Here is a 115,343-nt window from a genome sequence, read left to right on the forward strand (position 1 = left end):
CTGGGCTCTCCGGGATGGCCGGGACGGAACTGGGGGCTGCGCGGTGAACGTCGGTACGAGTTCTGGTGCGTGTGACGGGGGTACGGGACGATGACAGGCAGACTGCGCATAGGCATAGCCGCGGCCGTCGCGCTGCTGCTCACGTCCACGGGGCTGCTGCGGCTGCTGGCGCCCGGCTCGTGGGTCTGGCCGATCGTGCTGGCGGTCATCGTGTCGACCGCCGCCGGCGAGCTGTTCCGCCGGCTGATCCGGCCGCGGCCGCTGGTGGTGCTGGCCCAGACCGTCGTCGTGTTCTGGTACGACATGGTGCTGCTGGCCCACGACCAGGCGTTCGGCGGCGTCCTGCCGACCTGGGCGGTGTTCCGCCGGCTCGGCGACCTGTACTCCACCGGCGCCCACGACATCCGCGACACCGTCATCGGCGGCCAGGCCACGCCCGGCATCGCCGCGATCCTGGTGCTGTCGCTGAGCGCGCTGGCCGTGCTGGTGGACGCGCTGGCCGCGACCTACGCGGCCGCGCCGCTGGCCGGCCTGCCGCTGCTGGCGCTCTACCTGGTCCCGGCCACCCGCAGCGGCGGCGGCTACGACTGGCTGGCGTTCGCGCTGGCCGCGGGCGGCTACACCGCGCTGCTGTCCGCCGAGGGCCGCGACCGCCTGGGCCGCTGGGGCCGTCCGCTGGTGCACGCCGGCCGGCAGCGGGCCGGCGTGGACGGCAAGCCGGTCGCGGCGCCCAAGGCCCGCGTGGACACCGGTCCGATCGCCGCCACCGGGCACCAGATCACGATGTACGCGCTGATCGTCGCGGTGCTCGCGCCGGTGCTGCTGCCGACGATCTCCGGCGGTCTGTTCGGGATCGGGCCGGACGACGGCAACGGGAACGGCACCGGCCACAAGAAGGGCAACGGCTCGTTCAGCCAGGTGCTGGACCTCAAGGGCAATCTGGGCGCGACCTCCGACGACCCGGTCCTCGACTACACGGCGAGCAAGCCGGAGTACCTGCGGCTGCAGACGCTCGACCTGTTCGACGCCAAGGCCCCCGTGGCCTGGAAGCCCGACCCGAACAAACAGCTGACGCCGATCGGCGCGGACATGGTCGTCTCGTCGGTGGTCCCCGGGCTCGCGAGCGACATCACGCCGCCGAAGACGGTGCAGGTGGACGTCAAGTACGTCTCCGACCAGACGACCAAGATCGACAAGACCGACATCAGCTCGCTGCCGGTGCCCTACCCGGCCCAGACGGTGAACGCCCCGCAGGGGTTCTCGGTCGACCGCGACTCCCTGGCGATCCTGGGCACGGCCTCGGTCTACAAGGGCATGCCGTACAGCGCGACGGTGTACGACACGACCTCCTTCCCCCCCGCCGACCTGGCCAGGGTCACCGGGGTCACCCCGGGCGACGCGGCGGCCTACAACCTGGCGATGGACCTGAACAAGACCGGCATCCCGGCGGACGTGGCGGCCCAGGCCGCGACCATCACCAAGGGCATCACGAACCCGGTCGCGCAGGCGCAGGCGATCCAGGACTTCTTCCAGAAGGGCACCCGCTTCGCCTACTCGCTCGCCGTCCCGGCCGAGGACGGCGTCGGGGCGATGGAGTACCTGCTGCAGCACAACAAGGGCTACTGCCAGTTCTACGCCGAGACCATGGCCGCGATGGCGCGCTCCCTGGGCATCCCGGCACGAGTCGCGGTGGGCTTCACCCCGGGGCAGCTCATGCCCAACGGGAGCTACGAAGTCAAGATGCACGACTACCACGCGTGGCCGGAGCTGTTCTTCCACGGCATCGGCTGGCTCCGCTTCGAGCCGACGGTCGGCATCACGACCACCGCGGCGGGGAGCGGCGGCCACGGCGTGGTCCCGAACTACAGCACCAACATCTCCGGCAGCACCACCACGGGGCCGTCGCAGAGCCCGAGCACCTCAGCGCCGTCGGGCGCCGGCGCCTCCTCGGCCAGCAACTGCCCGGTGAACATCCGCAAGTTCAACGGCTGCAACGACAACACCGACACCGGCACCGCGGCCGCCGGCCCGAAGCCGAAGTTCAGCTGGCTGGGCTGGTTCGGCGCCGTCCCGCGCTTCCTGGAGTACTGGCTGTTCGGCGGCTCCGGCTACGCCATCGCAGTGCGCTTCATCCTGCTGGCCCTGCTGCTGCTCGCCTCGGTACCGATGCTCCTGCGCATCGCCCGCCGCCGGGCCCGCGGCAAGCTGGCCGCCGGCCTCGGCCGCCGAGCCGGCCGCCGCAGCAAATCCGGCGCCGAGGACGAGGACGGCCTCGAATGGGAGTCCGCGGACACCCCCTCGAACCGCCGCCCCGAGGAGGACACGGAACGCCGCCGCATCCTCGCGGCCTGGGACGAGGTCCGCGACAGCGCCACCGACCTGGGCTACAGCTGGCCCACCTCGGAGACCCCCCGCCGCAGCGCCGAACGCATCATCAAACAGGCGCACCTCTCCCGCCCGGCCCAGGACGCGATGGGCCGCGTCACCGGCCTGGCCGAACGCGCCAACTACGCCCGCACCCTCCGCCGCCCGACGAACACCGGCGCCGCCCCGATGCCGGACCTGATGGACGACGTGAAGGAGATCCGCGCCGGCCTGGCCGAACCGGTCTCCCGCCGCACCCGCCTCCGCGCAACGGTGATGCCCCCCTCGGCACTCGCCGCACTCCGCGAACGCCGCGAGGATCTCACCGGCCGCGTGTACGAGCGCGTGCAGGGCGCCGGCACGCGCCTGCGGGCGCGAGGGCGGCGGCCTTCGGGGGCGGCGAAGGAGAAGGAGAAGGCTCGGCAGTAGCGGGGATGACGAGGCCGGCGCGGTTGATCTCAGGATCGGCCGCGCCGGTTTTTGCGCCGGGGGCTGGTCGACGGGGCATGGGCAGCGCGGCCGGCGAACATGCTGGCGGCTCGCTCTGCAGGCATGCGGTGAGCAGCGCAATCGGGTGAGGCACTGCCGCTGGTTCTGGCCGGCTTGATCGGCGCGAGGCGTGCGGCGGATTCAGCGGCATGCTGGCGGCCAGGTGTGCGGCGGTTCGGCAGGCACGCTCGGCGGGCGCGTGGTGAGCAGCGCAATTAGCTGAGGCACCAGCGTTGCAGCTGGCAGCAAAGCAGGCGGCGTGCATGCTGGCTGCACGCACGGCAGGCATGTTGCGAGCAGCGCAATTGGCTGAGGCGTCGGCGCTGCGGCAGGCAGGCTCGGCCGGCGGCGAGGCGTGCGGCGCGGTCGGCGAGCATGCTGGTTGACCTGGTCGGCGGCGGCGCGGCGAGCGTCCGGCCGGCGGGTGTTCCGGCCATAACAAAGCCGGGCCCCACCAGGACCCGGCCGTCACGTTCTCAAAGCTCTCAAGTTGCTCTCTCAGAGGTTGCCCTCATCCCGCCGCCGCTGCCAGCGCTCCTCGAAGCGGCGCATGGTCGGTTGGCGGGGCTGGCCGGGTGAGCGGCCGGGCTTGCGGGCGGCGGCGCGGACCTTGCGGCGGGCGACCGGGACGATCTCGCCGGGGGCGGGGATCCGGCGCCAGCTCGCGTAGGCGAGCCAGGCGCAGCCCAGCATCACCACGAAGCCGGCCACGCTGAGCGGGATCTGGGAGATCACGACGCCGGCCACCAGTGCGCCGATGCCGAGCACGAACCCGATCACGGCCAGCAGGGCGCGGCGCCGGAACAGCGCGCGCAGATCTGCTCCCTGCAGCGCGGAGGCGAACTTGGGGTCCTCCGCGTGCAGCGCGCGCTCCATCTGCTCCAGCAGGCGCTGCTCATGATCAGACAGCGGCACTTGGCCTATCCTCCCAGCATCCACAGCCACCCATCGGCGGTGACTGTCTTAAGAATAAGCAGACCCTGGGGTCTACGAAAGCTCCCATCAGAGACAGATCCCGTGACCCCTTCACCGGAACGATGCCCTGGTATGCGCTGCGCTACGCATGGGGTGATCTCGGTGTCGGGGGCGGTGTCGGATCCACCCCCTACAAGAACGTTCCCGGGCCGGAAAAGGTTCGCTGCGGGGAGCCGGGAGATGAGTTGTAAGCACGTATTAAGAAGTGATCTTATGTGTCGGCTGGGGAAGCTGGGAAGGCTGGCGAGACCGAACCCTGCCGGCTAGGTCGCGCTCTTGCGCGCCAGCACGTGCAGCCGCCCCGCCACCGCGCGGAACTCCGGACGGTCGGCGACCGCCGCCTCCAGCGCCGCGAGGTCGGACGCGGCCTGCGGGTCGGCGTCCACCAGCGCCCCGGGCACCAGGTCCGTGAACACCCGCACGCCGTGCACCGACTGCACCGCCAGCCCCGCGTCGTCCAGCAGCCGGGTCAGCTGGGCCTCGTCGAAGCGGGCGGCCAGCGGGTCCTGGGGGCCGAAGCGGCCGGTCGGGTCGGCCAGCGCGCGCCGGGCCTCGGCGAAGTGGCCGCCGAGCGCGCGGGCCACCACCGCGGCGGCGCGGTTGGCAGCCAGCACGCTCACCACGCCGCCGGGACGCAGCACGTCGGCGACCGTCGCCAGGCCCGCCGCCGGGTCGTCGGCCATCTCCAGGACGCCGTGGCACAGGACCAGGTCCACGCTCGCCGGCTCGACGTGCTCCAGCAGCCCGGCCAGGTCGCCCTGGACGGCGCGCAGCGCGTCCTTGGGCACACCGGACTCGGCGGCGCGGCGCTCCAGCGCGGCCAGCGCGTCGGGGCTGGGGTCGACGACGGTGACCCGGTGCCCGAGCTCGGCGATCGGCACGGCGAAGCCGCCGGTGCCGCCGCCGACGTCGAGCACGTCACGGGGCGCGGAGTCGTCGAGGACGATGCGCACGGCCTGCCACAGCACGGCGGTGCGGGCCTGGGCGCGGCGGGCCGCGGCCGGGCCGGCGGATCCGCCCGGTCCCGCGGCGGCGCCTTCGGGTCCCTGGGCGGCGGGCGTGGCGGTCGCGCTGGCGGCGCTGTCGGCCATGAGGGGTGCACTCCTGCGGGTCGGCTCGGGCTCGGCGGGGCCTCGGACGGTTGCTGTGTCGGTGACGCCTGGTCCGGTGTCCGGGTGAAACCGGTCGGGTGTCACGGTCGAGCTTTCTGGTGTCGCGGCGAATGTCGCGGCGAAGCCTGCTGAGGCCTCAGTGCCAGCGTAGTGGACCGAGTGGGTACCGGTCCGGGGCGTCTCGCGGGGCGTCGTGGCCGGTCGGGGGCTCCGGGTCACCCGAGCGGACCCGCGGCGGCCCGCCCCGCGCCGCAGCCCGGCCGGACCCGTGCCCCGTCCCACCTGTCACTTCTGTCCACCCTGTCACTGCCAGCAGATGTCAGTGGCCCGGTGCACGATGGAGGCGTGCGCCGGCTGCCCTCGATCTTCCACGTCGACCTGGACGCGTTCTACGCGTCGGTCGAGCAGCTGCACAAGCCGAGCCTGCGCGGCAAGCCGGTGGTGGTCGGCGGGATCGGGAACCGGGGCGTGGTGTCGACCGCGTCATACGAGGCGCGGGCCTTCGGCGTGCACTCGGCGCTGGCCACCGGCATCGCCCGCCGCCGCGCGCCGAACGCCGCGTACCTGATCCCCCGGTTCGGCGCCTATCAGGCGTACAGCGAGCGGGTCATGGCCCTGATGCACGAGCTGTCGCCGCTGGTGGAGCCGCTGAGCCTGGACGAGGCGTTCATCGACATATCACACTTATTCGAACCACTTGACAGCGAAAGCACGCATTCTGCGACACTGAGAGCACGGCAGATAGCAGCAGAACTGCGGGACCGCATCAAGACCGAGACCGGCCTGACGGCCTCGGTCGGTGCCGGGACCAGCAAACTCATCGCCAAGATCGCCTCGGACGCCGAGAAGCCGGACGGTCTGGTCGTCATCGAACCCGGGACCGAGCAGACCTGGCTCGACCCGCTGCCGGTCCGCGCCCTGTGGGGCGTCGGCCCGGCCACCGCGGACCGGCTCCGGAAGATCGGCGCCACCACGGTCGCCGAGCTGCGCACCCTGAGCCGCAACGAACTGACCGCCGTCGTGGGCGCCTCCTACGGCAGCACCCTCTACGCGATCGCCCGAGGTCAGGACGACCGCGACATCAGCACCGACCGCGAGATGAAATCGGTGAGCGTCGAGGACACCTACGCCGAGGACCTGCTCGACCCCGCGACCATCACCGCGCACATGGACGACCTGGTGACCCGCCTGGGCAGCCGGATCCGCAAGGCCGGCCGCTCGGGGCGGACCATCACGATCAAGGTGCGGGGCCACGACTTCACGACCGTGTCCCGCAGCGAGACCACGCCCAACCCGACTGACGACCCGGCCACCATCCGCGCCGCCACGCACCGCATGCTCCCCGGCGCGGTGGCCGCCGCCACCCAGACCGTCCCGGGCGTCCGGCTGCTCGGCGTGGGCCTGTCCGGCCTGGCCGAGTGGGCCCAGCTCGACCTGTTCGCCGCCGACGACGAGTTGGAGACCGCGCTGGACTTCTGGGACCAGGCGGCGGAGCCGGGGCCGGCGGCCGACGACGGCGACTTCGACATGCCGCGGGGCACGATCATCGAACCCGCACCCGAAACCAAGTCCGAAACCCAGCCCGAAGCCGAAACCAAGCCCGAACCAGATCCCGAACCCGAACCCGAACCCGGACCCGACCCGGCCGACGTCATGACCCCGGTCGACACCGTCGAGGGCGAACGCTCGCCGCGCCAGTTCGGCCCGCTGCCGCCCGGGACGCGCGGCGCCGTCGAGACCGCCGTCAGCGAGCGCCGCTTCCTGCCCGGCCAGGACGTCGCGCACGACGAGTTCGGCAGCGGCTGGGTCCAGGGCAGCGGTCTGGGCCGGGTGACCGTCCGCTTCGAGAGCCCGTGGTCCGAGCCGGGCCGTATCAAGACCGTGTGGGCCGACGATCCGGCGCTGCACCTCGTCGACGCGGCCGCCGTCGCCCGCGAGGCCTTGGCGGTGCTCACCGACGGCGACGCCGATCCCGACACAGACCCCGACCCCGATCCCGATGCCGCCCCGGCCTGATCCGCTCGCGAGGCACACCCCCACCCCCGGCGTTAGCATCGGCAGCATGACTGAAGAGCCCACACTGGTTGGCGAGGCGGTACAGCCCGAGGTAGTCGACAACGAACTCGAAGACCGCTTCGAGATCTGGTACGGCGACGAACTAGCGGGCTTCGCCGCCTACCGGCGCCGCGCCGGCGGAACGGTCTTCGTGCACACCGAGATCGAGCCGAAGTTCGAGGGCAAGGGCCTGGGGTCGGTGCTGGCGCGGCAGGCGCTGGACGCGACCGTGGCGCGCGGGGAGAAGATCATCCCGGTGTGCCCCTTCATCGCCGCCTACCTGCGCAAGCACCCCGGGTACGAAGAGCACGTGGAGTGGCCCGCGCCGTGAGCGACCTGGAAGCGAACCCCGCCGAGCAGGACTGCCCGGCCAAGGACGACCCGGGCCCGGTCGTCGAGTTCCACGAAGCCCGCGACGTCCCGCTCGGCGGCGTCCGGGGCGTGCACGTGATGCGTGCCCTGCCGCAGCGCGTGCTGCCCACCGTCGGCGCCTGGTGCTTCCTGGACCACTTCGGGCCGCAGGCCTCGGCGATGAACGTCAACCCGCACCCGCACATCGGCCTGCAGACCGTCACCTGGCCGTTCCAGGGCGACGTGCGGCACCGCGACAGCGTCGGCTCCGACGTCGTGGTGCGGCCGCGCCAGCTGAACATCATGACCGCCGGCCGCGGCATCGCGCACTCGGAGATTTCAGTAGAAGCAGAGCTCGGCATCGAAGCGGGGCAGGTCGGACACGGCCTGCAACTCTGGACCGCACTGCCGCGAGCGCACCGCGACACCGCCCCGCACTTCGAGCAGCACCGGGACCTCCCGGTCTACGAACTCCCCGGCCTGCGCGCGCTGGTCTTCCTCGGGACGCTGGACGACGTCACCTCCCCGGCGACCACCTACTCCCCGATCGTCGGCGCCGACATCACCGTCAACCCCGGCGCGTCGGCGACGATCCCGCTGACCCACTACCACGAGCACGCGGTGATGGTCATCGACGGGGACCTCACGGTGGCCGAGACCGACGTCCCTCCCGGGCCCCTCCTCTACCTCGGCACCGGACGCAGCGAGCTGACGCTCACCAGCCGCGCCGGCGCACACCTGATCCTGCTGGGCGGCGAGCCGTTCCGCGAGGACATCGTCATGTGGTGGAACTTCGTGGGGCGCACTCATGAAGACATCGAGGAAGCCCGCAATGACTGGGAGAAGCGCAACCTGGAGCGCTTCCCGGACATCGCAGGGCACGCAGTCGAGGAGCGCATCCCCGCGCCGCCTCTGCCGGGCATCCGCCTCAAGCCGCGCAGTCGCCCATCCCGCTGAAACTCTAAGGGGCGCCCACAGCTGTGGGCGCCCCTTAGTCCGACATCAGACCGCTGCCCAACCCGGCATCGGGTACTGCGCCATCAGCTCCCGCACCTGCCCGGCGATCCGCGGGTACGCGTCGGTGTCGCCCTTGGCCGCGGCCTGCACGGTCTCGTCCATCCACTGCGCGACCTGCCCCATCTGCTCCGGCTTCAGCCCGCGCGTGGTGATCGCGGCGGCGCCGAGCCGGATGCCCGAGGGGTCGAACGGCTTGCGCGGGTCGAACGGCACCGAGTTGTAGTTCAGCTCGATCCCGGCCGCGTCCAGCGCCTTGGCGGCCACCTTGCCGGTGACGCCCTTGGGCGTCAGGTCGGCCAGGATCAGGTGGTTGTCCGTGCCGCCGGACACCAGGTCCCAGCCGCGCTCGGTGAGCCCGGCGGCCAGCGCCTTGGCGTTGGCCACGACGGTCGCCGCGTAGGTCTTGAACTCCGGCTGCGCGGCCTCCTTGAGGGCCACCGCGATGCCGGCCGTGGTGTGGTTGTGCGGGCCGCCCTGCAGGCCGGGGAACACGGCCTTGTCGATCGGCGTCGCGTACTCCTCGGTGGTCAGGATCATCGCGCCGCGCGGACCGCGCAGGGTCTTGTGCGTGGTCGTGGTGATGACGTCCGCGTAGCCCACCGGCGAGGGGTGCGCGCCGCCGGCGACCAGGCCGGCGATGTGCGCGATGTCGGAGACCAGGATCGCGCCGATCTCCTTGGCGATCTCGGCGAAGGCCGGGAAGTCGATGGTGCGCGGGATCGCCGTGCCGCCGCAGAAGATCAGCTTCGGGCGCTCCTTCAGAGCCAGGTCGCGGACCTCGTTCATGTCCACGATGCCGGTCTCGCGGGAGACCCCGTAGGCCACCGGGTTGAACCACTTGCCAGTCACCGACACCGGCGAGCCGTGCGTGAGGTGGCCGCCGGCGGCCAGGCCGGCCCCCATGAAGGTGTCGCCGGGCTTGAGGAACGCCAGGTACACCGCGAGGTTCGCCGGCGAGCCGGAGTACGGCTGCACGTTGGCGTGGGCCGCGCCGAACAGCTCCTTGGCCCGGTCGATCGCGATGGTCTCGATCGGGTCGATGAACTGCTGGCCCTCGTAATAGCGGCGGCCGGCGTAGCCCTCGGAGTACTTGTTGGTCAGGACAGTGCCGGAAGCCTCCAGGACCGCGGCGGAGACGTAGTTCTCCGACGCGATCATGCGGATCTTCTCGTACTGGCGGCGGGCTTCGTCCTCGATCAGACCGGCGATCTGCGGGTCTTCCTGGGCAAGCTCGGGAATGGCGGGCGAGTGCATGTGATGCCTCCTCGGGCGTCATCGTCCGGAAGGACACCCAGGCGCGCGGTGCCCGCTACATCGATCGCTTCCCGGTGGTCGCTTCCACCTCCACACACTCCGCCCCGGAGACATCCCCGGAGAAAAGCGTGCGTTCTGCGCCAGTCGCGATGGGTAGATGCTATCGCTGCGCGGGTTCCAAGAGCGCCACGCATTCCACATGCCGGGTCATGGGAAACAGGTCGAACGCCCGCAAACCGGTCAGCTCGTAGCCGGCGTCCGCAAAGTAAGCAACATCGCGAGCCAGGGCAGCCGGGTCACAGGCCACGTAGGCCACGGCGCGCGGCGCCAGAGCCACGATGCGGGCGCAGACCTCGCGTCCGGCGCCGGCCCGCGGCGGGTCCAGGACCACGAGGTCGGCCGCGTCCGGCGCATAGCTGTCGTCGGCGAGGACCTCGTCCACAGAGCCTTCCACGAGGTCCACCCACGGGAACTCCGTGCTCTCCTCTTGGTCCTCCACGAACCCGAGATTGTGCGCGGCGTCCTTGACCGCCTGCCGGTCCAGCTCCACGGCCAGCACGCTGCCGTCCTCGCCGACCGCCTCCGCCAACGGCACCGCGAACAATCCGACACCGCAGTAGAGGTCCAACGCGGACTCGCCCGCGCGCGGCTTGAGGAAGTCCAGAACCGCTTCGGTCAGGACGTCCGGAGCGGCCGGGTGCACCTGCCAGAAGCCGCTTCCGCTGACCCGCCAGGTGCGGCCTTCGGCGACCTCGCGCACATAAGGACGTCCATGGATGCGCTGCACACCGGAGATGTGCGTGTTCCTGGAGACGCCCCGCAGAACCGACACCTTTACGTCAGCATCCACATAAGGCATCTGCTCGCCGCGCTTCGGCGTGACCACCAGAGCCCGGTCGGCGGAGCCGGTCGCGGCGATCACCTCGACCGTCTCCAGGCCCGGCCAATTCCTCTGCAGAGCGCCGACCTCGTCCACGCCGGAGGACGCAATAGCGCACTCCTCTACAGGGACCACCTCATGGGAACGGTGCTTGCGGAATCCCAGGTTCCCCTCGGGATCGACCGCGAACTGCACCCGGGTCCGCCAGCCGAACGGCGAGGCGACCTCCTCGACGACGACCTCGCGCTCCAGCTTCGCCAGCCGCCGCAACTGTTCGGCGACGATCTCGCCCTTGATCCGCAGCTGCGCCTCGTAGCTCGCGTGCTGCCAGTCGCAGCCGCCGCACATCCCCGGCCCCGCGTATTCGCACGGCGCCTCCACGCGGTCCTCGGAGGCCTCCAGGACCTCCACCGCATCGGCGCGCCAGAACGAGTCCTTGGAGTCCCCCTCGGTCACCTCCGCGACCACCCGCTCCCCGGGCAACGCGTGCCGCACGAACACCGCGCGCCCCTCGTGCCGCGCCACGCAGAAGCCGCCGTGTCCGGGCGGGCCGACCTCGACCTCGATCCGGCTGCCGACCGCGTCGCCGGGGCCGCGCTCCGCGGTGGCGCGGCGGGCGCCGCCGGAGCCTCCGGAACGGCGTTCGGGGGCGGCGGGAGCGGCGGAGCGGCGGTCAGTAGGTCGTTTCACATCGCCAGCCTAGGGGTAGTCGCCTCCGCTCACCGCCGGGCCCGGAAACAGGGGCTCACGCCCCGTAGTACCGTCGAGTTACGAACATCGAAAGTCCGTCGTCCGAAGTCTCCCGAGAGGGTCGAACGTGCACGTCGTCATCATGGGGTGTGGCCGGGTGGGCTCCACCCTGGCGCACAGCCTGGAGGATCTCGGCCACACGGTCGCGGTCATCGATCAGGACCCCGGGGCCTTCCGCAGGCTCAGCCCGCACTTCGCCGGCCGCCGGGTGACCGGGGCCGGATTCGACCGCGACACCCTCGCCGAGGCGGGGATAGGGGACGCCGGCGCTTTCGCGGCGGTGTCCAGCGGCGACAACTCGAACATCATCGCCGCGCGGGTGGCCCGCGAGAACTTCGGTGTGGAGAACGTCTGCGCGCGCATCTACGACCCGCGCCGCGCGGAGATATACCAGCGTCTGGGCATCCCCACGGTGGCCACCGTGCGCTGGACCGCCGACCAGATGCTGCGCCGGCTGCTGCCCACCGGCTCCACTGAGATCTGGCGCGACCCCAGCGGCCAGGTGGCGCTGGTCGAGGTGCACACCTCGCCGGCGTGGATGGGCCACCGGGTGGCCAAGCTGGAGGACTCCACCGGCCAGCGGGTGGCGTTCCTGACCCGGCTCGGCGAGGCCGTGCTGCCCGCCTCCGACACCGTCCTGCAGGACGGCGACCTGGTGCAGGTCATGGTGCACCCGGCGGACGTCGCCCGGGTCGAGGAAGCTTTCGCGAAGGGACCGGGCGCCTGATGCGTGTCGCAATCGCCGGAGCCGGCAACGTCGGCAACTCCATCGCCAAGGAGCTGCTGGAGAACGGCCACGAGGTCCTGCTGATCGACCGCGACCCGTCGCGGATCGCGGTGGAGGGCCTGCCGACGGCCGAGTGGCTGCTGGCCGACGCCTGCGAGATCTCCTCGCTGGACGAGGCGGCCCTGCAGCGCTGCAACGTGGTGGTCGCGGCCACCGGCGACGACAAGGCCAACCTGGTCGTGTCGCTGCTGGCCAAGACCGAGTACGGGGTGCCGCGCGTGGTGGCCCGCATCAACCACCCCAAGAACGAGTGGATGTTCGACGAGAAGTGGGGCGTGGACGTCGCCGTCTCCACCCCGCGCCTGCTCTCGGCGCTGGTCGAGGAGGCGGTCTCGGTCGGCGACCTGGTGCGCCTGCTCCGCTTCAGCCAGGGCGACGCGAACCTGGTCGAGCTGACCCTGCCGAAGGACACCGCGCTGGTCGGCGTCACGGTCGGCGAGGTCGACTGGCCCGAGGACACCGCGCTGGTGACCATCATCCGCGGCGGCCGGGTGCTGATCCCGACGGCCGAGGAGCCGCTGGCGGCGCTGGACGAGCTGCTGTTCGTGGCGCACGTGGACCGCGAGGAAGAGCTCGAAGAGCTGCTCTCCCCCGCTACGGGGTCCGCGTCCTGAGCGGAAACGCTATAGCGATGTACACGTAAAGGTCCGCAGGAGTTCGCTCCTGCGGACCTTTGCATCTGTACGGTGGCAAATGAGATGGAACCACAGCATTTGGGAGCTCCCCAGCGCCGGATCCTCCTGGCCGCGGCCCGCGTCCTGGCCGACGATCCGACGGCGAGCATGCAGCAGGTCGCCGACGAGGCCCAGGTGGCCCGTCCGACCGTCTACGGCTGCTACCCGACCAAGGTGGCACTGATCGAGGCGATCGGCCACGAGGCGGCCAAGGAGTTCGCCGCGGCCCTCGGCCACGCGCAGGCCGCCGGCGACGGCGCGGCCGCGACCCTGGCGCGGCTGATTCGGGAACTGGCCAGGATCGGCGCCGACTACCCGATCGTGTTGCGGACTCCGCACACCGAGGACGTCGACGATCTGGTCGCCCGCATCGACGAGCTGATCGAGGACGGGCAGGCGGCCGGCGAACTCCGCGCCGACGTGGCCTCCGACGTCCTGCGCCACGCCCTGTTCGGTGCGCTGTCGGCCGGGCTGCGGCTGGCCCGCGACCCGGAGCGGCCGCAGGTCGACTCCGACGCCGTCGGGACCCAGATCGCCGCGCTCGTCGTGGAGGGCATGCGCGCAAAGGGAGCCCCTGCGTAGGGGCTCCCTTGTGAGTTCCGCTTAAGCGTTGGCGAGCTATTGCTCGGCCGCGGCCGCTCCCGCGGTCTCCGCAGCCGCCGCGCCGTCGGACTCGTCCTCGTCCGTCACCGGCATCACCGGCGGCGGCGCGTTCTTGATCCACTGCCACGCGACATACAGGCACGCGAGGTACGGCGGGTAGCCCAGCGCGAGCCGGGCCACGCCGAGCGCCGTCGTGTGGTGCGTCAGGTACAGCGGCACCTGCACCGCGAGCTTCACCGCGAACAGCCCGGCCAGCAGCCACGTGGCCTTGGTGAACGCCTTCAGGCGCCCGGGCACCTGGCGCCAGGTGGTCATCTCGCCGGTGATCGGGCCGATCATCAGGCCCGCGATCGGCCAGCGCACCAGCGCGGTGATCGAGAAGAGCAGGAACGAGCCGAGGTTGATCAGGATGCCCGGCAGGTAGTAGTTCTGCGCGTGGCCGGAGAACTTCGCGAACGCCGCGCACACGATGACGCCGAACAGGCCGGACAGCGCGTGCTGCAGGGTCTCCTTGCGCAGCAGCCGGATGACGAACATCACCAGCGCCACGGCCACCGAGCCGATGACGGCCGGGTTGAGGTTGTTGGTCGCGGTGTAGACGATCAGGAAGCAGATCGCCGGGAGTCCGGCGTCGGCCATCCCCATCTTGCCGCCGAACGCCTTCTTGACGGCGTCCTCATAGGCCTTGGTCTCGGCCTGCTTGGCCTGCGCGTCGCGCTCGGCCTGGCCGGGGATCCCGTCGCCGGTCAGCGCCTCGGCGGCGCCGTCCAGGATCGAGGATCCGACCTCGTCGAAGGCAGCCCGGTCGCCGCCGGCCTCGGTGCCCGGCGCCGCGTGCCGGGGCCGGCTCATCGGTTCGGCACGCTGGCCGCTCTCCAAGGACATACTGCGAACTGTAGCGGGCCGAGCTGTACCAAACAGGACTGCTCGGCCCACCAATCACCCCGGGGAGCGGATTACCGCCGCCCGGTGAGCTCTGCCTACCGCCGCTCGGTAATCTCCGGCCCGCGCATGAACGGGTTCAGGTCGCCCTGCTCGTACTGGTTGCCCTCGGCGTCCTCCGGCGCGGCCTGCTGCTGCATGGCCTGCTGCGCCTCGGCGGGCATCCGCAGCGGGATCGGGTCGCGCGGGGCCATCGGGGAGTTGCCGCGGCTGACCACGGTGTCGCGGAACACGTGCTCTATGTCCAGCGCCTCCTTGGGCTGCACCGCGCCCTGCCCGGACACCACGCCGCGCAGGAACCACCGCGGGCCGTCCACGCCGATGAAGCGGACCAGCTGGATGCCGCGGCTGCCGTCCGGCGCCTGCACCGGCACCTGGGCCCGCAGCTCGATGCCGAAGGGTCCCTCGCGCTCGTCGACGGTGCCGCCCTGCTTGGAGATCTCCAGAGCGATCTCCGCGCGGACCTCGGCCCAGATGCCCTCGCTGCGCGGCGCGGCGAACGCCTGCAGCTGCACCGCCGACTGCCGGGCCACGACCGTGGCCGCGATCACCTGCTCGGCGTCGGCCATCTCCAGCCGCAGTTCCATGCCCTCCACGGCCGGCACCAGGAGCGCGCCGAGGTCGACACGGCCGGCCTTGGGGTCCTCGACCTCGTTGAAGTCCCAGGGGCCCGCAGCCCGCGAGACATCGGCGAGGCTGATCTTGCGCTCCTCGTCCTTGATCTCGCTCAGGTCGCCGTAGGCGTCCGCCTCGCTCACTTTGTCGCGGCGGTCCGCGTCGCCCTTCTGTCCGCGTCGGAAAACCACGGCTTCCCACTCTCTCTATCTCTGCGTCCTTACGGACGCAACGCTCTACTCCACGGGGCGCCACCCGCCCCGGCCGCCAGGGCCGGCAAGGCCACGCCGACGGACACGGTTCTAGCCCGGCTCAGCCAAGAGCCGGTTGGTACACGGTCGTCACGCGAGACCTCGGTGAGAGTACCGTCACTCGGCCTCTCTCCGGGAAACGTGCGGGGCCTAGGCAGGTGTTCCCGCAGCCGTGCCCGTCGAACCGAAACCGCCGTCACCGCGGTGCGAGCCCGGGAGTTCGGCGACCTCGTGGAAGACCGCCCTCTCGACCCTTTGTACTACAAGCTGCGCCACCCGGTCGCCCCGCTTGAGCGTCACCGGGTGCACCGGGTCCAGGTTCACCAGGATGATCTTGATCTCGCCGCGGTATCCGGCGTCCACCGTGCCCGGGGCGTTGACCAGCGCGACCCCGCAGCGCGCCGCCAGGCCCGAGCGCGGGTGCACGAAGGCGGCGTAGCCGTCGGGCAGCGCGATGGCCACGCCGGTGGGCAGCACGGCCCGCTCGCCGGGGGCCAGGGTGGCATCCACGGTGGTCAGCAGATCGGCCCCGGCATCCCCCGGATGGGCGTACGAGGGCAGCGGCAGGGCGTCGTCGAGCCGCCGGATGAGGACGTCGACCCCGGGCACTACGGGTTGACCTCGAAGGCGCGCGCCGCCCGCAGCTGCTCGGGGTCGTGCATGGCCTCCTGCACGTCCTCCAGGCGGCCGTTGTTCAGGAAGTGGTCGACCTCGACCTGGATGAAGATCGCGGTCGCCCGGACCGCGACCTCGCCCTCGGGCCCGTCCAGGCGGCCGACGGCCGAGGTGTAGATCTTGCGACCGGAGATGCCGTCGCACTGCGCGGTGATGTGCAGCGTGGTGCCGACCGGCACCGGCAGCAGGTAGTCGGTCTCCAGGCGGCCGGTGACGGCGATCGCGCCGATCAGCCAGTTCACGGCGCCCAGCGCCTCGTCGAAGGCGAGGGCGAGCAGGCCGCCGTGGGCCAGGCCGGGCGCGCCCTGGTGGTTGTCGGTGACGGTGAACTCGGTGGTGACGCTCAGTCCCTCACCGACCGTCGAGGACACCCGCAGGCCGCCCAGCGCGTCGTCACCGCAGCCGAAGCAGCGCGAGTAGTGCGAGCCGAGCTTGGTGCCCGGTGCGGGGGCGTTCGGGTGCTTTTCCGGCATCACGGCGTCGGCCGGCGGAGTCGTGGAGGCAGGTCTCACGATGAGGAATCTACCGGCACGACCCCGGCCCGTCCGATCGGCGTGGCCACGCTCACATCCAGACGGAAATCGATCGACACCCCCCACGGACACCCTCCGTATCCGTCTCGTATCACCGTGGCTGATATCCAGGTCGCGGCCGCGTCCTACCTTCCTGGGTATGAAGTCCATGAAGAGCCCTGAAACGGACGACCTCCCGGAGATCGGCGCCCTCGTCCGCGACGCTACCGGCCGGATCGGCCGACTGATGGCCTACACCCGCGCCCGGGCCTGGCTCCGCCCGCCCGGCGGCGGCCGGGAGTGGGACGTCGAGCCCGGCACCATCACCGAGATCCCCGGATGGGACGCGGCCGGTGCCGGAAGGGAGGGGGCGGTCCAGGACCGGTGACGGTCTCCTCAGAAGGATGTGGGAGATTGTCGGCATGGCAGACAAGGCCAAGGCCAGCACTTACGAGGAACGCCTCACCGCGCCCGCCGGCTGGTGGGCGGTCACCGCGATGGCCGGCATCATGGGCGGGCTCGTCTTTCTCCGTGTGAACCCGGCTGCGGCCCTCGTCGCGGCGATCGTCACGGCGGCCCTGTGCGGTGCACTGGTCGTCGCCTACGGACGCGTCGGAGTGCGCGTCCACGACGGGTTCCTGGAAGCCGGCCCGGCACGTCTGCCTCTCACGGCGCTCGGGGCAGCCACCGCCCTGGACGCCGAGGCGGCCCGACGGCTGCGCACCACGGAGGCCGACGCGCGCGCGTTCATGTTGTTGCGCGGCTATGTGAGCACCGCCGTAAAGGTGGACGTCACAGACCCCGAGGACCCGACGCCGTACCTGTACCTGTCGACGCGGCGGCCGGACAAGCTCGTGAAAGTGCTCTCCGCACGCTGAGGTCCGCGCACCAGCCTGCGCACCAGCCCGCGCACACCACCCCCGCGTTACTCGCCCGTTCGCAGCAACTTCCGGCGGCATTCCTTGACCCGCGCCGGGTCGGGCACAGATCCTGGGCGAGGCCCTCTCCCCCGATGGAGCCTCCAGACCGTCCGCTACGGGCTCCGCAGAGCCCGTAGAGCCCTCTCAGAGCCCATATAGGCGCCACAAAGGTAAAGGCCCCGCGAACGCGGGGCCCAGGGGCGCAGAGACTACCTCGCGACGACGCGGTCAGGCGCAGTCCTTGCAGATCATCTCGTTGCCCTTTTCGCGCGCCAGCTGGCTGCGGTGGTGCACCAGGAAACAACTGGTGCACGTGAACTCGTCCGCCTGCCGTGGCAGCACACGCACCGACAGTTCCTCGTTGGACAGGTCGGCGCCGGGGAGTTCGAGCGACTCGTTGTCGCCCTCGTCCAGGTCGGCCAGGCCCGCAGCCTTGTCGGTGCGGCGGGCCTTCAACTCCTCCAGGCTGTCCTCGTTGAGGTCGTCGTCGGTCTTGCGCGGTGTGTCGTAGTCGGTAGCCATTCTTGATCCCTCTCCCCTGACGGCTGTTTCGTCGTCGTGTTTGTGCTGTGTTCAGTGCGGCGACGGCGGTGGCGCCCCGACGCGGCCGGCACAAGCGGTGCGCTACCGTCTGCGCTCGGGCGCCGTCGGCGTTTCGCCGTCAGCGCAGTAACGCGGAAAGGAGCGCAATTGTGCCCGCTGAAGCGCAGATTGTGCCGTACTTCAAGACCCGTTACGCAATCGACACCCCGGAACAGACCCGAACAGGTGATCCGGAGGGTTGATCCGCCACCCCATACGTCCCATCTCGTCCCGTTTCGTTCCGGACATCACAGCAGCCACACCCAGGAAGGATGACGAACCATGGCCGTCTACGCAATCGGCGACGCAGTGCCGGAAATCCACCCCGAGGCCTACATCCACCCGGACGCGACCGTCATCGGCCAGGTCAGCGTCGGTGCCGGCAGCACAGTATGGCCTGGTGCGGTACTGCGGGGCGACTACGGACGGATCACCGTGGGCGACCGTACGTCGATTCAGGACGGCACAGTCGTGCACGCCACTGAGACCTTGCCCACAGTGATCGGATCGGACTGTGTCGTTGGTCACATCGCACATTTGGAGGGGTGCGTGGTGGAGGACGGCTGTCTGATCGGATCGGGTTCCGTGGTGCTGCACCAAGCCGTGGTGCGTACGGGAGCTCTGGTGGGGGCGAACGCTGTCGTGAGCAACAACGTGGAAGTCCCCTCCGGCGCGATGGCCCTCGGCGTCCCGGCGAAGATCCGCGAGAACGCGGTGCCGCCGGGCAGCTTCGACGACGCGGTCGCCCGCTACGTGGCCAACGGCAAGCGGTACCGGGAAGAACTGCGGCGCATCGACTGACGGGGCGGACGGTCATCCCGCGCTCATAGAGCGAACCCGCTGCGCGCCTTCTCCCTGGACGCGCCCCTGAGGCCGCTTCAAGAGATGTGCATCCGCCCCGCCATGCGCCGCAGCCGCTCCCGCTGGCTGCGCCGCTCGTGGCTCAGCAGCGAGCGCACGGCGGCTTTGGCGACCGGGTTGTTCCGCACCAGCAGCGGGGCGATGCGCTCGGCCCGCTCGATCTCGTCCAGCGCCTGGTCGTAGCCGCCGTAGTAGATCCAGCCGCGGGCGGCGTCCAGGTGGAAGCGGCCGCGGCGGGAGGCCGGGAAGTTCGCCGGCATCCTGGTCTGGGACGCCAGCGCGACGGCGCGCGCCCCGTCCCGGATCTCCACGGCCACGGCGAGCTTGTGCAGTTCGACGTTGGCCGGGCAGAAGGCGAGCTTGTACGGGTCGTACCCCTCGCCGAGGCGGTGCGCGGTCTCGTCGGCCAGGCGGATCCGCTGCCACGCCTCGTCCTCCTTGGACGACAGCGCCGCGGTGATCGCCGCGCGGAGTTGGAGCGAGCCCCACACCGACGCCTGCTCCTTCCGGCGCGGTTCGCCGACGAAGCCGATCGCGCCGTCGATCAGGTCCAGCGCGTCGGGCCACAGGTCGGCGGCCCACAGGTCGCGCACCCGGAGGTAGTCGAAGACCGCTGTCAGGCACGGGTCCCCGGCGCGGTCCGCGGCGGCGCGGAAACGCTCTGTGGTGAGCGTGGAGAGGTCGTCGTAGCCCAGTTCGTGGGCGACGGTGTCGGCTTCCTTGTAGGCGCGCGCGAGGAGGCCGTGTAATCGCTCCGACTCCTCGCCCGCCGGGGCCACGTAAGCCGCGGCGTGGATCTCCCGGATGAGGTTCGGCGCGGCCTCTCCGAGATCGGCGTAGCGCGCCGCCATGCGCAGCACCGCCAGGTGCTCCACCGCGGCCTCCAACTCCCGGCGCGACCGCGGCTCCACCGGCCAGTCCGGCGGGAGGTCGTGCCGGGAGACCACGCGCCGGATGGCGGGGATCGCGCGGTGCCCGCGGTCCTCGGCGGGGGTGCCGGGGTCGTAGGGGCGTCCGGTGATTTCGTTGGGATAGACCTTCAGGACACTCGCGGCGCGTACGATCAGGGTCACCGAATCGAGCTCCAGGTCGCCGTTCTCGATCCCCGACACCCAGCCCTGGGAGCGACCCATGAGCTGTCCGAACTCGGACTGCGTCAGGCTGGCACGCTTGCGCAGCCGGCGGATCCGCCCGCCGTCGGGTTCCTGCTCGTAGGTCACCATGCCAGGCCTCACAATGCGGTCAATGAGGAACATCCCGAATGCGGGTCCATCGTCCGCCCCGGCGCCGTGGCGTTCGCGTACGGACGACAGAATGTCCCCGACGAGCCGGGAGGTTCCCTGTGCCAGTGCTCTACCTCGTCGCCTGCGGCGCGCCGCCCGCGGCCGAGCTGTTGTCCCACCCCGAGGCGGTACCGGGCCTGCAGGCCGACGGCTGGACCGTGTGCGTGCTGTGCACGCCGGCCGGAGAACGCTTCCTGGATCCCGCGGCGGTCTCGATCGCGACCGGCTATCCGGTCCGGGTGGAGCAGCGCCAGCCGGGGGAACCGGACGTGCTGCCGTCCCCGGACGCGATCATGGTCGCGCCGGCGACGTTCAACACCCTGAACAAGTGGGCCCTGGGGATCTCCGACACCCTGGTCCTCGGAATCCTCAACGAGAACCTGGGCGCGGGCGTGCCGATCGCGGCAACCGTGTGGGCCAAGGACGAGCTGCAGAAGCACCCGGCCTTCGACGGCCACGCGCAGCTGCTCTTCGAGAGCGGCGTCCGCTTCATCCAGCCGGACGAGGGCGTTGCGCAGTTCCCTTGGGGGCAACTGCGCAACGCTATGGCGGAACTCCTCACGGAGTGAGGAAACCGCTAAGAGATCAACCGAGAGATCAACCGAGAACCGTCACTCCGACGACCATCCCCATGGCCGCGTGCGGCAGCCCGGTCTGGTCGTCCGGCACCAGACAGAAGGCGATGTAGCGCCCCGGGTCGGCCTGGACCTTGAACCAGCCGCCGTGGCCCGGCGCGACGGCTCCGTGCCCGCCCTCGAAGGTGAACGGCGGCGGACCCGGGTTCACCGGCGGTGTGGCGGAGGAGGCGACGAACCACGCCTTGGCGTCGTCGACCGTCTTGCCCGGCAGCAGCTTGCCCAGGTTGACCTCGTGGTCGTCGGCGGCGTCGGTGTCCTCGAACCGGACCACGGTGCCGCGCACCAGGTACGGCGGCATCGTGTAGGTGAGGTCGTGGCCCCGGATCACGAAGGACGACTGCGCGGCCTCCCGGTCGTCGGCCGCGGCCCACTCCGGCACCGTGCCCTGGACGTCGAAGGACTTGTACATGCCCAGGAAGATGTGCGGCACGCCGCCGGGGCCGGGCACGAAGCAGGTCACGACGTAGGTGCCGCCCCGCAGGACGTCCCACACGTCCTGCCGGCCGTGCGGCGGGACGACGGGATTCGCGCCTCCGGTCGGCACCCCGTCCGCGAACAGCGCCGCGTTCGCGTTGGGGCCGTGGATGTCCGCCTGCCACTGCGCGAACGTGACACCGTCGTTGAGCCGGAACAGCTGCGCCTGGTGCAGATCGGCGCCGCGGTTCTCGAACCGGAGGTGGACGACGCCGGCGGCCAGGACGCCGTGCGTGTCGACGTCGTACGTCAGCGGCTCCACGGCCGTGATGTCGACCTGGTGGGAAAGCCGCACGTGCGCGTCGGCGGGACCCGCGATGCCGACGAACGCCAGGGCCGCGGCCACCACGGCGACGACGGCCCGCCGGACCCGGCGCGGGATGGGGTGAAGGTGATTCAGCACACTGCCGATCTTCCCGCCGAAGCCGACATATCGGGAAAATGCCACAGCGCTTACTCACCCGTTCGCGAGGCGGGACCGGGGCCGCCACGCTCAAAAACCACTGGATCGGAGTATTCCGCCGGATCCGGGACCGAGCGCCGGCGCGTCACCGGCGCATCTCCGGCGCACAAGCGACACAACCCCAGCGCGTCTCCGGCTCGCCGCCAGCACGTCGCATCGCCGGCACATACCTGGCGCACTTCCGGGCACCGGCACATCCCCGGCGCACCGCCGGGACTCCGGCGCATCACCGGCGTGCCTCGGCGCATCCCCGGCGAATCAGCCCTCGGCCAGCTTCGCCTCGACCGCGGCCACCTTCGCCGTCAGCCCGTCGGTGACCCCGGCGCGGATGTCCGCCTTCAACACCACACTCACCCGAGGCGCCTTCGCGGCCACCGCGTCCACGGCGGCCTTCACCACCGCCATCACTTCGTCCCACTCCCCCTCGATGCTCGTGAACATCGCATCGGTGGAGTTGGGCAGGCCGCTCTCGCGCACCACCCGCACCGCGTCGGCGACATACTCGCTGACACCTTCGCCGACACCGATCGGGGTCACTGAGAACGCGATAATCATGCTTCGATCTTAGGGCGGGCGGTCACACCCGCACCGGCAGCCACACCCGCACGATGAGCCCGCCGCCCGGACGCGGCTCGGCGGCGACCCGGCCGCCGTGCGCCCGCACCACGGAGCGCACTATCGACAGTCCCAGTCCGACGCCCTTGTCCTTCGGGTCGCGCGCCGCGGACGCGCCCGACGGCTGCGAGCCGCGCTTGAACGGCTCGAACAGCGTCTCCACCGCGTACGGCGGCACCTCCGGGCCGGTGTTCGCGACCACCAGCAGGCCGTGGCCCGGGACGTCGTTCGAGCGGTCGTAGGTGAGCACGTCCACCCAGCCGCCGGCGCCGATGTTGTGGCGCAGCGCGTTCTGGATCAGGTTCATCGCGATCCGCTCGATCAGGATCCCGTCGCCGGAGACCGCCGCCGGCTGCAGCGACGTGCGGATCGCGACGTGCCGCTCGGCCGCCTCCATCTCGCACTGCGTCACCGACCGGTACGCCACCTCCGCGAGGTCGATGTCCTCCCGGTTGGTCGGCTCGTTGTCCGCCCTCGCCAGCAGCAGCAGGCCCTCGATCATGCGCTCGCTGCGCTCGTTGGTGGCCAGCAGCGTGTGGCACAGCTGCCGGGTCTGCTCGGAGGCGTCCGGGTCCATCAGCGTGACCTCGAGCAGCGTGCGGTTGATCGCCAGCGGCGTGCGCAGCTCGTGCGAGGCGTTGCCGACGAACCGCCGCTGGCCCTCGAAGGCGTGGTCCAGCCGGTCCAGCATGCCGTCGAACGTCTGCGCCAGGGTGACGAGCTCGTCGTCCTGCGGGCCCTCCATGTCGATGCGGGCGTGCAGCGCGCGGTCCGGACGGCTGGCGACCCGGCGCGCGGTGCGCGTGATCTGGTTGATCGGACGCAGGAACCGGCCGGCCAGGAAGTAGCCGATCAGAACCGCCACCACCGCGGAGATCAGCAGCACGATGATCAACGGCTTGTCGATCTGGCTGAGGATCTGCTTGTTCTTCACCGAATCGCAATAGGCCGCCTGTCCCGGGTATTCCTTGGGCTTGAGCACCGGACAGCCGGGCGGAGGGGCAAGGTCCTTGTTGGGGTGGGTCAACCGCCACCGGAACAGAAAGTAGGCCGTGATGATCAGCACCGCTCCGGTGAGGAAGACCGCCGCGCCGTACGCGATGGTCATCCGCAGCCGTATCGTCAGGCCGCGCCGCCCGGGGCGCGGGGGCACCGGCGCCGGCCCGGCCTCGCCGCCGTAGGTGCTGTCGACCGCTCCCGAGTCGCCCGCCATCAGGCCTTGAATACCTTGAACGTCCTGCATCACGGAATCCGGTATCCGGCGCCCGGGACCGTCAACACCACCGGCGGCTCACCGAGCTTGCGCCGCAGGGTCATCACCGTGACGCGCACCACGTTCGTGAACGGATCGGCGTTCTCGTCCCACGCCTTCTCCAGCAACTGCTCAGAACTCACAGCCGCACCATCGGCACGCATGAGCACCTCCAGTACCGCGAACTCCTTAGGAGACAGCGGCACCAACCGCCCGTCGCGCAACACCTCTCGCCGGCTCGGGTCCACGCGGATCCCCGCGCGCTCCAACACCGGCGGCAGCGCCGGGACCGCGCGGCGGCCCAGAGCGCGGATGCGCGCGATCAGCTCCGGAAACGCAAAGGGTTTGGAGAGGTAGTCGTCGGCGCCGAGGGTCAGCCCCTCGACCCGGTCCGCGACGTCGCCGGCCGCCGTCAGCATCAAGACCCTGGTCGACAAACCGCTGTGCACGATGTGCCGGCAGACGTCGTCGCCGTGCACCAGCGGCAGATCGCGGTCCAGCACGACCACGTCGTAGTCGTTGACGGCTATGCGTTCCAGCGCCGCGTCGCCGTCGTAGACGACGTCCACGGCCATGGAATCCCGGCGCAGCCCGGTGGCCACGGCGTCGGCCAGCACCTGCTCGTCCTCAACGACCAGCACCCGCACAGCGCGCTCTCCCTAAGTACGGCAAGCAATCTTCGGTCCTGAGGTCATCATGCCTGGTCATCGCGTAAACACCGAGTAAGTGAGAAACGTCTCATGATCACAGGGTTTTCTCAGGTGATCCAAAGTTTCCGTGGCAAAGATGCCGGGCAGAAGGCACGAAGCCCCCTAGCGTCACCCCCGCAGGAGAGAGACCATGCTCGAATTCGTCACCGGCCTGACCCAGCGTATCCGCGAGACGAAGTCCCGCCTGCAAGGTGCGATGATCGCCGAGGACGCGTACGCGGTCCAGGTGGAACAGGCCGAGTTGGACAACCTGCTCCGGATCGCCGCGAACCACCACGTGGAGGTCCGCGACGACCTCCCCCGCGCCGCCTGACCGGATACCCCGGCAGGAAGGCGGGGACTCACTCCCTCAACCCCTCAGGAGTCCCGCACGGTATCCCCTCCATCGTCAATACGATGGCCCTCGAGAAACGCGCACAAAGCCTCAAACAGCCCGTCAGCGGCCGCCACCGTCATCTCGTCGGAGGCGGCCGCTCCGTGTAGTCCCCCGACCTTCGCGCCGGCCTCCTGCGCGATCAGCGAGCCGGCCGACAGGTCCCACGGCTTCGCGCCGCGCTCGAAGTAGCCGTCCACGCGCCCGCACGCCACCGAGCACAGGTCGAGCGCCGCGGAACCGCCGCGCCGGATGTCCCGCACCTTCGGCAGAAGGTCGGCGACGATCGCGCCCTGCACCGCACGCCGCTGGGCCGCGTACCCGAAGCCCGTCGCGATCAGCGCGCGGTCCATCGGGACCGGCTTCCCCTCCGACTGTGCACTGAACGCACGGATCGCCTGACCGTTGCGGTAGGCGCCATGCCCGCGCAAGGCGGTGAAGGTCTCGCGCAGCATCGGGATCTCGACCACACCGGCGACCGTCTCGCCGTCGACTTCCACGCCGATGGAGATGCCCCACAGAGGGATCTCATAGAGGTAGTTCACAGTGCCGTCGATGGGATCGATCACCCAGCGCACCCCGGAGGTGCCCTCGCGGTCCGAGCCCTCCTCGCCGAGGATGCCGTCGTCGGGGCGCTCGGCGAGGATGCCCTCCACGATCAGCTTCTCCGAACGCTGATCCATGACGGTGACGATGTCGGTGGGGCTGGACTTGGTGTCGGCCACACCGAGGTCGCGCGGACGCTCCTGGACCAGGAGGCGTCCCGCCTCGGCGGCCAGCCGCACCGCCAGTTCCAGCAGGTCCTTGGGATTGGGGGAATCGGCGTTCTCGGACATGAGTGGGCAGGGCCTTCCTGGGTTCGGTGCGTGGTGCGCAGCGAGGGAGTACTCAGTCCTCCCCCGCCACCGCCGGGAGCGGCGCGCGCGGATTCGGGCAGCAGTTGAGGGGACACACGTCCGGGAACGCCCGCAGCCGGCCGACCACGTTCGACAGCGAGTCGCCCTCGCTGTCCCCGCGCGCCACCGCCGCCCGCTCCAGCACCAGGCGCCGCAGCGCGGCCACGAAGCGCGGATCGGTGCCGACCGTGGCGGCGCGCGCCATCGGCAGCCCGATCTCCTGCGCGGTCTCGGCGGCCTGCGTGTCGAGGTCGTAGATGACCTCCATGTGGTCGGACACGAAGCCGATCGGGGCGAGCACCGCGCCGGTGGCACCCTGCGCGTTGATGTCGCGCAGGTGGTCGTTGACGTCCGGCTCCAGCCACGGCGTCTGCGGCGGGCCGCTGCGCGAGCAGAAGACGAGTTCGTGCGGCAGCACCAGGCCGGTGCGGCGAGAGACGCCCTCGGCCACGAGGCGCGCCACTTCCAGGTGCTGGGAGACGTACGCGCCGCCGATGGGACCGGAGGTCTCGGCGTACGTGCGCGGCAGGGAGTGCGTGACGAACACCAGACGCGGCGCCAGGCGCGCGCTCTCCGGGAGTCCGGCGACCGCCGCCCCGACGGCGTCCGCCATCGGCTCCACGAACCCGGGGTCGTTGAAGTACGGCCGGATCTTGTCGAACTGGATCGAGGTGCCGGACTGCTCCAGCGCGCGCGCCAGATCCTCGCGGTACTGCCGGCACCCGGAGTAGGAGGAGTACGCGCTGGTGAACACCACGAGCGCGCGCCGCACGCCGTCGGCCTCCATCTCGGCCAGGGTGTCGGCGAGGAACGGCGTCCAGTTCCGGTTGCCCCAGTAGATCGGCAGCTTCAGTCCGGTCTCGGCGAAGTCCTGGCGCAGCGCGGCGATCAGGTCGCGGCACTGCTGGTTGATCGGGCTCACGCCGCCGAACTCGAAGTAGTGGGCCCCGACCTCCTTCAGCCGCTCCGGCGGGATGCCGCGGCCGCGGGTCACGTTCTCCAGGAAGGGCACCACGTCCTCCGGTCCTTCGGGACCGCCGAAGGACAGCAGGAGCAGAGCGTCGTACGGAGCGGTGTTCGACATGTCAGCGGGACTCCGTCACCGGTTCGCTCGGTCAATGGGCATGATGTCGGGGGGTGCGATGTCGTAGACCAGCGCCGCGGGGCCGGTCATCTCCAGGTGGCCGTCGGCGCGCTCGACGAAGCGCAGCCGGCCGCCGGGGACGTCCACGGTGTACTCGGTCCCGGCCTGCGCGCCGTCGCGGCGCGCGGCGGCGATCATCACCGCGCAGGCTCCGGTGCCGCAGGAGCGGGTCTCGCCGACGCCGCGTTCGTAGACGCGCATAGCGAGGTGGTGCGGAGAGACGTCTGCGGCGAACTCCACATTGACGCCCTCTGTGTAGATCCCCGTAGGGAGCACTGTGGGCATCTCGTATAGAGGGCCGGCATCCGCGGTAGAACCCACGAAGACCACAGCGTGCGGATTCCCCATGTCCACGTCCACGGCCGCCTTAGGCGTTCCCTTTACGTCGACCGTCACAGCTCCGCGCTCTGTGGGGAACACAGGGACACCCATATCGACGGTGACGTCTGCGGTGTTCTCACCGGTTGCCTTGAGCGTCACCCGCTTGATCCCGCCGCGCGTCGCTACGGCGAACTCCACCGGCTCCCCTAAAACGCCGCCCTTTACGTAGCCGTACGCAGTGAGGTACAGCGCGAAGACGCGGACTCCGTTGCCGCACATCTCGGCCACGCTGCCGTCGGAGTTGCGGTAGTCCATGAAGAACTCCGCCTCCGCCGCCTGGTCTTCATAGCCCGGCGTATTGGCAGTGCGGACCACGTGCAGCACGCCGTCCGCGCCGATCCCGGCCCGCCGGTCGCACAGCGCCGCGACCCGCGCGGACGTGAGCTGTTCCGACAGAGCGCCGTCCGGGTCCGGGACGATGACGAAGTCGTTCTCGGTGCCGTGCCCCTTGGTCAGCGGGGTGGAGGCCGGCAGGCCGTCGAGGATCATGCTCCGATCCTATCGAGCGCAGCCTCCACCAGGTCGGAACGGTCGTATCGCAGCCAGTGCACGCGCGGGTCCCGGCGGAACCAGGAGTCCTGCCGCCGCGCGAACCGCTTGGTGGCGCGCACGGTCTCCTCCTTGGCCTGTTCCTCTGTGCACTCTCCCGAGAGGAAACGCAGGACCTGGGCATAGCCGAGGGCTCGGCTCGCGGTGAGGCCGTCGCGCAGCCCCCGCGGCTCCAGGTCCCGCACCTCCTGCACGAACCCGGCGTCCCACATGCGGTCCACGCGCAGCGCGATGCGCTCGTCCAGCGCGGGCCGGTCGACGTCCAGGCCGAGGTGCACGGTGCCGGGGTAGTGGTCGGTGTGCTCGGGCAGCGTCGCGGTGAACCGGCCGCCGGTCAGCTCGATCACCTCCAGCGCGCGCACGACGCGCCGGCCGTTCGACGGCAGGATCGTCTCGGCGGCCTGCGGGTCCCGCTCCTTCAGCCGCTGGTGCAGCACGAACGAGCCGACCTCGGCGAGTTCGGCCTCCAGGCGCTCGCGGATCAGGCCGTCGGTGCCGGGGAACTCGAACTCGTCCAGGGCGCCGCGCAGGTACAGCCCGGAGCCGCCGACGAAGACCGGCGGCCGGTCCCGGGCGATCAGCCGGTCCGCCTCGACGCGCGCCAGGGTCTGGTACTCGGCGACGTTCGCGGTGCGGGTCACCGGCCAGACGTCGAGCAGATGGTGCGGCACGCCGTGGCGCTCGGCGTCCGTCAGCTTCGCGGTGCCCACGTCCATGCCCTGGTACAGCTGCATCGAGTCGGCGTTGACCACCTCGCCGTGCAGCGCCTCGGCCAGCGCGACGCCGAGGTCGGACTTGCCGGAGGCGGTCGGGCCGACCACCGCGATCACCGGGACTGTGGCCGTGTTCATGCCGGCAACCAAGCTGCGCTCACCCGACCGATTCTCCCATCCCGCCCCGGACCCGCGGACCAGGCGACCGAGCACTGTCACAGACCGTGACGGACTCGGCTCGACAGGTGACTGCCGCCGTGATCCACTTGGGGGAAGGTTCCCCCTCCACGGAAGGAAACGCAGGCGACATGGGCATCTTCGATGTTTTCAAGAGCAAGGTGAGCGAAGCCGCGGACAAGGCCGGCGACGTGGCGGGGCAGGCCTGGGACAAGGCCGGGGACGTGGCCGGTCAGGCCAAGGACAAGGTCTCCGACATGATGGACAAGAAGAAGGGTGACGAGGCCGACGGGCCCGCCGCCCAGGCCCCGGCCGACATGGCGCAGCCGGCCGAGACGGCTCAGCCTGCTCAGGCAGCTCAGGCAGCTCAGGCCCCGATGAACGCCCCTGGCGGCGTCGAGGGCGAGGCGGCCGACATGGTGTCCGAAGGCGCGCCGGTGGCAGCCGCCGGCGAGGCCGCGCCCGGCGTCGGCGACGACGGGGCCCCGGCCCAGGGCTCCTCCGGCGGCGGGATGACCCAGAGCATCAAGGACAACGTCGCCCAGGGCGCCGACAAGGCCGGCGAGATGACCAAGGGCGCCACCGGGAACCGTTTCGACGAGAAGATCGACTCCGGAGTCCAGCAGGCGAAGGACCGGCTGGGCTGACATGCCTGCGGCGCCGGTTCAGCGGCGGGCGCCGTCGGAGGGGGATGGAACACGGCCGCGGCCGCCAGCGATGGTGGCCGCGGCCGTTGCCGTGTGGCAAGGAAAGGCGGAGTCAGCGCGCGAGCCAGGTGGCGACGAAGTAGCCGACGCCATAAGGGGCCTGGTCGTAGAGCAGGTCGGCGTCGTATTCGACTCCTGATGCGGTCGCCGCGGCGGCCAGGACCCACCACGCCGGGAGCCCCGCGACGTGCAGTTCCCGCGACAGCCCCGGTTCGAGCCCAGCCAGCGCCGCGGCGTCGCCGGTGGCCAGGGCCCGCGCGACCGCCGCGTCATAGGATTCGGCGCGCTCGTCGAAGTGGCCGGGGGCCTGCAGGGTTCGGGAGGCGCTTCCGTCGCCGAGGACCAACATCGCCTGACGTGTCGCGCTGTTCGCGAGGGCCGTCGCCGTCACCGTCCCACTGCGCTCGTCCACCATCACCGGCCGCCGAACCGGCTCGGCCGGCCGGTCGCGCAGAAGCCAGGCGGCGATCAGGAACGGCAGCGTCATCGGCGCGGCGCTCCGCGTGACCGGATCCCACCGGCCGTCGACCTCCAGATCGACGCCGTAGGCCCTGAAGCTCCCCCGCGAGACGACCTCGGTACCCTGCTGGGGTCCGGCGCCTACAATCAGCACTTCCTCGGCTCCGGCCGCGTACAGGCGGCCGACCGCGGTGCCGCAGGCGGCGCGCAGCGAGTCGAGGTCGGGGGAAAAACCCTGCGCGACCTCGGGCACGAGGACCGGGGGGTGCGGCACGACAGCGGCGGCGATCAACACCCGTCCAGGGTAGGACACAGGTGGGGCACGTGGTCGCGGCTACCGGCCGGTGCTGCCACACTGGTCTGCGTAAAGTCGGATTACGGAGGGGCCAGCGGTGGCTGGGGATCAAGAGAACGCAGAAGACAGCCACGGCGCGGAGGGGATCCTGGTCGCCGGGCGGTACCGGCTTCTCGAACGGCTCGGCGCGGGCGGCATGGGGCGGGTCTGGAAGGCCTACGACGAGTCGCTGGACTGCGAGGTGGCCGTCAAGGAGGTCTGGCTGCCGCCGATGCTCTCGGACGCCGAGCGCGCCGACCGGCTGGCCCGCGCCCAGCGCGAGGCCCGCAACGCCGCGCGCATGCGCAACCACCCGCACATCGTCTCCGTCCACGACATGGTGTCCGACCAGGGCATGCCGTGGATCGTCATGGACCTGATCCCCTCGCAGAACCTGATGCAGGCCGTCGAGCAGTACGGCCCGCTGCCCCAGGAGCAGGTCGCCAAGATCGGCCTGGGCGTGCTGGACGCGCTGACCGCCAGCCACGCGGCCGGGATCCTGCACCGCGATGTGAAGCCGGCGAACGTCCTGCTCACCACGGACGGCCGGGTGCTGCTCACCGACTTCGGCATCGCGGTCCAGGAGTCCGACCATACGATGACGGCCTCCGGCGTCCTGGTCGGCTCGCCGGAGTTCGTGGCGCCCGAGCGCGCCCGGGGCGAGTCCAGCAACGGCGCGTCCGACCTGTTCTCGCTGGGCGCGACCCTGTACTTCGCCGCCGAGGGCCGCTCGCCGTTCACCCGGGACACGGCGGTCGGCGTGCTGACCGCGATCCTGTTCGAGGAGACGGCGCCGGTGACGCGGGTACCCGCGCTGGCACCGCTGATCAGCGGGCTGCTCACGAAGGACCCCGCAGCGCGCTGGAACGCGGCGCGGGCGCGGCCGGAGTTGGAACGGCTGAGCGGGGCGACGCCGGGGTCGGGGACGCTGCTGGAGGGGATACCCGGGGCGACGAATCCGACGAATCCGTTCGTGGTGCCGGCGACGATGGTCGCGGGGACGAACGGGGACAGCGGCACGCCGGGGTCGGGGACGCCTGGGTTCGGTACCCCTGGGTTCGGTACCCCTGGGTTCGGTGCTCCGGGAACCGGTACTCCCGGCGCGGGGACGCCGATACCCGGGATGGTCTCCACGGCGCCGCCGACGATGGCCGCCGACGCGGTCGGTCCTCTGGGCCCGAACAGCGGAGGCATACCGGGCGCGCCGGGGTTCGGGATGCCCGGCGGGGTCGGGCCGAATTCGGGGCCGGGTGTCGGTTCGGGGTTCACCGGGGGTTCGCAGACTCCTTATCCGCCGCAGAACATGCCTTTCGGGCCGGGTGGCCCCACCGGCCCGATGGGCCCGGGCTCCGGCTACCAGACCGCGCCGATGCCCGCGCCGAAGAACAACACCGGGCGCAACGTCGGCCTCGGCGTCGGCGCGCTGGTGCTCGTCGGCGGCGTCGTCGCGGCGATCGCCCTGTCCGGCGGGGGCGGCGGAAACAACAATCAGAACGCGAACACGCCGGTCGGACAGGTCACGAACCAGTCGGCGGCGCCCAACTCGCCGTCCGGCTCGTCCTCGGGTTCGGTACCGACGAACGGACCGAACTCGACGCAGGGCTCGAGCACGCCCGGCTCGTCGAGCCCGAGCGCGTCGAGCACGTCGAGTTCCACGGACCCGACGACCTGGGACACGGCGTCCACGGACCAGACGGCCTTCATCCCGGACGCGCTGCTGCCGGTGTCGTTCACGGACGACAAGGGCGTGGTGTACACCGCGACGAACCGCTGGACCGACAAGTGCGTCAACTCTTATGAGAGTGCCCAGTTGAAGGCGCTGCTGACGCAGTACCAGTGCCAGAACCAAGCGATCGGCACGTACACCGACAGCACCGGCCGGATCCTGGTGGACATGGCGGTCCTGCCGCTGCCGGACGCGCAGACCGCGAAGACCGCGTTCCAGACCATGCAGAACAAGAACGCGTTCACCGTCGAGGACTGGGGTATCTGGTGCCCCAAGTCCGGCCCCGGCGCGGACGTGTGCGGATCCGGCAAGAACACCGGCAGCGCGCAGCAGTACGGCTACATCCAGCCCGACCACCGGTATCTGGTCCACGCGGTGTCGCTCTACATCAACCTCACCACGGACGCGTCGGCGCAGTCGTGGCTGAAGCCGGCCGCCACCAGCGCGGCGAAGCAGGGCGGCCCGCAGGTCGCGGTGCAGTAAGCCGCGGTGCCAGCCGCGGGCGTAACAAGCGGTGCAACAACTCGAGACAGCAGGGACCTGATGACGAGGGAGGGCGGGGCCTTGTCCGTGCAGCGTGGGGATCTGGTCGCCGGACGGTACCGGACCGGCGAGCCGCTGGGACCGGCGTGGCGAGCGCACGACGAGACCGGCGACGGCAGCGAAGTACTGCTGGTACCGATCACACCCCCGGGGGAGGACGCAGGCGCCGACGACGCCCCCGGCCCCCTGGACACCGACCGCTGGCGCAACCGCCCCGGCACCCCGCCGGTCACCGCCACCGCGACCGGCGACGCCGGCGCCTGGCTGGTGACGAAGCCGGTAGCGGCCCGCACCCTGACCGAAGCGGTGGCGCAGTGGGGCGCCCTCCCCGCCGAGCAGGTACTCCTCATCGCGGCCGGAGCGACAACCGCGCTGGCCGCGAACGGCCCCCGCATCTCGGCCACCCCGGACCACATCCTCCTGACCGACGAAGGCCAGGTCCTCCTCCTCCCGATCGAGACGACGGAGAACGACCTCCCCACCCTCGGCGCCGCCCTGTTCCTGGCCGCCGAAGGCCGCCCGGCCTCCGAAGGCACCACCGGCACCCCCCGCCAACCGCAGCTCACAACCCTGATCACCGGCCTGACGCAGCCCGAAGGCGACCGCGCGAGCACACTGGACAGGACGTTCGCGGAGCTGTCCCGCCTTGGCGCGCCGCTGACGAGCGCGCACGGCGCCGACACGCTGCACGAGGCGCAGGCGGCGAGCGCCGCGGCTGCTGATGCCGAAGCGAGCGAGGTGCCGACGCAGACCATGTCGGCGGCCGAGCTGCTTGCCGAGACCGGCGAGAGCGAAGTCGCGGTCGAAGCTGATGACGACGAGGTACCGACACAAACGATGTCGGCAGCCGAGCTGCTTGCCGAGACCAGCGAGAGCGAAGTCGCGGTCGAAGCTGATGATGACGATGCTGACGCGACGCACGTGTCAGAGATCGAATCGCCCGGCGAGGTCCCGGCGCCCGAGGCCGAGACCACCAGCCTGGACCCCCTCGCCGCCGATGCCGAAGCTCCTGGCGCCGCCGACGAGGTCCCAGCAGCTGAGGCCGAAACCGCCAGCCTCGAATCGCCCTCGGACGAGATTCCGGCGACCGAGACCGACACGGCCAGCCTGGAATCCGCCGCCGACACCGACGAAACGGCGACCCGGCAGGTTCCCCTGGTCGGTGCCGATGCGATCCCGACAGCCGAGGCCGAGACCAGCAACCTGGAATCCCCTGCCGACGAAACGGCGACCCGCCAGGTTCCCCTGATCGCCGCCGCCGCAGCAGCCGAAGCCCTGGCGTCCGACACCGACTCCACCGCGACCCGCCAGGTCCCCACCCTCGACCTCGAGTCCGCCGCCGACGCGATCCCCACCGACTCGACCGAGGAGATCCCCTCCCCGGACGACTCCGCGACCAAGGCGCTGCCGATCCCGGCCGCCGAGTCGTCGCCGAATCCGTTCGTCGCCCCGACCCAGGTTGCCGACGCCGTCCCGCTGCCGGGACCGCCCCAGCAGCCCATCCCGCCCGGCGCGCCCATGGCCCCGGCCGTGCCCCCGACCCAGGCCGCCGACGCGGTCCCGCCGCCCGGCGCGCCGAACCCGTGGTTGCAGGCCCCGCAGCCCCAGCCCCAGCCGATGCCGCAAGGCGGCCCGGCCCCGCAGTTCCAGCCCCAGCAAGGCCCCTGGCAGCAAGGCGCCCCCGGCCCGCAGCCGGTGCCGCCGGGCCCGTGGGGTCCCGGCCCCGGCCAGCCGCCGTACCCGCCGGGGCAGCAGCCCTACTTCCCGCAGCAGGGGGCGCCGGCGGGCAAGGGCAACGGCGGGAAGACCGCCGCGATCATCGTCGCGGCCGTCGTCGCGGTGGCGGCGGTGGTGTCGCTGGTCGTGGTGGTCACGCGGGGCAACAACGGGTCGTCCGACACCATCAACAACGCCGCGAACTCCTCGACGTCCGGGGCGACCAGCGGGCCGACGTCGGTGCCTGGGACCAACTTCCCCACCGGGTCGACGTCCGGTTCCGACGACTCCGCGCCGACCGACACCGCCAGTGACACCTCCAGCGACGCCACCGACACCGACACGGCCAGCACCAGCGACTCGCCGCCGGAGCTGACCTCGACGCCGTTCGACCCTACGGTGCTCAACGCGTTCCAGACGGACAAGACGCCGCTGGACGTGAACTCGCTCGTGCCGCAGGACTTCACCGACGACAAGGGCGTGCACTACTCGCTCAAGGCCGGCAGCGTGCAGCCCTGCGTGCAGACCGACATGTCCAACAACATGCAGGACATCCTGACCTCCAACAGCTGCAGCAAGGAGATCGCGGCCGCCTACGTCGACGACAGCGGCCAGTACCTGATCTCGGTCAAGGTCCTGCCGCTGCCCGACCAGCACACCGCGACCACCGTCTACAACGACCTCGCGCAGCAGTCCGCCGCCGACTTCGGCATCTGGTGCCCGGAGAGCGGCCCCGGTTCCAGCGCCTGCCAGGGCGACTACCAGTCGGCGACCATCAAGCAGTACCGCGAGCAGCAGCACCGCTACATCATCCTGTCGGTGGCGCTGGCCGTGAACCACTCGCAGTCCACGGAGATCACGCCGTGGCTGGACGCCGCCGCGAAGAAGGCCGTGGACAGCGCCGGTCCGTTGAACTGGTCCGGGAACCAGTAGCACCGAACGCCATGAGGCCCCTGCGAATCACCTTCGCAGGGGCCTCAATCAGTTGGCCTCAATCAGTCAACCGCAATCAGTCGGCCGCAATCAGTCAACCGCAACAACACTCGCCGATCAGCAGACGCCGCAAGCGTCCTCCGCCCCGGCCGACGCCGCCGCCGACGCCGAAACCGCCGGCTTCCCGATCGAAGGCATCCCCAGCGCCACAGCCGCCGTCCGCCGCTCCGCCTCCGGCTGCTCCTGCCGAGCCTGCCACGCGTCACCGGACCGCGTCCGTCGCAGAACCTTGATGGCGCTGCCGCCCTCGGGCCCGTCGGCGTTCAGATGGTGCGGCGCGGCATACGTGATCTCCACCGACACCATGTCGCCGGGACGCGGCAAGTCAACGGCAGCCGTGTCGCCCACAGCAAAGTGCACCAACCGGTTGTCCGGAGCCCGCCCCGACATCCGCCGCGTCTCCCCGTTCTTACGCCCCTCGCCCTCGGCGACCAGCAGCTCGACGGTCCGCCCGACCTGCTTCTTGTTCTCCTCCCAGGAGATCTCCTCCTGCAGCGCGACCAACCGCTCGTACCGCGCCTGCACGACCTCCTTGGGCACCTGCCCCTCCATCGTGGCCGCGGGCGTCCCGGGCCGCTTGGAGTACTGGAACGTGAACGCGGCCGAGAACCGCGCCTCGCGCACCACGTGCATCGTCTCCTCGAAGTCCTCCTCGGTCTCCCCGGGGAAGCCGACGATGATGTCGGTGGTGATCGCCGCGTCCGGCATCGCCGCCCGCACCCGCTCGATGATGCCCAGGTAGCGGTCCTGCCGGTAGGAGCGCCGCATCGCGCGCAGCACCGTGTCCGAGCCGGACTGCAGCGGCATGTGCAGCTGCGGCATGACGTTCGGCGTCTCGGCCATCGCCGCGATCACGTCGTCGGTGAAGTCCCGCGGATGCGGCGAGGTGAAGCGCACCCGCTCCAGGCCCTCGATCTGCCCGCACGCGCGCAGCAGCTGCGCGAACGCCTCCCGGTCCCCGCTGTGTCCATTGGCGGCTCCGCCGAATTCCGACCCGTACGCGTTGACGTTCTGCCCCAGCAGCGTCACCTCGCACACGCCCTCGGCGACCAGCGCCTCGATCTCGGACAGGATCTCCCCGGGCCGCCGGTCCTTCTCCTTGCCGCGCAACGCGGGCACGATGCAGAAGGTGCAGGTGTTGTTGCACCCGACGGACACGCTGACCCACGCCGCGTACGCCGACTCCCGCCGCGTCGGCAGCGTGGAGGGGAACACGTCCAGCGACTCCAGGATCTCCACCTGGGCCTCGTCCTGTACCCGGGCGCGCTCCAGCAACACCGGCAACGACCCGATGTTGTGCGTCCCGAACACCACGTCCACCCACGGCGCGCGCCGCGTGATCTCCCCGCGGTCCTTCTGCGCCAGGCACCCCCCGACCGCGATCCGCATCCCCGGCCGGGCCGCCTTCACCGAGGCCAGGTGCCCCAGGTTCCCGTAGAGCCGGTTGTCGGCGTTCTCCCGCACCGCGCAGGTGTTGAGCACCACCACGTCCGCCTCGGCGGCGCCGTCCTCGGCGCGCACATAGCCGGCGCCTTCGAGCAGGCCGGACAGGCGCTCGGAGTCGTGGACGTTCATCTGGCAGCCGTAGGTGCGGACGATGTATGTCTTGTCGGTCGCGGTGTCGGGCATGCCTACCAGGATAGGCGCTGCGGCCGCGTGGGCAGGCCGTCCCCGGCCACCCGCGGCTACTTGGCCGCGAAGCCGCCGTAGAAGACGGCCAGTCCCCCGGCGGCGAACAGGCCGGCGATGATCCAGAACCGGATGGTCACGTTGACCTCGTTCCAGCCCAGCATCTCGAAGTGGTGGTGGATCGGCGCGATCTTGAAGACCCGTTTGCCGTGCCGCAGCTTGTACGACCCGACCTGGATCACCACCGACATCAGCTCGGTCACGAACAGGCCGCCGATGACCACGGCGAGCAGTTCGGTGCGGGAGCAGATGGCCAGGCCGGCGAAGGCGCCGCCGAGCGCCAGGGAGCCGGTGTCGCCCATGAAGATCTTGGCCGGGGTGGCGTTCCACCACAGGAAGCCGAAGCACGCGCCGACCAGCGCGGCGCCCACGACCGCCAGGTCCAGGGGGTCGCGGACCTGGTAGCAGCCGCCGTGCGGGGCCAGGCCGCAGGGCTGGCCATACTGCCAGATGCCGATCACCGTGTAGGCGCCGAACGCCAGCACCGAGGCGCCGGCGGCGAGGCCGTCCTGGCCGTCGGTGATGTTGACGGCGTTGGCCCAGCCGGCGGTCATGACGTAGCACCATCCGACGAACAGGATCGGGCCCAGGCCCAGCCAGCTGACGTCGTGCAGGACGGACACGTGGTCGCTGGCCGGGGTGATCCCCAGGGAGTTGCGGAACCGCAGCGCCAGCACGGCGAAGGCGATGGTCACCGAGCACTGGCCGACCAGCTTCGCCTTGGCCCGCAGCCCCAGCGACCGGCTCCGGTTGATCTTGATGAAGTCGTCGAGGAACCCGACGGCCCCCATCCCGGTCATCAGCAGCAGCACCAGCAGCGCCGAGGGCGTCGGCGCCTTGCCGATGATCGCCTTGGTGAGGAAGTACCCGATCAGCACGGAGAGCACGATCACCGTGCCGCCCATGGTCGGCGTGCCCCGCTTGACCAGATGCGTCTTCGGGCCGTCCTCGCGGACTTCCTGGCCGTAGCCGCGCTTTTTGAAGAACCTGATCGCGACCGGGGTGCCCAAAAGCGAACATATCAGCGCGATGGACATGGCGTAGAGCACCGATCGCATCACGGGGTGGGTCCTCCAACGGGGTGCGCGTTCGGGGGGAACGACGGAGTCATAGTACGCAGAGGGAAAGCCTTACCGTGGCACGGGTCTGACTAGCCGATGAGCCTTCGCGACGCCATCGCGAAGCTGACGCCGTCACGACGCTGAGGAAGTCGCCTGGTCTCGCTCGAAGTAGATCCAGTACTGCTGGAGATGCGGCGGAATCTCCGTCCCCACGTACGGTGTCCGCTCCACGAACCCGCGCGAGCGGTACAGGCGCTGGGCGTCCGCCATGAAGCGGACCGTGTCGAGGCGCACAACGCGCGCCCGCATCTGCCGCGCCTCCTCGAGCAGGCGGTCGAGCAGCCGCGAGCCGACATGCATCCCGCGGCACTCGGGCACCACGTACATCCGCTTCACCTCGACGACGCCGGGCTCCAGCGTGCGCAGCCCGGCCACGCCGACCAGCCCGCCGGCCGCGTCCTGCGCCACGAACAGGGCTTTCGACGGGTCGCGGTACTCCTCCAGCGAGTCGCGCAGGCCGGAGACGTCGGTCGGCGAGTCCTCGACGCCGAAGGTCTCCTGGAGCTCCCGCAGCGCCGTGGTCATGTAGTCCACCAGCAGCTTGGTGATCTCCTCGGCCTCGGTGGAGAGGTCGGCGCGGCGGACGACGATCGTCATGGGATGGACAATAGCCGGTATGGCACCGGCACCCCACCTGAACCCGGACGCACTCCACACCCTCCACCAGACGATCGCGGCCCGCGTCGGACGCGCCGAGCTGCCCGGCGTGGTGACGCTCGTCGCCCGGGTCGGCGACGACGGCTCCGAACAGGTCGACGTCGGCGTCTTCGGCGAGACCGGCCTCGGCTCCGGCGACCCGATGCGCCGCGACACCCCGTTCCGCATCACCTCGATGACCAAGCCGATCGTCGCCGCCACGGTCCTGGCCCTGGCCGAGGCCGGCGCGCTGGACCTCGACGCCCCGGTCGACGGCCTGCTCCCCGAGCTCGCCGACCGCAGGGTCCTGACGCACCTGGACGGCCCGCTGGACCGGACCGTCCCGGCCGAGCGCCCGATCACCGCCCGCGACCTGCTGACCTTCCGCCTCGGGTTCGGCATGAACGGCGGGCCGCCGGACATCAACCCGCCGTACCCGATCAACCTGGCCGCCGAGGCGCGCGACCTGGTCCTGGCACAGCCGGAGCCGCGGACGCCGCACACGCCGGACGAGTGGATCCGGCTGTTGGGCGAACTCCCGCTGATGGACCAGCCCGGCACGCGCTGGCGCTACAACGTCGGCTCGCTCGTCCAGGGCGTCCTGATCGCCCGCGCCGCCAAGGCACCTCTCGACGACGTCGTCAGGGAACTGATCTTCGACCCGCTGGGCATGGCCCGCACCGGTTTCAGCGTCCCCGAGGACCAGGCGCGCAGGCTCCCCGGCTGGTACTTCACCGACTCCGCCGCCGGAAAGCCGACGCGGCAGCCGGCCGAACCCTGGCAGACCTGGGCCGCTCCCGCCGTCTTCCCCTCCGGCGCGGCTGGCCTGATCAGCACGGCCGACGATTACTACGCCTTCGCGCGCATGCTGTTGCGCCACGGTTCGCACGAGGGCCGCCAGGTCCTGTCTCAGGAATCGGTCACGCTGATGACCACCAACCAGCTGACCCCGGAGCAGGTCGCCGAAGCCCCCTTCCCCCTCGACGGCGAAGGCTGGGGCATGGGGCTGTCCGTCACCGCCGGAGGCCGCTACGGCTGGGACGGCGGCTGGGGCACGTTCTGGGCCAACCACCCGCGCCTCGGCCTCTGCGCGATCTTCATGTCGCAGACCACTGACGCGATCTTCAACGGCACCACAGCCGAGTTCGACGCCCTCGCCACGCAAGCGGCCGCCTGAGGATTCCAAGGAGCCCGATGAGCACTCCCGTCATCACCGAGACCGACGTCAAAGCCGCCGCCGACCGCATCAGCTCCCGAGTGCGGCGCGTCGCCGTCACGCGCGCCGACGCCGACGTCGTCCCCGGCGCCGGCACCAACACCGCCGAGGTGTGGCTGGCCTGCGAGTTCATGCAGCACGGCGGCTCGTTCAAAGCGCGCGGCGCCCTGAACCTCGCCCTGCACCACCTCGAGAACGGCACCATGCCGCCCGAGGGCATCGCCATCGCCTCCGGCGGCAACGCCGCGATCGCCGCCGCGTGGGCCGGCCGCGCCGCCGGCATCAAGGTCACCGTCTTCGTCCCGGAGACCGCGCCGGCCGTGAAGGTCGCCAAGCTCCGCGCACTCGGCGCCGACGTACGCCTCGAAGGCACCGCCTACGCGCACGCGCTGGAGGCCTCCATCAAGCACGCCGAAGCCACCGGCGCCCTGCTCTCCCACGCCTACGACAACCCCCTGATCGCCGCCGGCGCCGGAACCTGCGCCGCCGAGATCCGCGACCAGGCCCCCGACATCGACACCGTCATGGTCGCGGTCGGAGGCGGCGGCCTGTTCGCCGGCACCGCCGCCGCGATGTTCCCGCACGGCGTCCGCGTGGTTGCCGTCGAACCCGAGAACTGCCGCGCCCTCAACGCCGCACTGGAAGCCGGCGGCCCGACGGACGTCGACGTGCAGTCCGTAGCCGCCGACTCCCTCGGCGCACGCCGCGTCTCCGAGACCGCACACCGCCTGGCGACCAACCCCCTGGCCACCTCGGTCCTGGTCACCGACGAGCAGATCATCGCAGCCCGCGCCGCCCTGTGGGAGGACCGCCGCGTGCTGGTGGAGCACGGCGCCGCGGCCGCGCTGGCCGCCTTGGCGTCCGGGCGGTACTCCCCGCGCGAGGGCGAACGGATCGCTGTCGTGCTGTGCGGCGCGAACACCGATCCGTCCGACCTGTCTCACTGAACCCCTACTGAGCCATCACTGCACGACCGACCACACGAACGTGGCCGTGCCGGACACCCCCGCGGGATCGGTGGCCGTCACGGTCACGGTGTACGTCCCCAGCGTGGTGCCGCTACCGGAGATCGTGCCGTTGCCGCTGATGCTGGTCCCCGGCGGCAGCCCGCTGGCCGTGAAGGTCAGCGTCTGCCCCTGCTTGGAGTCCACGGCCTGCATCGGGAAGGACACCGCCGCGCCCTTCGGGCTGCTGTAGCCGAAGGGGTTGACCACGCCGACCGTCTCCGCGCCCGGGACACCCGAGTTCGGCGTCACGTTCGCGCTGACCGCCGTGTTCGCCGACGACACCCCCGCGTAGGAGGCACCGGCGGCGACCTGACCGGTCAACGTGTTGGCCAGCGAAGTCGAACCGGTCAGCGGCAGGTTGTTGGAGGCATCGCCGACCCGGATGGCGTACGTCCCGGCCTGCGCCTCCCACTGGTTGTCGGTACTGGACCACGAGGCCAGGTTGTGAACCGTCAACGGGAAACTGACCTGCGCGCTCTGCCCCGGGTTGAGCATCACCCGCTGGAACCCGGCCAGCTGGTTCGGCGGGTCCTGACTGGCCGCCGGGTCGCCGACATACAGCTGCGCCACCTCGGCCCCGGCCACCGAGCCGGTGTTGGTGACCGTCGCGGACACCGTGGCCTGGCCGTTGGCGTTGAACCCGCCCACCGCCAGATTGGAGAAGGCGAACTTGGTGTACGACAGCCCGAAACCGAACGGGAACGCCGGCGTGATGTTCTGCGACTGATACCACCGGTAGCCGATGTTCACACCCTCGCTGTAGATCGGCCCCGTCGGCGTCCCCGGCCACTGCGCCGTCGTCTGCGCCGGAACCTGCGACAACGACGACGGGAACGTCACCGGCAACTTGCCCGACGGGTTCACCGTCCCGAAGATCAGCGAAGCCACCGCCGCACCGGTCTCCTGGCCGCCGTACCAGTTCTCGAACACACCGGCCACCGAGTTCAGCCACGGCATGACCACCGGCGAGCCGCTGTTGATCACCACGATCGTGTTCGGGTTCACCGCCGCCACGTCCGAGATCATCGTCTCGTCGGCGGCTGACACGTCGAGCGTCTTCAGGTCGCTCTCCTCGCCCTCCGGCGCACTGACGAAGACGATCGCATAGGTCGCAGCCTGCGCCGCAGCCACCGCCTGCGGGATGTTCGTCGTCCCGTTGTCGTCGCCGGCCGTGTAGGTGACCTTCACGTTCGGCCCGACCGCGTTCTGGATCCCGGTGACCGGCCAGACCGTGTTCGAGCTGTCGACCCCGCCACTACCACCGCCGGCGAGCTCCACCGCGGCGCCGCCGTCCGTCCCGAGAACCGCGATGCTCTTCGCAGTACTCGGATTCGGGTTCAGCGGCAGGATGCCGTTGTTCTTCAGCAGGACCGTGCCCTCCTGGCCCAGCTGCAGCGCGGTCTGCTGGTGCGCCGTAGTGGTCACCGTGTTCGCCAGCGCCCCGGACGCCGGGTTGTCGAACATCCCGAAGGCGAACATCTGGGTCAGGATCCTGGCCACGATGGCGTTCAGCGTCCCCTGGTCGAACTGGCCGGCGGCCAGCGCGTTGCCCAGGTTGGTCGCGTAGGAGTTGAACGGCATCGCGATGTCCAGGCCGCCGTTGGCGTCGGCGACCGCCGGACCCGCGGCGCCCCAGTCGGAGACGATGAAGCCGCCGTAGTTGGCCTGGGTGTCCAGGCCGTTGCGGAGCATCGAGGCGCTGGCGCAGGACGAGGCACCGTTGACCACGGCGTAGGAGCACATGAACGACGCCGGCGCGGACTGCGCGATCGAGTCCTGGAACGGAGCCAGGTACAGCTCCTGCATCGCCTGGTTGCCGACGATCTCGTTGTTGCCGCCGTTCGGGTACTGCTCCTGGTCGTAGGCGGCCACGTGCTTCACATCGGCCATCACGCCCTGGCTCTGCAGGCCCTTCACCTCGGCCGAGGTGACCTGGCCGGCCAGGAACGGGTCCTCGCCATAGGTTTCGTACGTCCGGCCCCAGCGCGGGTCGCGCACCACGTTGGATGTCGGGCCGAGCGAGACGTTGACGCCCTTGCCCGCGAACTCCGCGCCCTTGGCCGTCCCCTCCTGCCCGATCAGCGTCGTGTCCCAGGTCGCCGCGGCGGACTCCCCGTCGGGGAAGGCCGTCACGCCGCCGTTGCCGTCGCCGACCCCGGACGGTCCGTCCTCCATGTTGGTCTGCGCGATGCACAGGTTGGGGATGCCCGCGACGTGGCCGATGTAGTTCGTGGTGCCGTCGCCGGCGACCAGGGTCAGTTCCTCGGACTGGTTCATGGTGTTGAGGACCTGCTGGACCCGCTGCGCCACCGGAGCCGTCGAGCCGACCCAGGGGCAGACGCCGTTGCCGCCGTTGCCGTTGCCGCCGGTGACCGGCGGGATGTTGGTCAGGCCGTAGACGTCGAACTCGAGGATCGAGTATCCCCACTGCGTGGCCCGCGCCGTGCCGTACATGCGGACGTAGCGGTCGGTCGTGGAGACCGGGATCGTCTGGTGGCCGCCGGTCCCGGTGGTCGTGGAGTAGACGTTCGTCCAGGTCGTGTTGTCGTTGGAGACCTGGATCTGGAACGCCGAGGCGTACGCGTTCTCCCACAGGATGCCCACGTTGCAGATCTGCTGCTGGCTCCCGAGGTCGACCTCCAGCCACTGCGGGTCGCTGTACGCGCTCTCCCAGCGGGTGCCGGGGTCGCCGTCGGTGGCCGAGGGAGCCAGGTTGCCGGTGGCGGAGTACGTCGAGGACGCCGTGGTCGGCTGGTCCATCGCCAGGTCCTGCGTGCCGCAGTACTGGCCCGGGCCGGGCCCGCCGCCGCCCGATCCCTGCGTGAAGGTCAGGAAGTGCAGGTTGAAGCCGTTCGCGTCCTGCTTCACGGTCAGCGTCTGGGCCCCGGCCGGCAGGGTCAGCGTCGCCGTGACGTTGGTCCAGGTCGCGTAGCTCCCGGTGTTCGGGACGGCGACCGCCCCGGTGAGGTTGGCACCGGAAGCGTTTTCGACGTGCAGCGCGTCGGAGACCCCGTACGGCGACGACACCCGGAAGCTGACGGTGTACGTGCCGCTGGTGGCCACCTGGACCGTGTAGTTGAACCACTGCCCGGCGTTGGTCCAGCCCATGTCGTAGGCACCGCCGGTGGCACTGGTGTCCTGGGTGTCGCTGGTGTTCTCCAGGTCCACCGAGTCGGTGCGGTAGCCGGTGGCCGTGCCGTTCCCGGCGACCGTGTTGTAGGCGACGCCTTGGCCGCCGGTGTCGTAGTTGGCGACCTGGACGGTGCCGGGCACCGGTGCGGGCGTCCCGCCGAACGGCTTGTCGCCACCGCCGCCACCGCTGGCGGTGAGGGTGAAGGCCATGTTGTGGAAGTTGAAGCCGTTCGAGTCCTGCTTCACTGTCAGCGTCTGGGTGCCGGCGGGCAGAACCAGGCTGGCGGTGACGGTGGTCCAGGTCTCGTAGCCGCCGGTGTTGGGGACGGCGACCGAGCCGGTGAGGTTGGCGCCGGAGGAGTCGGCGATGTGCAGTGCGTCGGTCAGGCCGTATGGCGAGGACAGCCTGAAGGCAACGCTGTAGGTGCCGGCGGTAGCGACGTTGACGGTGTAGTTGAACCACTGCCCCGGCGTCGTCCAACCGATGTCATAGGCGCCACCGGCCGGGCTCGTGCCCAGCGTGTCGGCGGTGGTCTCCAGGTCGATCCCGTCGGCGCGGTAGCTGTTCGCCGAGCCGTTGCCGGGAGCCGTGTTGTAGGCGACGCCTTGGCCGCCGGTGTCGTAGTTCGCAGCCTCGACCAGGCCGGGTAGGGCCGCGGGCGTCCCGCCGAACGGGGTGCCGGCGGCGGCGTGCGCCTGGCTGGGCAAACCCGCCAGCGACGCGGCGAACAACGCCCCGGCCGCCAGCAGGGTCCGGAAAACCGGCCGTGGGCTGGACGTTCCTGGTCTGGACGTCCGTGGTCTGGCCGACCGCGGTCGGCCGCGCGCGGCTGTGAGGAGCCTCATTGCAGTCCCTTCAATCCTGGAGACCTCACCGATGGCAGCCGCGTACGGCCGGCGTGTCATCGGTGCGACGTGATCAGGGAGGGCGCCCTCGTTCGGCTTGAATATTGCGCGCGGGTTAACCACTGTCAATGAAGAACCGGTTCCGGAACCGTTCCCGTAACCGCATCCGTTACCGGTTCCGGGGCCTCGGAGCCAGGCCCCGGCAGCTCAACAGCGCTCTGCGATGAGATCACACCTCGGCGACGGTCCGCGCACCAACCTCAGAAGACTGAGACAAATCCCGGCGCTTCGCCTGGGGCCGCAACAGGATCAGGGCGGCGATCGCGGCCAGGGCCAGCATCCCGGCGCCGCTGCGGAACGCGAGGTGCAGCGCCTCGACGAAGGAGCTGTCCACGGTGTCGCGCAGGACCGGCGGCAGCGCGCGGCTCGCCGTGATCCCGCCGGCGCCGCCGTTCGTGACCGCGGCCACGACCTGGTGCGTGTGCGCGGCGTCGACGCCGTGCGCGTGCAGCCTGTCGTGGAGCAGGCCGGTCATCCGGCTGGTCAGGATCGCGCCGAGGGCGGCGATGCCGACCACGCCGCCGACCTCGCGCATGGTGTTCGTGACCGCCGAGGCCATGCCGGCCTTCGGGCCCGGGACGCGTTCGAGCACCGCGACCGAGACCGGCGCGAAGGACAGGCCCATGCCCAGGCCCATGACCGGCAGCGTCCACACGTACTGGTCGTAGTGCGCGCCGAGGCCGTAGAGCGACAGCCCTCCGAGCGCGATGGCGCACAGTGTCAGGCCGCTGACGAGCGCCGGACGCGGACCGAGGCGACCGGTGACGATACCGGCGACCGGGGCCGCCACCATGATCGAGGCGGTCGCGGGCAGCGAGCCGACCCCGGCCATGGTGGGCGACCAGCCGTAGACGTCCTGCATCAGCAACGGCAGGAAGAACAGCGCGCCGAACATCCCGAAGCTGACCATGAACCCGCTCATCAGGGCGCCGGTGATGACGCGGTCGCGGAAGAACGACAGGTCGAGCATCGGCGCCGCGCGCGTCGCCTCGATGACGAGGAACGCGGCCAGCGCGAGCACCGCGAGGGCCGCGGCGGTCAGCACCCGGGCGCTCTCCCAGCCCGAACTCGGCCCCTCGATGAGCGCGAACACCAGCGCGCCGAAGCCGAGGGCGCCGGTGACCTGGCCGGGGATGTCGAAGCGGTCGCGGCCGTCGTGGAACTCCGGCAGCACCCGCCGACCCACCAGCAGCGCCACGGCGCCGATCGGCACGTTGATCCAGAACACGCTGGACCAGCCGAAGGCGTCGACCAGCGGGCCGCCGACGGCCGGGCCGAGCGCGAGTCCGAGCCCTGAGATGCCGGACCACAGGCCGATGGCGCGGGCCCGCTCGCGAGGGTCCGGGAAGGTGTTGCGGATGATCGACAGGCTGCCCGGGGTCAGCAGCGCCGCCCCGACGCCCTGGAGCATGCGGGCCGCGACCAGCTCGCCGATCGAGCCGGACAGCGCGCAGAGCATCGAGCCGAGCGTGAAGCCGACTACGCCGGTCAGGAAGACGCGCTTGCGGCCGAGGCGATCGCCGAGCGTGCCGCCGGTCAGCAGGAGCGCGGCGTAGACCAGGGAGTAGCCCTCGACGACCCACTGCAGGCCGGTGACGCCGGCGTGGAGCTGGGAGCCGATCTTGGGCAGGGCGGTGTTGACCACGACGTTGTCGAGCATGGCCATGAACAGCGTGATGCACAGGGTGCCGAGGATCAGGGCCTTGCGACGGGAGGGTACCTCGCCGGTCGATGCCGCCGATGCGGCTGATGTTGCCGGTGCTGCCTGTGCTGCCTCTGCCGACGCTTCCGGCGGAGTCCCGTCGTCCGTCCCGCTGCGGGTTCGTTCCGGGATGGCTGGGTTGACCATGAAGCCCCCTGTTTCGAGGCGCGGGGCAGCCCGAAGCCGGGCGGAGCCACCGCGCGACGGCTGCCTAACGCCGTTAGGTTCCCACTAACAGCGTTAGACTGCAAGTGTGGGTGCCGACAGCCCTGGTCACGGGGCATGGCGGCGGAAGTATGAAGAAGGAGGCCCCGGGTGGTTTCGGCGGACAGCAACACGGGGGCCAACACGGCGGCCAAGCCCCCTGCCATCACCCGCGAAGCCCTCGCCGCGGCGGGTATGGCCGTGCTGCGCCGCGAAGGTCTGGACGCGCTGTCGATGCGCAAGGTGGCCGCCGAGCTGGGCGTTCGCGCAGCCTCGCTGTACTACCACGTCCAGGACAAGGAGCAGCTGCTCGACCTGCTCGCCGACAGCGTGGTCTGGGACGCCCGCAAACTGGCCACCACCGGCAACTGGGAGAACTGCCTGCGCGAAGCGGCGCACGCCTACTACCGCCACCTGCACGCCAACCGCGACGCCGCGCGGCTGATGGCCGGCCGTCGCACGCCGGGCCCGAACCTGCTGTACGTGCTGGACGTCATGATGGGCCGACTGCACGCCGGCGGCTTCTCCGACGCCGACGCCGCCTGGGCCACGCTCACGATGTCGACCTACGTCCAGGGCTTCGTGCTGCAGGAGCAGTCGCCGAAGCCGCCGTTGAAGGAGAAGCGCGCCGGCATCAGCCAGTACCCGAACGTCGCGACACTCATCGACGTGCTCATGGGCGACGACTCGCAGGAGTTGTTCGCCTTCGGGATCGAGCGGATCATCGACGGCCTGCGGACCCGGCTGGCCGCCGAACCCGGAAACCCACCCGAACGGCCCACCCGCCCCGACATCACCCCGCCGTCGGCGTGACGCTAACAGGCATGACGGACAACAAAGCCGACACCAAGGCCGAGAACAAGCACTGGACCGTGACCGATTTCGACGAACACACGATTCATCTGAAGGCGCCGTTCCGCATGCTTTTCAACGACAACATCTCGCTGGCGCGCGCCTCCATCACCACGGTCGAGGCGCGTCAGGGCCACGATGTCATCGTCGTGTCGACCATGGATGGCCGCAGCTACGAGGTGCTGCGCGGGGTGGCTCGGGCGCAGCGGGCGAAGACGAAGGAAGCTTTCGGGTTGTGACGCGGTGAATCGCGATTCGGCGAATCCCGGATTCCGCGTGTGATTCCCCGCGCCCGATGGCGGATCGGGCGCGGGGAATCGCCGCGTGCTCTTGTTCGTCAGCCGTGGTGCACGGTCAGTGCGTAGAAGGCGACCCGCGCGCCCTTCGTCGTGCTGTTCGACGAGGACTGGTTGTAGCTACCGGCCTTGAAGTACATGTTGTACTGGTCGAAGGACGACGGGATCGTGTACTTCGTCGTCTTGCCGTTGACCGTCAGGTTGACGGTGTTCCCGCCGGTGACGGAGATCGTGTAGCTCCACTGCGTGCCGACCGGCACGTTCGCGATCTGGTGCGTGGTCTGGCCGCCGGACGGCGAGTTCTCGGTGCCGAGCACGATGTTGCCGTTGTTGTAGTAGTACAGCTCGACCAGGGGCTTCGTCGACGAGCCGCCGGTGCCGAGGTGGATCTGGCCGACGCAGACGTGGTTGGTCACCGACACCACGCGCAGGGTGGCCTGCAGCTGGTGGGTGCCGGCCAGGTGCCAGTCCGCGACGCTGCCGTCGGCGTTCATCTCGCGCAGCTCCGAGCGCGCGTAGTTGGAGTTCGGCGTGGTGACGCCCTTCTCCGGGGCCCAGAACGTCATCGCACCGTCGTGGGTGTCGGTGTAGAAGTACGAGTCCTGGTAGCCCTTCGCCCCCTGGAGCTGCGAGGACGTGATGGTACGCGGCGAGCCGGGGCTGCCCACGGGCTCCTGGAGCTCCCAGACGGACAGGTTGAAGTTGCCACCCGGCGCGACCGTCGTGCTGAGCTTGCCCTGGACCGCGTGCACGCCGGCGGACGCGGCGCGCGCGGGGGCCGCCTGCGCGGCCGTCGACGACGCGGCGACCACGACGCCGGTGCAGATCACGGTCGCGGCGGCGGTCGCGGCCAGGAGCTTGGGTGATGCGCCTCTCAGCATGAGAGTTCCCTTCGATCGGGGGGCGGGGCGAGGACGGCGGCGATCGGGAGCCATGGGCCGAAAGCCGGTGGTACTGTCCGGACCTTGCGAAGCGCGTGTTCATCGTCCGGTCAGGAAGCCGTTCCGGCAATGGGGCGTCGGTCAAGGCTGAGTAAAGGTTCATAACCATAATCAGGGTCCACATATGTGAACCCCATAAATGGTGTGTGACAACGCAAAAAGGCGCCGCCCTCGCATCAGCGGAGGCGGCGCCGCAGTCCTGCTGCGTCAGATCACGGTGTCAGATCTCTGTGTTGGACCTCTGTGTTGGACCTCTGTGTCACTGGAAGATCTGGAACTCCGAGATCTGCCCGGCCGGCCACCCGGTGTTCGCGGTGAAGTTCAGCCGCACGTACCGGGTGCTGGTCGAGGGGAACGTGATGGTCACGGTGTTCCCCGTCGACGGGTTGAACGTGTAGTTCGCCGAGCCGACGATGGTGGAGAAGGTGCTGTTGTCCGTCGAGCCGAGGACCGACAGCGTCTGGGTGCGCGTGGCCCAGGAGCTGGACGGCGGGAGGTCGAGCACGATCTTGCTGATGCTCTTCGACGCGCCGAGGTCCACCTGGAGCCACTGCGGGAACGCGTTGTCCGTGCTCTCCCAGTAGCTGCTGGTGTTGCCGTCGACGGTGTTGGCCGGCACGTAGTTCTGCGTGGAGCCGCTGGCCGAAGTCGGCTGGTTCAGCGCCAGGTCGGTGCTGCCGGCGGAGACGCCGGTGCCGGTCAGGGCGACCGTCGCCGGGCTGCCGGGGGCGTTGCTGGCGATGCTCAGCGTGCCGGTCCGGGAGCCGGTGGCGGTCGGGGTGAAGGTGACGTTCACCGTGCAGGACGCGCCGGCGGCCAGCGTGCTGCCGCAGGTGCTGGTCTGCCCGAAGTCACCGGAGGTGGTGATCGAGGAGATGGCGGCCGCGCCGGTGCCGGAGTTGCTCACCGTCACCGCCTGGGCGCCGGAGGAGGTGTTGACCGTCTGGTTCCCGAACGACAGGTTCGTGGTGCTGGTCGCGATCGACGGGCCCGTGGTGCCGCCGCCGCTCCCGAGGTAGGCCTGGAAGTCCGAGAGCTGTCCGGCCGGCCAGCCGCTGTTCGCCGTGATGGTGACCCGGACGTACCGGGCCGACGCGGCGGTGAACGGGATGGTCACCGTGTTGTTGTTGGCGTTCGGGTCGAAGGTGTAGGTGTTCGAGCCCACGAGGGTGGAGAAGTTGGTGCCGTCCGTGGAGCCCTGGACCGACAGGGTCTGGGTGCGGGCCCCCCACGCGGTGGACGGCGGGAGCCGCAGGACGACCTTGCCGACGTTCCAGTTCTGGCCGAGGTCGACCTGGGCCCACTGCGGGAAGGCGCCGTTCGCGCTCTCCCAGTAGGTCGAGGGGTCGGCGTCGGTCAGGTTGGCCGGGACGAAGGAGCCGTTGCTGGAGCTGGCCGAGGCCGGCTGGCCGGCGGCCAGGTTCACCGTGCCGTCGACGCCGGTGCCGCTGAGCGCCACGGTCGTCGGGGCGTTGGTGGCGTTGCTGGCCACGGTCAGCGTGCCGGTGCGGGAGCCGCCGGCGGTCGGGCTGAAGCTGACCGTCACCGAGCAGGTGCCGTTGACGGCGATCGAGGAGCAGTTGTTGGTCTGCTTGTAGTCACCGGTGACGGAGACCCCTGAGACGCTCGCCGAGCTGGTGCCGGTGTTGGTGATGGTCACCGTCTGCGGGGCGGCCGAGGCGCCGACCGCGGTGCGGGTGAAGGCCAGGCTGGCCGGGTTGGCGTTGAGCACCGGTCCCGGCGCGATGCCGGTGCCGGACAGCGAGACGGTGTCGGTGACGCCGCCGGCGTTGACCGTCAGCGCGCCGCTGCGGGCGCCGGAAGCGCTCGGCGAGAAGGTGACGTTCACCGTGCAGGACCCGTTGGCCGCGATCGACGAGCCGCAGTTGTTGGTCTGCGCGAAGTCGCCGCCGGCCGCGATCGAGGAGACCGGGGCCGCCGAACCGGTCGGGTTCGACACCGTGACGGTCTGCGCCGAGCTGGTCGTGCCGGTCGCCACCGAGCCGAAGTTCAGCGAACCGGGGCTGGTGGTGACGCTGCTGGCCGGGTACGGCGGGAAGACCGGGGTGGGGTTGTCGCTGTTGCACTGCGTCGGGCTGATCCCGGAGTTGCCTCCGTTGTCGGTGATCGCGAAGGAGTTGCCCTCACAGCTGTAGCTGGGCGCGTTGCCCGCGTTGGCCTGCGCGACGCCGGTGGCGGTGACGTTCTGGAACGTCGCGGCGCCGCCGGTCTGCTCCTGCATCGCGAAGGTACCGGTGCCGGCGATGGTCACGTTGTTCAGCGAGACGCCGCTCACCGTGCCCTCGACCCACTGGACCGCCTCGAACGGGCTCTGCTCGATCAGGGCGTTGCTGACGTTGATCGGCCCGGTGATCGCGCCCTGGCTGCCGTCGAACCACAGCGCGCCGACGCCGAACTGCCAGTTCGGGTCCAGGTCGCCGTCGCGGATCAGGGTGTTGTTGGAGATCGTGGTCAGGCCGACGGGGGTGGACGTGAAGCGCTGCCCGACCTGGATGCCGCCGCCCTGCGAGATGCCGGAGTCGACCACCAGGTTCCCGGTGACGGTGTTGTCGTGGCCGCCGTAGATCGCGATGCCGTTGGCCAGGATCTGGTCGGAGACCGTGTTGTTGGAGATCAGGTCGTTGGCGTCGGCACCGAGGCTGGTGTCCGCCCACTGTGCGATGCCGTCGTCACCGGTGTTGCGGATGTCGCTGTTCGTCACCGTGGAGTTGGTGACGCCGCCGTGGAAGTTGATGCCGTCCGCGGACGTGTCGCGGATGCGCATCCCGCTGAACGACACCTTGTCCATCGGCCCGTCCATCCAGGCGCCGACCTTCATGTGCTCGATCCAGATGTTGCTGATGGTCGAGTCGTTCATCGCGCCGCCGATGCCGTTGACCTGGTCGCAGTCGTTGCGGGTCTGGACATTGCCGAAGATCGCGAAGTTGGACAGGTGCACGTTGCTGCTGGAGCCCTTGTTGCCGCCGACGCCGCAGCTGTCCGGCTCGCCGAGGCCGTAGAAGCCGGGCGCCGCGCCGGTCACCGTGGAGTACCACATGCCGGCTCCGGCCACCGTCACGTTGTTGACCGTGATGTGGCGCGGGATGTTGAACGTCCCCGGCGGGATCCACACGGTGCCGCCGGCTCCGGCGGCGGCGACGGCGGCGTTGAACGCGGCCGTGGAGTCGTTGACGCCGGTGGCGTCGGCACCCTCGCTGGTCACCGAGACCGAGCCGGCCGGCTGGGTCAGCGCCGGGCCCACGTTCTCGAAGTCGGCGAGGTTGATCGTGTACGACGAGGCGGTGTCACCGGAGTCGACCTGCAGCTTGAAGGTCGTGCCGGCCTGGTAGGTGGTGCTGAAGAGCTGGTGCACCTCGTCGTAGAAGTGGTGCGGGGTGCTGCCCGGGGTGTTGCTGCCCGGATAGCCGCCGTAGTACCAGCTGTAGGCGTTGGTCAACGTCAGGTTCTGCTGCTTGTTCCCGTTGACGTACAGGGACAGCGGCGCGGTGTAGACCGACCCGTCGGAACTGTCCGGGATGCTGTACCGGATGTCGATCGAGTTCGTCGCGACCGGCGTGGTGAACGTGATGCTCTGCCCCGAGCCGTTGCCGGCCAGGGTGACGGCCTGGCGGTAGGACGCCTCGTCGGCCAGTTGGCCCTGACTGACGCTGGGGCCTATCAGGGTTCCGGTGGTCGCGGTGGCCTTGGCGGCCTCGACCTCCACGTAAGGCAGGGAAGCCCCCGAACCACCGGTCGCGCCGGCCGCGGCCGCGGGCGAGGCGGCGAGAGCGACCATGGTGCCGGCCGTGGCCAGAACCGCCCCGAGGGCGGCGGCCAGGGTGCGGCGTGGTGAGCGGGAACGCGCGCCGGATATCCCGGCGCGTGCGGATCTGGACATCACAAAGGGCTCCTTCGATGGGGCACCGTGCGGGGTACGGACCGTGGGGTTCGGCCCGGTGGGGAGATGTCGCAGCGGGAGCGTAACGCCGCCGACACCTTCGCGCAATAACCCGGTGCTAGCGCTGCAAGGAGTTTGCTGTTCCTTGAAAATTCGCGATACCGGCGCAGGGTGCCGCGATTGCCCAGGTCAAGGTCCTGACAGGCGGGGCCGGATCGCGGCGCACTGAGCCCCACACAGGTGGTTTCGCGGATTCGAGAACACGCCCGCGCTCCGTACGGTCGTTCCAGCCATTGGGAATGCATGGAGGGGGAATCCGATGCGCAAGACGATCCTGCCCGCGGTGGGCATCATCATGGTGGCGGCCTCGCTGGTGGGCTGTTCGAGCAGCACGACCACTCCGGGGGGCCTGGGCGCGCCGCCGTCGGGCGGCGGTACTCACCAGCCGGCCGGTGACGACGGCGGCCGCGGCGGATCCGCCGGCACCACGGGCGCGACGTCGGGCTCGAACACCGACGACTGCATCACGGAGTTCGCCTTGTCGTTCTGCGCGAAGGTCTCCATCACCGGCGCGGTCACCGTCAACGGCACCGGGAACGGTGAACCCGTGTTCGGACCGGACGATTCCAGCCTGAAGTGCGCCGACCTGGCGAACTACCATCCGACGGATGGCATAGACCCCTCGCTCGGTGTTCCGCAGTCGATCGGCGATCACGTCCTCGACACCAACTGGCACTACCCGGGCGGGGTGGGCACCTCGGACATCTCACGCTATGCGGGCTTGAACCGCATCACCATCGACAACAAGGACTTCATGCAGATCGCCGCTGGTTCCGACGGCGGGGGGAGTTCCGGCTCCGTCCAGTTCAACGCCGACGGGTCCGGCACTCTGACGTTCAAGGACCTCATGAACAGCGACGACGCGGCCAACCCGCAGAAGATCTCCGGAACCATCACCTGGACCTGCATCAACGGCAGCAAGTAGGGCGCCGGCTACGCCAGCGTCTCCCGAGCCACCCCGCGCAGCAGCCGCACCAGCTCGCGCGGCGCGGCGGCCTTGGCGTCGGCGCGGGTGGCGACGCTGACGATGCGCCGTGTCGGGCCGTCCGCGCCGAGTCCGGTCACGGTCACGCCGGCGACCGGGCCGGTGACCGTCAGGCGGGGCAGGATCGCCATGCCGACGCCCTGCGCGACCATCGACAGCACGACGCCGTCGTCGGCGACCTCCAGGGTCGCCTTCGGCAGGAAGTCCTGGCGGCGCCACCAGTCCCGGGTGTACGAGGAGCAGTTCTCCGGCCAGTCGATCACCGGCAGGCCGCGCGGTTCCTTGTACACCGACGGGTAGGCCAGCACATACGGCTCGCGCAGCAGTTCCCCGACCACCATGCCGGGCGGGGTCGGCGCGTCGTCGTCGAGCGTGGCGATCGCCAGGTCCGCGCGGCCCTCCTCGACCTCGCCGACGGTGCCGGCGCCGAGTTCGGGCACGACCAGCACGCGCGGCGCGATGCCCGGGTAGCGCGCGGCGAGCCCCTTGAGCGCCGGCGGCAGCAGCACCGCGGCCGCGCTCCGGAACGCCGCGACCCGCAGCGTCCCGCTGACGGTGCCCTCCTCGGCGCCGCGCGCCTCGGCTCCCAGCAGCTCCAGCTGCCGCAGCACCTGCCGGGCCCGCACCACCGCGCGCTCCCCCGCCGGCGTCGGCCGGGCCCCGGTGCGGCCGCGTTCGAAGAGCACGGCGCCGACCTTGCGCTCCACGCCGCGCACCGCGTGGGACACCGCGGACTGGGTCGTCCCGGTGACTTCGGCTGCTGCGGTAAAGCTGCCGGTGCGCGCCACGGCGACCAGGAGGCGCAGCTCCGAGGGGGCGAGATCGGTCATGGTGATCACTGTAGGCGGAATCGGTTCCGACCATGAAGCCCGCTCATGGAAAACGGTTATCCACAAGCGCGGGGATCTGCTTGCGAGCAGTGATTCTCCGTACGGTCATGTCCATGACCGCGACCTACCAAGCCATCCACCAAGCCCGCCGTCCCGAGGGCCGCCCGACCGCCGCCGACTTCGAGTTCGTCTCCGGCCCGATCCCCGAACTCCCGCCACTTGGGATCCTGGTACAGAACCTGGCCCTGTCCGTGGACCCCTACATGCGCGAGGCGATGCACTGGGGCGGCTGGGAGAAGGGCTTCGGGCTGGAGGGCCGGGCGCTGGGCCGGGTCCTGGCGTCGAAGGACCCTGAGATCACTGAGGGCACCGTCGTCTTCCACCGGCACAGCTGGGCCACGCACGCCGTCCTCACCAAGGACGACCTGCGGATCCTGCCCGTCACCGACGGCGTCCCGCTCACCGCGTTCCTCGGCATCCTCGGCGGCACCGGCCTGACCGCCTACGTCGGCCTGAAGCGGATCGCGAAGCTCCAGCCGGGCGAGGACCTGTTCATCTCGGCGGCCGGCGGCGGGGTCGGCACGGCGGCGGCCCGCATCGCCCGCGTCATGGGCGCCGGACGCCTGATCGGCAGCACCGGCTCCCCGGCGAAGGCGAAGCACCTGATCGAGCACGTCGGCTTCGACGCCGCGATCGACTACCGCGCCGCGACCCCGCTGGCCGACCAGCTCAGCGCCGCCGCACCGGACGGCATCGACGTGTACTTCGACAACGTCGGCGGCACGCACCTGGAAGCCGCCATCAGTGTCCTGCGACACCACGGCCGCATCGCCTGGTGCGGCGCCGTCTCGCAGTACGACGACCTGGAGAACCCGCCCGCCGCACCGGCCAACCTCTACGACGTCGTCGGCAACGCGCTGCGCCTGGAGGGCTTCCTCGTCCGCGACCACCTCGACGCCCGCGAGGAGTTCGAGGACTTCCTCATCCCGCACATCGCCTCCGGCGCGGTGCCGGTCGACGAGACCGTGGTGCACGGGTTCGGGCGGACGGTCGAGGCCTTCATCTCGATGCTCGGCGGCGGGAACGTCGGGAAGATGGTGGTCACGCTGGAGGACGAGGGCTGATAGTCACGCCACCCGCCCCAGATCCGACCGCGTCACCTGATGCCGCAACGGCTGGCCGCCGACCAGCCGCTCGACCTCCGCGACCACCGCGTCGCCGATCCGCGACAGCTCGTTGCCGATGGAGCCGGCGATGTGCGGGGTGAGGAAGACGTTCGGCAGTCGGTACAGCGGAGAGTCCTCCGGCAGGGGCTCGGGGTCGGTGACGTCGAGCACCGCGCTGAGGCGGCCGGAGAGCAGCTCGTCGGTGAGGGCGTCGGCCTCGATGAGGGCGCCCCGCGAGGTGTTGATCAGCGTGGCGCCATCGGGGATCAGGGCCAGGCGGCGGCGGTCCAGCATGCCGCGGGTCTGCGGGAGGTCGGGGGCGTGCAGGGTGACGATGTCGCTACTGCGCAGCAGGTCGTCCAGGGACAGCAGGACGGCGCCGAGGTCGGTGGCTTCGCTCGGCCCGATGTACGGGTCGCTCAGGTAGACGTCGAAGTCCAGTGGTCGCAGCAGCTCCAGCAGTCGGCGGCCCACGCGTGAGGCGCCGATGACGCCGACGCGGCGGTGGTGGTTGCCGAGGGTGTCCCGGCGCCGTTCGCGGTCCGGGTCGGGGGCGCCGCGCTGGCCGGTGAACGATTCGCGCAGGACGAAGGCGTTCTTGCCGGCCAGCAGGATCGCGGCCAGTGTGTACTCCGCGACGGGGATGGCGTTGGCCTGCGCCATGGACGACACCAGCAGGCCGCGCTCCCAGACCGCGTCGGTCACGTAGCCGCGCACGGTTCCGGCCGCGTGCAGAATGGCCCGAAGCCGAGGCGCCGCCTCCAGGACGCTCTGATCGATCGGTGGAGAGCCCCAGCTCGTGATCAACAGATCGGTTCCGGCGAGCGCCCGCGCCGCCTCGGGGTGCCTGAAGTCGGAGACGACCAGGCAGGCGTCGATGTCGACCAGCTCGCGCAGCCGGTCCAGCGCCCTCGGCGGGAACAGCCGGGGCAGGTTGTCGAGGTTCATCGCGAACAGTGCGGTGGGTCGGGCGCTCAAAGTGGTGGCTCCAGGGATATGGCCCGTCACCTTGCTTCGCCGGCCTCTGGGCGGCGAAGCAAGGTGAGGGTTGTGGACTACTGGGCTTCGGGTCGGGCCTGGTGCGGAACTGCCGCAGGCCGTTCACACGTACTGCCGACGGTCACCGACTCCCCACTCTCCGCTGCGGCGAGCAACGATTCCATGACGTCCAGCACATGGAACGCCAGCGCGCCGTTCGCCCGGTGCGGCACGCCCTCGGCGAGCGCCCGCGCCAGGTCCGAGACGCCGTAGCCGCGCGAGGCGTTCCGGTATCCGCCGAGCTCCGGCACCTTCTCCCACTCCCTGGCCTCGGCGCGGAAGATGCTCACCTCGCCGTCGAAGCCGTTGGGATCGGGCACCTCCAGCGAGCCCTGCGATCCGTACACCTCGATCCGGGGCAGCTGCCCGGCCCACACGTCGAAGCTCATCACCAGCGTCGACAGCGCGCCGTTCGCGTGCTCCAGCACGCCGGTGACGTGCGTCCGCACCTCCACCGCGAACTCGGTGCCGGCCCGCGGCCCGCTGCCGATGGTGCGTGTCGGCCGCGGAGTGGAGCTCATCCCCACCACGCGCTTCACCGGGCCGAGCAGCGTCACCAGGGCCGTGAGGTAGTACGGCCCCATGTCCAGCAGCGGACCGCCGCCGGGGCGGTAGTAGAACTCCGGGTCCGGATGCCAGCGCTCGTGGCCCGGCGTGACCATGAACGCGGTCGCGGCCACCGGGACGCCGATGTCCCCGGCGTCCAGCGCGGCGCGCGCCGTCTGGATCCCGGTGCCGAGCACGGTGTCCGGCGCGCAGCCGACGCGCACTCCGGCGCGTTCGGCCGCTTCCAGGACCGCGCGCGCCTCGGCGGTGGTGGCGGCGAGCGGCTTCTCGCCGTACACGTGCTTGCCGCCGGCGATCGCGGACTGCGCGACCTCGGCGTGGGCGGCGGGGATGGTGAGGTTCAGGACGAGGTCGACGTCCTCGGCCGCGTACAGCTCGGCCGGTTTGGTGGCGCGGGCGCCGGGGACGTCGGCCGCGACCTTGGCCGCGCGTTCCGCGTCCAGGTCGGCGATCGCGGTGATCCGCAGGTTCGGCAGCCGCGGTGCGGCCTGGAAGTACTGCCCGCTGATGTTGCCCACGCCGACGACGCCGATGCGCAGCACCGAACCGTGCTCGCCGGTCGCCGTCGTCCCGCTCACCGTGTCGCCCATGCCAGTCCCCTCCTGATCATCTGGTCCACCTCGGGCACTTCCAGGTCGGACATCCGGTGTCCGACCGCGGTGACGAACACCCGGCCGGCCCCCCACTGCCGGGTCCACGTGACCGGCATGACGACGCCGGCCAGTTCCGGGGTGTCGGGGTCCTCGGCGTAGTCGGTGACCGCGATGGCCTCGACCGCCGGGTCCACGTGCAGGTAGTACTGCTCGGTGGTGACGGTGAACGGCCTGATCCCGGCCATGATCGGGTGCTCGGCGTGTCCGGCCGTGGCGCGCACCGTGTAGGTGGTGAACTCGCGCGGGTGGTGCACGAACTGCCCGCCGGTCATCAGCTGGTAGCGGGTCTCGCTCCGGAAGGCGTCGATGATCCCGCCGTGCCAGCCGGCGAACCCGGTCCCGGCGCGCACCGCGCGGATCAGGCCGGTGGTCTGCTCGCCGGTGATCTGGCCCATGGTCCAGCACTGCACGATCAGATCGGTGCCGGCGAGCAGGTCCTCGTCGAGGTAGCTGTCCAGGGTGTCGGAGATCGTGACGTCGTAGCCGTCGTCCTTGAGCCGCCGCGCGTACCGGTCGCTCGCGGGGACCGGGACGTGGCCGTCCCAGCCGCCGCGCACGACCAGCGCGCGCTTGGTCGTCGGACCCTGATGTGTCTGGTGCGTCATTCGTTGTTCTCCACAGGTTGTGCCACTGCCACTCCGCCGCTGCCGGCCGCCGCACCGCCGGCGACGCCCTCGACCAGGTTCCGCTGCAGGATCACGAAGACCACCAGGATCGGCAGCGCCACGATGATCGTCGCGGCCGCGACCAGCGGCCACTGCGAGGAATACTGGCCGAAGAACGAGAACAGGCCGCGGGTGACCGGCCACAGGCTCTGGTCGTTGAGCATGACCAGCGGCAGGATCAGGTTGTTCCAGCCCGCGACGAAGCCGAAGATGCCGAAGGTGGCCAGCGCCGGCTTCATCTGCGGGATGATCATGGTGAAGATGTAGCGGATGTACCCGCAGCCGTCCAGGGCCGCGGCCTCGTCCATCTCGCGCGGGATGGTCTTGATGTAGCCGACGAAGAAGAAGAACCCGGCGCCGGTCAGCGAGGTCATGATGAGGTAGCCGATCCGGCTGTTGTACGTGCCGATCTTCTGCGCCTCGATGAACAGCGGGATCAGCCCGGCGGGCAGGAACCCGGAGAACACGAAGAACCCGTACAGCACATTGGAGTGCTTGAACCAGCCGCGGGAGATCGGGAAGGCGAGGAAGACCCCGAGAATCAGGGTGATGATGTCCGGGATGATCGCGTACAGCAGGCTGTTGACCATCTCGTTGGAGAAGTCGCCCTCGCTCCAGGCGTCGCTGAAGTTGGACGTGGTCCACGGGTGCGGCAGGCCGGTCGGGTTGTTCAGGAACTCGTTGTTGGTCTTGAACGCCTGCAATGCCAGGTAGATCAGCGGGAGTGCGAAGAAGCCCACTGAGATGACCAGGCAGGCCAGCTGCAGCCCGCCGGTGCGGACGGCACGCCGCGCGCGGCTGTCGGCGGCGTGGGTGTCGATGACGCTCACAGCGTCACCTCCCGGCGGCGCAGGAAGATCAGCAGCACACTGCCGATCACCAGCGTGATGACGAACTGCGCCACGGCCAGCATGGAGCCGTAGCCCAGCGACGGGTTCACCCCGAACGCCGTGTCGAACATGTACATGCCCAGCGTCTTGGTGCCGTAGTTGCCGTCCGTCAGCACCCTGATGAGGGCGTACTCGCCGACGCAGCCCATGGCGGTCAGGAACACGTTCACCGTGGTGGCGTTCGCCAGCAGCGGCCAGGTGATGTGCCGGAAGGTCCGGAACCGGCCGGCGCCGTCCAGCGAGGCGGCCTCGTACAGCTCCGGCGGGATCCGGCGCAGCGCCGCGATGTAGACCAGCATGGTGTAGCCGCTGAACATCCAGACGTTGATCAGGACGACCAGCGACAGTGCCCAGTTCTTGTCGCCGAGGAACGCGGTGTTGATCCCGAACGCGCCGTGCAGGATCGGCTCGGCCGGCCCGTTCTGCGGGTCGAAGACCAGCGAGAACAGCACGCCGACGATGGTCACCGAGAAGATCTGCGGCATGAAGATCAGCGCGCGGTAGAGCCCGAACCCGCGCCGCCGGTGGCGCAGCAGCAGGGCCAGTCCGAGGCCGATCGCGATCTGCAGGACCGTGACCCCGGCGACGTATTTCAGCGTCACCGTCACGGAGGCGGAGAAGTCACTCCAGGAGCTGTTGAACGCGTTGCTGTAGTTGCACAGCCCGCAGAAGTGCAGGGGGGTGCCCGGGAAGCCGGAGTACTCGGTGAAGGAGAAGAACACGGTCGACACCGACGGGAACAACCCGAAGACCAGCCAGCCGATCGTGGGCACGGCGATGGAGGCCCAGGGCAGCCACCGCCGTGTCCGCTTCGTACCGAAGGGGATGGTGCTCACAGGTCAGTGCCCCGCTGCCGACTTGTACGCGTCAGCGGCCTGCTTGAGCGCGTCCGCCGGGGTCTGCGACCCGAACGGCTGCATCTTGGTCCGGTCGATGTCGCCGGCCACCTTCGGGAACTTGGTGGAGGTCCAGGGCGGCTGGACGTTCGGGTAGCCCTCCGAGGCGTGCGCGGCCAGCCAGTCGGTCCAGGGCAGCGCGGGCGTCGGCACCGACGGCTCGGTGGAGATGGATCCGGTGGCCTTCAGCCAGGCCGCGTAGTTGTCCGGCTGGGTGAACAGATCGAGCCACTGCATCGCCAGCGTCTGGTGCTTGGACCAGGTCGGAACGACCCAGGACAGGTCCGGCGCCAGGGCGGCGCGGTTCCAGCTCGCGGTGTCGGCGCCCGGCATCGCCATGAAGCCGAAGTTCAGGCTCGGGTTGCCCTGGGCGATGGTGTTGCCGTCGTAGGAGCCGTCGAAGAAGAACGGGAAGTCGTTGGCCTTGGCGGCCCAGACCCCCGGCGCCGACTGCGCGGGCACACCCGCGGCGTTGGGCTCCATGTAGGACAGGATCTTCTCGTAGCGCTGGGCGGCGTCCGCGTAGACCGGGTCGGTCCAGCTCTGGGCGCCGCTCCAGAAGTCCTGCGCGCGCTTGTTCCACAACGCCGGGGCGTCGGTGCTCGGCTTGTCCTGCATCAGCAGCTGGTTGATGATGCCGAACCACGGAATGCTCTGGTAGCCGTCCTTTCCGGCCACGTACAGCGGCGTGATCCCCTTCGACTTGAGGGTGTCCAGGTCGCTGATGAACTCGCCGTAGGTCGTCGGAACCGACAGGCCGTACTTGGCCAGCAGGTCCTTCTTGTAGAACATGCCCGAGTTGTTGACGTACTCGGCCGTCATCACGCCGTAGACCCCGTTGTTGTAGCCCATGGCGTACTTCTGCGTGGCCGGGTCGAAGCGCTTCATGAACGGCTGGTTCGACAGGTCGACGAACTGCCCGGACTGGATCAGCGCGGGAGTGCCCTGCGGGATGATGCCGGTCGCGGCCGGCGGATACGAGGCCGGAGTCGGCGGGAACTGGGCCAGCACGTCCACGCTCTTGGCGGAGACCAGGCTCTGCCACAGCGTCGGCCACGCGTTCGCGGCGGTCGGCGCGGTCTGAAGCTTGATCTTGACGCCGGGGTGCTGCTGCTCGAACTGGGCGTCCACTTTCTGGGTCTGGGCGACGGCGGCCGGGTTCGTCCACATCGCGATGGTGAGCGTCTGCGACCCACCGGAACCGCTACTGCCGCTACTGCTGCCACAGGCGGCCAGGCCCGCGGCCAACGGCACGACGGCGACCGCCGCGAGGGCGCGGCGACGCCGGGTCGAAAACAAAGATGTTGATCTGGCCATGACGGCTCCTCGAAGAAGAGTTGGGAGGTCACGGCCGACGGCAGGACACCGCTTTTCACAGCGGTGTCCGAAGTCCTGGAGGTGCCACGAAGTATCAGTTCGCAGCGGCGGCGGGGTCAAGGCTTGGCGGGGTGAAAAGACTTCTCTGACACCAAAAAGCGTAAAAGCGATGATCTTCAAGTGGCATAGACGCAGATCAGAGCGCTTCAGTACGGCCCGTCGATGAGAAGCCTTGTCGCACTAACACTCTTGGAGTTACATACTCCTCACGTCGCCGACGGTGTACGTCCTGGAGGAAACAAACCACCCGCCATCTGCCCACCCCTGAAGGGGGAACTGATGCTGCGCTCGGTTCGACGTGGAGTGATTCCACTGATTTGCGGCCTCGCCGCCAGCGTGTTCGTCGCCCAGTACGCGACGGCCGACCCCGCCCCCGCAACGAAAGCGCACGCCGGTCCCGTCTCCGATTACTGGGCCTCGCAGTTCCAGTTCGACAACAACGGCACGCCCTGGTCGACGGCGGACTTCGCGGCCGTCAAGGCCAAGGGGATCGACCGCGCCGAGCTCAACATGCCGTGGTCGCAGCTGGAACCGTCGCGCGGCACCTTCGACTTCTCCGAACTGGACACCGAGCTGGCCAACGCCAAGGCGGCCGGGGTGAAGCTGGTGCCGATCTTCTGGCAGTCCGGCTGGCGCGGCAGCCCCGCGACCTTCGAGACCGACCACGAGGTGACCAGCACCGGCGCCACCGGCGTGGCGCTGGCCTGGTGGGACCGGACGGAACAGGACGACTACTTCGCCTACGTCACCGCCACCGTCGCGCACATCACGCACAACCCGGCGTACGGCGGCTCGTTCATGGACTACGGCCACCTCGACGCGCAGTGGCTGGACAGCCCCGGCGAAGGCGGCTGGGCCCCGGCCGACATCGCGTACTTCCACAGCAGCTGGCTGCCGGCCACCTACCAGACCGTCGCCGCCTTCAACGCGAAGTACAACACCACGTACACCTCGTTCGACCAGGTGCCGGCCGCACTACCGGGCGCCGCGCTGGACGGCGTCTACCAAGCCTTCCGCCAGTGGAGCGTGCAGGACACGTACGACCGGCTCACCGCCGCGGTCCGCAGGGTCAGCAACGGTCCGCTGTTCTACTACTTCGGCGGGCACATATCCAACGCCCCGCAGCTCGGCAACCTGCCGGACATCTTCTTCAACCTGGCGCGGAAGTACCACGCCACGGTCGTCGAGGACGCTGCCAACTCCGCCGGCCTGAGTCTGCTCTTCGGCAGCCTGGGCCGCGCCTACCACGTGCCCGTCGCGCAGGAGTGGACCGTGTTCGGCACCGACGACCAGATCCCGGCCGAGGCCGTGAACTGGCTGTCCATGTACCCCATGACGCTGCCGACCGGCGGCGGCGAGGACTTCTTCATCCACGACGGCACCGACAAGGACGTCATCGGATACCCGATCTACACCTCCTGGCTGCCGGTCCTCCAGAAGATCTCCGGCTCGTACCCGACCCAGCCGGTCGCGGTCTACATCGACTACTCGACGGCGCGCGGCAACGACAGCGGCGGCAGCCTGAACAACGTCGAGAACAGCATCGGCGCGCTGTGGGCCGGCTACCAGGCCGGGTTCTCCGTGGTCACCAGCGAGGAGATCGCGAACCACGCCGACAGCCTGTCGCACTACCGCGCGGTGCTGCCGATGAACGGCTCCGACGCCAACATCGCCGCCTACCAGCAGGCCGGCGGAACGGTGCTGAGCAACGGATCCCAGCTCGCCTCCTACGCCCCGGCCTACGCCGACCTGACCAGCCAGCACGCGCTCCAGGTCGTGCCCGCCACCGCGGCGAACCACCGCAGCTCCATGGTCACGCTCGGCGAGGTGAACTCGAACTACGGCTACACCGGTTCGGTCACGCTGCATCCCGACGGCCTGAACCTGGTCCGCGGCACCTACCACGTGGTGGACGCGCTGACCGGCCAGGCACCGGCGCAGAAGCTGCTCGCGGACGGCAGCGTCTGCGTGCCGGTCACGATGAAGTCGGCGCAGCTCGACCAGTGGTCGGTGCTGCCGGGCGCGGCTCCGGCCGGCACCCCGGTCCCGGCCTCGTGTCCCGGGAACAGCAGCGGCGCGACGTCCGTCACCGGCACCGCCGGACAGAGCGGCGGGGGCCTGATCTACATGTCCGTCGGCGCGACCGGCCAGGGTGCCGACGGCAACCTCATCCAGGTGACGCAGGGCGGCCAGACCGCTTATGAGACCTGGACTTCCGCGCAGAGCGGCGTCACGCCGGCCAACGTGTACCTCCAGCTGGACCCGTCCAGCCAGGTCGCCAAGGCCTCCACGGTGACCGCGAACGTCACCTACTGGTCGGTCGCCGGCCAGGGCTTCCAGGTGCAGTACGACTCGACCACGGCCCCGTACTTCGGCGGGCCGACCGTGGCCGGAAGCGGCACCGGCAGCTGGCAGACCGCGACCGTGACGCTCACCGATGTGCAGTTCAACGAACTGCAGAACCTCTCCGCCGACCTCCGCCTGGCGGTCACGGACCCGACCAAGCCGCTGTATGTCAGCAGCGTGACGCTGAGTACCAGCAACGCAGCCCTGTCCACCGCCGGCTGACGCCGGCGCAGCTGACGCACTTCCGCACCACCGTTTCGAAGGGACCGCCCCACCGTGCACGACGACCGCAAACTGGTGGAAGACCGCATCACGCGGTATCTCAGCCACGTTCTCCATCCCGCTCTCCACCCCGAGCGCACCGCGCTGACCGTCAGCGCCTGGCACGTCCCCGGCGAACCCGTGCCGGTGGCCGAGGCGCTCGCCGTCCCGGAAGGCCGGTATCGGCCGTTCGAGATCGGCCAGACGTGGGGCGGTCCCTGGTCCACCACCTGGTTCCGATTCTCCGGCACCGTCCCGGCCGAGTGGGCCGGACGGCGCGTGGAGGCCGTGTTCGACCTCGGATTCGACCCGAACCGCGGGCCCGGCGGCCAGGCCGAGGGCCTGGTGCACACGCTGGACGGCCAGGCCGTGCACGGCCTGCACCCGATGAACCGCGACGTGCTGGTCAGCGCGCGCGCCGAAGCCGGCGCGGCGGTGGACTTCCTCGTGGAGGCCGCCGCCAACCCCGGCATCGAGAGCGCGCACGGCCGCCACACCCACTTCGGCGACCGCGCCACCGCCGGCGACGCCCCGCTCTACCGGCTGGTCTCGGCGGATCTCGCGGTCCGCGACGACGAGGTCTGGCACCTGATCCACGACGTGGAGGTGCTGGACCAGCTGATGCGCGAGCTGCCGCTGGAGGGCCCGCGCCGGCACGAGATCATGCGGGCCCTCGCCCGCGCCGCCGACGCCACCGACCCGGCCGACGTGGCCGGCACCGCCGGCGCGGCGCGCGCCGAGCTCACCGAGGTGCTGTCCCGGCCCGCGCACGCCTCGGCGCACCGGATCAGCGGCGTCGGGCACGCGCACATCGACTCGGCGTGGCTGTGGCCGCAGCGCGAGACGATGCGCAAGTGCGTCCGCACCTTCAGCAACGTGCTGTCGCTCGCCGAGGAGTACCCCGAGCTGATCTTCGCCTGCTCCTCGGCGCAGCAGTACGCATGGGTCAAGAACTCCCGTCCCGAGCTGTTCGAGCGCATGCGCAAGGCCGTCGGCGAGGGCACCTTCGTCCCGGTCGGCGGCATGTGGGTGGAGGCCGACGGCAACCTGCCCGGCGGCGAGGCGCTGGCCCGCCAGCTGGTCTACGGACGCAGGTTCTTCGCCGAGGAGTTCGGCATCGAGCAGGACGGCGTCTGGCTGCCGGACTCCTTCGGCTACACCGCCGCCTACCCACAACTGGCCCGCCTGGCCGGCGCGGAGTGGTTCCTGTCGCAGAAGCTGCACTGGAGCGAGACCAACGAGCTGCCGCACCACACCTTCGCGTGGGAGGGCATCGACGGAACCAGGATCCTGACCCACTTCCCGCCGATCGACAGCTACAACGCCGAGTTCACCGGCAAGCAGCTGGCGCACGCGGAGTCCAACTTCCGGGACAAGGGCGGCGCCACGGTGTCCCTGGCCCCCTTCGGCCACGGCGACGGCGGCGGCGGCCCCACCCGCGAGATGCTGGAGCGCGCCCGCCGGCTGCGCGACCTGGAAGGATCGCCGCGCGTCGAGGTGCAGAACCCTTCGGAGTTCTTCCAGGAAGCCCGCGCGGAGTACCAGAACCTGCCGGTCTGGCGCGGCGAGCTGTACCTGGAGTACCACCGCGGCGTGTACACCAGCCAGGCCCGCACCAAGCGCGGCAACCGGCGCTCGGAGGCGCTGCTGCGGGAGGCCGAGCTGTGGTCGGCGACGGCCTCGGTGCGGGCCGGGGCGGCTTATCCGCACGAGGAGCTGGACGATCTGTGGCAGCAGGTGCTGCTGCATCAGTTCCATGACATCCTGCCCGGCACGTCGATCGCCTGGGTGCACCGCGAGGCCGAGGCGGTGTACGGGAAGATCCACGCGCGGCTGGAAGCGGTGATCGCGCAGGCCGCCGGGGCGCTGGCCGGGAACACAAGCCAGCAGGTCGGCGGCGTGGGCGAAATCGCGGCAGGCGCGAGCAATGGTGCCGGCTCGGACCCGGCTGCGGCGGCGGTCGGCGCAGGCGGCGAGGCCCGCTCTGGCGCGAGTGTGCTCAATGCTGCGGCGCATGACCGGCGCGAGGTGGTCTTTCTGGCGTCGGAGCCGGCAGGCGACACGGTTGCGCAGGTCCTGGCTGATGGCAGGATCGCGGCGCTGGCCGAGGTTCCGGCGCTCGGCCTCGGCGCTCTGCTGCCCGAGCTCGGCGAGCCGGTGGTGGCGACCGCCTCCGACGGCGGTTTCGTGCTGGCCAACGGGATCATCGAGGTGCGCGTCGACTCCGACGGCCTGCTCCGCTCGGTCCGCGACCTCGCCCTGGGCCGCGACGCCATCGCCCCCGGCGGCGCCGGCAACCTGCTCCAGCTGCACCGCGACCAGCCGAACCTGTGGCCGGCGTGGAACCTGGAGCAGCACTACCGCAACGTCCGGACCGACCTCACCGAAGGGGCCGTGGTCACCCTGGTGGATGACGGCCCGCTGGTGGCGACCGTGCGCGTGGAGCGGTCGTTCGGCGCGTCGCGCATCGTGCAGGACCTCCGGCTCGCGGCCGGTTCGCGCCGCCTCGACGTCGTCACCGACATCGACTGGCGCGAGCGGGACGCGGTGCTCAAGTCCGCGTGGCAGCTGGACGTGCACGCCGAGCACACCGCCGCCGAGATCCAGTTCGGCCACGTCAGCCGGCCGACGCACGAGAACACCTCGTGGGACGCGGCGCGGTTCGAGGTGTACGCGCACCGCTGGATCCACGTCGGAGAACACGGTTGGGGCACGGCGCTGATCACGGACTCGACCTACGGCTACGATGCTTCGCGTCTGACCCGGCCGGAAGGGGGAAGCACCACGACAGTGCGGCTGACCCTGCTGCGTGCGCCGAACTCCCCGGATCCGAAGGCCGATCTCGGGCAGCACCGGTTCTCCTACGCCGTCGTGCCCGGCGCCGACACGCGCGCGGCGCTGGCCGAGGCGCACGCTCTCAACCTGCCGCTGCGCGCGGTTCCGGCGGCCGGAAACAGCGCGCGCCCCCTGGTCACCGTCGACAACCCCGACGTGGTCGTGGAAGCCGTCAAGCTCGCCGACGACCACTCCGGCGACGTCGTGGTCCGCCTCTACGAGTCCCGGGGCGGCCGGGCCACCGCACGGCTGGCCGCCGGGTTCCCCGTGTCCGCCGCCTCGGTCACCGACCTGCTGGAGCGGCCGACCGACCCGGCGACTGTCGAGGACGGCGGCCTCGGCCTGACCCTGCGTCCCTTCCAGATCCTCACGCTGCGCCTGACCCCCGGTTCGTCGAATGGGTGAGGAGCCCTCTGCCGGCGCGGCGCCGGGTGCCGACGGGCACTCGGTGCTGCGCCGGTGGGCCGACGGCGACGGCCAGCAGGCGTTGCGCGCTTCGATCGTGCTGCTGGCGGCCGAGGGGCTGCGCAACGCCGACATCGCCCGGCGGCTCGGCGTCTCCCGGCAGACGGTGAGCACCTGGCGCAAGCGGTACGCCGTCGAGGGCATCGAGGGCCTGGTGGACCGGGCCCGCACCGGCCGCCCCTCGGCGGTCGACGAGGGCGAGATCGTGGCCAGCATCCTCACCTCCACCCCGGACGCCCGCACCTCGCGGATGGTGGCCCGGCGCCTGGGCTGCTCGCACACCGTGGTCGCCGAGACCCGGCACCGCTGGAACCTGAGCGGCAGCCGGCTCACCGTCCCGCAGATCCCGGTGACGCCGGCGCTGGAACCGAGCGACCTGTGGCCGGTCGGCCTGCACCTCGACGCCGGATGCACGGTGCTGGTGCTGGCCGGCCGCTCGGTCGCCTCGGTGCCGCCGGCTTCGTCCGAACCGGCCGTCGATCCCTACGCGTTGGCGGCGGTCGGGAACGCGCTGGCCGAGGCGACGGCCGCCGCCGAGGCCGAAGCGGCGCGGGCCGGCGCAGGCGGGCCAAGCGGTCCAAGCGGACCTGGCGGACCTGGCGGACCAACGGGACCAGGGTTACCAGGAGGGTCCGGAGGTCCAGCAGGATCGGCTCCGGACGCCGACCGCGTCGGCACCTTCCTGGACGCGGTGCGCCGCACGCATCCGCTGCCGGAACTGCACGCGGTCGTCCTGCGCGCCGTACCGAACACCGTGCGGCCGTTACAGACCCAGATCGCCGAGCGCTGCTCCCATCTGGGCATCACCGTCCACCAGCCGCCGGAGCGCACCACCGGGCTCTCCTTCACCCGGGCCGTGCTGGCCCTGGACGCGGCCCGGCACCCGGAGTCCTCCACACGCGTGCTGCTCGACGTGGCCTCGGTCCTGTCGCGCTACGTCGACAGCGCCGAGCCGGCCCGGGTCCGCTGGATCCGCGAACCGCTCCCGGCACCGTCGGCCGCGCCGCCGACGCTCCCCCTGTCCGCGTCGGGCCATTCCGGCCCGGCGACCGGCGGCGGGGCCAACCAGATCGACCTCGGCTCGTTCAACGAATGCGTGGTGATCGAGACGGTGCGGCTGGCCGGCCGGATCACCCGCGGCGAGATCGCCGACCGGACCCGGCTCACCCAGCAGTCCGTGTCGCGCATCGCGCGCTCGCTGATCCAGCGCGGCCTGCTCGTCGAGGAACGGCAGCGCCACTCCGCCGTCGGCAAGCCGAGCAGCCCGGTCCGCCTGCGCGACGGCGCCGCGCACGCGCTCGGCATCCACATCGACCCGCACGTGCTGACCGCCGTGCTGGTCGACCTCTCGGGCCGGGTCGTGGCCCGGCGCGCCGAGCCGATCACCTCCGACCCGCGCCCCGGCGCGGTCGTGAACCAGATCGCCGATCTCGGCGAGACCGTGCTCGACCAGGCCGGGCACGGCCGCTGGGAGGAGGGCTTCCTCGGCATCGGGGTGGCCACCCCGGGCCCGGTGGACACCGTCTCCGGCACGGTGCTCGACCCGCCGCTGATGTCGGTGCTGCGCGACGTGCCGCTGCGCACCTTGCTGGAGCGCCGCTTCTCCTGCCGGATCGTCATCGAGAAGGACTGCTCGGCGGCGGCCGTCGGCGAACGCTGGATCGGCCGCGACAGCCGCGCCTGCGACTTCGTCTACCTGTACCTGGGGACCGGCGTCGGCACCGGGCTGTTCCTCAACGGCGACCTCTACCGCGGCCTGACCGCGAACGCCGGCGAGTTCGGCCAGCTGTGCGCGGTCACGCTCGGCCGGTTCGACGAGTCCGGACGGCCGGAGATCCTGCCCGAGTGCAACCCGGGCAGCTACGCCCCGGCGGACCAGGCCTCGCGCCAGATCGGCCGGCAGCGCGCGAAGCTGACCGTGCAGGAGGCGGCGAAGGCCGTCAGCCGCGGCGTGCTGTCCGTGATCGACCTGCTGGACGTCGGCCTCGTGGTGGTCGGCGGCCCGTTCTTCACCGGCGAGGTGGCCGACGTCTGGCTCACCGAGATCGAGCACGCGGTGAACGCCTACCCCACCGCCCGGCGGCTGCGCCGGATCCGGGTCGAGCGCTCGGTGAACAGCAGCGAGGCGGTCGCGGTCGGCGCCGCGTCGACGATCTTCCACTCCACCTTCACGCCGCGGCTGCGCCGCACGCCCTGAGGACCACCGCACTCATGAAAGACCTGCGACTGCCTTCCGAAGACCGCGGTCAGTCCCCTTACACCGGCTGGACCCGCGCGCACTGGGAAACGGTGGCCGACCACTGGCTGCTGACCGCCCGCCGCCACGCCTCCGCCGCCGGCGGTCTGATCACGCCGCCCGGCAGACCATCGGCGGCCGGGATCCGCAGCGACGGCATCGAGGGCTTCGCTCGCAGCTTCCTGATAGCGGCGCCGCTGCTGGCCGGCCGGGAGGCCGATCCGTACCGCCACGCCGACTTCTACGCCCGCGGCCTGGCCGCGGCGATGGCCCCGGACGGCCCCGACCGCTGGGGCAGGGCCATCGGCGTGGACGAGATCAAGCAGTGGAACGGCACCCCGCAGCCCATCGTCGAGGCCGCGAACCTGGCCTTCGGGCTCGCGATCAGCCGCACGCGGTTCTGGGACCAGCTGGACGACAAGCTGCGCGACCAGACCGCCGAATGGCTCACGCACCACGCCGTGAAACACGGATCGGACAACAACTGGCTGCTGTTCACGGCGGTCATCGAGGCGTTCCTGGTCTCGGCGGGATACGACGTCCCGGGCGGCCACGCGCAGGAGGACGTGGACCTGTTCGAGTCCTGGTACCTCGGCGACGGCTGGTACAACGACGGCCCGATCAGCCCCGCGACCCGGCACGGGAACCGGGTGGACCACTACAACTCATGGGTGATCCATCCCTTCCTGTGGCAGTGGTATCAGCTCTCTGATCAGCCCGCCGAGCGCCGGGAACGGTATCTGGGGCGGCTGGGCGAGTTCGCCGACTCCTACTCGCTGCTGTTCGCCGCCGACGGTTCGCCGTTGCACCAGGGGCGTTCGCTGACGTATCGGCAAGCCGTGCTCGGCGGACTGTGGACCGCAGCGCTGGCCGGCGTGGGCAATGAGGCGGCGGGCGCCACGCGGCGGCTGGCCAGCGGCGTGCTGCGGCGATTCACGGCGGACTTGGGAGTCGGGGTCGACGGAGCGCCGTCGCTCGGCTGGAGCGCCGCGGAGTTCCTGCCGATGTGCCAGGTCTACAGCGGGCCCGGCTCTCCGTACTTCGCGGGGATGGGGTTTCTGGGGCTGGCCGCGCCGGCCGATCATCCGCTGTGGACCGAGGCGGAGCAGCCCCAGCCGTCGGAGCGCGCCGACTGTGTCAGGACACTGCGGGAGGTCGGCTGGGTGATCCGCTCCGGCGACGGAGTGGTGCAGATCGCGAACCACGCGAGCGACCACGTCGTCGATCCCGACACCGGCAGGGGCGATCCGCACTACGCCGCGCTCGGCTACTCCACGCACACCGCGCCCGGCGTCGGCGACGCGTTCGCCGACGGGGTCGACGGGACGGCGACGCTGGTCGACGAGTGGGGGCGCGCGGCGCGGCGCGAAGGGCTGCGCGGGACGGCCACCGGCGAGGGCTGGGCCGCGTCGTGGTTCCGGCCGCGGATGGGCGGGGTCGACGTGCCGGGGGCGCGCGTGGTCAGCCTGTCGGTCCTGCATCAGGGGTATGAGTTGCGCGCGCATCTGATCACGGCGCCGGCGGGGTGGACGGTGCGCGAGGGCTCGTTCGCGGTCGCTGGTGCGCGCCAGCCCCATGCCGATGAAGGGATCACGGACACCGGCGATGGGATTTCGGTGCACGGCGGTGATGTGACCGTGGACCTCGTGCCCCTGCACGGCTGGACCGGCTCGGGTGTCGCCAGGTATCGGGGCGGCAACGCTTTCGGCGAGTTCAGCGCCGCGCCTTACCTCACGGCCGCGCCGGTGCCGGGCCTGCCGACGGTGTACGTCTCGGCGCACCGCCTCGGGCGTTCCAAGAACGGATTGGTGCCGGTCACGGTCGCGGTGACCGGTGAATGTCTCGTCGCGGCTTGGAGCGACGGTCGACGTGACGAGTTCGTGCTCGACGAGTTGTTCTCCTGAGGCCCTTCTCCAAAGGTCGTCAGGCCCAGTCGATGGTGCTGTCCACGGTGAGCTCGCGCAGCTCCGCCGACCCGTCGTCCTCGTCGTCGCCTTCGGCGGCGAGGACGACACCGTCCTCGGACGACGCGTCCTCGCCGAGGACCAGGTCGAAGATGCCGGGCAGCCAGCCGAGAGCCTGCTCGACGGCTTTCAGGGCCACCGCGTTGGGGGGATTGCCGGCCTCGACCCGCGCGATCACCACTTCCGTCACGTACGCCAGACTGGCGAGGTCGGACTGGCTCCAGCCCCTCGCCTCCCGTGCCTTGACGATCATCTTGGCCAGGCGATCGTAGTTCCCGCTCACGACTCCCATCCTGAGGCATGGCGCGGCTCCGTGGTGAGGGGTTGGGGATCAGAGATTTGTCACCTCAGCCGGTCGGGGCGCCCGCCGAGCCGGTCAACATCGCCTCCGTGCGCTGGATCGCGGGCACCAGGGCGCGGTCCTGGTTGCACATGATCGCGACGGCCGTACCGGTGTCGGGGTAGATGTCGAGCTGGCCTTCGTACCCGGGGGTGCCGCCGTTGTGGCCGATGACGCGGACGCCGTTGATGCGCACGTCTTCGAAGCCGTAGGCGTAGGAGTCCTGCGCGGGGCCGCCGGGACGGTGCACGGTGACCTTGCCGGTGGTGAGCGTCGCGGTCATGGCGGGGTCGAGCAACTGGTGGGTGATCAGAGCTCGGGCGAAGCGTGCGAGGTCGCCGGTGGTGGAGATCGCGCCGCCGGAGGGGTTGCCGATCTGCACCTCGCCGGCGTTGTCGCGGAACGTGTCGCCGGCCGGGACCGGGTTCTGGCCGGGGCCGGGAGGCGGGCCCTGGTCGGGGCGGCCGGAGGCGTCGTCGAGTTCGTAGCCGTGGGCCATGCCGGGGACGTCGGCGGGACGGTAGACGCGGATGTCGGTGGCGGACATGCCCGCCGGGGCGAAGACGTGGTCGTGGATGTAGCTCGGGTAGGCGGTGCCGGATGCCTGCTGGACGATCGCGCCGAGGACGACGAATCCCGAGTTGCTGTAAGCGGAACTGCTGCCGGGCGCGAACAGCAGCGGGGTTGTCGCGATCTGCGCGATCTGGCCGGTCAGGGTGTCGGGCGGCGGCGTGGGGCCGGTGTGTTGGAAGACGTCTCCCATGCCGGAGGTGTGGGTCAGCAACTGCGCCACGGTCACGTGATCGGCGATCGCCGACGGGAAGCCCGGCAGGTGCTTGCCGACGGTGTCGTCGAAGGCGACTTTGTGTGCACTCACCAGTTGGCCGATCGCCACGGCCGTGAACATCTTGCCCATGGAGGCGGCGCAGAACTTCGTGGTCGGAGTATTGGCGATGTGTCGGGTGCGGTCGGCCATGCCGAAGGCGGCGTCGAGGAGCACCTGTCCGTTCTGCTCGACGCGGACCGCGCCGGAGAACGTGCCGGCAATTGATTGCTGGCGCAGGGCGTCACTGAACGACGGCCAGACGCTGGCAGGCTTTCCCGAGCTTGTTCTGCACCCGGCAACAACGATGGCGGACGACGCGGTCAGCGCCCCACCCAAGAACGATCGACGATTCAAAGTCACAGCGGTTCCCTTCTTGCGGATACTGATGCCGACCGTAAAAGCGCGCATCAGACCCGATCGACCGATCAACCGCAGAGTTGATCGGTCCGCCAGGAGGGAGGCCGCGATGAGCGTGCGGCTGGTCTTGGGGCAGCAGGACGCCGACCGTTTCGAGTTCGGCAGCTCACCGGGATCCGAGGCGCTGCGCAGCCTGCACGTACTGGCGGCGGTGAAGCGTCACCCGCTGCACATCTCGTGGGTCCTGGAGATGCGCACGCGGCTCGACGCGCGCCTGAAGCACGACCTGGACGCCTACCGCTTCTGGTTCGCCGAACGCCCGCTGCTGCTGCCCGGGATCTGGCCGCCGGGCGAGGTGAACACCTGGCCGGACGACCTCGACCAGCTCCGCAAGGCGCCGGTCGAGGACTTCGCCGAGCCGATGGCGCACGCCGCGCTCGCGCACCGCGGCCGGGCACCTCGGGTGCCGTGGGAGCGGTTCTGCGGCGATGAGGAGGCGCGGGAACGTGCACTGCGTCAGGTCGAAGGTGCGCATGCCGCGTCGGCGGCTGTTCTCAGGGAGCTGATCGCGGATCCGGAAGGAGTGCGCGAGCAATTCGCCGATTTCCTCGGCGCCTATTGGGATGCGTGCCTCGCTGCCGACTGGCCGAGTCTGGAAGCACATCTGCACGACGAGATCGCGCGCCGCTTCCAGACCCTGTCGCGGCTCGGACCGGCGGCGATGCTGGCCGACCTGTCCGACCACATCACCGCAGCCGACAGCATGGGCATCCGCGACCGCAGCGCCGCAGCCGATTCCGGTCCCGCCGGCGACCGCACCGGCCCGCGCGACCACATCACCGCAGCAGCCGACGGCAGCGTCACCATCCGCCCGCCGGGCGTTCGCGGCACCGCGGATCCGCTCGACATCACCCTCGCCGCCAACGACCGCGTGCTCCTCGCACCGTCGCACTTCATGTGGCCCGAACTCGCCGTCGCCGTGCACCGCGACCGCGACCGAGACCACGGCGAGACCACGACCGTCGTCCTCTCCTACGCCCTGGCCGGCATGGCCCGCCAAGGCCGCGCACCGGTCCCCGCCGAGGACCTGCTGGGCCTGCTGCGCGCCGCCGGCGACGCGACCCGCCTGCAGATCCTCGAACTCCTGGCCCGCCGCCCCCGCTCGACCCGCGAGCTGGCCGGCCTGATCGGCCTCACCGAGGCGGCCGTGTCCAAGCACCTCCAGGTGCTGCACAAGTCCGGCTGGATCGCCCCGGAGCGCCACAGCTACTACGTCTACTACCGCCTCGAACCCGAGGCCCGCGACCGCGTCCTCTCGGGCCTGGATCGCTTGCTGGGCAACGGGAATCAGGTGGCTAGCCCTTGAGAGGTTGTCAGGCTACTGAAATGGGATCCCCAGGATCTCCAGAAACGCGGTGGCGGCGGGCGTCCGCGTCCCCCGCCCCCAGATCGCGCACTCCACCCGCTGCGGCGCGTCGACGACCGGGATGACCGTCACGCCCGGGAGCGTCGGCGCCCACACCCTCGGCAGCAGCGCGACGCCCAGCCCGGGCGCGACCAGCCGGGCCGTGTAGTCGGCGGTCGTCACCTCGTAGGCGACGTCCCGCACCAGCCCCGCGGCCTCGAACGCCTCGTCCGACTGGAGCCGCCCCGCGGTCCCGGGCGGCAGGTCCACGAACGGCTCGGCCGCCAGCCGCCGCAAGGTCACCGATGCCTCGGAGGCCAGCGGGTGGTCGGGTGCCGCCACGGCCACCAGCTCGTCGCGGGCCAGCTCGTGCACTGCGACGCCCTGCGGCTCCGCGCTCACCGGCAAGCCGAGGAACGCCACGTCCAGGCAGCCGTCGCGCACCTGCTCGATGAGGTCGTCGCTCGCCCCCACGCGCAAGGTGATCCGCACCTGCGGATACCGCTCGTGGAAATCGCGCAGGGCACCGGGGATGTCGACGGCGGTGACCGTCGGGATCAGGCCGACGGCGAGCCGCCCCCGCACCTCCCCGACGGCCGCCGCCACCTCGGCCGCGGCGCGGTCGGCGGCCTCCAGGCACTGCCGCGCCGCCGGGAGGAACGCCGCGCCGGCCGGCGTCAGGCTCACCCGGCGGCTGGTGCGCTCGAACAGTCGCGCCCCCAACTCCCGCTCCAGCCGCGCGATCTGGTGGCTCAGCGCGGACTGCACGACCAGACACCGCTCGGCTGCGCGTGTGAAGCTGTTGGTCTCGGCGACGGCGACGACGTACCGCATCTGCTGAAGCTCCATGCATCCATCGTGAATCACGATCGATGCGGTGAAAAACATGTGTTGGACTCATCGATCGCCGCGGGGCTCTGATGGATGACATGTCCACAGCAGATCCGCACTATCTCCAAGGCTCACATCCCTATTCGCCATTGCGCTCCTGGCTCGGCGTCGCGGCCATCACCGCCAGCCTGTTCACCTTCGTCACCACCGAGATGATGCCCGTCGGCCTGCTCACCCCGATGAGCTCCAGCCTGCACGTGGCACTCGGTATCGCAGGACTCATGGTCACTCTCTACGGCGTCTCCTCGGGCCTCGGCGTGCCCTTCATCGTCGCCTGGACCCGGCACGTCAACCGCCGCCTGCTGCTCACCGCGCTGCTCGCGATCCTGGCCGTCGGCAACCTGGTCACCGCCGCCGCGCCGAACTTCGCGCTGGTGATGGCGGTCCGGCTGGTCATGGGCTTCGCCAACGGCGCGTTCTGGGCCATCGGCGTCAGCATGGCGATCCGGCTGGTGCCGGCGCGGCACGCGAACCGCGCGGCGTCGATCGCCTTGTCCGGCATCAGCATCGCGACCGTCGTCGGCATCCCGCTCGGCACGTTCCTGGCCGGCATCAGCAGCTGGCGGACCACGTTCCTGATCTGGAGCGGTCTCAGTGCCCTGGTGTTCCTGGCGGTGGCGGTCACGATCCCGTCGCTGCCGTCGGACCACGCCGTGTCCGTCCGCGAAGTCCTCGACCTGCCGCGGGTCAACATCCGGCTGCGGCAGGTCATGGTCACCGTGGTGCTGTACGTGCTCGGCCACTACAGCGCCTACACTTTCGTCCGGCCGTTCATGGAGAAGAACGCGCACGCCTCGTCCGCCTTCATCACCGGCCTGCTGATGGTCTTCGGCGTCGGGGGCGCGATCGGGAACTTCGGCGCCGAGTACCTGGTCAAGAAGAACCTGAAGGCCACCTACCTGACGGCGCGCGCGGCGCTCGTCCTGTCGCTGCTGCTCCTGCTGGCCCTCGGCCACTCGCGCACCGGCGCGCTGCTCGCCGTCGCGGTGTGGGGGCTGGCGCTCGGCGCGGCGAACCTGTGCCAGATCAACCTGATGCTGGCGAGCGCGCCAGACCGCTTCGAGGCCGCGATGTCCATCAACACCCTGGGATACAACCTCTCGATCGCCCTCGGCGCACTGGCCGGCGGCCTGTTCGCCGACCAGTCGGGGGTCTCCAGCGCGGTGTGGTTCGGCGTCGTGCTGACGGCCGCCTCGGTGGCGGTCACGCTCTTCACCCGGCAGCGGCCGACGCGGAATGAGGCCCCTGAGGAAGTGTTGGCCGCGGTCGGGTGAGCGTTTCCCCACCGGCTAGTGCGGGGAGATCGCCGTCCCGAGCACGTGCGTCCGGGACGGCGTCGGGATCCGGGTCTCGGGGAACTCGAAGCAGTCGAGCTCGGTGACCATGAACCCGGCGGCGACGATCGCCGCCCCGGTGTCGCGCGCGGTGTGGCAGCCGCCGGCGACCAGCGGCCAGATCGTCGCGTCCAGGGCGCGCTGCACGCCGCGCATCCCGGCGCTCTCGGACCGGATGTGCTCGAAGAAGCGCAGCGTGCCGCCGGGTCGCAGGACCCTGTCGATCTCGCGCAGCGCGACGCCCTGGTCCGCGACCGAGCACAGCACCAGGCAGGCCACCGCCGCGTCGAAAGAGCCGTCGGGGAACGGCAGCACCTCGGCGCGGCCCTCGACGACCTCCACCGGCACCGGCACGGACTCCGACCGGGCCGCCTGCTCGGCCAGGGCGCGCAGGTCCGGCTCCGGTTCCACCGCGACCACGCGCTTCACCTCGGGCGGGTAGTGCGTGAAGTTGAGGCCGTTGCCCGCGCCGATCTCGATGACGTCGCCGCTCAGGCCGGCCAGCAGCCGGTCCCGGTGCACGCCGATCCCGGCCTTCTCCAACGAGGGCCCGGCACACTTCGCGTAGACGCGGGCAAAGACCGGGTGTTTGATCCTGCCGCTCATCGCCGCCTCCAGACGCCTCACTTCGCCGTCCCCGTCACCTTCCATTCTGCGAGGTGACGGGGGTCGAGCGCACGCAGGAGCGCGGGGGCCGGCCGGGTCTCAGCCGGCGGCGGGCAGCACGGCGAGGATCTCCGCGGTGGTCCCGTTCTCGGCCAGCCGCGGGAAGATGCGCTCGACGCTGTTCTGGTGCGCGTCGGCGTTGGAGTCGGTGACCGCGTCGGTGGCGACGGTGACGTGGTAGCCGTGCTCGTGCGCGTAGCGCGCCGTGGACTCCACGCCGATGCTGGTCGCGATGCCGGTCAGAACGATCTGGGTCACGCCGCGGCGGCGCAGGTGCAGGTCGAGGTTGGTGCCGTAGAACGCCGACCAGTTGCGCTTGGTGACCCGGATGTCGCTCTCGTGACCGTCGAGGTCGGCGATGACGCGGTCCCAGCCCTCGGGGAGCTGCATACCGGCCATACCCTGGTCGACGCGGCCGGGCATCGCGTCCGAGCCGTCGCCGGCGAAGGTCACGTTGACCAGCACGACCGGCAGGTCGCGCTCGCGGAAGGCGTTGGCCAGCTCGACGGAGTTCTTGATGACGTCGGCGGTCGGGACCGGGGCGCCGGGCATGGCGGTGATGCCGGCCTGCAGGTCGATGACGACCAGCGCGGTCTTCGGGTCAATGGTGGTGATGGCCACGGGAAGTGCCTTTCCTTGGGACTGGGGACTGCGAACTACTGGACTTCGGGGCACACAGGACTTCAGGGCGAGTCGGAGACTTTGCCGAGCAGTTCGGCCGCGGTCAGCACGGCGCGGATCTCCTCCGGGGTGCCGTGCTCGGTGAGCGCGCGGGCCAGCCACTCCTGCCGCGCGTGCCGCTCGCCCTGGGCCCGGGTCCGCCCGACCTCGGTGAGGCTGATGAGCTGCCGGCGGCCGTCGGTGGGGTCGGGATCGCGCCGGACCAGGCCGGCCTGCTCGAGCACGGCCACGGTCTTGACCGTCGCCTGGTGCGTGACCTGCTCCGCACCGGCCAGCTCGCCGACCGTCGCGGACTCGACCTTGCTCAGCCGGGTCAGCACGGAGGCCTGCGTGGGCGTCAGGCCGTCGTCGCCGGGCAGCGACGTCAGCCGCCGGCGCAGCCGCCCGACGACGACGAAGATCTCCACAGCTGCGCGCAACGCCTCTTCGTGCAGGTCGTCGGCGCCGGGTCGAAACTCGGTCACCTGTGCAGTCTAGATAGGCAACTCGGGTTGCGCAACCGCAGGTGCGCAGATGCCCTGACAGAATCATTCGGAGCAGCGGATTGGCCGCCGGGCCTCGGGACCCGGCCAAATGTGGCTCGTGGTCGAGCAGGCGAAGAACGATGACAGGCGGGGCGGCCCCGGACACACCGTGGTGCTGGCCGTGGTCCTGGTGTTCCCGATCCTGAAGGTGGCCTGGACCGTCGGCGGCGGCGACGCGGCCTGGGACGTGCTGGTCGCGCTGGAGCCGAAGAACTGGCTCGACGTGCTGATGGGCATGGTCCGCAACAGCGCGGAGCTGGCGTTCGTGCTGGCGCTGGTGACCTCGCGGATGACGTTCCTGGCGATGGCCGCCCGGGGCGGCCTCCCGCCCGGCGCCGGCCGCCGCACCCTGGCGATCGCCACCGCGATGTCGTTGATCAGCCCGCTGGCCTTCGGCCTGCTGATGACCGTGTTCTTCGACTGGCGCTGGGGCCTGGCCACCGCGCTCGCGGCCTGGCTGCTGCGGCAGGGCGTGGTGATCGAGTACCGCACCGGGCACCGCGGCCACCGGGAACGCTCGGAGTCGCTGGCGCCGTGGCAGCACCGGCTCATCTCGGCCGAACGCACCGCCGCGACACTGCTGGCCGTCGTGGTGCTGCCGGTCGCGGCGTTCACGGTGGCGCTGGACGGCCGGTCCTGGTCTTCACTGGTGAAGTGCGAGGTCCAGTTCGGGACGACTCAGCAGTCGAACACGCTCATCGAGCTGACGCGCCTGGGCAACGGGATCGTCGGGTGGGATCTGGACCGCGCCGAGGTCGCCAACGCACAGGGGTGCGAGAAGGTCGACGACCTCGTGGTCCGGGAGCCCTGGTGGCGGTCGTAACACCTGGTTCGTGGTGGTGCTCTTGATTCAGGAGCCGGGCCGGAAGGCCGGGAACCCGGGGGTGTTCGTCACGAACGCCGGCGTCCCCGAGCCGTCGGCGGCGACGGTCACGACACCGGAGGACGTGGAGAACACGACCGTCTTGCCGTCCGGCGACATCGCGGGCTCGGTGCAGTCGGTGGTGGCGTTCGGGGTCAGGTCGCGGGCCGCGGACGCGGCGCCGCCGGTGCTGGTCTGGATGGACTCCACGAACACGTGCTGGTGCGCGCCGACCTTGCGCACGAACACGACCTCCGGCGTCCCCGGAGCGCTCGCCGAACCGCCGACCAGGACGTAGTCCGGCTCGGCGGCGTCCTTGATCGCCAGGCCGCCCTGCTGCCGCAGGAAGTCGTCGCGGACGTAGACGTCCGAGGACGTCAGGCCGTCGTGCTCGTACACCGCGGCGCCGTACTTGCCGCCGGCGGCCGGCCACTTGTTGCCCTTCACCGGCGGCGGCGTCGAGCCTTCCCCGAAGTAGCCGTTGAGCGTGAGCTGCGTCGGCTGCGCGTCGTGGGCGGTCGTCGGGACCTCCCACAGCGTGGTGCCGCCGGCGCTGGAGGCGAAGAAGATGTTGCTCCGCGCGGGCATGTTGGTCGAGGCGTCGGCCTGCGTGGTCTGCCACGTCGGGTGCGACCAGGTCTGGCCGCCGGGGTTGTGCGCGGCCTCGATCCGGCCGGAGCCGTCGGCGTTGGCCACCACCAGGTTGCCGGCGCCGTCGATGAAGACCACCCGGCTGCCGTCCGGCGACCAGGACGGGTCGTGGACCTGGGTGCCGAAGTCGACGGCCGTGCCGTTCATCAGGATCTTGCTGCCGCCGTCGGAGATCGTGATGCCGTTCCCGGCCGTGGCGTTCAGCGGCGCCGGCGCCGAGGTCGGCGCGGTGCTCGAAACAGCAGCCGAAGGGCTCGTCGAGACCCCCGCGCTCGGCGCGCTCGACGCCCCGGCCTGCGGCGCGACGGCCCCGCCGGTGCCGGTCGCGTTCGTCGCGCTCTGACAGCCGCTCACCACGAGCGGGGTCGCCAGCGCCGCCGCGCACATCGCCGCGCGGGCCCACATCTTGCTCCCCTGACCAGCCATTTCGGTTCCTCCCCAGTCCCCAATGTGTTGTCTCGCTGGGAAGACGCCCGGATGGCGCGCGGGTTCCACGCCGTGACAGATCTGTGACCAAGGACCGTGCGACGTCTTCGTGCGACCATCGGAGATGTGAACTATGACGATCTCGAGGCCGCTGGTCTGCCGTCATTGAAGAATGCCCAGCTGCGCCACATGCGCCACCTGTTCCTGGCCGTCGTCACCGGCGGTTTCGTGGTGCTGGTGCCGTGGATCGTCTACCTGGCGCTGGTGCTGCCCGACCACCATCCGGAGAACGCCTGGAACGCCGCGTGGGTCGGCTTCGACGTCCTGCTGCTGCTCGGGCTGTTCGTCACCACCTGGGGCGCCTGGCGCAAGCGGCAGTTCGTGGTGGTCTCGTGCGTGTTCACCGCGACGCTGCTGGTGTGCGACGCGTGGTTCGACATCACGCTCGACTGGGGTACGTCCGACGAGACCGCCTCGCTGCTCTCGGCGTTCTTCGTCGAGCTGCCCCTGGCCTTCTACCTGTTCTACGCGGCGATGCGGATAGTGCGGATGACCATCCGCTCAGCCCTCCTGATCGCCGGCCACCCCGGTCCCCTCCCCAGCTTCCACAAGCTCTCCATCGGCGGGCTGAACGAACTGCTGAAGTCCTTCGACGCCGGCCGCGAGAAGCCCCGAGCCGATCATGTCGAGTAGCGCGACGGCGTCCCGGTCGGGGCTGCCGGGCATCGTGTAGTAGGCGATCATGCGCTGGCCGCCGGTGTTTGCCAGCTCCATGGCCTCGTAGTCCAGCGTCATCGGACCGACGTCGGGGTGGTGGAAGGCCTTCGTGCCCTGGCTGAGGTTCCGCACCTCGTAGCGCTCCCAGAGCCGGGCGAACTCCTTGCTCTTCACCACCAGCTCGCCGATCAGGCGCACCAGGTCCGGGTCGTCGGGATCGGCGCCGGCGCGAGCCCGCAGGTAGGCCACGGAGGTCGGGACCAGCTTGTCCCACTCCGGGTACAGCTGCTTGGCGACCGGGCTCAGGAACAGGTAGCGGGTGACGTTGCGCTGGCCGCTCGGCCAGTCGGCCAGGCCCGGGAACAGCGCCATCCCGGCCGGGTTCGCGGCCAGCAGGTCGTTGGTGCGGCTGACGATGTAGACCGGGTTCGGGCGCAGCTGCTCCATCAGGATCAGCGCGCCCTCGCGCACCGTGCGGGTGCGGGACTGCCGCTGCTCGACCCGGCGGGCCGGCTGGGCGGCGATCGCGGTGAGGTCGCGCAGGTGCTGGTGCTCGTCGGGGTTCAGCCGCAGGATGCGGGCCAGGGCGTCGACCACGGCCGGGCTCGGGTTGGTCTCCTTGCCGCGCTCCAGGCGGGTGTAGTAGTCGACGCTGACGCCGGCCAGGATCGCGACCTCCTCGCGGCGCAGGCCCGGGGTCCGCCGGACGCCCGCGCTGGGCGGCAGGCCGACGTCCTCGGGCTGGACCGCCGCGCGCCGCGCCTTCAGGAAGATCCCCAACTCGCTGCCGTTCGTCATACTGCCAGCGTAGAGGCCGGGCGCGAGAAGTGAGGGGGTGTGTCGCACCCCGGCACCGCGCTCCCCGGTTCGGCGCGGTCTGTATGGTCGCGGCGCGGACCGCGAGGGTTACAGGCATGACAGCTCTCACCACCGCCCGGCCGCGGACCGCCGGCACCGCAGCCACCGCAGCCACCGCGTCTGACGCCGACGCGCCGGTCGCCACCGCGACCGTCGACGCCGCGCCCTCCGCTACCGCGGCCAAGCGCATCCTCGCCGCCTCGGTCTTCGGCTTCTTCCTCGTCGGCCTCGACGCCATGGTGGTCAACGTGGCGCTCCCGGCGATCAACCGCAGCCTGGCCGGCGGGATGGCCGGCGCGCAGTGGGTCATAGACGGCTACACACTCGCCTTCGCCGCGCTGATGCTCTCGGCCGGCGCCCTGAGCGACCGGATCGGCGCCAAGGCCGCCTACGGCCTCGGGCTGATCGGCTTCACGCTCTCCTCCGCCGCGTGCGGCCTGGCCCCGTCGCTGGGCCTGCTGGTCACCGCGCGGCTGGTGCAGGGCGGCGCCGCCTCACTGATGCTGCCGGCCTCGCTGGCTCTGGTGCGCCAGGCGTTCCCGGACCCGGCGAAGCGGAACCGGGCGATCGCGCTGTGGACCGCGGCGGGCTCGGCGGCAGCCGCCGCCGGACCGGTGGCCGGCGGCCTGATCACGGCCGCCGTGGACTGGCGCTGGATCTTCTTCCTGAACCTGCCGGCCGGGGCCGCGGCGCTGGCGCTGCTGGCCGGGACGCCCAAGCTGGTGCAGGCCAGGACCGCGGTCGGCGCGCACTTCGACGTCATCGGCCTGATCTCCTCGGTGGTGGCGCTGGCCGGCCTGACGTACGGCTTCATCGAGGGCGGCTCGAAGGGCTTCGGCACCACGCCGGTGCTGGCCTCGTTCGCGGCGGCCGGGATCGCCTCGGTCGTCTTCGCCGTAGCCGAGTCCCGCCAGACCCGGCCGATGGTGCCGCTGGCGCTGTTCAAGTCCCGCGCGATGTCGCTGACCGCGTTCGCCGGGTTCAGCGTCAACGCCGCCTTCTACGGCGTGATCTTCCTGCTCAGCCTGTACTTCCAGCAGGTGGCGCACAAGTCCTCGACCGTCACCGGCCTGCTGTTCGCGCCGATCACCGCGGTGGTGACGCTGGTGAACGTGACCGTGGCGGCGCGGATGGTGGCGAAGATCGGCGCCCGGCTGTCGATGACCGTCGGCCTGGTCGGCACCGCCGGCGCGATGCTCCTGCTGCTGGCCGTGCGGCCGGACCAGCCGGCCTGGCAGCTGGTGCTGCTGCTGGTCCCGGTCTCCTTCGCCGGCGCCTTCGTGGTCCCGGCGCTGACCATCATGGTGATGGGGAGCGTGCCGGCCGAGCAGGCGGGCACCGCGGCCGGCATCGTGAACACCTCCCGGCAGGTCGGCGGCGCGCTGGCGGTGGCCGTGGCCGGGGCGCTGGTGGCCGGCGGCGACTTCGCGCACGGGATGCACGTGACGCTGATCGGGATCGCGGTGCTGCTGGCGGCGGCCGCGGTGGCGGTGCAGCTGCTGGCTCCGGGGCGGAAGCGGTAGCGCCGCAAGCGGTAGCCGGTCGCGGGTCGCCGGTCACCGATCGCAGACCCGACCGTTACCAATCCGTGGTGAGAGCACCGGAACCCGTCTTCCGGCGAGGGCGTCAAAGCCTCGCCGGAAGACGGGTTCTTTCTCGGGAGGCGAATCAGGATGCGTAGATGGGTGGCCAAGACTCTGACACTCGCACTGGCGGCGAGCGGGCTGCAGGCGGTCGGAGTGGCCGATCCGGCGTGGGCGTGCGGCTGCGGGGCGATGATCCCCGGCCCCGGCGGCACGATGAGCGTCGCGCGGGAGCAGGCGGTGGTGCGGTTCGACGGGACGACCGAGGACGTCGTCATGCGGTTCGCCACGCAGAGCAACGTCACAGACGCCGCGTGGGTGATGCCGGTGCCGGCTCAGGCCACGGCGAAGCTCGCGAACCCGGAGTTGTTCGGCGATCTGACGGTCGCCGAGGAGCCGGTCCCCGTCGTGCACCACTACTTCTGGCCGCATCTCGGAGGATCATCCGGCGACGGCGCGGTAGCCGGGGGCGCGATGGCCGCCGCTCCCCCGCAGTCGGCGGTGCAGGTGCTCAGCGACCAGCGGATCGGCGAGTTCGAGGTCGCGAACCTGGCCTCGGCCGACCCCAAGGCGCTCGGCGACTGGCTGAACCAGCACGGCTTCACCCTGAAGGACAGCACCGCGACCCGGTTGGCCGCCTACACCAACGAGGGCTGGAAGTTCGTCGCCGTGCGGCTGGCCACCGGCAGCAAGGCGGATCTGAACGGCGTCCTGGACCCGATCAGCCTGTCGTTCCCGGCCAAGAGCGCCGTCTACCCGATGCGGTTGTCGGCCGGCGCGACGACGCCGCAGAACGTCGAGGTGTCCGTGCTGGCGCCGCACCGGATGGACGCCACGAGCACACCGGTCGCGGACCAGCCGGAGCCCTCGACGTTCGGCGACTGGATCAACCCCTCGAACGTCGGGCCGTCACTGGCCACGCTGGCGGCCGGGCGGATGTTCCTGACGGTGTATGAGGGCTCGTTCGACGAGCCGTCGCAGATCACGCAGGACTACGCGTTCGCTCCGGCGGCCTCGGACTGGGTGCAGCACAGTACGTACGACCAGGAGGAACTGCTGACGGCCCTCGGGATCCCGGTGTACCTGATCGTGCTGCTGGTGCTCGCGGCCGGAGCGGTGCTGCTCGTGCGGTGGCGGTGGGTCAGCGCGCGTACTCGGTCGCCCGGGACTCCCGCACCACGGTGATCCGGATCTGCCCCGGGTAGGTCAGCTCCTCCTCGACCTGCTTGGCGATGTCCCGCGCGATGACCTGCGCCTGGATGTCGTCGACCGCGTCGGGCACGACCATCACCCGGATCTCGCGGCCGGCCTGCATGGCGAAGACCTTCTCCACGCCCTCCTGCTCGGCGGCGATCTGCTCCAGCCGCTCCAGGCGCTTGACGTAGGCCTCCAGCGACTCGCGGCGCGCGCCCGGGCGGCCGCCGCTGATGGCGTCGGCGGCCTGCGTCAGGACCGCCTCGACGGTGCGGACCTCGACCTCGTTGTGGTGCGCCTCGATGGCGTGCACGACGTCGTCGTGCTCGCCGTACTTGCGGGCGATCTCGGCGCCGATCAGCGCGTGGCTGCCCTCGACCTCGTGGGTCAGGGCCTTGCCGATGTCGTGCAGGACCGTGCAGCGCTTGAGGAGCACCGGGTCCAGCCGCAGCTCGGAGGCCATGATCGAGGCCAGGTGCGCGGACTCCACGAGGTGCTTGAGCACGTTCTGGCCGTAGGAGGTGCGGTAGCGGAGCTTGCCGAGCAGCGCGATGAGCTCGGGGTGCATGTCGGTGATGCCGAGCTCCATCAGCGCGTCCTCGCCGGCCCGCACGCACAGCGTCTCCACCTTGGCCTTGGAGCGCTCGTAGATCTCCTCGATGCGGTGCGGGTGGATCCGGCCGTCCAGGACCAGTTCCTCCAGGGTCAGCCGGCCGACCTCCCGGCGCACCGGGTCGAAGCAGGACAGCAGGACCGCCTCGGGCGAGTCGTCGATGATCAGGTTGACCCCGGTGATCGACTCGTAGGCGCGGATGTTCCGGCCCTCGCGGCCGATGATCCGGCCCTTCATGTCGTCGCTGGGCAGGTGCAGCACGCTGACCACGGACTCGGCGGTCTGCTCGCTGGCCACGCGCTGGATGGCCAGGGCCACGGTCTTGCGGGCGCGCTTGTCGCCCTCGTCCCGGGCCTCCTGCTCGATCTGCCGGATGAGCACCGCGGCCTCGCGCTTGGCCTGGTTCTCGATCGACTTCACGAGCTCGCTCTTGGCCTCGGCGGCGGACAGCGCGGCGGCTCGCTCCAGGATGGAGCGGCGCTCGTCCTCCAGCGTCGCCAGCTCGGCCTTCTTGCGCTCGAGCTCGGCGGAGGCGGCCACCAGCTCACGCTCTTTGTCCCCGGTCCGCCGCAGGTCGGCGTCCAGCCGCTCCTCGCGCTCGGCCTGCCGGGCCTCGCGGCGCTCCAGGTCCAGCCGCAGCTCGCGGATGTCGTCCTTGAGCACCCGGGTCTCGGCCTCGGCCTCGTCCCGGATGCGCCGGGCGCGGTCCATCTCGACGGTAGCGGCGGCGGCGGCCTGCTCCCGGATCTGCACGGCCTGGGCGTCGGCCTGTTTGCGCGCCTCGGCCGCCTCCCGGTGCACGGCGGCCAGGTCGCGCTGCGCGGCCACGACGGCGGCGGCGTGCTCGCCCTCCCGGGCCTGGGCCCGCTGCGCCAGCTCGGCGACCTGCTTGTCGAAGTCCTCGTACGCGCTCTTCTTGAGATTGTTGATGCGGCGTCCGGCGCCGACGTTCATGCCCACGAACAGGCCGACGCACGCCGCGACCACCGCTGCGATCGCGATCACCATGCCGACCATGAAGTTTGCTCCCAGCGCGCTTGAGTGATCCTTCGATGATCCCTCACTGAGTGCGAGGTTAGGGCGAGGTAACAATACGGTCAAGGAGGAGTGTGGTCGACAACCGTTGGTGTCGTCGGGAAAAGCGGATGAAAGCACTGGAAGGAGTGGTGTTCCGGCGAAGGGGTCACCGGCGGTGACGGCGCACGGTAGCCGAGGGGTGGCGCAGGGGTGGCGCCGACGTCAGTCGAACTCGGGCTCACCGAGATCGACGTCCAGCCCCTCCTCCGCGAGCGCCTCCTTCACCACCCGGAAGGCGATCGACCCGGAGTACCCCTTGCGAGCGAGCATCCCGACCAGCCGCCGGGTACGCACCTGCGGCTCCAGCCCCTTGGTGGCGCGCAGCCGGGAGTCGACAAGTCGGCGCGCGGTGACGGCTTCCTGGTCCTCGTCGACCGCGGACAGCGCCTCGGCGGCGGTCTCGTCGTCGATGCCGCGCTTGCGCAGCTCGTAGCCCAGGGCCCGCTTGGCCAGGCCGCGCTCGGTGTGGCGGGAGCGGACGAAGGTCTCGGCGTAGCCGGCGTCGTCCAGGAGGTGCAGCTCCTCGAACCGGTCGAGCACCGCCTCGGCGATGTCGTCCGGGATCTCCTTCTTGCGCAGCTTGTCGGCCAGCTGCGACCGGGTCTGCATCTGCCGGCCCAGGTGGTACATCAGGATGTTCTTCGCGCGCTGCTCCAGCTTCTCGCGCGACTGCGGTGGCTTCGGCTTGTCGGCGTCGGCCGGATCGCGGTCCTTGCGGCGCGACGACCAGCCGCCGGAGCTTTTCTTGGCGGCGCTCTTCTTCGCGGACGCAGATCCGCCACGCCGGTCATCGCCGAAGCCGCCCGAGGAGCGGCGCTCCCGCTCCGGACGCTCCGACTGCTCCGACCGCTTCGGCACGGCGCCACCCCGGCGGCCGGCGCCATCGGCGAGCGACGCCCAACCGCTCGGGCCCGCATCCGCACCGGGTTCCGCTGCCGCGGCCCAGCCCGGCGCGCCGTCGCCCGACCCGCTCTGCTCCGCCCGCGCCGAGCCCGCATCACGCGCGCCCGAACTCCCACCGGCACCGGGTTCCGCTGCCGCGGCCCAGCCCGGCGCGCCGTCGCCCGGCCCGCCCGCGTCCGACCCGGCCGAAGCCTGTTCGCCCGCGTCCGACCCCGCGTCGGCCAACCAGTCGGGACCGGCTCCCTCATCCTGGAACCGGCCCCAACCGGCGCTCACCTACTACTCCTCCGCACCGGCCGTGGCGGCGGTCTTGCGCGCCCGCGTCGTCTTGGCCGGCTTGGCGGCGGCGTCCTCGGCCGGAGCCGTCCCGTCGGCGGCAGCGGCCACAGCCGCCGGCGCCGCGCTCGCCGCCGTGTCGGCCGGCTCGTCGACCTTCGGCCCGATGCCCAGCTTCTCCTTGATCAGCTTCTCCAGGCCGTCGGCGACGTCCGGGTTCTCCTTCAGGAACCGCCGGGCGTTCTCGCGGCCCTGGCCGAGCTGCCCCTCGGAGTACGTGAACCAGGCGCCCGCCTTCTTCACGAAGCCGTGCTCGACACCCATGTCGATCAGCGAGCCCTCGCGCGAGATGCCCTGGCCGAACACCACGTCGAACTCCGCCTGCTTGAACGGCGGGGCCACCTTGTTCTTCACGACCTTGACGCGGGTGCGGTTCGCGACCGCCTCCGTGCCGTCCTTCAGCGTCTCGATGCGGCGGATGTCCAGCCGGACCGAGGCGTAGAACTTCAGCGCGCGGCCGCCGGTGGTGGTCTCCGGCGAGCCGAACATCACGCCGACCTTCTCGCGCAGCTGGTTGATGAAGATCACGGTGGTGTTGGTCTGGCTGATCACACCGGTCAGCTTGCGCAGCGCCTGGCTCATCAGGCGGGCCTGCAGACCGACGTGCGAGTCGCCCATCTCGCCCTCGATCTCGGCCTTGGGCACCAGGGCCGCGACCGAGTCGATGACGATGATGTCCAGCGCGCCGGAGCGGATCAGGGTGTCGGCGATCTCCAGCGCCTGCTCGCCGGTGTCCGGCTGGGAGATCAGCAGCGCGTCGGTGTCCACGCCGATGTTCTTGGCGTACTCCGGGTCCAGCGCGTGCTCGGCGTCGATGAACGCGGCCTGACCGCCTCCGCGCTGCGCGTTGGCGACCGCGTGCAGCGCGACCGTCGTCTTGCCGGAGGACTCCGGGCCGTAGATCTCCACGACCCGGCCGCGCGGCAGGCCGCCGATGCCCAGGGCCACGTCCAGGGCGATCGAGCCGGTGGGGATGATGTCGATCGGCTGCGCCGAGCGCGCGCCCAGCCGCATCACCGACCCCTTGCCGAAGTTGCGCTCGATCTGAGCGAGGGCGGCGTCGAGCGCCTTCTCGCGATCGGTGGTCGATGCCGCCATGGGTGCCTGCCTTAAGTTCCGGTACTTCACGTCTGACGGTCTTGAAGCTAGAGGACGCCACTGACAAAAACTGACTCGGCCGCGTCCACCGGTGCCTGACCGCCTCTCACGGTACCTGGGACGCCGCGTCTTCTTGCACCGAACGCCCCGGAATGTTGTCCGGCGCCACAACCTCCGCCGCGACCCCGGGCCGCCTTACCGCCGTCACCACCACGAGCACTGCGACGGGCGCCAGCAGCGCCACCGCCAGCCCGGCCAGCCACGAGTACCCGAGCGTCCCGACCACCAGCCCGGCCAGCGCCGCGCCGGCCGCCGAAGAACCCTGCATCACGAAGTCGCTCGCGCCCTGCACCGACGGCCGCACCCGGTCCGGCGTCGACTCGGTGAGCAGCGTCGACCCGGCCACCACCCCGCAGGACCACCCGATCCCCAGCAGCAGCAGCCCGACGACCATGTACGCCCGCGACCCCATCGGCGCCGACCCGACCACCAGGCACGCCGCGGTCAGGATCGCCAGCCCGGCGCCGAGCACCGGGATCCGCCCGACCCGGTCCACAGCCGCCCCGACCAGCGGCGAGAACGCGTACATCCCGGTGATGTGCACGGACAACACCAGCCCGATCACCGTCACCGACATGCCGTCGGCGTTCATGTGCACCGGCGTCATCGACATCACCGACACCATGACGGTGTGCGAGACGGCCACCACCGCGATCGCCAGCACCGCGCGCGGCGACTCGGCGATCACCGCGAAGGACTCCTTGAGCGTCAGCCGCTTCGGCGCCGCGACGTCCTCCCCGCGCAGCTCCCGCGCCACCAGCAACGGATCGGGACGCAGCAGCAGGCCGAGCACCAGCCCCGCGCCGCAGAGCGCGACCCCCGACCACAGGAAGGCCCCGGCCAGCGGCGGCAGCCCGAGCGCCCGCGCCGTCCCCTCCGCCGGGTGCCCGAGGTTCGGGCCGAGGATGGACCCGACCGTCACCGCCCAGATCACCATCGACAGCGCCCGGCCCCGCCGCTCGGCCGGCGCCAGGTCGGTGCCGGCGTACCGGGCCTGGAGGTTGACCGCCGAGGCCGAGCCGAACAGCGCCATCCCGCCGAGCAGGAGCGGATAGAAGTGCAGCCGCGCGGCCAGGATGATGACCAGGGTCCCCGCGACCGCGGCCCCGTAGCCGAGGACCAGGCCGGGCCGCCGGCCGCGCGCCGCCATGACGCGCGAGAGCGGGATGGTCGCGAACGCCGCGCCGAGCGAGGAGAACGTGCCGGTCAGCCCGGCCAGCCCGGCGTTCCCGGTGATCTCCTTGGCCAGCAGCGTGGACAGCGAGAACCCGGTCGAGGAGCCGACGCCGCCGAGGATCTGGCTGCCGATGAGGATCCGGACGGTGCGCCGCTGGACCGCCGCCGCGCGTCCGGCGAGGTCAGGCGAGGGCGGCGATATTCGGGAGTCGGCTGCGGTCACACGTGGAACGTAGCGGGGATCCTTACGGTGCCGGAAGGGTCGTTCCGGCTGTGGAACTGACGGATCCGGCCGAGGGCGGGCCGGACCGCGGGCGCCGACTAGCCGCGGCGCTCGACCTGCGCCCGGATGGTCCGCATGATCGGTCCCAGTTTGTCAGGGCCGATGCCGTAAACCATCTGCTGCAGATCGGGCTTCGGCACGTAGGTGACGCCGCCGAACGTGGTCATGGTCATCCACATGCACCCGGTCGCCTCGGCCGCCATGGCCCCGGACTGCCCCAGCGTCGAGGTGCAGCCCGCGGTTCCGCCGTGGTCGCCGGGGTCGATCGTCACGTGGTTGTTCGTGAACCGGGTGCCGTTCACGTCCTGGAAGCTCGGCGGAACTGACTCCGCGGCGGTCAGCTTGGCGGGGTCGAAACCGGTGCCGTTGTAGCCGGCCACGACGATGTAGACGTCGTACTGGGGGTCGTCGTAGACGCCGACGACCGGGTTGTCGTTCTCGACGCCCAGCGGTCCGGCGGCCTGCTGGAGCGTGGTCATGATGGTCTTGAGCGTGGCGGCCGGGGGCTGGACCCGCTTGAGGCCTGTGACCGAGTCGGGAGCGGACAGGACCCAGATTCCGCTTGCCGGTGCTGGCGTCGCGGTCGCCGTCGCCGTCGCCGGTGCCGGTGCTATCGCGGTCGTGGTCGCCGTCGCGGGCACGGGCGCCGACGGTCGCGCCGCCCCCGGCCCCGGCCCCGGCCCCGAGGCCGCACTGGTACTCGCACCGAAGGGCGAACCAGTGCCCGAACCCGTCTGCCCCGTCGACTGGCACCCGGCCATCGCCAGCACCACCGCAGTCCCCGCCACGGAAACCGCCGATCGGCGTATCCCTGAATTCATGGCGCCAACGATGCCGAGGCCGCAGGGTTCTTAATACAAAGCCTTGCTCATCCGTATATGAAGCACCGCTAATGGAGCCTGTGGACATCGACCCCCGCCGCCTCCTGGTCCTGCAAGCCGTCGCCGAAGCCGGCACCCTGGCCGGCGCGGCCCGGCTCCTCGGCCACACCCCCTCCGCCGTCTCCCAGCAGCTGAACCGGCTGGAGCGCGAGGTCGGCACCGAACTCGCCGAGCGCGGCGCGGGCCGCCGCGGACAGGTCGAGCTGACCGCCGCCGGCCTGGTGCTGGCGCGCGCCGGGAAGGCCCTGGACGAGACGCTCACCGAGGCCGAGCGGCAGCTGGCCGCGGTGACCGGCCAGGTCCAGGGCCCGGTGACGATCGGCGCCGGGCCCGGGAAGATGCTGCAGCTGGCCGCCGAGACCGTCGGCGAACTCGCCCGCACCCGGCCGGAGCTGGAGCCCCGGGTGGTCGAGACCGAGGCCGGGCCGGGCCTGGCGGACCTGCGGCTGGGCGCCCTGGACGTGCTGATCCTGGCCGACGACCGGCAGACGCCGCTGGCGGTGCCGCCCGGCTGCCGGGCCAAGATCTTCCTCGCGGACGAGTACCGGATCGCCGTCCCGGACGACTGGGAGACGCCGGCGACCGCCGCGGAGCTGACCGGGCGCCCCTGGATCACCGCTCCCCCGGACTCGCCGCAGGGCCGGTGCTTCGCGCGGTTCGCCGCCGAACACGGCGTCGTGCCGTCCGTGGAACACCGGGCGGCGCACCCTTTCTCGCTCCCGGGCCTGGTCCGGAACCGCCTCGGCGCGGTCCTGACGGCCCGCTTCCTCAGCGACGGGTTCCAGAACGCGACCGTCACGGACATCCCGGTGACCGGGCAGTACCTGCTCCGGGTCATGTACCGGCCGACCCCCGCGGCCGACGCCGCGATGCGCGCGGTGCACGCCACGATGCTCCAGATCGGGGAACGCGACGTCGCGACCGGCGAGCACCCGCGGGACATCCCCGTGCTGCGGATGAAGGACCCCTCGGAAGAAGGCGGCCTGGAGATCCAGAAGATCCCCGTGTCCGGCGAGAACGGCCTCCGCCGCGGTTAGCCGGAACGCTGCCGGTCAGAACGTGGTCGCCGCCAGCGCTTCGTAGAAGGGGCGGGGGTCTGCGGCGAGCGAGCTCTTGACCGTCCGGCTCCACTCGTCCACGAGCACCTCCCAGGCCCCGGCCTCGACGCCGTCCAGCGCGGCGCGCGCGACCTCGACCGGCGGCAGCTTCTCGCTGTCGAACGCGGCGCTCATGTCGGTGTCGGCCAGGCCCAGGTGCACGCCGGTGACCAGGGTGCCCTGGTCGGCCAGTTCGAGGCGGACGCTGTTCACCATCGCCCACGCCGCGGCCTTGGCGACGTGGTAGGCGTTGGCGCCGGGATACGCGAACCACGACATCGCTGACAGGAGGTTCACCACCGCGCCGCCACCGTTGCGCCCGAGCACCGGGGCGAACGCCCGGATCATCTGCAGGGACCCGAACAGATGGGTCTCCAGTTCCAGCCTGATCTGGTCCAGGTCCCCGGCGACCATGTCCTGCCAGGTGTTGGACCCGGCGTTGTTGACCAGCAGGGTGACGTCCGGCGCCTGCTCGGCGGCGCGGCGCACGGCGGCGGGGTCGGTGACGTCCAGGGCGAGGGGTACGACGCGGTCCGCGTCCAGGCCGTCGAGGCTCATGTCCTCGGGCCGGCGCGCGGCGGCGTAGACCTTGGCGGCACCCCGGTCGAGCAGGTGCGCGGTGAAGGCGCGGCCGAGTCCGCGGTTGGCGCCGGTGACGAGTGCGATCGATCCGTTGATCTCCATGTCGGTTACGCTAAAACCTCACGTTGACGTGAGAGGCAAGTCGGAGGCGGACTGATGCGTATCGGGGAATTGGCGACGCGGTCGGGCGTCAGCGTCCGCGCGCTGCGCTACTACGAGGAGCAGGGCCTGCTGATCCCGGAACGCAGTTCCTCGGGCCAGCGCCATTACCCGGAGGCCGCGGTCGAGCTGGTCCGCTTCTTCCAGCAGATGTACGCAGCGGGGTTGACCAGCAAGAACATCGCCGGACTGCTGCCCTGCTACGACGCCGGCCACACCGATGCGCAGCAGCGCGGCATGCTGCACGCCGAGCGGGACCGGATCCGCGACCGGGTCGCGCAGCTCCAGGACGCGCTGCACCGGCTGGACGAGATCATCGCGGTCACCGACACCCACCCCTGACGCCTACAAGCTAGAAGTACGGAAGATCCCGATCCCGGGCGACAGCGCCCCAGATGTCCTTGACATCCACGCCGTCCCGCAGCGCCTCCATCACGGTGCGCCCACCGAGGTCGCTCATCACATGATCGCGCGCGTACGAATCCGTGAGCGGCCCGAACACCTCGCGCATCCGCTCCCAGAAATCCTGAAGCCGCATCGTCCCTGACCGCATGGCCCCAAGTCTGTCAGACGGCCAAGGCACTATGGATCGTATGAAAACGTCCGCAGCCCTGACGCACTTCCACCCGGCCACCCAGGCCTGGTTCACGGCTGCGTTCGCCGAGCCCACGACCGCCCAGGCCGGGGCCTGGAACGCGCTCGCGGCCGAGAAGAACGCCCTGGTCGTGGCCCCGACCGGGTCCGGCAAGACGCTCGCGGCGTTCCTGGCCGCGCTGGACCGGCTGGCCTTCGGCCCGCCGCCGAGCGAGCCCAAGCGCCGCTGCCGGGTCGTGTACGTCTCGCCGCTGAAGGCGCTGGCCGTGGACGTGGAGCGCAACCTGCGCGCGCCGCTGGCCGGCCTGAAGCAGGCCGCCGCGCGCCTGGGCCTGCCCGAGCCGGAGGTCGACATCGCGGTACGCTCCGGCGACACCCCGGCCGACCAGCGGCGCAGGTTCATGACCAAGCCCTCGGACATCCTGATCACCACGCCCGAGTCGCTGTTCCTGATCCTCACCTCCGCCGCCCGCGAGTCGCTGCGCGGCGTGGAGACCGTGATCATCGACGAGGTGCACGCGGTCGCCGGGACCAAGCGCGGCTCGCACCTGGCCGTCTCCCTGGAGCGGCTGGACGCGCTGCTGGAGCGGCCGGCGCGGCGCATCGGCCTGTCGGCGACCGTGCGGCCGGCCGAGACCGTCGCGCAGTTCCTCGGCGGCCCGCACCCGGTCGAGGTGGTGGCCCCGAAGATCGCGAAGACCTTCGACATCCGGGTCTCGGTGCCGGTCGAGGACATGGGGGCGCTCGACACCGACGACGGCGAGCTGGTCGCCGCCGACCAGACCGGCCGCCGCCAGGTGTCGGTGTGGCCGCACGTCGAGGCGGCGGTGGCCGACCTGATCGAGCGGCACCGCTCGACCATCGTCTTCACCAACTCCCGGCGGCTGGCCGAGCGGCTGACCGGCAAGCTGAACGAGGCGCACTGGGAGAGGGCGACCGGCGGCGTCGGCGGTGGTTCCGGCGGCTCCGGCAGCCCCGGCGGCCCCGAGCGTGACGCCCTCGACGACCCGCTGAGCACCCGGCAGATCCTCGCGACCTCGACCCCCGCCGAAATGATGGCGCAGGCCGGGCAGGTCTCCGGCGCCCCGCCGGTGCTGGCCCGCGCGCACCACGGCTCGGTCTCCAAAGAGCAGCGCGCCGACATCGAGGAGGCGCTGAAAGCCGGGACGCTCCCGGCCGTGGTCGCCACCTCCAGCCTGGAGCTGGGCATCGACATGGGCGCCGTGGACCTGGTGATCCAGGTGGAGTCGCCGCCCTCGGTGGCCGCCGGGCTGCAGCGGGTCGGGCGCGCCGGGCACCAGGTCGGGGCGATCTCGCACGGCGTGATCTTCCCCAAGTACCGGGGCGACCTGGTGCAGTCGGCGGTGGTGGCCGAGCGGATGGCGTCGGGGTCGATCGAGTCGCTGAAGGTGGTGCGCAACCCGCTGGACGTGCTGGCGCAGCAGATCATCGCGATGGTCGCGGTCGAGGACTGGCCGGCGGCCGACCTCATCGCCCTGGTCCGCCGCGCGATGCCGTTCGCGGCGCTGCCGGATTCGGCCTACGAATCAGTGCTCGACCTCCTGTCCGGCCGCTATCCCTCGGACGAGTTCGCCGAGTTGAAGCCGCGCATCGTGTGGGACCGGGTCGAGGGCAAGCTCTCGGCGCGCCCCGGCGCGCAGCGGCTGGCCGTCACCTCCGGCGGCACCATCCCCGACCGCGGCTACTTCGGGGTCTTCCTCGCCGGCGCCAAGGAGGGCGCCAAGCGGGTCGGCGAGCTGGACGAGGAGATGGTCTACGAGTCGCGGGTCGGCGACGTGTTCACGCTGGGCTCGTCGTCCTGGCGGATCGAGGACATCACGCACGACCGGGTCCTGGTCTCCCCGGCCCCGGGGATGCCGGGCAAGCTGCCGTTCTGGCACGGCGACGCGCTCGGCCGGCCGCTGGAGCTGGGCCGCGCGCTCGGCGGGTTCCTGCGCGAGCTGGGCAAGGCCGAGGAGGCGGCGTCCAGGACCCGGCTGAAGGAGTCCGGCCTGGACGACTGGGCCGCCGACAACCTGCTGTCCTACCTGCGCGAGCAGAAGCAGGCCACCGGCCGCGTCCCCGACGACCGCACCATCGTGGTCGAGCGCACCCGCGACGAGCTCGGCGACTGGAAGGTCCTGATCCACTCGCCGTTCGGCGCGCAGGTGCACGCGCCCTGGGCGCTGGCGATAGGCACCCGGCTGCGCGAGCGCTACGGCCTGGACGCGCAGGTGATGCACGCCGACGACGGCATCGTGCTGCGCCTGCCGGACACCGACGCGGCCGACCCGACCACCGAGAGCCTGGGGCTGCTGTTCGCCTCGGACGAGATCGAGGAGATCGTCACCGGCGAGATCGGCGGCTCGGCGCTGTTCGCCTCGCGCTTCCGCGAGTGCGCCGGCCGCGCGCTGCTTCTGCCGCGCACGCGCCCGGGCAAACGCACGCCACTGTGGCAGCAGCGGCAGCGCTCGGCACAGCTGCTGGCGGTGGCGGCGCGGCACGCGAGCTTCCCGATCGTGCTGGAAGCCGTGCGCGAGGTGCTGCAGGACGTGTACGACGTGCCGGGGCTGATCGAGCTCTGCCGGGACATCGAGGCACGCAAGGTACGGATCGTCGAGGTGGAGACAGCGCAGCCCTCGCCCTTCGCGCGCTCGCTGCTGTTCGGCTACATCGCGCAGTTCATGTACGAGGGCGACTCCCCGCTGGCCGAGCGCCGCGCCGCCGCGCTGTCGCTGGACCCGGCGCTGCTGGCCGAACTGCTGGGCCAGACCGGGCTGCGCGACCTACTCGACCCCGACATCCTCATCGCCCTCGAAGAGGAACTCCAGTACCTGACGCCGACACGGCGCGCCCGCGACGCCGAGGACGCCGCCGACCTGCTGCGCCTGCTCGGGCCCCTGTCCACGGCGGAGGCGGCGGCGCGCGGGATCGAGGCGTCGTGGCTGGTGGACCTGGAGGGCGCGCGCCGCGTCATCAGGGTCCGGATCGCCGGCGAGGAACGCTGGGCCGCGATCGAGGACGCGGGACGCCTCCAAGACGCGTTGGGCGTCCCTCTGCCGGTAGGCATCCCCGAGGCTTTCACCGCGGTGGTCCCCGACCCTTTGGGCGACTTGGTGGCCCGCTACGCGCGTACGCACGGCCCTTTCAGCGCCATCGAACCCGCGACCCGCTTCGGCATCCCGGCGTCCTCGGTGATCGCCGCCCTGGAACGCCTGGCGGCTTCCGGCCGCGTCCTGTCCGGCGAGTTCCGCCCCGGCGGCAGCGGCACGGAGTGGTGCGACGCCGAAGTCCTGCGCCGGGTCCGCCGCCGCACGATGGCGGCGCTGCGCAAGGAAGCCGAGCCGGTCCCGCCTCGCACCCTCGCCATGCTCCTCCCAGCCTGGCAGTCCGTCGGCCGCGCCGCGTCATCACCTCTGCGCGGCACCGACGGCGTCCTGCGCGTCGTCGAACAGCTCGCTGGCGCCGTGGTCCCTGCCTCCGCCCTGGAGCGCCTGATCCTGCCCTCGCGTGTCGCCGACTACTCCCCGACGATGCTCGACGAACTGACCTCCTCCGGCGAGATCGTCTGGGCCGGCGCAGGCTCCCTCGCCGGCGACGACGGCTGGGTGACCCTGTGCCCCGCAGAGCTGGCACCGCTTCTCCTCCCCGAGCCCTCCGAGGCGCTGGACCCCGGCCCCGTCCACGAGGCGATCCTGGCGGCCCTCGGCGACGACGCGGCTTTGTTCCTGCGCGGGATCGTGGCCCGGGTCGGAGACGCCTTCCCCCCATCGGAAGTTTTGTCAGGACTCTGGGACCTGCTCTGGGCCGGCTACGTCACCAACGACACGCTCGCACCCCTTCGCGGCCTCCTGAACTCGGGCAAGAGCGCCCACAAAGCACGCCGCCCCACCCCCCGCGGCCGCTACGCCCGCTTCGGTGTGGCGGCAGTAGTGGCCGACCAGAACGCCTCCGCAGCAGCCGCCGCCGTAAACCCCTCCGGCGCCGGCCGCTGGTCCCGCCTGTCCCCCCGCATCGCCGACCCGACCCGCCGCGCCCACCTGCTCGGCGAGGTCCTGATGGACCGCTACGGCGTGGTGACCCGCGGCTCAGTGATGGCCGAACGCATCCCCGGCGGCTACGCGGGCGTGTACTCGGTGCTGTCAGCGTACGAGGAGGCAGGCCGCGCCCGCCGCGGCTACTTCGTCGAGGGCCTGGGCGCGGCCCAGTTCGCCGCCGAAGGCGCCGTCGACCGCCTCCGCTCCCTGGCCGCCACCCTCGAATCCCTGCAGAACCGCGACCACGAAGCAACCGGCGCCACCATCGACGACAGCGTCCACAAACTCATGGGCACCCCCCACGAATACACCCCCCGCCGCCCCAAAAAAGAACCAGAACGCATCGGCGCCCTGGTCCTAGCCGCCACCGACCCCGCCAACGCCTACGGCGCAGCCCTCCCCTGGCCCACCCGCCCCACCACCGAAGAAGGCACCCCCACCACCGGCCACAAACCAGGCCGCAAAGCCGGCGCCCTAGTAGTCCTCGTCGACGGCGAACTAGTCCTGTACGTCGAACGCGGCGGCCGCACCCTCCTGTCCTGGACCGAAAACCTCACAACCCTGCAACCAGCAGTAGACGCACTAGCCCTAACAGTCCGCGACGGCTGGCTCGGCAAACTGACGGTCTCCAAAACCGACGGCGAAGACGTGCTCTACGCAGGCAAAAACTCCGCCCTAGCCCTAGCCCTGGCAGCCGCCGGCTTCCGCTCAACCCCCTCAGGCCTCCGCCTCCGAGGCTGAACCAAAAGCCGCAAGCAACGCAGAACCCCCATACACGGCCAATAGAGTGACACCCGGGAACAACACGCCGACACTTTTTCGTAGCTCCAATAGGAGTCGTCGGGGAGCACGCAAAGCCACGAGCCTGCCCCGCCAGCCCGCGACCCGGGCACGCCGGCCGACGATCTAGCGGCGATCCAGCGGCTAGATAGTCCGGCGCCAGCGGACCACCCGCCAACAGACCGCGTCGAGTCGGCGCACTCGCAATCGGACCCGGCGATCCAGCCGATCTCCACAGTCCGGCCTTCACAGCCGGGCCCGGCGATCCGATCGGCGCACTCGCGCTCAGACCCGCGATCCGATCGACGCACTCGCAATCCGGCGGCCAATCGTCCGCGGCGGGCTGCCCCAGCAGCGCACGTTTGGCGATCCAGCGGGCGATCGCCGGCGGCGGGGCCGCCTCAGCTGTGTGCCGTTTGGCATTGCGGATAGCACCAGCTCAGCCTTCCCACCGCGCTTCGCCCTCGTCACCAACGCCGCCGCGTCCTGTTGCCACTACGACACCACCTGCACAGCCACCGCGGCCACCGCACTTCCCCCTCGGCCGCCAGCGCCGCCCCGTCCTGCTGCCACCGCGCCACCACGTGCTCAGCCGCCGCCGTCGCCGCATCCCGCTCAGCCTCAGCCCGCGGCGCGGCCTGCTCAGCCTCAGCCTCAGCCCCGCGGCGCCCTGCGGCCAGCGGGCAGCGGGCAGCGGGCAGCGGGCAGCGGCGCGATGGTGCAAATCGCGTTCCCCGGAATCGCAACTCGCACCAGCGCCCCGGCACCACAACTCACAGTTCGCGCGCTCCACAAAGCCACTCGCCCAAGTCACTCGCGACCCGGCCGCCGCACCGCCATCCCCGCCACGCCTCCGCCGGCACGCCGCCGCCGCTACCCAAACTGGTCGAACCCCATCTTCACCACCATCGCCGCCACCACGACCAGCAGCACCACGCGCACGAAGCCCGCGCCGCGCTTCAGCGCGAGTCGTGCGCCGAGGCGGGCGCCCACGATGTTGCACGCGCCCATGCCCGCGCCGAGGGCCCACATCACGTGGCCCTGCGTGGCGAATATGAGGAGGGCGCCGAAGTTCGTGCCGGTGTTGACCACCTTTGCCATCGCTGAGCTAGTCACGAACTCCGTGCCGATGCCTACTGCGAAGCAGATGATCAGGAATGTGCCGGTGCCGGGGCCGAAGATGCCGTCGTAGAAGCCGATGCCCATGCCGGCCACGAGGGTTGTGGTCAGTCGGCGGCGGCGGGATGCCTCGAGGTTCGCTTCCTGGGCGCCGAACGAGGGGCGGAATGCCACGAATGCCGCCACGCAGACCAGCAGCACCATAACGATCGGGCGGAACACGCTCGTCGGCAGCCGGGATGCCGACAGGGCGCCGAAGCCTGCGCACACCACCGCCAGTGCCGCCGCCGGGATCAGCACGCGGCGGTCGACCTTCGTGCGGCGCAGGTAGGTGGCCGCGGCCGTGCTGGTGCCGGATATCGACGCGAGTTTGTTCGTGCCGAGTGCGGCGGCGGCGGGCAGCGTCGGGTACGCCAACAGCAGCGTCGGCAACTGGATCAGGCCGCCGCCGCCCACGATCGCGTCGACTCCGCCCGCCCCCGCCGCCGCTCCGAGCAGCACCGCCCCGTGCGCCATGTCCATGGCCCGGACCCTAACGAGCGCGGGTCACGTGGTGATCACGTCGCTGGTCGCCGATCGATCAGCCAGCGTCGGCCGTGTTCGCCGACGCAAGACCTCGCACACGGGGTAAGGTGGCACCGCCAAGTGGCGCACGCGTTCAAAGCACACGACGCACGACCGCGCACGACATTGCGACAGCACCGTCGGGCGCGACCAAGCACCACCACCGTGCGCACGCAAAGTCGCAACCAGCAGCGCGCGCACGCCAAGTCACAGCGACGACCGCGCGCACACCAGGCTGCGACCACCGCCCCGCGCACACCAACCGGCGATCATCGCACCCTGAGAAACCGCGACCATCACCCAGCCCCGGTGCAGCGGAACCACCCCGCGACATGTGGCGGCTTCAGACCGCCTCCCGACCCTCGGCTTCGATCTGGCCGGGCATCAGATACCCCCGAGCGTCGTCAGCTGGCGGCCGGCTGCTCCCCCGACCCCGACCCCAGCGGCAGCCCGTCCTGGTACGGCACCCCCAGCAGCTGCGCGACCACCCCGAGGTACACCTCGGCCTCGCGCGTCAGCTCGGCGGCCTCGGCGTCGCTGACCGCGTTCGGCAGGCCGGCCTGGGCGGCGGCGCGGCGGGTGGCTCCGGATGCGAAGTACGCGGCCCAGTCCGCCAGTTCCGGGGCCTCGCGGTAGAGCAGGTCCCAGACGCTGCGCGGCCTGCGGCGGGTCGGGGCCGCCGGGACCGCGCGCGCCGTCACGACGGCGGCCGAGGCGTGCAGGGCAGCCATGTGCGCGCCGCAGTAGCGGTCGTACGGGTGCGACGACGTGACCGCCTCGGCCAGTTCGTGCACGGCCTGCTCGAACAGGTCGCGTGCGGAGCGCGAGGCGGGCCCGCGCCGGTGGCCGCCAGAGCCCATCGGGGGCAGCGGCGGCGGGTGGGCTCGGGAGCTTGCTATCGGTCCCGTGTCCGGGCTTGTGAGAGCGGCGGGCATAGTTCCCTCCCTGTACTAGTCAGGGTCCACTGATGACATGTCGGACACTCACAGCATGTCTCTTCCACAGTGACAGGCCCCACTGACAAAAACAGGTGTTCAAGCCGGGAAATCCCCATGAACGGCCGTCGCGATCAGTTCTCCGGGAATTTCAGCACGCGGCCGATGTGCTCCGGCAGGCAGCTGAGCGATTCGGCGACGAGCAGCCAGCCCCCGGAGGGGACGTCGTGGCACAGCTGGAACACCTCCACGTCACCGTCCCGCCCCACGCTGGCGCGCACGCTCCACAGCTCGCGCTCCACCTCCCGGTCGCGGCCGAACACCAGGGTCTCGAACGTGCCCAGGCGCCGGTCGGTCCGCAGCAGCACCGACGGGAGTTCGCCGGAGTCCGCGCCGACCTGGATCCAGTGCGACAGGACCTGGCGCACGCGGTAGAGCTTGCCGCGCCAGATGAAATGCGCCGGCTCGCCGTGGCGGCGCAGTACGTCGATCAGTTCGTCATCGGTGCTCACTGCGGCACCCGTCCCATTCGCACTCATCGCAGCCTCCAAATAGCCGCCACCTCTGTCGTCCGTCCGCCCGGACCGGCCGAGGCCGGCCACGGGCTTCCCCTCCCGCGACCACCCAGCGGGGTGGCCGATCCGGGCGTCCGGACCATCATCGAATCTTTGTTCGACTTGAGCCAGGCTACCCCCGAGGGCCACCCGCCCTCAACGGAATCGAGTCAAGGCTCGCTCAAATGAGTGAATGGGCGACCGGAAGACGATCACCAGTACCAGCATTCGCCCTGTACCAGGCACGTATCGACGCTGCGCCGGCCCCGTAAAAGCCGTCCGCCCGAGTTGCGAAAACGAGGACGGCGGCGGAGGGAAACCCTCAACGCCGCCGCTTTTTCGATGGCCACCGGCCACCGGACCGCCCGATCCGGTCCCGTTTCACGAAGCTCTGCCGCCCCGTGTCGGCAGTGCCTCATCAAACGGGACCGGGTCTTCCCCCATCACCGACACCCGGCCGGCCGTGCCTCCCCGACACCCACCGTGGCGCAGCCGTCGTGCCGACAGTAAGTGTGACGCATGACACCGACAGTCCTCATGGGTATTAGTACTCAGGTCCGGCTTGAGTACCTGCGCATACGTCCGACGACGCCGCCCGAGAGCGCTGTTACTAAATCGCAACATACAGAACGCTGTCACACTGCAACCCAACCCACCCCCTCGAACGTCTATATGGATGATCGGATGTGCTGCTTCACGCAGCCTCCGACGCACCCGGTGGGGGTGCTAGTGGGGGTAGGGAAGGCCATACAGGCCTTGGCGGGATCCGCGTCTGTGGGGGCGCGGGTCCCGCCCCTCCTTTAAGGGGACCTCTAAGGAGTCCGCTGGAGTCCGCTATGGAGACCCCGGCGCAGAGCCCGATTCCCCGCAGTCTCCACGCATCTGGGCCGTTTACTTCCCCCGCAGTCACCCTCACGGCCCACCCCGCTTTCCGCCACACTGCGATCAAGGCCCGCGGTGGGGATGCTTTAGCCCGTGGGACGAAATCGACACCCGGCAGGCGCCCCGGCCGCGCTGCCCGCGCCGTTCGCGCCGTCCACGCTGTCCGCCGACCCGCCCCCGGCCACCGAGACCGTCTCGGTCCTCGTCCCGCTCCTGAACGACGAGCGCCGCGTGCTGCGCTGTGTGCGGGCACTGCTGGCCCAGACCCGGGTACCGAAGATGGACGTGGTCTTCCTGGACGCGGGCTCGACGGACCTGACCCGCCGCCTGGTGCTCCAGGCCGCGATGGACGAGCCGCGCGTGCGCCTGCTGATCGGCGCGCCGACGCCGCAGGGCTGGTGCGCGCACGCGCACGCCTGCGAACAGCTGGCGGTCGCCGCACGCGGCAAAGTGATGGTGTTCGCGGACCCGGGACTGGCACTCGCGCCGGGCGCGATCGCGGCGGCGGTGGCGGCGCTGCGCGGTCCGCGCCGGATGGACCTGGTGGTCGCGGAGGCGCAGCGGCGCACGCCAGCCGAGCGGACGCCGGCCTCGGGCCCGCGGCCGTCGACGTCGGCGCGGCTGATGGCGGTCGACAGCGAGACGTACTGGCGCGTCGGCGGCCACTGCAACGCGGCGCACGACGCGCACGGCGAGTCAGGGCTTTTGCGCGCGGTCCGGCGTGCGGGCGGACACGTGGCGATGCTGGACGGACGGCACGCCATAGAGTTCCTGGACGGTTCGCTGTGGCCGCGCGAGCGCGCCGGCGTCGCGACCGTGACGGGCACCGGCGGACGCCACCCGCTGAACGACACGGAGAACTCGATCCTGCACTCGTTCACGGACACCGCACGCCGGCTGCTCGCCGCGTTCACGACGGCTCCGACGCAGGTCCGGCCCGCGACGGGACGGCCGGTGCAGGTGCGGCGCGCGCCGACGCGTCCGACGACGGCGCCCGCGGGGCCGGTCGCGGACGCGGCGGCGAACCGGGCGGCGGGGTACGCGGCGAAGGCCATGGCGGAGGCGGTCGCGGCGTCGGCATCGGCATCGGCGTCCGTCACGGCGACGGTCGCGGCATCGATGTCGGCATCGGGCTCAGCGTCGGAGGCGGTCCCGGCCTCGGTAGCAGCATCGGAGTCGGGCCGTTGACGACGGTCCGAACCCCCGTCATCCCCCGTACCCGCACCCGCCACGCACACCGTCCCGTCTCCGGCTACGCTCGGGGACATGTCTGAGCTGATCTTGCTCCGCCACGGCGAGACCGAGTGGAGCCGCTCCGGCCGCCACACCGGCCTGACCGACCTGCCGCTGACCACCGTCGGCGAGGACCAGGCACGTGCCGCCGCCAAACTCCTGGCCGGCCGCTCCTTCGGCGCCGTCTACACCAGCCCCCTGACGCGCGCGGTGCGCACCGCCGAACTCGCCGGCCTGACCGGCGCGGTCGAGGACCCCGACCTGCTGGAGTGGGACTACGGCGGCTACGAGGGGATAACGACCGACGAGATCCACCAGGACCGGCCCGGCTGGTACCTGTGGGACGACGGCGTCGTACCCGGCGACCACGAGCACCCCGGGGAGACCATCGAGCAGGTCGGCGCGCGGGTGGACCGCGTACTGGCGCGCGTGCGGCCGATGCTGGCCGACGGCGACGGCGAGGACGTGTGCCTGGTCGCGCACGGCCACGTGCTGCGCGTCCTGTGCGCGCGCTGGCTGGGGCTGCCACCGACGGGCGGACGCTACTTCCGGCTGGACACGGCGGCGGTGTCGCGGCTCGGGTTCGAGCACGCGCGGCCGGTGGTGGACGGGCTGAACCAGCAGGGGTGAGTAGGGCCCCGCCCTACCAGGGGGACAAACCACCTCAAAAGGTGAGCGTCCACCCACCATCCCACCAACCAAGCCCCCGCCGCCCCGAACCGCCGAAGAAGTTGCGTCGAACGAGTGAGCGCCCCGGGCGTGTCGTGCGCCCTACTTCTTGCGGGCGGTCGCCATGACCGCCAGCTCCCCCAGTACCGCCTTGGCCTCGGCGTCGATGGGCGCGGCGGCTAGCGCGGTCCGGGCCTGGTCGGTCAGTGCGGCGATGCGGGTCTCGACGTCGTCCAGTGCGCCGGTGGAGCGGATGATGTCCTGCAGTTCGGTGACTCCGGCGGTGTCCAGGTCGGGGTTGCCTAGTTCGCCGCGGAGGGTCTTGATCGCGGCCGGGCTGTCGGCGCGTGCGGCGGCCAGTGCGACCAGCAGTGTCTGCTTGCCCTCGCGCAGGTCGTCGCCGGCGGGCTTGCCGGTGGCCGCAGGGTCGCCGAACACGCCGAGGACGTCGTCGCGCAGCTGGAACGCCTCGCCGAGCGGGAGGCCGTAGGCCGAGAAGGCGGCGATCACGTCCGGGGTTCCGCCCGCCAGCATCGCGCCGACGTGCAGGGGCCGCTCGATCGTGTACTTCGCGGACTTGAAACGGATCACGGTCTGTGCCCGCTGCGCCGCGCGCTCGGGCTCGTCCAGGCCGTGCGCCTGCGCCAGCACGTCCAGGTACTGCCCGGCCATCACCTCGGTGCGCATCACGTCGAAGTACCGGCGGGCCGCGGCGACCCGCTCCGGCGGCAGCGCGCTGCCCGCGAACATCTCGTCGCACCAGGTCAGGCACACGTCGCCGAGCAGGATCGCGGCCGCCGCGCCGAAGCGCGCGCCCGAGCCCTCCCACGCGGCCTCGCGGTGCGCGGCGGCGAAGCGGCGGTGGATGGCCGGCATGCCGCGGCGGGTGTCGGAGTCGTCCATGTAGTCGTCGTGGATCAGCGCCGAGGCCTGGAGCAGTTCCAGGGACGCGGCGGCGTGGACTATGCCGTCCTCCTCCTGTGGGGTCGCGCTGTCGCCGAGCACTCCGCGCCATCCCCAGTAACAGAACCCCGGGCGCATCAGCTTGCCGCCGTCCAGGAACTCGCGCAGTGCGGTCGGAAGCGGCGCCAGCTCGGGCGACATCGCGATGAGGGCCGCGCCCTGACGGTCCAGGAACGCCGACAAGGCGGCGTCTACTCGGTTACGCAAAGAGTGGCGGTCCAGGGGGTTCACGGGAACAACCATACGGCTGGTGCTCGGAGGCCCGTGTCTCGCGTCTCGGGACGTGCGGCTTCCTTGCCTTACAAAGCGCGACATGCTCAGTACGGTGGATTCATGGCACTGGGACTCCCCTCCGTGCGGCCGGATCGCGCCGCCACCGTCCGCGAGCTGCTCGCCGGGGGTGAGCGCTCCTACTCGTTCGAGTTCTTCCCGCCGCGGAACGACGACCAGGAGCAGCAGCTCTGGCGTGCGCTGCGGCGGCTGGAGGGCTACTCGCCGACGTTCGTCTCGGTGACGTACGGCGCGGGCGGGACGACCCGGACGAAGACGGTGGAGACCACCGAGCGCATCGCCACCGAGACCACGCTCACCCCTGTGGGGCACCTCACAGCGGTCAACCATTCCGTCGCCGAGCTGCGGCACGTCATCGGGCAGTACGCGGACGCCGGGGTGCGCAACATCCTGGCGCTGCGCGGGGACCCGCCGGGCGATCCGCTGGGCGACTGGGAGGCGCACCCCGAGGGGCTGAACTACGCCGGCGAGCTTGTGGATCTGGTGCGGGAATCGGGTGAGTTCTGTGTGGGCGTCGCGGCGTTCCCGGAGCGGCACCCGCGCTCGCCCGACTGGGATTCCGACGTGGCGCACTTCGTGCAGAAGTGCCGTCGGGGCGCGGACTTCGCGATCACGCAGATGTTCTTCCTGACGGACGACTACCTGCGGCTGCGCGACCGGGTCGTGGCGGCGGGGTGCGACGTGCCGATCCTGCCGGGCGTGATGCCGGTGACGAACGTCGCGCAGATCAAGCGGATCACGGGGCTCACCGGGCAGGCGTTCCCGGCCGAGCTGGAGCGTGCGCTGATGGCGGTGGACGGGGACAAGGCGGCGGTGCGCGCGGTCGGGGTGGAGTGGACGACGCGGATGTGCGAGCGGCTGCTGGCCGAGGGGGCGCCGGGGCTGCACTTCATCACGCTGAACATGTCGACGGCGACGCTGGAAATCTACCGGAACCTGGGGCTCGATCAGCGGCATGTGGCGGCTGCGGGGTTGCCTTTGTCGGCCTGAGGTCTCGGGCTCGGGCTCTGGCTCCGACTCTGGCTCGGTCTCAGGCTCCGGCTCCGGCTCCGGCTCCGCCTCTGGCTCGGTCTCAGGCTCCGCCTCTGGCTCTGGCTCCGGCTCGGTCTCAGGCTCCGGCTCCTCCGCGCCGGGATACCTCGGCTCCGATATACCTCGGCACCGAGGTATATCGATTTCGAGGTATCTCGGCTCCGATACATCCGCTCCGCCTCCGCGTCGGTCCAGTCACCAGCACTGTCACCTTGTCTGATGAACGACGCCTGATCGGGCCACCCCGCAGCGGGCCGTGTGTCAGCCTGCGATGAACAGCCGAGGGGGCCGGAGAAGGAGAGGCACGAACATGCAGCCGCTGGGAGTCCGTTACGCGGTGCCGGTGGACCTCGCGGCGGTCCACGCCGTCACCCACTCGGCCTACCGCCACTACGTCGACCGCATCGGCGCCCGCCCCGCCCCGATGGACGCCGACTACCCGCACCTGATGCGCCGCGGCTGCCTGTTCGTGGTCGGCAACCCGGCGATCGCCACCGTCACCCTGGTCCCCGAGGACGGCTGGCTGCACCTGGACAACTTCGCCGTCGCCCCGGACCGCCAGGGCCGCGGCCTGGGACGGCGCGTGCTGGCCTTCGCCGAGGAGCACGCGCGCCAGCTCTGGCTGCCCGAGCTCAGGCTCCTGACCCACGCGATGATGTGGGAGAACCAGCGCATGTACACGGCCGCCGGATACCGCGAGTACACGCGCACCCGGCCCGCGCCGGATCAGGAGCTGATCCACTACCGGAAGGTGATCGCCGGGTGGGACTTCTCGGGGACGACGTATCTGCCGACGGCGGGCGGGATCGCGCTGGCCGGGGCGCGGTAGGCGGACGGAACGGACCGAGCAGGCCGCCCCGCGCCCCCTGGCGCCCCGGGTGGCGTGTGCCGACCGCCCATTGACCCGGGCCGGATCTCCCTTTTGACTGGAAAGCGGCGGCATTGGCGGCTTGTGGCGGATCCCCGCCGCGCCGCCCGGACCGCCGCCAGCGAAGGAGGCGCTATGGCGAAGCAGTCATTGTCGGAAGTCCCTCAGACGCCTTTCGAAGGCACCCCGCCGACGCCCGCCGAAAGCCGGGCGCTGCCGATCGTCGTCCTCGAGCCGGAGGCCGGGAGCTGCAGCTGCGGCGGCGGCTGCAAGTGCGGCTGCCAGAGCGGCGGCAACTGCGCCTGCGGGGGCGCCTGCTGCCACTGACCGATCCCGCGCGTTAGCCGCGGGCCGCTCCACGCGGGCCGCCGGAGTTCACCTCCGGCGGCCCGTTCCCTTGTCGCGGGATAGCTGTTAGGTTCACAAAACTAGAACCTGTATCAGTTTGGCGGGAGCCGTCCCGGCAGGAGGCCGTCCATGTCCGAAGCCGTCATCGTCGAGGCGGTCCGCACCCCCATCGGCAAGCGCAACGGCGACCTGGCCACCCTGCACCCCGCGTACCTGCTCGGCGAGACGTACCGGGAACTGCTCAAGCGCACCGGCGTGCCGGCGGACGCGGTGGAGCAGATCGTCGGGGGCTGTGTCACCCAGGCCGGCGAGCAGGGGTTCAACGTCGCGCGCACGGCGTGGCTGGCGATGGGGCTGCCGTACTCCACCGCCGCCACCACGATCGACTGCCAGTGCGGCTCGTCGCAGCAGGCGAACAACATGATGGCCTCGATGGTCGCCGGCGGCACCGTGGACGTCGGCATCGGCTGCGGTGTCGAGGCGATGTCGCGGGTCCCGCTCGGCGCCAACGCCAAGTCCGGCTTCGGGCGCCCGCAGCCCGACGAGTGGAACCTGGACATGCCGAACCAGTTCGAGGCGGCGGAGCGGATCGCGCGCAAGCACGGGATCACGCGCGACGACATCGACGAACTCGGCGTGCTGTCGCAGGCCCGCGCCAAGCAGGCCTGGGCCGAGGGCCGCTTCGACCGCGAGGTGTTCGAGGTCCAGGTCCCGACCCGCGAGGAGGAGCGCGACGAGCACGGCATGTGGCGCGGCGTCGGCCGCGACCAAGGCCTGCGCGACACCACCCGCGAGGGCCTGGCCACACTGAAACCTGTTCTCCCGGACGGCATCCACACCGCCGGCACCGCCTCCCAGATCTCCGACGGCGCCGCGGCGGTGCTGTGGGCGTCGCGGGACACGGCGCGCGCCCTGGGACTGCGCCCGCGCGCCCGCATCGTCGCGCAGGTGATGGTCGGCTCGGACCCCTACTTCCACCTCGACGGCCCGATCCCGGCCACCACCGCGGTGCTGGCCAAGGCCGGGATGACGGTCGACGACATCGACCTGTTCGAGATCAACGAGGCCTTCGCCTCCGTGGTGCTGTCCTGGTCGCGCGTGCACCGCGTGGACCTGGCCAAGGTGAACGTCAACGGCGGCGCGCTGGCGATCGGCCATCCCGTCGGCGCCACCGGCGCGCGCCTGTTCACCACGGCGCTGCACGAGTTGGAGCGCGCGGACAAGGAGTTCGCGCTGCTCACGATGTGCCAGGGCGGGGCGCTGGGGATCGCGACGATCATCCAGCGGGTCTGAGCACCCGCCACTGGCCTGGCGCCTGGTGCCGGCCCCTGCGATCTCAGTGCGCGTATCCGCAGTACCGCTTGCGCGAGTAGTTCTCCGCGTACTCCGGCGGCGTGATGCCCTCAAGCAAGTCCGGGCTCGGCTTGGCGACGCCGGCGGCCACGCTCAGCGGGATGGACCCGGCCCAGTACGGCAGAGCCAGGTCCTCCTCGTCGTCGACGACCTCGTCGCCGCGCGCCTTCAGCGAGACCTGCTCCAGGTCCAGGGCCAGGATCGCGGTCTGCGCCAGCTCCTTGCGGGTGGGTTCGCGCGATTCGGCGGTGCGGCCGGGGGCGATGTGGTCGATCAGGGCCCGCATGGCGTCCAGGCGCTCGGCCGGGTCCGAGACCAGCCGGGCCGTGCCGTGGACCACGACGCTGCGGAAGGCCACCGAGTGGTGGAACCAGCTGCGGGCCAGGACCAGCGCGTCGCAGAGGGTGACGGTCACGCCGACCGGCTCGCCGTCCAGGCGGCCGAAGCGGCCGCCGGTCGAGCCGTGCACGTACAGCCGGTCGCCGAGGCGCGCGTGGACCGTCGGCAGGGCCACCGGGGCGCCGTCGAGGACGAAGGCCAGGTGGCAGACCAGCGCCTCGTCGAGGACCGCGTGGACGGCGGCGCGGTCGTAGCCGACACGGCCCTGGTAGCGGGTGGCGGTGGTGCGCGGGGTCTTGGCGTAGTCGCCCTCGGCGCCGTGGCCGAACAGGCAGGCTTCGGTCTCGGCGTCGCGGGTCGGCGCGGGGCCGGCAGTGGCCTGGCCCGCGGTCCGCGTCGGGGTCTGCGTCGCGGTCTGCTTCGGAGTCTGGTCCGCGGTCTGGCCTGCGGTCGGCGTCGGGGTCTGCATCGGGCTCTGAGTCGGGGTCGGGCTGGGGGCCGCTTGCGTCATTTTTCGTCCTAGTGCAAACTAGTCACTGTGGTAGTTCAAACAACCTCACCGGCAGCGTACAAAATCTCCGGCCGGGGCGCCAGCCAGATCGCGGCCTCGATCGAGGCCGGCATCGCCGACGGGGAGCTGCCGCCGGGCCGGGCGCTGCCGCCGATCCGGGACCTGGCCGCCGAGCTCGGGGTGAACCCCAACACGGTCTCGGCGGCCTACCGCCTGCTCCGCGACCGCGGGGCGGTGGAGACCGCCGGACGGCGCGGAACGCGAGTGCGCATGCAGCCCGCCACGGCGCCGCGCAACCTCAGCTTCCCGATCCCGCCCGGCGCGAAGGACCTGGTCACCGGCGACCCGGACCGCCGGCTGCTGCCGGAGCTGGTCTTCCCCGAGGGGGCGTCGCAGCGCCTTTACTCCGGCGACATGATCCTGCCGGACCTGCTCGACACCGCCCGGGCCCGGATCGGCGCCGGCCACGTCCCGGTCGACGACCTGCTGCTGACATTCGGCGCCGGCGACGCCATCGACCGGGCCCTGACCGCGCACCTGCGCACCGGGGACTCGGTCGCCGTCGAGGATCCGGGCTGGGGCGCCGTCTACCGCCTGCTGCCGGCGATGAACCTGACCGCCGTGCCGGTGCCGATCGACAACGAGGGGATGACGCCGGAGGGCCTGGCCTCGGCGCTGAAGCGGGGCGTGCGCGCGGTGATCATCACCAGCCGCGCGCAGAACCCGACCGGCGCCGCGGTGTCGGCGGAGCGTGCCAAGGCCCTGCGCAAGCTGCTGGCCGAGCGCCGCGACGTGCTGGTGATCGAGGACGACCACGGCGCCGACATCACCCCGCACCACGCCCTGCACACCGTGACCGGCGTGACGGATCACTGGGCCCACATCCGTTCCCTGTCCAAGGCGTACGGCCCGGACCTACGCTGCGCGGCGGTCGTCGCCGACGGCACCACCGGCGGCCGGATGGCCGGGCGGCTCCGGCTCGGCGCGGGTTGGGTCAGTCAGCTGATCCAGGCGCAGGTGCACCGGCTGTGGACGGACGAGACGGTCCAGGCGCAGATCGTCGAGGCGGCGCGCACGTATACCGAGCGCCGCGACACGCTGATCGCCGCACTGGCGGCGCGCGGCATCAAGGCGATCGGCACCAGCGGCATCAATGTCTGGGTCCCGGTGCCGGAGGAGGCGGTCGTGGTCGGCGGCCTGCTGGCGGCGGGGTGGGCGGTCGCGCCCGGCGCGTGGTTCCGCGTCGACAGCCCGCCCGGCATCCGCATCACCATCGCGCAGCTGGACCTGGCCGACGTCGAACCGCTCGCGGACGCCCTCGGCAGAGTCCTGACAGCCTCCGGCTCCAACGGCTCGGTGTAGGAGATCGCCCTCCCCGACCTCTGGCCCAGGAAATTCGCCCAACCTGTTCGCCCGTGGCGAACGCGGGTCCCGACCGTCCCGGACCCCTTCTCTCGCCTCCGGCCCCGACATACCGTGGCCGGGTGGGCGAATGGTGGTCGATCGAGGTCACGGACGGCGAGTTCTCCGCGGCTTCCTGGAAGGACGCGCACGGCCGCGACCTGATCCGCACCGCGCTGGAGTTCGGCGCGGAGGACTGGGCCTGGGTCGAACGTCCGTGGGGCGTGGTGCTCGAACTCTGCTTCCCCGAGGACACAACGGTCGGCGGCTGGTCCGCCTTCCGCGAGGCGACGCTGGTGAAGGCGGCGCTGGACGCCGTGCCGGATCCGGTGAACGGGCTGCTGGTGTATCCGGGGCGCGGCGGCTCGTCGGGCGCGCGGGTGCCGCGCAAACCGAAGCCGGCGCCCGCCGCCGCGGCTGCGGCGCTGCCGGAGCCGGACGTGCTCGACGAGGTGATCGACCTCGCCTCGACGGCGGCGGTCGAGGAGCTGCCGGTGGATCGCGGGCGGGTCGTTGATCCGCTGAGCGCTTAGCGGCGGCTTTTCTCTCTGAGGCGAGCGCCGCGGCTAACTCCGCACGCCACGCCGCGCGATCAACGTCGCCGCCGCCAGCGCGAACCCGGCGCCGGCGACGAGTTCGTGCGAGAAGAACCGGTGCGGCTCCTCGTCCTGGATGCGGCCGTGGAAGCGGTTGACGGCGTCGGGCCAGAGCTTGCGCTTGAAGATGATGTGCGCGGGCTTGTCGAGGTCCGGCAGCGCGGCCCCGGCCATGCCGAGGACCACCGAGGCGGCCAGCTTCGCGCGGCCGTTCCCCGGCGTGCGCAGGACGGCGCGCGTGATGACGCCCATCGCCGCCAGGCCGGTGAGCCCGTCGGCGACCGCCACCCGCAGGAACTGCTGCTCGGTCTCCCACTTGCCCCAGTGCGGCAGCGCGTCGAGCGCGAAGTGCGACGCGACGCCGATCGCGAGGGCGGGCAGCGGGCGTCGTACGGCTGCGCCGATGACCGCTCCGGACAGGACGTGATTGGTCACCAGCATGCGCCCCACGCTAGCCGAGCGGTGATCCCAACCCCGAGCAGGCTCGCGTCAGAAGCGGCAGAAGACGGCGGTGACGTCGTCGTGGAGCTTGCCGCCGTAGGCGCCCGGCGCGGCCAGCTCCTCGGCGCGCACATCGGCGACGAGCTGGCGCGGACCGTACTTCTCCATGCCCTCCAGCAGATCAAGCCACGACCGGCCGTAGCGCTCGACGAGGCGCGTGATGCCGTCGGTCATCAGCGCGGCCCGGGTGACGCCGCCGAGCGGGATGCTCCCGACGAGCGCCTTGTCGGCCGCGTCGGGACGGTTGGAGGCGACCCAGAAGCCCTCGTCGCTGTTGCGCAGCCGGCTGACGCCCGCGCGGCTGTAGTCGCTCAGGTGGGCGGTGCGGTCGTCGTGCGCGACCGTGAGGCCGGCAGCGTGCCCGGCACCCACGTACTCGACGACGACAGCCGAGTCGCCAAGGACGAGGTAGTCGACGGCATCGGCCGTCCAGCGCAGGATCGCGACGGTACTCGACGGGCTGTCGGGATTCCGCAGATCGCACGTGCCCCCGTGATCGCACATCGTCGCGACGATCGCCCGCCGCAGCGCGTCGGCCAGCACCACCCGCGCCTCCTGCGCCAGCACGGCGGCGAGGTTCGCCCCGAGATGCGCGACGAGCCACGGCACGTCGTGGACGCAACCGGAGTCGACCCCGGCCGGTTCGGTGGCGCCGTCCAGGACGATCACGAAGCGCTCCGCGGCGAGGACGAAGTCATCGTTGGGCCGCAGGTCGGATGCTGCCTGACAGATGTAGCTGACTTCCACGCTCGCCAGCCAACCCTTTCCAGGTGAACGCAAAAAACCAGCCCCGGAAACACCGAAGGCCCCTCCGAAGAGGAGCCTCGGCCCGAAACCGGGCGGGTGGGCGCAGACAGGTTCGAACTGCCGACCGCTCGGGTGTAAACCGAGGTCAGGACTTCCCCTGTCGTCGCCACCTGCGCCGCTGCCCCCAATACCACTCTCCATGGCCTCATTCTGCCCCTGTGGCTTCACTGGTTCGTGGGCAGAGTAGTGGGCCGGGCGTGACATACCTCGACTCGTGGCCAGCTCCCAAACCCCCACGGCGCGAGCACAGCCAAGTTATCAACTTATCAACAAACGGCTGAGCCGCAGTTGACCGGCGACGTGCCATTGGTGGGCCCTTCCACGACCCGACTGCCCAGGCACCGTCGGCGGTCGCGCCGCTCCCTGCCGTAGCCCGCCGTCCGTCCCCACCCAGTCTTGGCGAGTGCAGGGCGGCCTAGACCGCAACCTCAGGGCATTGCGGGGAAGACCTGTGCCCGTGTGATGACCTGCGTAGCTCCATCGACGCAAGTTCGCCAGCGCCCCAGATCAGCGTTTTCTAAATGTCGATCGCCTCCGTTAGCTACTCTGAGCACACGCCCACGCGGCGATGCTGGGACAAACTACCTAGTAACCTGGGGGGGCAAATGGCCGAGGACTCACTCGTCGCGGGCTTTATGCTCGGAGGCTATCGAGGATTCTTCAAGCCTCAAAGAATATCCCCACTGGCGAAATTCTCGCTGATTGCGGGTCTCAACAACAGCGGAAAGAGTAATATCCTTGCGGGCGCAGAAAGATGGCTCCCATACTTATCGGCTGCAGCTGACAGAGGCGTCAGCCTGGACAGCCTCGATAGGCCGATGGTACCCGAAGGACATCCGATTCCACCGCTGGTCTTCGGAATTGCACTCAAGGTTGAAGACCCTACCGTGTCTCTTCGGAACGCGTTACCTCGGAACGTCAAGCTTCAACTGCCCCCACCGTCCCCGTCCCCAAGAGGCTCTCAAACAACGCTCGAAAAGCTTGCTTTCGCTCCCGCACTGCGATCAGGCGAAGATGAGCTGATTTGGTTTGAATGGGAGCTTGTTGATTCAAAGATTGTTAGGCGCCCCACTCAGATAACCGCCTTAGCGGAGCATTTGAACGCGGCCGGATGCGCGAACGATTTGGCGATGCTTAGCGAACGCTACTACAGCGTCACGAACCCCAATATCGAAAGCCACATTTCTAGATTTCTCGATTCCTGGCAAGCGTCGATAGAAGTTCCGCCAGTAGTATTCATCCCCGCGATCCGTTCCATTAAGCAACACGCTTCACCCACCGATGACCGACGTCTTTCGATGGATGGAAGTAACCTCCCCGCCGTCCTCCAGGCATGGCAAGCACCATCCGCTCATATGCACCGCGAAGGGAGGGCAAAGTTTCAGAAGCTCAACGCCCTCCTGAAAAATGTACTTGAGGCAGATGATGCAGAGCTTACGGTGCCCTACAACGCCCAAACTGTTCACCTGAGCATAGACGACCGCGTCCTACCTCTAGAGAGGCTGGGGGGTGCGATTTCTCAGATTGTAGTCGTTGCAGCAGTCGCGACGGAGTATACCGACTGCCTGATATGCATTGAAGAGCCAGAGACAAATACGCACCCCACTCTCCTAAGGAAGCTCATCGACTATTTGAGACGAGAGACCTCTAACCAGTACCTCGTAAGCACGCACTCTGCACACATGATTGACGACCCCGAGATCAGTGTCGTCCGAGTTCAACACGACAGTGCCAACG

At 70.8% G+C, this 115,343-nt stretch carries 97 protein-coding genes, 1 tRNA gene and 1 riboswitch (2 of these 99 cut by a window edge); of the genes, 42 read left to right on the plus strand and 56 right to left on the minus strand.

Features of this window, described 5'->3' with window-relative positions; translation table 11 throughout:
- Positions 1–47, plus strand: partial view of a DUF58 domain-containing protein gene (locus ABH920_RS11165; protein WP_370348833.1) — the final stretch only. The gene continues 1,303 nt to the left of window position 1, outside the view; 47 of the gene's 1,350 nt are visible here — the last part of the coding sequence; the start codon falls outside the window, past its left edge; the stop codon is at positions 45–47.
- A gap of 43 nt (positions 48–90) precedes the next feature.
- Complete coding sequence (locus ABH920_RS11170; RefSeq protein WP_370348834.1) at positions 91–2,793, plus strand: transglutaminaseTgpA domain-containing protein; 2,703 nt, start codon at positions 91–93, stop codon at positions 2,791–2,793.
- 558 nt (positions 2,794–3,351) lie between these two features.
- Here the strand turns inward: ABH920_RS11170 and ABH920_RS11175 are convergent.
- Positions 3,352–3,768 (minus strand): DUF3040 domain-containing protein, encoded by a 417-nt coding sequence (locus ABH920_RS11175; RefSeq protein WP_194911869.1) that lies wholly within the window; start codon positions 3,766–3,768, stop codon positions 3,352–3,354.
- Positions 3,769–4,091: 323 nt separating this feature from the next.
- The gene (locus tag ABH920_RS11180) at positions 4,092–4,919 is read right to left on the minus strand and encodes a methyltransferase (protein ID WP_370348835.1); all 828 of its coding nucleotides are present in this window, start codon (positions 4,917–4,919) and stop codon (positions 4,092–4,094) included.
- A 366-nt stretch (positions 4,920–5,285) separates the two neighbouring features.
- Here ABH920_RS11180 and ABH920_RS11185 point away from each other — a divergent pair, with 366 nt between their 5' ends.
- From ABH920_RS11185 to ABH920_RS11195, 3 genes are read left to right on the plus strand one after another with little or no spacing between them, the layout of a single operon-like run.
- Positions 5,286–6,956, plus strand: coding sequence for a DNA polymerase IV (locus tag ABH920_RS11185; protein WP_370348836.1), 1,671 nt, complete (start codon positions 5,286–5,288; stop codon positions 6,954–6,956).
- A gap of 46 nt (positions 6,957–7,002) precedes the next feature.
- Positions 7,003–7,326: a GNAT family N-acetyltransferase gene (locus tag ABH920_RS11190; protein ID WP_370348837.1), complete on the plus strand. Its 324-nt coding sequence runs from the start codon at positions 7,003–7,005 to the stop codon at positions 7,324–7,326.
- Entirely contained in the window at positions 7,323–8,303 is a 981-nt protein-coding gene (locus ABH920_RS11195; protein ID WP_370348838.1) for a pirin family protein, read from the plus strand. The genes ABH920_RS11190 and ABH920_RS11195 overlap by 4 nt, the downstream gene beginning before the upstream one ends.
- Before the next feature lie 45 nt (positions 8,304–8,348).
- Here the strand turns inward: ABH920_RS11195 and glyA are convergent, their stop codons facing one another.
- Positions 8,349–9,617 (minus strand): serine hydroxymethyltransferase, encoded by a 1,269-nt coding sequence (gene glyA / locus ABH920_RS11200; RefSeq protein WP_370348839.1) that lies wholly within the window; start codon positions 9,615–9,617, stop codon positions 8,349–8,351.
- A 28-nt stretch (positions 9,618–9,645) separates the two neighbouring features.
- A riboswitch (ZMP/ZTP riboswitch) is annotated at positions 9,646–9,775 on the minus strand.
- 2 nt (positions 9,776–9,777) lie between these two features.
- On the minus strand, positions 9,778–11,064 hold the full coding sequence (locus tag ABH920_RS11205; RefSeq protein WP_370349031.1) for a class I SAM-dependent RNA methyltransferase: 1,287 nt from the start codon (positions 11,062–11,064) through the stop codon (positions 9,778–9,780).
- Positions 11,065–11,314: 250 nt separating this feature from the next.
- Here ABH920_RS11205 and ABH920_RS11210 point away from each other — a divergent pair, with 250 nt between their 5' ends.
- The 3 genes from ABH920_RS11210 to ABH920_RS11220 all read left to right on the plus strand — a co-directional run bounded on the left by ABH920_RS11210 (position 11,315) and on the right by ABH920_RS11220 (position 13,290).
- The gene (locus tag ABH920_RS11210) at positions 11,315–11,974 is read left to right on the plus strand and encodes a TrkA family potassium uptake protein (protein ID WP_370348840.1); all 660 of its coding nucleotides are present in this window, start codon (positions 11,315–11,317) and stop codon (positions 11,972–11,974) included.
- Positions 11,974–12,648 carry a TrkA family potassium uptake protein gene (locus tag ABH920_RS11215; RefSeq protein ID WP_370348841.1) on the plus strand — a complete coding sequence of 225 codons (675 nt, stop codon included), beginning with the start codon at positions 11,974–11,976 and terminating at the stop codon, positions 12,646–12,648. Before ABH920_RS11210 ends, ABH920_RS11215 begins: the two co-directional genes overlap by 1 nt.
- An 84-nt stretch (positions 12,649–12,732) precedes the next feature.
- Entirely contained in the window at positions 12,733–13,290 is a 558-nt protein-coding gene (locus tag ABH920_RS11220) for a TetR/AcrR family transcriptional regulator (protein ID WP_370348842.1), read from the plus strand.
- 36 nt (positions 13,291–13,326) lie between these two features.
- Here ABH920_RS11220 and ABH920_RS11225 read toward each other — a convergent pair whose 3' ends face one another.
- The 4 genes from ABH920_RS11225 to ABH920_RS11240 form a co-directional block, all read right to left on the minus strand.
- Entirely contained in the window at positions 13,327–14,196 is an 870-nt protein-coding gene (locus ABH920_RS11225; RefSeq protein ID WP_370348843.1) for a DUF3159 domain-containing protein, read from the minus strand.
- A gap of 95 nt (positions 14,197–14,291) precedes the next feature.
- On the minus strand, positions 14,292–15,059 hold the full coding sequence (locus ABH920_RS11230) for a DUF3710 domain-containing protein (RefSeq protein WP_370348844.1): 768 nt from the start codon (positions 15,057–15,059) through the stop codon (positions 14,292–14,294).
- A gap of 210 nt (positions 15,060–15,269) precedes the next feature.
- Entirely contained in the window at positions 15,270–15,728 is a 459-nt protein-coding gene (gene dut, locus ABH920_RS11235; protein WP_370348845.1) for a dUTP diphosphatase, read from the minus strand.
- The gene (locus ABH920_RS11240) at positions 15,728–16,267 is read right to left on the minus strand and encodes a PaaI family thioesterase (protein WP_370349032.1); all 540 of its coding nucleotides are present in this window, start codon (positions 16,265–16,267) and stop codon (positions 15,728–15,730) included. The genes dut and ABH920_RS11240 overlap by 1 nt, the downstream gene beginning before the upstream one ends.
- Before the next feature lie 199 nt (positions 16,268–16,466).
- Between ABH920_RS11240 and ABH920_RS11245 the strand changes: the two genes are divergently transcribed.
- Positions 16,467–16,694 carry a hypothetical protein gene (locus ABH920_RS11245; protein WP_370348846.1) on the plus strand — a complete coding sequence of 76 codons (228 nt, stop codon included), beginning with the start codon at positions 16,467–16,469 and terminating at the stop codon, positions 16,692–16,694.
- Positions 16,695–16,728: 34 nt separating this feature from the next.
- Complete coding sequence (locus ABH920_RS11250) at positions 16,729–17,184, plus strand: DUF3093 domain-containing protein (RefSeq protein ID WP_370348847.1); 456 nt, start codon at positions 16,729–16,731, stop codon at positions 17,182–17,184.
- Between the two features lie 270 nt (positions 17,185–17,454).
- Here the strand turns inward: ABH920_RS11250 and ABH920_RS11255 are convergent, their stop codons facing one another.
- Entirely contained in the window at positions 17,455–17,748 is a 294-nt protein-coding gene (locus ABH920_RS11255) for a DUF4193 domain-containing protein (protein WP_194911845.1), read from the minus strand.
- Between the two features lie 342 nt (positions 17,749–18,090).
- Here ABH920_RS11255 and ABH920_RS11260 point away from each other — a divergent pair, with 342 nt between their 5' ends.
- On the plus strand, positions 18,091–18,609 hold the full coding sequence (locus ABH920_RS11260) for a gamma carbonic anhydrase family protein (protein WP_370348848.1): 519 nt from the start codon (positions 18,091–18,093) through the stop codon (positions 18,607–18,609).
- Between the two features lie 77 nt (positions 18,610–18,686).
- Here ABH920_RS11260 and ABH920_RS11265 read toward each other — a convergent pair whose 3' ends face one another.
- Positions 18,687–19,892: a helix-turn-helix domain-containing protein gene (locus tag ABH920_RS11265; protein WP_370348849.1), complete on the minus strand. Its 1,206-nt coding sequence runs from the start codon at positions 19,890–19,892 to the stop codon at positions 18,687–18,689.
- Positions 19,893–20,011: 119 nt separating this feature from the next.
- On the opposite strand from ABH920_RS11265, the gene ABH920_RS11270 reads away from it, so the two are divergent.
- The gene (locus tag ABH920_RS11270; RefSeq protein WP_370348850.1) at positions 20,012–20,521 is read left to right on the plus strand and encodes a flavoprotein; all 510 of its coding nucleotides are present in this window, start codon (positions 20,012–20,014) and stop codon (positions 20,519–20,521) included.
- 28 nt (positions 20,522–20,549) lie between these two features.
- Here ABH920_RS11270 and ABH920_RS11275 read toward each other — a convergent pair whose 3' ends face one another.
- The 4 genes from ABH920_RS11275 to ABH920_RS11290 form a co-directional block, all read right to left on the minus strand.
- On the minus strand, positions 20,550–21,467 hold the full coding sequence (locus ABH920_RS11275; RefSeq protein ID WP_370348851.1) for a hypothetical protein: 918 nt from the start codon (positions 21,465–21,467) through the stop codon (positions 20,550–20,552).
- Between the two features lie 318 nt (positions 21,468–21,785).
- A complete protein-coding gene (locus ABH920_RS11280) occupies positions 21,786–22,082 on the minus strand; it encodes an MTH1187 family thiamine-binding protein (protein WP_194911836.1) in 297 nt (98 codons plus the stop codon).
- Positions 22,083–22,104: 22 nt separating this feature from the next.
- A complete protein-coding gene (locus ABH920_RS11285; protein WP_370348852.1) occupies positions 22,105–23,355 on the minus strand; it encodes a sensor histidine kinase in 1,251 nt (416 codons plus the stop codon).
- Positions 23,356–23,384: 29 nt separating this feature from the next.
- Positions 23,385–24,041, minus strand: coding sequence for a response regulator transcription factor (locus tag ABH920_RS11290; protein ID WP_194911832.1), 657 nt, complete (start codon positions 24,039–24,041; stop codon positions 23,385–23,387).
- Positions 24,042–24,234: 193 nt separating this feature from the next.
- Here ABH920_RS11290 and ABH920_RS11295 point away from each other — a divergent pair, with 193 nt between their 5' ends.
- Positions 24,235–24,417 carry a hypothetical protein gene (locus ABH920_RS11295; RefSeq protein WP_194911830.1) on the plus strand — a complete coding sequence of 61 codons (183 nt, stop codon included), beginning with the start codon at positions 24,235–24,237 and terminating at the stop codon, positions 24,415–24,417.
- A 44-nt stretch (positions 24,418–24,461) separates the two neighbouring features.
- Here ABH920_RS11295 and ABH920_RS11300 read toward each other — a convergent pair whose 3' ends face one another.
- Genes ABH920_RS11300 through miaA form a run of 4 tightly spaced genes read right to left on the minus strand, consistent with a single transcriptional unit; the run spans position 24,462 to position 28,298 of the window.
- Complete coding sequence (locus tag ABH920_RS11300) at positions 24,462–25,313, minus strand: inositol monophosphatase family protein (protein ID WP_370348853.1); 852 nt, start codon at positions 25,311–25,313, stop codon at positions 24,462–24,464.
- Positions 25,314–25,365: 52 nt separating this feature from the next.
- Positions 25,366–26,457, minus strand: coding sequence for a ferrochelatase (locus ABH920_RS11305; RefSeq protein WP_370348854.1), 1,092 nt, complete (start codon positions 26,455–26,457; stop codon positions 25,366–25,368).
- A gap of 15 nt (positions 26,458–26,472) precedes the next feature.
- Positions 26,473–27,387, minus strand: coding sequence for a diaminopimelate epimerase (gene dapF / locus ABH920_RS11310; RefSeq protein ID WP_370348855.1), 915 nt, complete (start codon positions 27,385–27,387; stop codon positions 26,473–26,475).
- Positions 27,384–28,298, minus strand: coding sequence for a tRNA (adenosine(37)-N6)-dimethylallyltransferase MiaA (gene miaA, locus ABH920_RS11315; RefSeq protein ID WP_370348856.1), 915 nt, complete (start codon positions 28,296–28,298; stop codon positions 27,384–27,386). Before miaA ends, dapF begins: the two co-directional genes overlap by 4 nt.
- A 170-nt stretch (positions 28,299–28,468) precedes the next feature.
- Between miaA and ABH920_RS11320 the strand changes: the two genes are divergently transcribed.
- A complete protein-coding gene (locus ABH920_RS11320; RefSeq protein WP_370348857.1) occupies positions 28,469–28,984 on the plus strand; it encodes an Rv0909 family putative TA system antitoxin in 516 nt (171 codons plus the stop codon).
- Between the two features lie 112 nt (positions 28,985–29,096).
- Here the strand turns inward: ABH920_RS11320 and ABH920_RS11325 are convergent, their stop codons facing one another.
- A complete protein-coding gene (locus ABH920_RS11325; RefSeq protein ID WP_370348858.1) occupies positions 29,097–29,798 on the minus strand; it encodes a hypothetical protein in 702 nt (233 codons plus the stop codon).
- 97 nt (positions 29,799–29,895) lie between these two features.
- On the opposite strand from ABH920_RS11325, the gene ABH920_RS11330 reads away from it, so the two are divergent.
- Together ABH920_RS11330 and ABH920_RS11335 are read left to right on the plus strand one after the other, a co-directional pair.
- The gene (locus tag ABH920_RS11330) at positions 29,896–32,046 is read left to right on the plus strand and encodes a serine/threonine-protein kinase (RefSeq protein WP_370348859.1); all 2,151 of its coding nucleotides are present in this window, start codon (positions 29,896–29,898) and stop codon (positions 32,044–32,046) included.
- Positions 32,047–32,127: 81 nt separating this feature from the next.
- A complete protein-coding gene (locus ABH920_RS11335) occupies positions 32,128–34,755 on the plus strand; it encodes a hypothetical protein (protein WP_370348860.1) in 2,628 nt (875 codons plus the stop codon).
- A 117-nt stretch (positions 34,756–34,872) separates the two neighbouring features.
- Here the strand turns inward: ABH920_RS11335 and miaB are convergent, their stop codons facing one another.
- The 3 genes from miaB to ABH920_RS11350 form a co-directional block, all read right to left on the minus strand.
- Complete coding sequence (gene miaB, locus ABH920_RS11340) at positions 34,873–36,444, minus strand: tRNA (N6-isopentenyl adenosine(37)-C2)-methylthiotransferase MiaB (protein WP_370348861.1); 1,572 nt, start codon at positions 36,442–36,444, stop codon at positions 34,873–34,875.
- 56 nt (positions 36,445–36,500) lie between these two features.
- Positions 36,501–37,562 carry a phospho-N-acetylmuramoyl-pentapeptide-transferase gene (mraY, locus tag ABH920_RS11345; RefSeq protein ID WP_370349033.1) on the minus strand — a complete coding sequence of 354 codons (1,062 nt, stop codon included), beginning with the start codon at positions 37,560–37,562 and terminating at the stop codon, positions 36,501–36,503.
- Between the two features lie 135 nt (positions 37,563–37,697).
- Positions 37,698–38,222 (minus strand): GNAT family N-acetyltransferase, encoded by a 525-nt coding sequence (locus ABH920_RS11350; protein ID WP_370348862.1) that lies wholly within the window; start codon positions 38,220–38,222, stop codon positions 37,698–37,700.
- 19 nt (positions 38,223–38,241) lie between these two features.
- Here ABH920_RS11350 and ABH920_RS11355 point away from each other — a divergent pair, with 19 nt between their 5' ends.
- Positions 38,242–39,438 carry a serine hydrolase domain-containing protein gene (locus ABH920_RS11355; RefSeq protein WP_370348863.1) on the plus strand — a complete coding sequence of 399 codons (1,197 nt, stop codon included), beginning with the start codon at positions 38,242–38,244 and terminating at the stop codon, positions 39,436–39,438.
- Positions 39,439–39,455: 17 nt separating this feature from the next.
- On the plus strand, positions 39,456–40,424 hold the full coding sequence (locus tag ABH920_RS11360) for a threonine/serine dehydratase (protein ID WP_370348864.1): 969 nt from the start codon (positions 39,456–39,458) through the stop codon (positions 40,422–40,424).
- A 15-nt stretch (positions 40,425–40,439) separates the two neighbouring features.
- Here the strand turns inward: ABH920_RS11360 and ABH920_RS11365 are convergent, their stop codons facing one another.
- Positions 40,440–44,462, minus strand: a complete 4,023-nt coding sequence (locus ABH920_RS11365) for a glycoside hydrolase family 3 C-terminal domain-containing protein (RefSeq protein ID WP_370348865.1) — start codon at positions 44,460–44,462, stop codon at positions 40,440–40,442.
- A 229-nt stretch (positions 44,463–44,691) separates the two neighbouring features.
- Entirely contained in the window at positions 44,692–46,371 is a 1,680-nt protein-coding gene (locus ABH920_RS11370; RefSeq protein WP_370348866.1) for an MFS transporter, read from the minus strand.
- Positions 46,372–46,539: 168 nt separating this feature from the next.
- On the opposite strand from ABH920_RS11370, the gene ABH920_RS11375 reads away from it, so the two are divergent.
- Complete coding sequence (locus ABH920_RS11375) at positions 46,540–47,241, plus strand: TetR/AcrR family transcriptional regulator C-terminal domain-containing protein (protein ID WP_370348867.1); 702 nt, start codon at positions 46,540–46,542, stop codon at positions 47,239–47,241.
- Between the two features lie 11 nt (positions 47,242–47,252).
- Positions 47,253–47,519, plus strand: a complete 267-nt coding sequence (locus ABH920_RS11380) for a hypothetical protein (RefSeq protein ID WP_370348868.1) — start codon at positions 47,253–47,255, stop codon at positions 47,517–47,519.
- Positions 47,520–47,617: 98 nt separating this feature from the next.
- Here ABH920_RS11380 and ABH920_RS11385 read toward each other — a convergent pair whose 3' ends face one another.
- Positions 47,618–48,457 carry a polysaccharide lyase family 7 protein gene (locus tag ABH920_RS11385; RefSeq protein WP_370348869.1) on the minus strand — a complete coding sequence of 280 codons (840 nt, stop codon included), beginning with the start codon at positions 48,455–48,457 and terminating at the stop codon, positions 47,618–47,620.
- 319 nt (positions 48,458–48,776) lie between these two features.
- Positions 48,777–52,415, minus strand: a complete 3,639-nt coding sequence (locus tag ABH920_RS11390) for a choice-of-anchor D domain-containing protein (protein ID WP_370348870.1) — start codon at positions 52,413–52,415, stop codon at positions 48,777–48,779.
- 319 nt (positions 52,416–52,734) lie between these two features.
- Between ABH920_RS11390 and ABH920_RS11395 the strand changes: the two genes are divergently transcribed.
- Positions 52,735–53,400, plus strand: coding sequence for a hypothetical protein (locus ABH920_RS11395; protein ID WP_370348871.1), 666 nt, complete (start codon positions 52,735–52,737; stop codon positions 53,398–53,400).
- Between the two features lie 8 nt (positions 53,401–53,408).
- Here ABH920_RS11395 and ABH920_RS11400 read toward each other — a convergent pair whose 3' ends face one another.
- Entirely contained in the window at positions 53,409–54,290 is an 882-nt protein-coding gene (locus ABH920_RS11400; RefSeq protein WP_370348872.1) for a LysR family transcriptional regulator, read from the minus strand.
- A gap of 113 nt (positions 54,291–54,403) precedes the next feature.
- Here ABH920_RS11400 and ABH920_RS11405 point away from each other — a divergent pair, with 113 nt between their 5' ends.
- Positions 54,404–55,414, plus strand: coding sequence for an NADP-dependent oxidoreductase (locus ABH920_RS11405; protein ID WP_370348873.1), 1,011 nt, complete (start codon positions 54,404–54,406; stop codon positions 55,412–55,414).
- Between the two features lie 3 nt (positions 55,415–55,417).
- Here the strand turns inward: ABH920_RS11405 and ABH920_RS11410 are convergent, their stop codons facing one another.
- From ABH920_RS11410 to ABH920_RS11435, 6 genes are all read right to left on the minus strand, one after another.
- On the minus strand, positions 55,418–56,434 hold the full coding sequence (locus ABH920_RS11410) for a hydroxyacid dehydrogenase (protein ID WP_370348874.1): 1,017 nt from the start codon (positions 56,432–56,434) through the stop codon (positions 55,418–55,420).
- A gap of 77 nt (positions 56,435–56,511) precedes the next feature.
- Positions 56,512–57,651: a Gfo/Idh/MocA family protein gene (locus ABH920_RS11415; RefSeq protein ID WP_370348875.1), complete on the minus strand. Its 1,140-nt coding sequence runs from the start codon at positions 57,649–57,651 to the stop codon at positions 56,512–56,514.
- Positions 57,636–58,319 carry a ThuA domain-containing protein gene (locus tag ABH920_RS11420; protein WP_370348876.1) on the minus strand — a complete coding sequence of 228 codons (684 nt, stop codon included), beginning with the start codon at positions 58,317–58,319 and terminating at the stop codon, positions 57,636–57,638. The genes ABH920_RS11415 and ABH920_RS11420 overlap by 16 nt, the downstream gene beginning before the upstream one ends.
- On the minus strand, positions 58,316–59,209 hold the full coding sequence (locus ABH920_RS11425; protein WP_370348877.1) for a carbohydrate ABC transporter permease: 894 nt from the start codon (positions 59,207–59,209) through the stop codon (positions 58,316–58,318). The genes ABH920_RS11420 and ABH920_RS11425 overlap by 4 nt, the downstream gene beginning before the upstream one ends.
- Positions 59,206–60,105 carry a carbohydrate ABC transporter permease gene (locus ABH920_RS11430; RefSeq protein WP_370348878.1) on the minus strand — a complete coding sequence of 300 codons (900 nt, stop codon included), beginning with the start codon at positions 60,103–60,105 and terminating at the stop codon, positions 59,206–59,208. Before ABH920_RS11430 ends, ABH920_RS11425 begins: the two co-directional genes overlap by 4 nt.
- Positions 60,106–60,108: 3 nt before the next feature.
- The gene (locus ABH920_RS11435) at positions 60,109–61,482 is read right to left on the minus strand and encodes an ABC transporter substrate-binding protein (protein ID WP_370348879.1); all 1,374 of its coding nucleotides are present in this window, start codon (positions 61,480–61,482) and stop codon (positions 60,109–60,111) included.
- Positions 61,483–61,845: 363 nt separating this feature from the next.
- Between ABH920_RS11435 and ABH920_RS11440 the strand changes: the two genes are divergently transcribed.
- Genes ABH920_RS11440 through ABH920_RS11455 form a run of 4 tightly spaced genes read left to right on the plus strand, consistent with a single transcriptional unit; the run spans position 61,846 to position 71,589 of the window.
- Entirely contained in the window at positions 61,846–64,110 is a 2,265-nt protein-coding gene (locus tag ABH920_RS11440) for a glycoside hydrolase family 42 (protein WP_370348880.1), read from the plus strand.
- Between the two features lie 54 nt (positions 64,111–64,164).
- A complete protein-coding gene (locus ABH920_RS11445) occupies positions 64,165–67,389 on the plus strand; it encodes an alpha-mannosidase (protein ID WP_370348881.1) in 3,225 nt (1,074 codons plus the stop codon).
- Complete coding sequence (locus tag ABH920_RS11450) at positions 67,382–69,646, plus strand: ROK family protein (protein WP_370348882.1); 2,265 nt, start codon at positions 67,382–67,384, stop codon at positions 69,644–69,646. The genes ABH920_RS11445 and ABH920_RS11450 overlap by 8 nt, the downstream gene beginning before the upstream one ends.
- 14 nt (positions 69,647–69,660) lie before the next feature.
- Positions 69,661–71,589, plus strand: a complete 1,929-nt coding sequence (locus tag ABH920_RS11455) for a DUF2264 domain-containing protein (protein ID WP_370348883.1) — start codon at positions 69,661–69,663, stop codon at positions 71,587–71,589.
- Between the two features lie 19 nt (positions 71,590–71,608).
- Here the strand turns inward: ABH920_RS11455 and ABH920_RS11460 are convergent, their stop codons facing one another.
- Positions 71,609–71,932, minus strand: coding sequence for a multiprotein-bridging factor 1 family protein (locus ABH920_RS11460; protein WP_370348884.1), 324 nt, complete (start codon positions 71,930–71,932; stop codon positions 71,609–71,611).
- A gap of 64 nt (positions 71,933–71,996) precedes the next feature.
- Positions 71,997–73,175: a serine hydrolase domain-containing protein gene (locus ABH920_RS11465; protein ID WP_370348885.1), complete on the minus strand. Its 1,179-nt coding sequence runs from the start codon at positions 73,173–73,175 to the stop codon at positions 71,997–71,999.
- Positions 73,176–73,281: 106 nt separating this feature from the next.
- Here ABH920_RS11465 and ABH920_RS11470 point away from each other — a divergent pair, with 106 nt between their 5' ends.
- The gene (locus ABH920_RS11470; RefSeq protein ID WP_370348886.1) at positions 73,282–74,538 is read left to right on the plus strand and encodes a DUF5937 family protein; all 1,257 of its coding nucleotides are present in this window, start codon (positions 73,282–73,284) and stop codon (positions 74,536–74,538) included.
- A gap of 12 nt (positions 74,539–74,550) precedes the next feature.
- Here ABH920_RS11470 and ABH920_RS11475 read toward each other — a convergent pair whose 3' ends face one another.
- Positions 74,551–75,426 carry a LysR family transcriptional regulator gene (locus ABH920_RS11475; protein WP_370348887.1) on the minus strand — a complete coding sequence of 292 codons (876 nt, stop codon included), beginning with the start codon at positions 75,424–75,426 and terminating at the stop codon, positions 74,551–74,553.
- Between the two features lie 80 nt (positions 75,427–75,506).
- On the opposite strand from ABH920_RS11475, the gene ABH920_RS11480 reads away from it, so the two are divergent.
- On the plus strand, positions 75,507–76,742 hold the full coding sequence (locus ABH920_RS11480; protein ID WP_370348888.1) for an MFS transporter: 1,236 nt from the start codon (positions 75,507–75,509) through the stop codon (positions 76,740–76,742).
- 15 nt (positions 76,743–76,757) lie between these two features.
- Here the strand turns inward: ABH920_RS11480 and ABH920_RS11485 are convergent, their stop codons facing one another.
- The 3 genes from ABH920_RS11485 to ABH920_RS11495 all read right to left on the minus strand — a co-directional run bounded on the left by ABH920_RS11485 (position 76,758) and on the right by ABH920_RS11495 (position 78,613).
- The gene (locus tag ABH920_RS11485; protein WP_370348889.1) at positions 76,758–77,408 is read right to left on the minus strand and encodes a class I SAM-dependent methyltransferase; all 651 of its coding nucleotides are present in this window, start codon (positions 77,406–77,408) and stop codon (positions 76,758–76,760) included.
- 99 nt (positions 77,409–77,507) lie between these two features.
- Complete coding sequence (locus tag ABH920_RS11490; protein ID WP_370348890.1) at positions 77,508–78,089, minus strand: hydrolase; 582 nt, start codon at positions 78,087–78,089, stop codon at positions 77,508–77,510.
- A gap of 62 nt (positions 78,090–78,151) precedes the next feature.
- Positions 78,152–78,613 (minus strand): MarR family winged helix-turn-helix transcriptional regulator, encoded by a 462-nt coding sequence (locus ABH920_RS11495; RefSeq protein ID WP_370348891.1) that lies wholly within the window; start codon positions 78,611–78,613, stop codon positions 78,152–78,154.
- A gap of 109 nt (positions 78,614–78,722) precedes the next feature.
- On the opposite strand from ABH920_RS11495, the gene ABH920_RS11500 reads away from it, so the two are divergent.
- Positions 78,723–79,496, plus strand: coding sequence for a hypothetical protein (locus ABH920_RS11500; RefSeq protein ID WP_370348892.1), 774 nt, complete (start codon positions 78,723–78,725; stop codon positions 79,494–79,496).
- Positions 79,497–79,523: 27 nt separating this feature from the next.
- On the opposite strand, the gene ABH920_RS11505 is transcribed toward ABH920_RS11500, so the two are convergent.
- Positions 79,524–80,612, minus strand: a complete 1,089-nt coding sequence (locus ABH920_RS11505) for a hypothetical protein (protein WP_370348893.1) — start codon at positions 80,610–80,612, stop codon at positions 79,524–79,526.
- 561 nt (positions 80,613–81,173) lie between these two features.
- Positions 81,174–82,127: a helix-turn-helix transcriptional regulator gene (locus tag ABH920_RS11510; protein WP_370348894.1), complete on the minus strand. Its 954-nt coding sequence runs from the start codon at positions 82,125–82,127 to the stop codon at positions 81,174–81,176.
- 116 nt (positions 82,128–82,243) lie between these two features.
- On the opposite strand from ABH920_RS11510, the gene ABH920_RS11515 reads away from it, so the two are divergent.
- A complete protein-coding gene (locus ABH920_RS11515) occupies positions 82,244–83,710 on the plus strand; it encodes an MFS transporter (RefSeq protein WP_370348895.1) in 1,467 nt (488 codons plus the stop codon).
- A gap of 162 nt (positions 83,711–83,872) precedes the next feature.
- Entirely contained in the window at positions 83,873–84,955 is a 1,083-nt protein-coding gene (locus tag ABH920_RS11520) for a DUF2330 domain-containing protein (protein ID WP_370348896.1), read from the plus strand.
- Here ABH920_RS11520 and rny read toward each other — a convergent pair.
- From rny to ABH920_RS11545, 5 genes are all read right to left on the minus strand, one after another.
- Positions 84,912–86,594 carry a ribonuclease Y gene (gene rny, locus ABH920_RS11525; protein ID WP_370348897.1) on the minus strand — a complete coding sequence of 561 codons (1,683 nt, stop codon included), beginning with the start codon at positions 86,592–86,594 and terminating at the stop codon, positions 84,912–84,914. The two genes, ABH920_RS11520 and rny, sit on opposite strands and share 44 nt — an antisense overlap.
- A 222-nt stretch (positions 86,595–86,816) precedes the next feature.
- On the minus strand, positions 86,817–87,833 hold the full coding sequence (locus tag ABH920_RS11530) for a regulatory protein RecX (RefSeq protein WP_370348898.1): 1,017 nt from the start codon (positions 87,831–87,833) through the stop codon (positions 86,817–86,819).
- Between the two features lie 3 nt (positions 87,834–87,836).
- Positions 87,837–88,991, minus strand: coding sequence for a recombinase RecA (gene recA, locus ABH920_RS11535; protein ID WP_370348899.1), 1,155 nt, complete (start codon positions 88,989–88,991; stop codon positions 87,837–87,839).
- Positions 88,992–89,097: 106 nt separating this feature from the next.
- Positions 89,098–90,450, minus strand: a complete 1,353-nt coding sequence (locus ABH920_RS11540) for an MFS transporter (protein WP_370348900.1) — start codon at positions 90,448–90,450, stop codon at positions 89,098–89,100.
- A gap of 98 nt (positions 90,451–90,548) precedes the next feature.
- Positions 90,549–91,151, minus strand: coding sequence for a hypothetical protein (locus ABH920_RS11545; RefSeq protein ID WP_370348901.1), 603 nt, complete (start codon positions 91,149–91,151; stop codon positions 90,549–90,551).
- Between the two features lie 260 nt (positions 91,152–91,411).
- Here ABH920_RS11545 and ABH920_RS11550 point away from each other — a divergent pair, with 260 nt between their 5' ends.
- Positions 91,412–92,428, plus strand: coding sequence for a LysR family transcriptional regulator (locus ABH920_RS11550; RefSeq protein ID WP_370348902.1), 1,017 nt, complete (start codon positions 91,412–91,414; stop codon positions 92,426–92,428).
- A gap of 15 nt (positions 92,429–92,443) precedes the next feature.
- Here ABH920_RS11550 and ABH920_RS11555 read toward each other — a convergent pair whose 3' ends face one another.
- A complete protein-coding gene (locus ABH920_RS11555) occupies positions 92,444–93,172 on the minus strand; it encodes an SDR family oxidoreductase (RefSeq protein ID WP_370348903.1) in 729 nt (242 codons plus the stop codon).
- Positions 93,173–93,226: 54 nt separating this feature from the next.
- Between ABH920_RS11555 and ABH920_RS11560 the strand changes: the two genes are divergently transcribed.
- Positions 93,227–93,571 carry a MerR family transcriptional regulator gene (locus tag ABH920_RS11560; RefSeq protein ID WP_370348904.1) on the plus strand — a complete coding sequence of 115 codons (345 nt, stop codon included), beginning with the start codon at positions 93,227–93,229 and terminating at the stop codon, positions 93,569–93,571.
- 10 nt (positions 93,572–93,581) lie between these two features.
- Here ABH920_RS11560 and ABH920_RS11565 read toward each other — a convergent pair whose 3' ends face one another.
- On the minus strand, positions 93,582–93,767 hold the full coding sequence (locus tag ABH920_RS11565) for a DUF3046 domain-containing protein (protein WP_370349034.1): 186 nt from the start codon (positions 93,765–93,767) through the stop codon (positions 93,582–93,584).
- A gap of 46 nt (positions 93,768–93,813) precedes the next feature.
- On the opposite strand from ABH920_RS11565, the gene ABH920_RS11570 reads away from it, so the two are divergent.
- On the plus strand, positions 93,814–98,601 hold the full coding sequence (locus ABH920_RS11570) for an ATP-dependent helicase (protein ID WP_370348905.1): 4,788 nt from the start codon (positions 93,814–93,816) through the stop codon (positions 98,599–98,601).
- Between the two features lie 912 nt (positions 98,602–99,513).
- Here the strand turns inward: ABH920_RS11570 and ABH920_RS11575 are convergent.
- From ABH920_RS11575 to ABH920_RS11585, 3 genes are all read right to left on the minus strand, one after another.
- Positions 99,514–100,281 (minus strand): TSUP family transporter, encoded by a 768-nt coding sequence (locus ABH920_RS11575; protein WP_370348906.1) that lies wholly within the window; start codon positions 100,279–100,281, stop codon positions 99,514–99,516.
- A 446-nt stretch (positions 100,282–100,727) separates the two neighbouring features.
- Entirely contained in the window at positions 100,728–101,258 is a 531-nt protein-coding gene (locus ABH920_RS11580; protein WP_370348907.1) for an SAV_6107 family HEPN domain-containing protein, read from the minus strand.
- 134 nt (positions 101,259–101,392) lie between these two features.
- A complete protein-coding gene (locus ABH920_RS11585) occupies positions 101,393–101,770 on the minus strand; it encodes a DUF6504 family protein (protein ID WP_370348908.1) in 378 nt (125 codons plus the stop codon).
- A 1,017-nt stretch (positions 101,771–102,787) separates the two neighbouring features.
- Between ABH920_RS11585 and ABH920_RS11590 the strand changes: the two genes are divergently transcribed.
- Positions 102,788–103,882 (plus strand): glycosyltransferase family 2 protein, encoded by a 1,095-nt coding sequence (locus ABH920_RS11590; RefSeq protein WP_370348909.1) that lies wholly within the window; start codon positions 102,788–102,790, stop codon positions 103,880–103,882.
- 78 nt (positions 103,883–103,960) lie between these two features.
- Entirely contained in the window at positions 103,961–104,557 is a 597-nt protein-coding gene (locus ABH920_RS11595; protein WP_370348910.1) for a histidine phosphatase family protein, read from the plus strand.
- A 141-nt stretch (positions 104,558–104,698) separates the two neighbouring features.
- Here ABH920_RS11595 and ABH920_RS11600 read toward each other — a convergent pair whose 3' ends face one another.
- Entirely contained in the window at positions 104,699–105,802 is a 1,104-nt protein-coding gene (locus tag ABH920_RS11600) for a polyprenyl synthetase family protein (RefSeq protein ID WP_370348911.1), read from the minus strand.
- Between the two features lie 90 nt (positions 105,803–105,892).
- Here ABH920_RS11600 and metF point away from each other — a divergent pair, with 90 nt between their 5' ends.
- The 3 genes from metF (at position 105,893) to ABH920_RS11615 (ending at position 109,391) form a co-directional block, all read left to right on the plus strand.
- The gene (gene metF, locus ABH920_RS11605) at positions 105,893–106,840 is read left to right on the plus strand and encodes a methylenetetrahydrofolate reductase [NAD(P)H] (protein WP_370348912.1); all 948 of its coding nucleotides are present in this window, start codon (positions 105,893–105,895) and stop codon (positions 106,838–106,840) included.
- A gap of 352 nt (positions 106,841–107,192) precedes the next feature.
- Complete coding sequence (locus ABH920_RS11610; protein ID WP_370348913.1) at positions 107,193–107,711, plus strand: GNAT family N-acetyltransferase; 519 nt, start codon at positions 107,193–107,195, stop codon at positions 107,709–107,711.
- Between the two features lie 516 nt (positions 107,712–108,227).
- Positions 108,228–109,391 carry a steroid 3-ketoacyl-CoA thiolase gene (locus tag ABH920_RS11615; RefSeq protein WP_370348914.1) on the plus strand — a complete coding sequence of 388 codons (1,164 nt, stop codon included), beginning with the start codon at positions 108,228–108,230 and terminating at the stop codon, positions 109,389–109,391.
- Between the two features lie 43 nt (positions 109,392–109,434).
- On the opposite strand, the gene ABH920_RS11620 is transcribed toward ABH920_RS11615, so the two are convergent.
- A complete protein-coding gene (locus ABH920_RS11620; RefSeq protein WP_370349035.1) occupies positions 109,435–110,121 on the minus strand; it encodes a pyridoxamine 5'-phosphate oxidase family protein in 687 nt (228 codons plus the stop codon).
- A 207-nt stretch (positions 110,122–110,328) separates the two neighbouring features.
- On the opposite strand from ABH920_RS11620, the gene ABH920_RS11625 reads away from it, so the two are divergent.
- Together ABH920_RS11625 and ABH920_RS11630 are read left to right on the plus strand one after the other, a co-directional pair.
- Complete coding sequence (locus ABH920_RS11625) at positions 110,329–111,663, plus strand: aminotransferase class I/II-fold pyridoxal phosphate-dependent enzyme (RefSeq protein ID WP_370348915.1); 1,335 nt, start codon at positions 110,329–110,331, stop codon at positions 111,661–111,663.
- A 122-nt stretch (positions 111,664–111,785) separates the two neighbouring features.
- The gene (locus ABH920_RS11630; RefSeq protein ID WP_370348916.1) at positions 111,786–112,235 is read left to right on the plus strand and encodes a hypothetical protein; all 450 of its coding nucleotides are present in this window, start codon (positions 111,786–111,788) and stop codon (positions 112,233–112,235) included.
- A 33-nt stretch (positions 112,236–112,268) separates the two neighbouring features.
- On the opposite strand, the gene ABH920_RS11635 is transcribed toward ABH920_RS11630, so the two are convergent.
- The 3 genes from ABH920_RS11635 to ABH920_RS11645 form a co-directional block, all read right to left on the minus strand.
- A complete protein-coding gene (locus ABH920_RS11635; RefSeq protein ID WP_370348917.1) occupies positions 112,269–112,739 on the minus strand; it encodes a metal-dependent hydrolase in 471 nt (156 codons plus the stop codon).
- A gap of 48 nt (positions 112,740–112,787) precedes the next feature.
- Positions 112,788–113,546, minus strand: coding sequence for a protein phosphatase 2C domain-containing protein (locus ABH920_RS11640; RefSeq protein ID WP_370348918.1), 759 nt, complete (start codon positions 113,544–113,546; stop codon positions 112,788–112,790).
- Positions 113,547–113,643: 97 nt separating this feature from the next.
- A tRNA-OTHER gene (locus ABH920_RS11645) sits at positions 113,644–113,723 on the minus strand.
- Between the two features lie 488 nt (positions 113,724–114,211).
- Here ABH920_RS11645 and ABH920_RS11650 point away from each other — a divergent pair.
- Positions 114,212–115,343, plus strand: the 5' portion of a protein-coding gene (locus ABH920_RS11650) for an AAA family ATPase (protein ID WP_370348919.1). 728 nt of this gene lie beyond the right edge of the window; 1,132 of the gene's 1,860 nt are visible here — the first part of the coding sequence; it begins with the start codon at positions 114,212–114,214; the stop codon falls past the right edge of the window.

It is taken from the genome of Catenulispora sp. EB89 (assembly GCF_041261445.1).
GTDB lineage: Bacteria > Actinomycetota > Actinomycetes > Streptomycetales > Catenulisporaceae > Catenulispora.

What these genes read in the sequence shown, in the direction of transcription:
- ABH920_RS11170 (WP_370348834.1), top strand. Translation starts at nt 91, where the DNA reads ATGACAGGCAGACTGCGCATAGGCATAGCCGCGGCCGTCGCGCTGCTG.
- ABH920_RS11180 (WP_370348835.1), bottom strand. Translation starts at nt 4,919, where the DNA reads ATGGCCGACAGCGCCGCCAGCGCGACCGCCACGCCCGCCGCCCAGGGA.
- ABH920_RS11190 (WP_370348837.1), top strand. Translation starts at nt 7,003, where the DNA reads ATGACTGAAGAGCCCACACTGGTTGGCGAGGCGGTACAGCCCGAGGTA.
- glyA (WP_370348839.1), bottom strand. Translation starts at nt 9,617, where the DNA reads ATGCACTCGCCCGCCATTCCCGAGCTTGCCCAGGAAGACCCGCAGATC.
- ABH920_RS11215 (WP_370348841.1), top strand. Translation starts at nt 11,974, where the DNA reads ATGCGTGTCGCAATCGCCGGAGCCGGCAACGTCGGCAACTCCATCGCC.
- ABH920_RS11220 (WP_370348842.1), top strand. Translation starts at nt 12,733, where the DNA reads ATGGAACCACAGCATTTGGGAGCTCCCCAGCGCCGGATCCTCCTGGCC.
- ABH920_RS11225 (WP_370348843.1), bottom strand. Translation starts at nt 14,196, where the DNA reads ATGTCCTTGGAGAGCGGCCAGCGTGCCGAACCGATGAGCCGGCCCCGG.
- ABH920_RS11240 (WP_370349032.1), bottom strand. Translation starts at nt 16,267, where the DNA reads ATGCCGGAAAAGCACCCGAACGCCCCCGCACCGGGCACCAAGCTCGGC.
- ABH920_RS11245 (WP_370348846.1), top strand. Translation starts at nt 16,467, where the DNA reads ATGAAGTCCATGAAGAGCCCTGAAACGGACGACCTCCCGGAGATCGGC.
- ABH920_RS11250 (WP_370348847.1), top strand. Translation starts at nt 16,729, where the DNA reads ATGGCAGACAAGGCCAAGGCCAGCACTTACGAGGAACGCCTCACCGCG.
- ABH920_RS11255 (WP_194911845.1), bottom strand. Translation starts at nt 17,748, where the DNA reads ATGGCTACCGACTACGACACACCGCGCAAGACCGACGACGACCTCAAC.
- ABH920_RS11260 (WP_370348848.1), top strand. Translation starts at nt 18,091, where the DNA reads ATGGCCGTCTACGCAATCGGCGACGCAGTGCCGGAAATCCACCCCGAG.
- ABH920_RS11265 (WP_370348849.1), bottom strand. Translation starts at nt 19,892, where the DNA reads ATGGTGACCTACGAGCAGGAACCCGACGGCGGGCGGATCCGCCGGCTG.
- ABH920_RS11280 (WP_194911836.1), bottom strand. Translation starts at nt 22,082, where the DNA reads ATGATTATCGCGTTCTCAGTGACCCCGATCGGTGTCGGCGAAGGTGTC.
- ABH920_RS11285 (WP_370348852.1), bottom strand. Translation starts at nt 23,355, where the DNA reads ATGGCGGGCGACTCGGGAGCGGTCGACAGCACCTACGGCGGCGAGGCC.
- ABH920_RS11295 (WP_194911830.1), top strand. Translation starts at nt 24,235, where the DNA reads ATGCTCGAATTCGTCACCGGCCTGACCCAGCGTATCCGCGAGACGAAG.
- ABH920_RS11300 (WP_370348853.1), bottom strand. Translation starts at nt 25,313, where the DNA reads ATGTCCGAGAACGCCGATTCCCCCAATCCCAAGGACCTGCTGGAACTG.
- ABH920_RS11305 (WP_370348854.1), bottom strand. Translation starts at nt 26,457, where the DNA reads ATGTCGAACACCGCTCCGTACGACGCTCTGCTCCTGCTGTCCTTCGGC.
- dapF (WP_370348855.1), bottom strand. Translation starts at nt 27,387, where the DNA reads ATGATCCTCGACGGCCTGCCGGCCTCCACCCCGCTGACCAAGGGGCAC.
- miaA (WP_370348856.1), bottom strand. Translation starts at nt 28,298, where the DNA reads ATGAACACGGCCACAGTCCCGGTGATCGCGGTGGTCGGCCCGACCGCC.
- ABH920_RS11320 (WP_370348857.1), top strand. Translation starts at nt 28,469, where the DNA reads ATGGGCATCTTCGATGTTTTCAAGAGCAAGGTGAGCGAAGCCGCGGAC.
- miaB (WP_370348861.1), bottom strand. Translation starts at nt 36,444, where the DNA reads ATGCCCGACACCGCGACCGACAAGACATACATCGTCCGCACCTACGGC.
- mraY (WP_370349033.1), bottom strand. Translation starts at nt 37,562, where the DNA reads ATGCGATCGGTGCTCTACGCCATGTCCATCGCGCTGATATGTTCGCTT.
- ABH920_RS11350 (WP_370348862.1), bottom strand. Translation starts at nt 38,222, where the DNA reads ATGACGATCGTCGTCCGCCGCGCCGACCTCTCCACCGAGGCCGAGGAG.
- ABH920_RS11355 (WP_370348863.1), top strand. Translation starts at nt 38,242, where the DNA reads ATGGCACCGGCACCCCACCTGAACCCGGACGCACTCCACACCCTCCAC.
- ABH920_RS11360 (WP_370348864.1), top strand. Translation starts at nt 39,456, where the DNA reads ATGAGCACTCCCGTCATCACCGAGACCGACGTCAAAGCCGCCGCCGAC.
- ABH920_RS11365 (WP_370348865.1), bottom strand. Translation starts at nt 44,462, where the DNA reads ATGAGGCTCCTCACAGCCGCGCGCGGCCGACCGCGGTCGGCCAGACCA.
- ABH920_RS11370 (WP_370348866.1), bottom strand. Translation starts at nt 46,371, where the DNA reads ATGGTCAACCCAGCCATCCCGGAACGAACCCGCAGCGGGACGGACGAC.
- ABH920_RS11380 (WP_370348868.1), top strand. Translation starts at nt 47,253, where the DNA reads ATGACGGACAACAAAGCCGACACCAAGGCCGAGAACAAGCACTGGACC.
- ABH920_RS11385 (WP_370348869.1), bottom strand. Translation starts at nt 48,457, where the DNA reads ATGCTGAGAGGCGCATCACCCAAGCTCCTGGCCGCGACCGCCGCCGCG.
- ABH920_RS11390 (WP_370348870.1), bottom strand. Translation starts at nt 52,415, where the DNA reads ATGTCCAGATCCGCACGCGCCGGGATATCCGGCGCGCGTTCCCGCTCA.
- ABH920_RS11395 (WP_370348871.1), top strand. Translation starts at nt 52,735, where the DNA reads ATGCGCAAGACGATCCTGCCCGCGGTGGGCATCATCATGGTGGCGGCC.
- ABH920_RS11400 (WP_370348872.1), bottom strand. Translation starts at nt 54,290, where the DNA reads ATGACCGATCTCGCCCCCTCGGAGCTGCGCCTCCTGGTCGCCGTGGCG.
- ABH920_RS11405 (WP_370348873.1), top strand. Translation starts at nt 54,404, where the DNA reads ATGACCGCGACCTACCAAGCCATCCACCAAGCCCGCCGTCCCGAGGGC.
- ABH920_RS11415 (WP_370348875.1), bottom strand. Translation starts at nt 57,651, where the DNA reads ATGGGCGACACGGTGAGCGGGACGACGGCGACCGGCGAGCACGGTTCG.
- ABH920_RS11420 (WP_370348876.1), bottom strand. Translation starts at nt 58,319, where the DNA reads ATGACGCACCAGACACATCAGGGTCCGACGACCAAGCGCGCGCTGGTC.
- ABH920_RS11435 (WP_370348879.1), bottom strand. Translation starts at nt 61,482, where the DNA reads ATGGCCAGATCAACATCTTTGTTTTCGACCCGGCGTCGCCGCGCCCTC.
- ABH920_RS11450 (WP_370348882.1), top strand. Translation starts at nt 67,382, where the DNA reads ATGGGTGAGGAGCCCTCTGCCGGCGCGGCGCCGGGTGCCGACGGGCAC.
- ABH920_RS11455 (WP_370348883.1), top strand. Translation starts at nt 69,661, where the DNA reads ATGAAAGACCTGCGACTGCCTTCCGAAGACCGCGGTCAGTCCCCTTAC.
- ABH920_RS11470 (WP_370348886.1), top strand. Translation starts at nt 73,282, where the DNA reads ATGAGCGTGCGGCTGGTCTTGGGGCAGCAGGACGCCGACCGTTTCGAG.
- ABH920_RS11475 (WP_370348887.1), bottom strand. Translation starts at nt 75,426, where the DNA reads ATGGAGCTTCAGCAGATGCGGTACGTCGTCGCCGTCGCCGAGACCAAC.
- ABH920_RS11480 (WP_370348888.1), top strand. Translation starts at nt 75,507, where the DNA reads ATGTCCACAGCAGATCCGCACTATCTCCAAGGCTCACATCCCTATTCG.
- ABH920_RS11485 (WP_370348889.1), bottom strand. Translation starts at nt 77,408, where the DNA reads ATGAGCGGCAGGATCAAACACCCGGTCTTTGCCCGCGTCTACGCGAAG.
- ABH920_RS11500 (WP_370348892.1), top strand. Translation starts at nt 78,723, where the DNA reads ATGTGGCTCGTGGTCGAGCAGGCGAAGAACGATGACAGGCGGGGCGGC.
- ABH920_RS11505 (WP_370348893.1), bottom strand. Translation starts at nt 80,612, where the DNA reads ATGGCTGGTCAGGGGAGCAAGATGTGGGCCCGCGCGGCGATGTGCGCG.
- ABH920_RS11510 (WP_370348894.1), bottom strand. Translation starts at nt 82,127, where the DNA reads ATGACGAACGGCAGCGAGTTGGGGATCTTCCTGAAGGCGCGGCGCGCG.
- ABH920_RS11515 (WP_370348895.1), top strand. Translation starts at nt 82,244, where the DNA reads ATGACAGCTCTCACCACCGCCCGGCCGCGGACCGCCGGCACCGCAGCC.
- rny (WP_370348897.1), bottom strand. Translation starts at nt 86,594, where the DNA reads ATGGTCGGCATGGTGATCGCGATCGCAGCGGTGGTCGCGGCGTGCGTC.
- recA (WP_370348899.1), bottom strand. Translation starts at nt 88,991, where the DNA reads ATGGCGGCATCGACCACCGATCGCGAGAAGGCGCTCGACGCCGCCCTC.
- ABH920_RS11555 (WP_370348903.1), bottom strand. Translation starts at nt 93,172, where the DNA reads ATGGAGATCAACGGATCGATCGCACTCGTCACCGGCGCCAACCGCGGA.
- ABH920_RS11560 (WP_370348904.1), top strand. Translation starts at nt 93,227, where the DNA reads ATGCGTATCGGGGAATTGGCGACGCGGTCGGGCGTCAGCGTCCGCGCG.
- ABH920_RS11565 (WP_370349034.1), bottom strand. Translation starts at nt 93,767, where the DNA reads ATGCGGCTTCAGGATTTCTGGGAGCGGATGCGCGAGGTGTTCGGGCCG.
- ABH920_RS11570 (WP_370348905.1), top strand. Translation starts at nt 93,814, where the DNA reads ATGGATCGTATGAAAACGTCCGCAGCCCTGACGCACTTCCACCCGGCC.
- ABH920_RS11575 (WP_370348906.1), bottom strand. Translation starts at nt 100,281, where the DNA reads ATGGACATGGCGCACGGGGCGGTGCTGCTCGGAGCGGCGGCGGGGGCG.
- ABH920_RS11580 (WP_370348907.1), bottom strand. Translation starts at nt 101,258, where the DNA reads ATGCCCGCCGCTCTCACAAGCCCGGACACGGGACCGATAGCAAGCTCC.
- ABH920_RS11595 (WP_370348910.1), top strand. Translation starts at nt 103,961, where the DNA reads ATGTCTGAGCTGATCTTGCTCCGCCACGGCGAGACCGAGTGGAGCCGC.
- ABH920_RS11600 (WP_370348911.1), bottom strand. Translation starts at nt 105,802, where the DNA reads ATGGTTGTTCCCGTGAACCCCCTGGACCGCCACTCTTTGCGTAACCGA.
- metF (WP_370348912.1), top strand. Translation starts at nt 105,893, where the DNA reads ATGGCACTGGGACTCCCCTCCGTGCGGCCGGATCGCGCCGCCACCGTC.
- ABH920_RS11610 (WP_370348913.1), top strand. Translation starts at nt 107,193, where the DNA reads ATGCAGCCGCTGGGAGTCCGTTACGCGGTGCCGGTGGACCTCGCGGCG.
- ABH920_RS11615 (WP_370348914.1), top strand. Translation starts at nt 108,228, where the DNA reads ATGTCCGAAGCCGTCATCGTCGAGGCGGTCCGCACCCCCATCGGCAAG.
- ABH920_RS11635 (WP_370348917.1), bottom strand. Translation starts at nt 112,739, where the DNA reads ATGCTGGTGACCAATCACGTCCTGTCCGGAGCGGTCATCGGCGCAGCC.